The organism is Thioalkalivibrio sp. AKL6 (assembly GCF_000376905.1).
Lineage (GTDB): Bacteria > Pseudomonadota > Gammaproteobacteria > Ectothiorhodospirales > Ectothiorhodospiraceae > Thioalkalivibrio > Thioalkalivibrio versutus.
Window position 1 is genome coordinate 472,501 of record NZ_AQXS01000009.1, and the last position, 102,721, is coordinate 575,221.

Consider the following 102,721-nt stretch of genomic DNA (forward strand, 5'->3'; position numbering starts at 1 on the left):
AACCGACACAGGTGGGCAGGGTGAGAATCCCAAGGCGCTTGAGAGAACTCGGGTGAAGGAACTAGGCAAAATGGTACCGTAACTTCGGGAGAAGGTACGCCTCGGCTGGTGATGGGACTTGCTCCCTGAGCTGGCCGAGGTCGCAGAGACCAGGCCGCTGCGACTGTTTATTAAAAACACAGCACTCTGCAAACTCGAAAGAGGACGTATAGGGTGTGACGCCTGCCCGGTGCCGGAAGGTTAATTGATGGGGTTATCTTCGGAGAAGCTCTTGATCGAAGCCCCGGTAAACGGCGGCCGTAACTATAACGGTCCTAAGGTAGCGAAATTCCTTGTCGGGTAAGTTCCGACCTGCACGAATGGCGTAACGATGGCGGCGCTGTCTCCACCCGAGACTCAGTGAAATTGAAATCGCAGTGAAGATGCTGTGTACCCGCGGCTAGACGGAAAGACCCCGTGAACCTTTACTACAGCTTCACACTGAACTTTGAACTTGTTTGTGTAGGATAGGTGGGAGGCTTTGAAACCGGGACGCCAGTCTCGGCGGAGCCATCCTTGAAATACCACCCTGGCAATTTTGGAGTTCTAACCCAGGCCTGTTATCCAGGTCGGGGACCGTGTGTGGTGGGTAGTTTGACTGGGGCGGTCTCCTCCCAAAGAGTAACGGAGGAGTGCGAAGGTACCCTCAGCGCGGTCGGAAATCGCGCGACGAGTGCAAAGGCATAAGGGTGCTTAACTGCGAGACAGACACGTCGAGCAGGTGCGAAAGCAGGTCTTAGTGATCCGGTGGTTCTGTATGGAAGGGCCATCGCTCAACGGATAAAAGGTACTCCGGGGATAACAGGCTGATACTGCCCAAGAGTCCATATCGACGGCAGTGTTTGGCACCTCGATGTCGGCTCATCACATCCTGGGGCTGAAGCAGGTCCCAAGGGTATGGCTGTTCGCCATTTAAAGTGGTACGCGAGCTGGGTTTAGAACGTCGTGAGACAGTTCGGTCCCTATCTGCCGTGGGCGTCGGAGATTTGACAGGATCTGTCCTTAGTACGAGAGGACCGGGATGGACGCACCTCTGGTGTTCCGGTTGTCACGCCAGTGGCATTGCCGGGTAGCTAAGTGCGGAAGGGATAACCGCTGAAAGCATCTAAGCGGGAAACCCACCTGAAGATGATATCTCCCTGGACCCTCGAGGTCCCTGTAGGGCCGTTGAAGACTACAACGTTGATAGGCTGGGTGTTGAAGCGCGGTAACGCGTGTAGCTAACCAGTACTAATTGCCCGTGAGGCTTGACCATATAACACCCAAAGTGTTGGTGGTCTCGCTTGACACATCGCTACGTACACAAGCCTAGAATGCATTCCGAATTTAGATGGCGCGGAACAGTCCGCGTGGTCTAGCCAGTTTGTCTGGCGGCAATAGCGAGTAGGAACCACCCGATCCCATCCCGAACTCGGAAGTGAAACTGCTCTGCGCCGATGGTAGTGTGGGGTCTCCCCATGTGAGAGTAGGTCACCGCCAGGCATTAATCCGAAGCCCGGTCCCCTGTTTGGGGGCCGGGCTTTTTTTATGCGTGTTAGTCAGGCACCGTGTGCGGACGGTGAAGTCTGCTGCTGCGGCCCTAGGCCGGTTTGAAAGGGACGCAGGTGCCGAGACGGAGGCTGGGATGAGACAGAAGCGGACGGACGGTGGGTTGGTCCTGGTAGGGCTGGTCCTGCTCGGAATTGGACTCTATGCGATTTTCGGCGGACAGTTGGCTTTCACGCCCATTGCGCCGCGGGAGGGTTCCGGGTTTGGCGGGCCGGTGGCAACAGTCATTGGCGTGGCCTTCGTGATCGGGGGCCTGTATTTCCTTCGGGAGTCGCGCCGCTGATCACACTGGGCTTGGGACCGCGTTGGAGAGCCGGCCTTGGTTTCCGACCGCAGCGTCAGGTGGCCGGAGGGGCGCTGCGCCATGTCGGTTGATTGGCGCAGCCCTTCGAGATGCGGCCGCGGCCGGGCTGACGTGACCGGGGGCACGGCGTTGGACCGGTAGTTGGAGTCAGGCTTGAGCCGTGGTTCGCCACGTGAAGCCGTAGTCCTGGCTCGCGATCTCGGGGTCGGATGGGGAGGAGCCAAGGCCGTCGGCGAGCGCTTGGCGTGCAAGCGCCTCGTGGTTGTTGTCACTCGACAGGTGCATACCGATCACGTGGCGTAGCCTGGATCGATCGATGCGATGGAGAAGGTCGGTGGCCGCGTGATTCGGTAGGTGGCCGTAACCGCCCGCAATACGTCGCTTGAGCGATGCCGGGTACCGCCCGGCGGCGAGCATGGCAGGGTCGTGGTTGCACTCCAGTAGCAGGGCGTCGGCTGCATTGGCCACGTCGACCATGTGCGGGGAGATGTGGCCGGCATCCGTCATCAGGACCAGCCGGTGATCGCCGTCGGAAAACGCGAATTGGATGGGTTCGCGGGAGTCGTGCGGCACCGTGTACGGTTGCACCCAGGCGTCGTCGATCTCCAGCGGTGCATCCGCCTGGATCTCCTGGATGTGAGCAAAACCGGTGTCGCGGGCGGCCAATCGGGTGCCGGGGCTGGTAAATACGGTGAGGCCGTAACGCCGGGATAGCGGCGCGGTGGCGCCGATGTGGTCGGCGTGCTCATGGGTCACCAGGACGGCCGTCAGGTCTTGTGGGGTCAGGTCGACCCGGGACAGGCGGCGTTCCAGCTCCTGCATCGAGAATCCGCAATCCACCAGCAGGCGAGTGGCACCGATCTCGACCACCAGGGCGTTGCCGGAACTCCCGCTGCCCAGGGAGCAGAAGCGGATCATGGTGGCTGGGCTCGCCGCGTTCTAGCGAAGGATCTGCTGCTCGATCTGCTCCAGTACGAACTTGGCATCACGGCGGCCAAGGGGCTCGCCATCGATGTCGCGCGCCTCGATTCGCAGATCGCCGTCGCCGATGTCGGTCAGGCGAATCTGATAACGCTCGTTCTCGCGACGATCACCGCCGCGCCCGAAGATCCGACTGAAGAAGCCGCCGCGTTCGCTCTCGCCGACCATGTCGGGGCGATAGGTCACCTCGAAGGTCCCCGTATTGCGGTCTTGCTCGTCCACCAGGAGGCCGGCGCGATCCAGGTAGGTGCCCATCTGCGACCACATGCGGTTGAAGTCGCTGCCCGTCACCAGTACCGGGTGGCCTTCGTGTTGCGTCTGGTGCAGCTCGGTCGGACGGTCGCCAATGGTCTCGGCTACCCGGGTGCCGCCCTCGGGGGTCTCGCCCGTGGCGAGGTAGACACGCAGGCGATTAAGCATTTCGGCCTCGAGTTCGGGATCGGACGGGCGCATTGCCCAGCGCCAGGTCTCGCCCTCGGGTTCTTCGGTGGCCCTTCGGTGCGAGATGTAGATGGCTGAGCGGCCATTGTCGCGTTCGACGCGCAGGCGGTATTGGTCACGCGTGTTGGCGTCGTACACGTTACCCAGCGCACGGGCGAAGATGTTCTGTGTGCCCCGCAGCGGAATCCCGGCGCGGTCTTCGGCCCATTCGGTCTCCATGACGCCGACCTGGGGTTCGTTGCGCTCCAGGCGCAGGTTCTGACTGTCCCAGAATGCGGTCAGGCGATCCCAGAGATCCTCCGGGGCCACCTCGACACTCAGCCAGCGGACGCTGCCTTCGCGCATCAGCTGGATCTCGGTCGATTCCGGAAGCACCCGGGCATCGCTGCGGACCGGCGCGGTTGCCCCGGCGGGCTGGCGCTGCTGCTGGCGGGCCGCGGAGTCCTGCTGCATCTCGCGGGCGCTGATCCGTTCGCCCGGGGCGTCCGGAATACGGTAGGCGCGTTCGCTGTCGGGCGCGATCAGGTCCGGTGGGACCTCGAGGTTGTCCATCTGCCGACTCATTTCGTACTCGGGGCCGGACTGGCGGTCGCCGGAGGTCGAGCACCCGGCGATGGCCAGGCCCGTAGCCAGGGCCAGGGCGGTGCGGGTCGCGTGACGGTGGAGCTTGGCAGACTGTTTCATGTCGGGGATCAGACCTCTATGCCGGCCTGGCGCATCGCGTCCAGGACCGGCGCATGGAAGGGTTCGGACAACGGAGTCAGAGGCAGGCGGATGCCTTCCTCCATGAGGCCCATGCGTTGCAGCGCCCATTTGACCGGAATCGGGTTGGCCTCGAGGAACAGGGCTGAATGCAGCCCGTCCAACTGGCGATTGATCTCGCGCGCCTCGTCGGGGCGGCCTTCGCGCACGGCGCGGCACATGGCGGCCATCAGTTGCGGTGCGACGTTGGCGGTGACAGAGATAACCCCGTGGCCGCCCGCGAGCAGAAAGGCCAGCCCGTTGCCGTCATCCCCACTGTAGAGGTCCAAGCGGTTGCCGACACGGGCGACCAGCTCGGCGGTGCGTTCGTTACTGGCCGAGGCTTCCTTGATCCCGATGATGTTCGGGATGTCGGCCAGACGCTCCACCGTCTCCGGCAACAGATCCACTGCGGTGCGGCCAGGCACGTTGTACAGGATCTGCGGGATGTCCACCGCTTCCGCAATGGCCTTGTGGTGCAGGTAAAGGCCTTCCTGGGTCGGCTTGTTGTAGTAGGGGGAGACCAGCAGGCAGGCATCCGCGCCGCCTTCCTTGGCGCAGCGGGTCAGGGCGATGGCCTCGCGCGTGGAGTTCGCGCCGGTACCCGCGATCACCGGCAGGCGCCCCGCGACGGTCTTCACCGTGTGGGCGATGGCCTCGCAGTGCTCGTCGAAATCGAGGGTCGCGGATTCGCCGGTGGTGCCGACGGCAACAATGGCATCGGTGCCGGCCTCGATGTGGAATTCCAGGAGCCGATCCAGGGCCGGCCAGTCCAGGCTGCCGTCCGCGTGCATCGGGGTCGCCAGTGCGACCATGCTGCCTTGAAACATCGACTCCTCCAACAACGGTAATGGTGCAGTCTAACGGGCGGGTGACAGGGCATTCAAGATTCCTTCGGCCGGGTGTTCGCCGCACCTCGTCTTTCGTGCACCCGGTCGCCTCCCCTGGCGGGGAGACACGCGGATCAAGTCGCCCGGCTGCGTTGGCGCCGCCGGGGCAAGGTGGTATGTTGCGAGCCATCATGCCTGTTGCCGCTTTCACGCAGAGCCCCCCCGGGTGCTTGCCCGTCCCTTGCCTCGCGCGCAGCCGGCGGGTGCCGCATGGCTGAGGTGGTTGGCGCGGGCACCCACACCCACTTGATCCTTAACCTGATCGGGCCCGATCAGCCCGGTCTGGTGTCCAGCGTGACCCGCGTGATCGCCGATACCGGCTGCAATCTCGAATCCAGTCGCATCACGGTCGTGGGTGGCTACTGCTGCATGGCGCTTAGCGCCAGTGGCAACTGGAAGACCCTGGGCACCCTGGAGTCCCGCCTGCAGCGCCTGGAGGCGGAGATGGGGCTGGTCGTGGTGGCCCGTCGCGGCCCGCTGGAGGAACGCCCCGAGGCCGCCATGCCCTATGCCGTGGATGCAGTAGCCCTGGACACCCCGGGCCTGCTGAATGCCCTGGCCGATTTCTTTACCAGCCGTGGAGTGAACCTGCGCGACGTCCAGACCCGGGTGTACATTGCCCAGCAGACTGGGGCGCGCATGTTTGCGGCCAACATGGTCGTGGATATCCCCGCAGGGCAGCACCTGGCCACCCTGCGCGGCGAGTTCATGGATTTCTGTGACGAACTGAACGTGGACGGCGTGCTGGACCCGATCAAGGCCTGAACCGGCCGGGCTCGCGTGGCGTCCGCGGTCTTACGCTTTGAGACCCTCTACTCAAGGAGCAACGCCTGATGAGCATCGCAATCGACCAGCGGGTACCCGAGGACCTGCGTGTGCCGGCGACCGGCGACCAGACGCTGGGACCGGCCGACTTCAGGGGCCGCATCGTGGTCCTGTATTTTTACCCCAAGGACAGTACCCCCGGCTGCACCAACGAGAGCCGCGACTTTGCTGCCAACCAGGCCGCCTTTGACGCCGCCGGTGCAGTGATCCTCGGTGTCTCGCGCGACAGCGTGAAGAGCCACGAGAACTTCCGCGCCAAGCAGGAGTTGCCCTTCGATCTGTTGAGCGATGGCGACGAGACCCTGTGCGACGCCTTCGATGTCATCAAGATGAAGAACATGTACGGCAAGCAGGTGCGTGGTATCGAGCGCTCCACGTTCGTGATCGATGCCGATGGCGTGTTGCGCAAGGAGTGGCGCAAGGTGAAGGTGCCGGGCCATGTGGACGAGGTTCTCGCCGCGGTGCGCGAACTCGCAGGGAGCTGAGCCCCTCTTCCCCCACTTCGCCACGGAGGTGTCATGAACGCGACCGCCCAGGATCCGAAACGCCTGCTCGTCCTGGACACCAATGTCCTGATGCACGACCCCACGGCGCTGTTCCGCTTCAAGGAACACGACATCTTCCTGCCCATGGTCGTGCTCGAGGAGCTCGACCGTGGCAAGAAGGGGGTTTCCGAAGTCGCGCGCAACGTACGCCAGGTCTCGCGCTTCATTGACGAGCTCACCACCGGCGCCCAGCACGAGCAGATCGCCGCCGGGTTGCCGCTTCAGGCGGATTCGCTCAGCGAGTCGACGTTCGCGCCCACCGGGCGCCTGTTCTTTCAGACCCGCAACCTGTCCTCCAGCCTGCCGGCCTCGCTGCCGGGCACCTCGGCCGACAATGACATCCTCGCCACTGCCCAGGCGCTGAAGACCGAGTATCCCGACACCCCGGTGACGCTGGTATCCAAGGACATCAACCTGCGTATCAAGGCCGCGGTGATCGGCCTGCACGCGGAGGACTACTACAACGACCAGGTGCTGGACGACGTCAGCCTGCTGTTCTCCGGCATGACCGAACTGCCAGCGGACTTCTGGGAGACCCACGGCGCCAGGATGGACTCCTGGCAGGAGTCCGGCCGGACCTACTATCGCGTGACCGGCCCGCTGGTGGCCGAGTGGCAGCCCAACCAGTTCGTCTACCGCGAGGGCGAGAACCCGCTGTCCGCGATCGTGCTGGAGATCGACCAGCCGAACGAATCCGCGGTAATCGAGCTGGTCGACGACTACATGACCCCGCGCCACAGCGTCTGGGGCATCAACGCCCGCAATCGCGAGCAGAACTACGCCCTGAATCTGCTGATGGACCCGGAGGTGGACTTCGTCTCCCTGCTGGGGGCCGCCGGCACCGGCAAGACCCTGCTGACCCTGGCCGCCGGGCTCGCGCAGACGCTGGAGGACAACACCTACAAGGAGATCATCATGACCCGGGTCACGGTCCCGGTGGGCGAGGATATCGGCTTCCTGCCCGGGACCGAAGAGGAAAAGATGACCCCGTGGATGGGAGCGCTGATGGACAACCTCGAGGTGCTGGCCAAGTCCGAGGGCGCCGGGGACTGGGGGCGCATGGCCACCAACGACGTCCTGACCAGCCGCATCAAGATCCGCTCGCTGAACTTCATGCGCGGGCGCACCTTCCTCAACCGCTACATCATCCTTGACGAGGCGCAGAACCTGACCTCCAAGCAGATGAAGACCCTGATCACTCGTGCCGGACCGGGGACCAAGGTGGTCGCGCTGGGGAATATCGCGCAGATCGACACCCCGTACCTGACCGAGACTTCCAGCGGACTGACCTATGTGGTGGACCGGTTCCGCAACTGGACCCACAGCGGCCACATCACGCTGACACGCGGGGAGCGCTCACGGCTGGCGGACTACGCTTCGAATCACTTGTAGTCGGCGGGTAAGGCACGCGCAGGTCTAATAGCGGAGCGGGCACCTGGCACCGTCATTGCGAGGCCCCACAGCGGCCGGACTTTGGTTATCGCGCGCAGCGTCATCGCGAGGAGCGAAGCGACGTGGCGACCTCCTGAAGCTGGCAACGAGCCAGGATCTGGTGGTTCCGGATGGAGGTTGCCGCGTCGCCTTCGGCTCCTCGCAATGACGGTGCCAGTTGCGAGGAATGGGCTCAGCCGTCTTCGCTGTAGCGCACGCAGGCGCGGTCGGTCTCCCACAGGGTCAGCGCGTGCATGCGCAGGCCCGGGCGGTTCAGGCGTCCGGCCATTTCCCGGTAGAACCACTGGGCAATGTTCTCGGCCGTGGGGTTGACCGTGTCGAACGGCGGGACGTCGTTCAGGTAGCGGTGATCCAGCTGCCCGGCGATCTCGCGCGCGGCGGTCTTGACCACCTTGAAGTCCACCGCCATGCCGGAATCGTCCAGGGTCTCGGCTTGGACCTCGGCCTCCACCTTCCAGTTGTGCCCGTGCATGTTCGCGCACTGCCCCGGGTAATCGCGCAGGGTATGCGCGGAGGCAAAGTCGGTCAGGACGCGAAGGGTGTAACGGGCACTCATGATCGTTTTCCGGGCGAGCGGCCATGGCGGCCGGGTTTTGATTAGCCCGCGAAGCCTATCCGGCTGCCGTCGTCCGCGCAATTCTCCAGCCCGAAGGCGTGGCGAATCGCGGCCAGTACGGCGGCCGTGTCGAGGCCGCAATCGGCGAGGATCTGCTCGCGCGAGCCATGCTCGGTGAAGGCATCCGGGATGCCCAGTACCTGGCAGGGCCGGGTCAGCCCTTCGGCCGAGAGCCACTCCAGTACTGCGCTGCCGGCACCACCGGCGCGCGCATGATCCTCCAGCGTCACGAAGCCCTGGTGGCTGGCGGCCAGTTGCGCCAGCAGCGCCGTATCCAGGGGCTTGATGAAGCGCATGTTGACCACGGTGGCATCCAGCGCCTCGCCGGCCGCCAGGGCGGTCTCCAGCAGCGCGCCGAAGCTGAGGATGGCCAGACCCCGGCCCTCGCGCACGACCTCGGCGCGCCCGACCGGCAGTGTTTCCAGATCCTCGCTGCCGCCCTCCGGCAGTTCGCCTGGCCCGCCACCGCGCGGATAGCGCACCGCCGCCGGGCCGTCGTGGGCGAAGCCTGTGGACAGCATCTGGCGACACTCGCGCTCGTTGGCGGGTGCCATCAGCAGCAGGTTGGGGACCGTGCGCAGCAGGGCGGTGTCGAAGGTGCCGGCATGGGTCGGGCCATCGGCGCCGACGATCCCGGCACGATCCACGGCGAACAGCACCGGCAGATTCTGCAGTGCGACGTCGTGGATCACCTGATCCATGGCGCGCTGCAGGAAGGTCGAGTAGATCGCAACCACGGGCTTCTGGCCCTCGCAGGCCATGCCCGCGGCCAGGGTGACGGCATGCTGCTCGGCGATCCCGACGTCGAAATAGCGCTGTGGGAATTGTTCGGAGAACGCGACCAGGCCGGAACCCTCGCGCATGGCCGGGGTGATACCCAGCAGGCGATTGTCGGCCGTGGCCTGGTCGCACAGCCATTGGCTGAAGATGTCGGTGTAGGTCGGGGCCTTCGGGGCGGACGGGGCGAGGCCGTTTTCCGGCTCGAACTTGGACACGCCGTGGTAGCGGCAGGGGTCTTCCTCCGCCGGTGCATAGCCCTGGCCCTTGCGGGTAACCACGTGCAGCAGCTGCGGCCCGTGGGTGCCGCGCAGGTTCTTCAGGATCGAGACCAGCCCGTTCACGTCGTGGCCGTCCACCGGGCCGAAGTAGCGAAAGCCCAGTTCCTCGAACAGCGTGCCGGGCACGAACATGCCCTTCATGTGTTCCTCGGCGCGCTGGGCGAAGGCCTTCATCGGCGGGACGAACTCCAGCATGCGCTTGGAGCCCTCGCGCATCGAGCTGTATAGCGGGCCGGACAGCAGTCGGGTGAAGTACTGATTGAGCGCGCCGACATTGGGCGAGATCGACATATCGTTGTCGTTCAGGATCACCAGCAGGTTGCAGTCGAGATCGCCGATGTGGTTCAGCGCCTCGAACGCCATGCCCGCGGTCATCGCGCCGTCGCCGATCACCGCCACGTGGCGCCGGTCCAGCCCGGCGTGCTTCGCCGCCAGGGCCATGCCGGCCGCGGCGCTGATGGAGGTGCTGGAGTGACCGGCCCCGAAGGCGTCGTATTCGCTCTCCGCGCGCTTGGGGAAGCCGGCCAGGCCCCCGTACTGGCGCAGACGGGCCATGTCGGCCCGGCGTCCGGTCAGGATCTTGTGGGCGTAGGCCTGATGGCCGACGTCCCAGACGATGCGGTCGTCGGGGGTGTTGAACGCGTAGTGCAGCGCGATCGCGAGTTCCACCGTGCCGAGGTTGGCAGCGAGATGGCCGCCGGTGCGCGAGACGCTCTCGATCAGGAATTGACGCAGTTCGTCGGCCACCCCGGTGAGGTCCGAGGCCGGGCGTTCCCGCAGGTCGGCGGGCCATTCGATTGCATCCAGCAGGGGTGTGGGGGTCATCTAGGCGGGCCGGTTCAATTCATGCGATCGACGATGTACCGCGCCAGGAAGCGAAGCAAGTCCGCCTCCTGACCGAAGGGTTGCAGCTCGGTCAGTGCCTCGTCGACCAGGGCCACCGCCCGCTCGCGCGAGGCCTCCAGGCCCTGCAGCGAGGGGAAGGTGGGCTTGTGCAGGCGGGCATCCGCGCCACAGGCCTTGCCCAGGATCTCGGGGTCGCCTTCCACGTCGAGGACGTCGTCACGGATCTGGAAGGCCAGGCCGATGCATTCGGCGTAGCGTGTCAGGCGCTCCAGGGCGTCGGGGTCGGGCGTGCCGGCCAGCGCCCCCAGCCGCACCGAGGCGCGGATCAGGGCGCCGGTCTTCAGCCGGTGCATGCGCTCTAGCTCCGGCAGATCGATGGGCTGGCCGCAGGCCCCGAGGTCGATCGCCTGGCCGCCGGCCATGCCGTGCAGACCGGCGGCGCTCGCGAGCTCGCGCACCGCGTTCAGCCCGGTCGGCGCGGGGAGCTCCGCGACGCCATCGGTGAGGATGTCGAAGGCCAGGGCCTGCAAGGCATCCCCGGCGAGGATGGCGGTCGCCTCGTCGAAGGCCTTGTGGCAGGTCGGGCGGCCGCGACGCAGGTCGTCATCGTCCATCGCCGGAAGGTCATCGTGGATCAGCGAATAGACGTGGATCATCTCCACTGCTGCGGCCATCGCATCCAGCGCCGGTTCCGGGGCGCCGGTCGTGCGCCCGGCCGCGTAGACCAGGACCGGGCGCAGGCGCTTGCCGCCGGACAGCGTGGCGTAGCGCATCGCCTCGATCAGGCAGGCGTCGGGGGCGCCGTCCGTGCCCAGGTGGCGGTCGAGGACGGCCTCGATGCGATGCTGGTATTCGTTCAGGGCCTGCTCGGGGTCGGTGGCGGTCAATGGCGGCTCGCTAGAACGGGACATCGGGGTCCGTCGTGTCGTGCGGCTCCGGTGTCCGGGGAACATGGGTGCTTGCGTGGTGGTCATTCTGGGCAGTGGTGCTGGAAGGTGCTTCCTGGGCCAGTGCCTCGATCCGGCGCTGGGCATCGTCGAGCGCCAGCTGGCAGCGGTTGACCAGTTCCATGCCACGCTGGAATTCGCCCAGCGACTGCTCCAGGCCGAGCTCGCCGGACTCCATCCGGGCGACCAGGGCCTCCAGGGCCTCCAGGCTGGCTTCGAATTCCGCCGGGCTGTCGGCGCTGGGCGAGTCGGTCATGATGGATTACCGGGTCGAAAAGGTGAGAAAGTATCCGATCCGCTGCGGCGAGGAAAGGCGTGGCGCACGGCAGCCCTTGTTTATGGCGCCACCGCCCCCATAATCCGGAGGTCTCCCGGTTGACACTGAACCGGGTGCCGACTAGAGTTTTCGTACGGTTTAGACCGAGTCTAAACAACCGTCTGCACAGGCATTCCTGTGGTTGTGTAGAACTTATCCAGAGAGAAGGAGAGCACCATGGACCTGAAAGGCAGCAAGACCGAAGAAGCCCTGAAAGAGGCCTTTGCCGGCGAATCGATGGCCAACCGCCGTTACCTGTACTTCGCTTCCAAGGCCGACGTGGAAGGCTACAACGACGTCGCCACCGTGTTCCGTTCCACCGCGGAAGGTGAAACCGGCCACGCCCACGGTCACCTCGAGTACCTCGAGAGCTGCGGCGATCCGGCCACCGGCCTGGAGTTCGGCCCCACCTCCGCCAACCTGAAGACCGCCGTCGCCGGCGAGACCCACGAGTACACCGACATGTACCCGGGCATGGCCAAGACCGCCCGCGACGAGGGCTTCGACGAAGTCGCCGACTGGTTCGAAACCCTCGCCAAGGCGGAGCGTTCCCACGCCAACCGCTTCCAGAAGGCGCTGGACCAGCTGGACGACTGATCGTCTCGCAGTGCTGGAAGTACACGGGGCCGGTCCGCCGGCCCCGTTTTCCGGGAGATACGGAACAGCCTGTGGCGTGGCTGAATGCAGTTCACCTCGCATGCTGTTCCGTGTTTCCCTCGAAGCATCGTACTGATACGGACACCGGAGGGATGCATGTCTGCGCCGACGCACCAACGTGAAGGAAGTCTCGAAGCCCCGACCCGTCATCCGCTGGACTGGAAGAACCCGGAGTTCTACAACGAGGAATCGCTGTTCAGCGAACTGGAACGGGTCTTTGATATCTGTCACGGCTGCCGTCGTTGCGTAAGCCTGTGCAACTCCTTCCCCACCCTGTTCGACCTGGTCGACGAATCCGAGACCCTGGAGGTCGACGGGGTCGACAAGAAGGATTACTGGCAGGTCGTCGATCACTGCTACCTGTGTGATCTGTGCTACCTGACCAAGTGCCCCTATGTGCCGCCGCACGAATGGAATGTGGACTTCCCGCACCTGATGCTTCGGGCCAAGGCCTTCCGTTTCCAGAACGAGGGCGCCAAGACCTCGCACAAGCTGATGTCCAGCACGGACATGGTCGGCAAGCTGGCGGGCATCCCGGTGGTGGCCGGCGCGGTCAATGCCGCGAACAAGAATGGCGCGGTGCGCAAGATGCTGGACAAGACCATGGGCGTGCACCCGGACGCCCCGGTCCCCGAGTACCACTCCAGCAAGGGCCGCTCGCGTGTTGCCAAGACCGCGAAGGGTGTCAGCAACCCCGAGCCGGCCGGTGCCACCCAGGGCAAGGTCGCCCTCTACGCGACCTGCTACGGCAACTACAACGAGCCGCATCTGGTCGAGGACCTGGTCAAGGTCTTCGAGCACAACGGTATCGAGGTCACCCTGGTCGAGAAGGAACAGTGCTGCGGCATGCCCAAGCTGGAGCTGGGCGACCTGAAGTCGGTGGAGGCCTCCAAGGACGCCAACATCCCGGCAATGAAGCGCATGATCGACCAGGGCTATGACATCGTGGCCCCGGTGCCGTCCTGCGTGCTGATGTTCAAGCAGGAACTGCCGCTGATGTTCCCGGACGACGCCGATGTGATCGCGGTGCGCGACCGCATCTTCGACCCGTTCGAGTACCTGATGGAGCGGCACAAGGACGGCAAGCTGAATACCGATTTCCCCGAGAAGCTCGGCAAGATCGCCTACCACGCCGCCTGCCACCTGCGGGTGCAGAACATGGGTCTGAAGACCCGTGATCTGCTCAAACTGGTGCCGGAGACCGAGATCGACGTGATCGAGCGCTGCTCCGGACACGACGGTACCTACGGGGTGAAAAGCGAATTCTACGAGACGGCATCCAAGATCTGCCGTCCGGTGGTCAGCCGCGTGCAGAAGGCCGAGTCCGACCACTACTCGAGCGATTGCCCGATGGCCGGCCACATGATCGAGAACGGGCTGCAGGGCAAGGGCGAGGACAAGGCGCCCGAGCATCCGCTAACCCTTCTGCGCCAGGCGTATGGCCTGTAAGGCTGCCGGGCGGTATATCAGGACCAGCAAGGGCGTGAACGAACGCCCGCGAACGGAGAGAGTCCATGGCGAGTGACAGCTACCACGAACCGGTCGAGGAACTGAGCGACGAGTCGCGCGAGATGCATCGCGCGATCGTCTCGTTGATGGAAGAACTTGAGGCGGTGGACTGGTACCAGCAGCGCATCGACGGCTGCAAGGACGAAGAGCTCAAGGCGATCCTCGCGCACAACCGCGACGAGGAGATCGAGCACGCCGCGATGGTGCTGGAATGGATCCGTCGGCATAACCCGGTGTTCGATCACGAACTGAAAGACAACCTCTGGTCCGACAAGGACTACACGAAGACGGGGCATCACGATCACTGAGATGTGCTGATCCTGACGGACCCGTCCGGCGCGAAGGAGGTATCGAGATGAAGATGGAGGCAAGTGTGGACAAGCTGAGTCGTGAAGACCTGTATTCGCTGGAGAAGTACCACGAGATGCGGCCCCAGTTCCGCGCCGAGGTGATGCAGCACAAACGCAATCGCGTCGTGCAGGTGGGCCCGGCCGTGAGCCTGCACTTCGAGGATCGCAAGACGATGCAGTACCAGATCCAGGAGATGCTGCGGGTCGAGAAGATCTTCGACGCCGAGGGCATCCAGGAAGAGCTGGATTCCTACAACCCCTTGATCCCGGACGGCTCCAACTGGAAGGCGACCATGATGGTCGAGTATCCGGACGTGGACGAGCGCAAGGTGCAGCTGTCCAAGCTGATCGGGATCGAGCGCAAGACTTATGTGCAGGTCGAAGGGCATGACAAGGTCTACCCGATCGCGAACGAGGACCTCGAGCGCGAGACGGACGACAAGACCTCGTCGGTGCACTTCCTGCGCTTCGAGTTGACGCCGGAGATGGTCGCGGCGGCGAAGTCGGGTGCGGCCATTGCCATGGGTGTGGAGCACGAGAACTACACCCACCGGCTGGACGCGGTCGCCGAAGGCACCCGCGAGTCGCTGGCCGCCGATCTCGACGCCATCAACTAACGCCGCGTTCTTCCGCATATCGAAAGGCGCCCCCGGGCGCCTTTTTTTGTGCCTGAGCTTTGCCGGCCGTCTTGAGGCTGGTCCTGGTTCGTCATCCGGTGTTTACGTGCCTTCGTCCGGCCGCCTGCCACGCGCTCACTCGCGAGCGCACCGCGAGGTACTTCTTTGCTCGTGCAAAGAAGTACCCAAGAAACACGCCCGACTGCCGCGACCCCGGCCCGCTGCGCGGGCCGGGGTTTCCCTCGCTCCGAGGCTTTTCGCGGGCGGCGCTGAACTCGCTACGCTGCGCTTGGCTCAGACATCCAGTGCCTTTTCTCCCGCGAAAAGCCTCTCCACTCGGCGCGACGACAACGGGGAGGTAGGTCCAAACAACGGCTACCCCAGCGTTCTTGCCAGCGGATGATGGCTAGGTCTTCGAGCATCTTCGGCACGCTCGGCCTTTGGCCATGGCGTGCCGCGCCCGCAGAGCGGGCGCCGGCGGGGCGTAGGATGCGGATGAGCGCAGCGAATCGCATCAGGGTTTCGCACGACGTGGGGTATGGTGCGTTTCGCTGCGCTCAACCGCACCCTACGGGATACGGTCTGTTTTGACCTTCCCCTCCCGTATGGAGCCCCTCGCGGAGGGCGTGATGGGCCGGAAGAAGGCGCTGGATGTCTGAGCGAAGCCGCAGGCGTAGCGAGTTCAGCGCCGCCGGCCCAGCGCGTCCGGAGCGAGGTTCCTGGGCGGAATCCGGGTGCCCTTCTTTGGGTGCTTTCTTGGGCAAGCAAGAAAGTACCTCGCGGTGCGCTCGCGAGAGAGCGCGTGGCAGGCGGCCGGACGAAGGCACGTAAACACTGGATGCCGAACCAGGGCTAGCCACAACCGGGCAGGCAGCGGGTCGTAGGCATCGTAACCGCGGTTGGCCAACCCGGCCGGGCCAACACCTGACGGGCGGCAGGCGCTACAGGGCGTCGAGGACTTCGGAGAGGCGCGAGACGGGGATGATTTCCATTCCCTTGATCGGCTTGCGTGGGGCGTTGGCGGCTGGCGCGATGGCGCGGGTGTAGCCATGCTTGGCCGCCTCGCGCAGGCGTTCCTCGCCGTTCGGGACCGGGCGGATTTCGCCGGCCAGGCCGACCTCGCCGAACGCCAGGAGCTCCTGCGGCAGGGCGCGATCGCGGTAGCTCGACAGCGCGGCGGCGAGCATCGGCAGGTCGGCGGCAGTCTCGGTTACGCGCACGCCGCCCACCACGTTGATGAACACGTCCTGGTCGAACAGGGCCACGCCGCCGTGGCGATGCAGCACGGCCAGGAGCATGGTCAGCCGGTTCTGCTCCAGCCCGACGGTGATCCGCCGCGGCTGCGAGGCATGGCTCTCGGCGACCAGCGCCTGCACCTCGACCAGCAACGGGCGCGTGCCCTCGCGGGTAACCATGACGACGCTGCCGGGGACCGGCCCCTGGTGACGTGACAGGAAGATCGCGGAAGGGTTGGAGACCGCCTTCAACCCGTTCTCCAGCATCGCGAACACGCCCAGTTCGTTCACCGCGCCGAAGCGGTTCTTCACCGCCCGCAGCATGCGGTAGCGCCCGTCCGGGTCGCCCTCGAAATAGAGCACCGTATCGACCATGTGTTCCAGCACGCGTGGCCCGGCGAGCTGGCCGTCCTTGGTCACGTGCCCGACCAGGATCACGGTGATGCCGCGCTGCTTGGCCATGCGCACCAGGGCCGCGGCGCTTTCGCGCACCTGGCCGACCGAGCCGGGGGCGGACTGCAGCGCAGCGGTGTAGAGCGTCTGGATGGAGTCGATCACCAGCACACGCGGGCGTTCGCGCTCGCAGGTGGCGATCACGTTCTCGACCTGGGTCTCGGTCAGCAGGCGCAGCCCGTCGACCTCCAGGCCCAGGCGCCGGGCGCGCATGCCGATTTGCTGGGCCGATTCCTCGCCGGTCACGTAGAGCGTGTCGCCGATGGGCAGCATGGCCAGGGTCTGCAGCAGCAGGGTGGACTTGCCGATGCCCGGGTCGCCGCCCAGCAGCACCACTGACCCGTGGACCAGGCCGCCCCCCAGGGCGCGATCCAGCTCCGACAACCCGGTGCTGGTGCGCGGGACCTCGGCCAGCTCGACCTCGCCCAGGCGGGTAATGCCGGCGACCGCGCCGGCGTACCCGCCGCGCGGGCCGGCGCTGGCCGCCGGAGCGGCCTCCTCCAGGGTGTTCCAGGCGCCGCAGTCGCCGCACTGGCCGGCCCACTTGGGGCTGATCGCGCCGCAGGACTGGCATACGTACTGGGTCTTGCTCTTTGCCATCAGGGGGCCTTCTGCGGTGGGGCTTCCGGCAGGTCGGGCGCGACCACGCGCACGGTGCGGATGGTGTTGTTCTTGATCTGGGCGATGTCCATCACCACGCCGTTGATCTTCACGCTCACGGGCGCTTCGGGGATGCTCTCCAGGTGTTCGACGATCAGGCCGCTGAGGGTCTTCGGGCCGTCCTGTGGCAGGTCCAGGCCCAGGGCCCGGTTCAGTTCACGCAGGTGAATGCCGCCGTCGACCATGACCGAGCCGTCGTCCTGACGCAGGAGGTCGTCGCTCATCGCCGGGGAGTCGGTGGTGAACTCGCCGACGATCTCCTCCAGCAGGTCCTCCAGCGTGATCAGCCCCTCGATATCGCCGTACTCGTCCACCACCAGGCCGATCCGCTTCTTCTGTTGCTGGAAGTTGATCAGCTGGCGGTTGAGCGCCGTACCTTCGGGAATGAAGTAGGGCGGGGTCAGGACCTGACGCAGGTCGTCGGGGCCGAACGCGTCACGCTCGACCAGTGGCAGGACGTCGCGGCGATGGACGAAGCCGACGATGTGGTCCAGCTCGCCCTCCACCACCGGCAGGCGGGTGAAGCTGCCGTGGATCAGTTGGTCCTCGACCTCGTTCCAGGGTTCGTTCAGGTCAATCACCACAATCTCGTTGCGCGGGATCATGATGTCCTCGACCGTGGTGCGCTCCAGATCCAGCAGGTTCAGCAGCATGCGCTGGTGGTTGGCCGGGATCAGCGCGCCGGCCTCGGAGACCACGCTGCGGAGTTCATCGGTGTTCAGTGCGGCGCGCTGGTCGGCATTCATATGGACGCCGAACAGGCGCAGCACGCCGTTCGCCATCAGGTTGATCATCCAGACCACCGGCCACATCACCTTGATCAGTCCAGAGTAGACCCAGGCGGCGGGGTAGGCCACGCGTTCGCTGTGCAGCGCGGCGAGGGTCTTCGGTGCGGTCTCGGCGAAGATCAGCAGGGTCAGGGTCAGCACGCCGGTGGCGATGGCCACGCCGGTATCGCCGAACAGGCGCCACCCGATGAAGGTGGCGATCTGCGCGATCATGATGTTGACGAAATTATTGCCCAGCAGGATCAGTCCGATCAGTCGATCCGGTTTCTCCAGCAGCCGCGCGGCGCGCTGGGCGCCGCGATGGCCGGTCTGCGCGCGGTGGCGCATGCGATAGCGGTTCAGCGCCATCAACGCCGTCTCCGAGCCGGAGAAGAACGCCGACAGCAGGAACAGCACCACCAGGGCGCCGAACAGGACGTACAGCGGGATCTCTTGCAAGGGTGCGGCCTGCGGTCAGGGGTGGGCGGACGGGCGGGGCTGCATGCTCGGGATCATTTCAGGCAAGGCCCACGGGGGTGTCAAGCCGTGGTTACCGCGTTCAGATGCGTCCGAGGATGACTTCCAGCACCAGCTTGGAGCCGAAATAGGCCAGCACCAGCACGACAAAGCCGCCGGTGGTCCAGGCCAGCGCGCGGGTGCCGCGCCAGCCAAGACGCCAGCGGCCAATCAGCAGGGTGGAGAAGATCAGCCAGGCCAGGATCGACAGTGTGGTCTTGTGGACCAGGTGCTGGGCAAACAGGTTGTCCACGAACAGCAACCCGGACAGCAGGCTGAGCCCGAGGAACAGCCAGCCGATGAAGATCATCCGGAACAGCCACACCTCCATCGAGAACAACGGCGGCAGGGCACGCACGAAGCCCGAGGCGTGATGGTTGTGCAGGGCCCGGTGCTGGGCGGCCATCACCGCCGCCTGTGCGGTGGACAGCGCGAGGAACGCCCAGCCCAGTGCCGAGAACAGGATGTGCAGATCGATCCCGGCCGAGGTGGTATAGCGCGTATCGCCGTCACACAGGAGAGCGGTGAGGGCGGCCAGCGCGGTCAGCGGCAGGATCACGACCCCGAGGATGGCCAGGGGGTGGCGCCAGCTCGTGAGCCACAGCAGTGCGGCCACCAGCCACAGCGAGGCCGACAGCGCATTGCCCAGGCACAGGTTGAGTCCCGTATCGGTCAGCACCATCGGCAGCAATGCGCCCAGGTGGGCGAGCAGCGCGAGCCCCCACAGGGCCAGGGGCGCCCGCGGCTGGCCCTGTGTCAGCGGCTGCCGGCGGGCGGTGACAACCAGGTAGCCCGCGGTGACGAGATACAGCGCGACGGCGAGGAGTCCGATGGCAATGATCATGACGCCGGATTATCGCCGCTCCGCGGGCGGATTGCACATGGTGACGGCCGTTCCGGCGCCAGTTCGGGTGCCCCGCTGTGATCTCTCGACCGGTTGCCCGGCGGTGGGCCTGCATCCCGGAGCGCGAGAGCGGTATACTGTGTGGTCCCGTGGTCGGTGGATGTGCGCCGACCACCGCTGATTCAGACGAGGACGCGTGATGTTCGACGGCCTTTCCAGCCGCCTGCAGGAGACCATGAAGCGCCTGAAGGGTCAGGCGCGGCTCACGGAGGATAATGTCCAGGAGGCCATGCGCGAGGTGCGCATGGCGCTGCTGGAGGCCGACGTGGCCCTGCCGGTGGTGCGCGAGTTCATCAAGGACGTCAAGGAAAAGGCGCTGGGCAAGGAGGTCATTGGCAGCCTGACCCCCGGCCAGGCCCTGATCAAGGTCGTCCATGACGAACTGATCGCCACGATGGGTGGCGAGAATGCCACGCTGAACCTGGCGCAGCAGCCGCCCGCCGTGGTGCTGGTGGCCGGCCTCCAGGGCGCCGGCAAGACCACCAGTATCGGCAAGCTCGCGCGCCTGTTGCGCGAGCGCGAGAAGAAAAAGGTCGCAGTGGTCAGTTGTGACGTCTATCGTCCGGCGGCAATCCAGCAGTTGGAAACCCTGGCCGGCCAGGTCGAAGTCACGTTCTATCCCAGCGACACCAGCCAGAAGCCCGAGGCGATCGCCAGGGATGCGGTCGCCCGCGCCCGCCGCGAGGGCATCGAAGTCCTGCTGGTGGATACCGCGGGCCGCCTGCATGTCGACGAGGACATGATGGCCGAGGTCCAGGCCCTGCATCAGGCGATCGACCCGATCGAGACCCTGTTCGTGGTCGATTCCATGACCGGGCAGGATGCGGCGAACACCGCACGCGCCTTCGGCGAGGCGCTGCCGCTGACCGGCGTGGTGCTGACCAAGGCGGACGGCGATGCCCGTGGGGGTGCGGCCCTCTCGGTGCGCCAGATCACCGGCGTGCCGATCAAGTTCATTGGCATGGGCGAACGCCCGGATGCCCTGGAGCCGTTCCACCCCGAGCGCATCGCCTCGCGCATCCTCGGCAAGGGCGACGTGCTGTCGCTGGTCGAGGAGGCCAGTCGCCAGGTCGACCAGGATCAGGCCGAGAAGCTGACCCGCAAGTTGAAGAAGGGGCGCGGCTTCGACCTGAACGACCTGCGCGACCAGCTGGGCCAGATGCAGAAGATGGGCGGCATGAGCTCCATGCTCGAGAAGCTCCCCGGCGGTGGCAAGCTGCCGGATGCGGTGAAGAATCAGGCCAACGACAAGGAGATCGGTCGCATGATGGCGGTGATCTCGTCGATGACCGAGCGCGAGCGCCGTCACCCGGAGGTGATCAAGGGCTCGCGCAAGCGCCGTATTGCCGCCGGTTCCGGCACCCAGATTCAGGATGTGAATCGTCTGCTCAAGCAACACACCCAAATGAGCAAGGCGATGAAGAAATTCTCCAAGGGCGGTGCATCGAAGATGATGCGGGCCCTGGGGAGCAAGATGGGCGGCATGGGGGGCATGGGTGGCCCCGGCGGCGGGATGCCGTTTCGCTAGCAGAAACTACCTAAAGCACGTGCGAGCGGCGGCCTGGCGCACAAGGGAGACATGAGCTCTCCCTTGTGTTGTCGGTCGAATTCGTTATAATCGCGCGTTTTCTCGAGAAAACGGACTCACGGGGTTCAACACTACATGGTTACGATTCGCCTGCTACGCCGCGGCGCCAAGAAGCGCCCGTTTTATTCGATCGTGGTTACCGATTCCCGCGCTCGTCGCGATAGCGGCTACAAGGAGCAGATCGGTTTCTTCAACCCGGTGGCCCGCGGTCAGGAAGAACCGCTGCGCATCGATCTGGAGCGCGTGGACCACTGGCTGGGTCACGGCGCCGGCATGTCCGAGCGTGTGAATCACCTGGTCAAGGGTTACCGCAAGCAGCAGCAGTCCGCGGCGGCCTGAGGGCGCCCGGCCGTTGTACTGACGCTTGGCTGCGGTCATGAATGAGGCGGATGAGCGTATCCGCGTCGGGCGTGTGTCCGGGGTCTATGGCGTCAAGGGTTGGGTGCGGGTCTTTTCCGAGACCGCGCCGCGCGCCGCGATTACCGAATTCCCGCAGCTGTGGATGCAGCACGGGAGTGATTGGCGCCTGGTTGAAGTCGAGGGCGGCCGCGGCCATGGCCAGGGCGTCGTGATGAAGTTTCACGAAGCCGCGGATCGCGATGGGGCGCACCGGTTGATTGGTGCCGAACTCGCGATCGAGCGCGCCTGGTTGCCACCGGCCGAGGATGGCGCCTACTACTGGGCCGATCTTCTGGGCATGGCGGTCGAGAACAACGACGGCGCGGTGTTGGGAACCATCTCGGGTTTTATCGAGACCGGTGCCAACGACGTGCTGGTAGTCCAGGGGGATCGGGAACGCCTGATCCCCTGGGTTCGCGACCAGTACGTGCTGGACGTGGATCTGGAGGCCCGCCGCGTGCGGGTCGACTGGGACCCGGAATTCTGAAGCGGCGCGGATGCGTTTCGACGTCATCTCGCTGTTTCCGGAGCTGGTCGCAGCGGTTGGCGAATCCGGAGTGACCGGGCGGGCCGAGGAGCGCGGTCAGCTGGAACTGAGATACTGGAATCCGCGTGCCTGGGGCGCCGGTGTTCACCAGGCAGTGGACGACCGGCCATATGGCGGGGGTCCCGGCATGGTGATGCAATACGCGCCGCTGGCGTCCGCGCTGAATGCGGCGCGGGCGGATGCCGAAGCCACGCCGTACGTGATCGCACTGACCCCGCAGGGGCAGCCGATCCGGCAGGCGATGCTGCGTGAACTCGCCGGGCGGCCGCGGGTCGCCTTGGTCTGCGGGCGCTACGAGGGTATCGACGAGCGCTTTATCGAGGCGCAGGTCGACGCAGAGTGGTCGCTGGGCGACTTCGTGCTCTCGGGCGGCGAACTTGCGGCGATGGCGGTGATCGATGGCTGTGCCCGCCTGCTACCCGGGGTTCTGGGGCATGCGGACTCCGCCGAGCAGGACTCGTTCAGTGCGGGGCTTCTGGATTGCCCGCACTACACGCGCCCGGAGACGGTCGCCGGGCGTACCGTGCCGCCGGTCCTGAAGGGGGGCGATCATGGCGCGATCCGGCGCTGGCGCCGCCGCGAGGCACTGGGCAGGACCTGGGCCCGGCGGCCGGACCTGCTGGCCCGGCTGGAACTCGGGGCCGAAGATGCGGCCCTGTTGGACGAATACCGTGCGAGTGGCCATACCGGCGGCTCGCGCACCGAAAGCGATGATTGAGGTCGAGCAATGAATAACGTCATTCAGGAACTGGAAGCCGAGCAGATGAAGTCGGATGTGCCCGCCTTCGGGCCCGGCGATACCTTGGTGGTGCAGGTCAAGGTTCGCGAAGGCGACCGCGAGCGTCTGCAGGCCTTCGAGGGCGCGGTGATCGCCGTGCGCAACCGCGGCCTCAACTCCGCCTTCACCCTGCGCAAGGTCTCCTACGGCAACGGCGTGGAGCGTACCTTCCAGACCCACAGCCCACAGATCGCCGAGATCAAGGTGAAGCGCCGCGGCAAGGTGCGTCGTTCCAAGCTGTACTACCTGCGCGACCGGACCGGCAAGGCCGCCCGCATCAAGGAAGACGTCAAGGCCGCGAAGTAACGCGACCGGAGGGGGTTCGGCGCATGGCCGAACCCCGGCCACCCCTGGCGTTTCACTATTCGATGTCGGCAGGTCCGATGACCCGCAGCCAGCGCTGCCTCCTCCCCGGAGTCGCGCTGGCTTTTGTGTGGCTGGAATCCGCCGATGGCGAAGTCCTGGCCTGCGACTGGCAGGATCCGGACGATCCCGAGGACCTGGTGCCGTTGGTGGATATCCCGAGCGCGGATCTCCAGGCGCCGCGCTTTGACCCGGACCGCTACGGTCGTGACGCCACGGCCTGGCGCCCGACGTCGGCTGTACCCCCCGGCAGCGCCCATGCGCGCCGGGTGTGGGCCGCGTTGTCGGAGATCCCGGTGGGCGAGGTGCGCACGTACTCCGAGATCGCGACCCGCGTGGGTTCTGCGCCCCGTGCGGTGGGGCAGGCCTGTCGTGCCAACCCCTGGCCCTTGTTCATCCCCTGCCACCGCGTGGTCTCCTCGCGTTTTCGTACCTCCAGCGATGTCGGCGGTTACGCCGGCGACCAGGTGGGCGAGCTGGCCCAGGTGAAACGCCTGCTGCTGGTCCATGAGGGTGTTCTGGGTCGCGATTGACCCTCGGGCAGTTTGTTCGCAGCTCGCCGCTCCCTCCCCGTACTCGCACCCGCGTTGGGTGCTTTTCTCGTTCTAGCCCGCTATTCCGTGGAGGCTGCGTTAGCCCGCTGTGCTCGGGCTGGTCATGGCCCCCGGATATTCGCCCGCGACATCAGGGGTTTGTCGCTCAGGGCGCGCCTGAACGGCGCCTGAAAAAAATCTGGAAAGGGGGGGAATAATAAAGGGAAAACCATCGTCTGCCCCTCGGTGTTGATCCCCAAGAACCGTTGCAAAACAGCCTTTTAGCAAACGCTAATATAGTCTTTTGTGTTGACAGCACGGACTCGGGTTCAGCACTCTGCTACACAGGTCCGGGCCAGATCAGTCCCGGGCTCAATCGAAAAAAAACCCGTGTGATGGAGGTTTCCATGTTCAAGAAAGCATTGCTTGCGTTGCCCGTAGCAATGGCTGTTGGGGCTGCGGCTCAGGCCGGCGAATGGCAAGACCCCAACGATGTCCTGCAGAACCTGCTGCAGAACAACCCAGACTCCGCCTACCTGCATCAGAGTGAGATGAACATCATGATGATGCCGGACAACCCGGCCCTGTGGCTGGTCGAGGAAGGCGAGGACCTGTTCTACGCCCAGCGTGGCCCGAACAACGTCTCCCTGGAAGGCTGCGATTTCGGCAAGGGCCCGGGCGAGCTGGACGGCGCCTATGTCGAACTGCCGCGCTACTTCGAAGATACCGGCAAGGTGATGGACTTCGAAATGCGCCTGGTGCACTGCATGAAGGAACTGCAGGGCTTCACCAGTGATGACGCCGCCGTTGGCCAGCGCCACGGCAACGGCTCCGACATCATGAAGCTGACCACCTTCATTGCCCACCAGTCCTCCGGCATGGCGTGGAACCCGTCGCTGGAGCACCCGGAAGAGCAGGCCATGCGTGATGCGGGCGAGAAGCTGTTCTACCGCCGCGGCGGCGCGATGGACTTCAACTGCGCCAGCTGCCATGGCGACGTGGGCAAGCAGATCCGTGCTTCCGTGCTTCCGCATGTAGGTACCGGTCCGGAATGGTCCAAGGCTGTGTCCTGGCCCGCTCACCGCGCCGGCCACGACAACGTGCGTAGCCAGAACCACCGTATCCGTGGTTGCGTGTGGCAGATGCGTCACGCAGGTATCAAGCACGATACCCCGGTCAACACCGCCCTGATCTCGTTCTGGAACGACGCGGCGCGTGGCGAACCGGCCATCCTGCCTGACCTGAAGCGGTAATCTACGGACGCAATAGGAGACACCAAGTATGTTTAAAAAGAATGCTGTTGCGGCCGGCATGGCCGCGTTCGCATCCGTCGCCCTCGCCGCTGGTTGCGCCGTTGCCGATGGAAGCAAGGGTTCGGATGTCGACATCACCGCGATGAGCGCGGACGAGCTGGCCGAGCATCTCATCTTCGAGACGGACAGCTTCCGTGACCAGGAGATGCAGGAAGGCGGTTCCTGGCGTGATCGCATGACCCAGGACGAGCTGCAGAAGGCCTGCTCTATGGAAGGCGATCCGGATGGCGAAACCGCCGGCCGTGTCGTGGCCATGGCGCGTGCCGGCTACGAGCGTCCGGAAGGCGGCGTGGAGCTGGGTGACTGGCGCAAGGGTGCCGAACTGGCGAATTCCGGTTATGGCTACCGCCAGGGCCATCGCACCGACAACCACGATCAGCGCGAGGCGGGTGGCAACTGCTACAACTGCCACGTGTTCGACCCGCGGGTTTCCGACCAGGGGACCATCGGCCCGAGCCTGCAGAACTACGGTGCCAACCGTGGTACCAGCGAAGCGGTGCTGAACTACGTGCACGAGGTGATTTCCAATCCTCACCAGTACTTCCCGTGCACCCAGATGCCGCGGTTCAACTCCGACCGTCACCAGCTCCTGAGCGACGAGCAGATCAGCCATCTCATGGCTTACCTGCTGGATCCGGAGTCGCCGGTCAACAACCAGTAAGCCACACGCTGGTTCGAGGGCGGCCTCCCGGGGCTGCCCTTTTTTGAACCACCGCGGGAGGGCTCGCGGTGGTTTTTCCTGACGGACCCGCGCATGGGTCTATCTACTTTGCGGCCATGGGCCGTTGATCCGGGACCTGTTCTCCATCGGGCCTGGAGGCAGCCGGGCCTACGCCTGGAAGACGCCGGCACGATGATCGGCAAGAAGCGGCAATAGCCGACGCAAGAGGAGACATCAGGGATGCTTAGGAACAAGACAGTTGGGGCGGGCTTGGCCGTTCTGGCGTCCACGGTGCTGATCGCGGGTTGCGATGGCTGGATGGGCGAGACCAGTGGCGAGGTCGACATTACGGCGATGAGCGCCGACGAATTGGCAGATTACCTCGTGCTGGAAACGGACAGTTATCGTTTCGAGCAGGAGGCGCAGGAAGGTGGGTCGGCCCGTGATCGCATGGTGCAGGATGGCATTCAGGCCGCCTGTTCGATCGAGGGCGATCCGGATTCCGGGACCGCAGGCGAGGTGATCGCCATGGCCCGCGAAAGCTACGAGGAGCCGCCGGGTGGTCCGCGCCTGGGCAACTGGCGCCGTGGCGCCGAGTTGGCGCGCTCCGGGTATGGCTACCGTATCGGTCATCGAAACGATGACCATGGCACCCGCGAGGCAGGCGGTAATTGTTACGCCTGCCATCAGATGGATCCGGCCGAGGAGCTTTACGGCACCCTGGGCCCGAGCCTGGCCGGGTATGGGGCCACCCGCGGTAATGACAGTTCGGTGGTGAATTACGTGCACCAGGTGGTATCCAACCCCCACCAGTACTTCCCGTGCACCAAGATGCCGCGGTTCGGACGCAACAACTTCCTCAGCGAGGAACAGATTGCGCACGTCATGGCGTATCTTCTGGATCCGGACTCGCCGGTCAACCAGTAAGCCGTTCACACGGTCGAGGGCGGTCCTTCCGGGCTGCCCTTCTTGAGCCACCGCGGGTACCCTCGCGGTGGCTTTTTGTTTGAGGGACGCATGCTCAGCTACCAACATGACTACCACGCCGGCAATTTTGCCGACGTCCACAAGCACCTGGTCCTTTGGCAGGTTCTGGAATCGCTGCGCGGGCGCGAGAAACCCTTCGTGGCCGTGGATCTGCACGCCGGCGCCGGGGGCTACGACCTGACCAGCGCGCGGGCACGCAAGACCGACGAGGCCACCTCCGGTATCGCGCGTCTGTGGTCTGCGGATCCGGTCTGGCCATCCGCGGGCCGGACGTTCCTGGAGACGCTGCGGAGGATGCAGCCGAAGCCCCCGCGCCTTACCGAATATCCGGGGTCCCCGTTGCTGATTCAGGCGCGGTTGCGCGAACGCGATCGCCTGATCGCGTGCGAACTCCATCCGGAGGCCTATGATCGGCTGCAGACGCGGCTCGCCGGCGATGCACGCTGCCATGTGCACAAGCGTGACGCGCGCGAGGCCGCGCGAGCGCTGTTTCCGCCGGAGCCACGCCGCGGTCTGGTCCTGCTGGACCCGTCCTACGAGCGCAAGTCGGAGTACCGCGAGGTGGCGGAGATGGTGACCACCATCCGTCGGCGCTGGAACACCGGGATCATCCTGGTCTGGTACCCCATTCTCGCAGGCCGGCCGGATCACCCGCTGCGCGAACAGTTACGCGCCGAGCTGGACGATCCCTGGCTGGTCAGCGAGTTGCGTATCGCCGCCGACCCGGAGCGCCACCTCGGGCTGGCGGGCTCCGGGATGCTGGTGCTGCGTCCGCCGTGGCAGCTGGAGGAGCAGCTTCCGGAGCTGCTCGCGCCGGTCTGGGCACTGCTGGATCCGGAAGGGGCGGGCGGACTTTACCAGGCCGCGGTTCTTGAAAACGGGACAGGCGACCCTACCTTACGACGTGTCGAGAACAATCAAGGGACACGCACGCCATGACCGAAACCCAGACCGAACCCAGCACCGAAACTCGCCGCTTCGAGACCGAGGTCAGCCAGCTTCTGCAGCTGATGATCCACTCGCTTTATTCCAATCGCGAGATCTTCCTGCGTGAGTTGATCTCCAACGGCGCCGATGCCTGTGACAAGCTGCGTTTCGAGGCCCTGGCCCAGCCGGACGCGATCCCGCAGCCGGCGGAGCTGGTGATTGACGTCGAGGTGGATGCGGAGGCGCGGACCGTTACGGTGCGCGACAACGGCATCGGCATGTCGCGGGACGAGGTGGTCGAACATATCGGCACCATCGCACGCTCGGGTACCAAGGCGTTTCTCGAGAAGCTGACTGGCGACCAGAAAAAAGATTCCCAGCTGATTGGTCAGTTCGGTGTGGGTTTCTACTCGTCGTTCATCGTCGCCGACCACGTGCGCCTGGAGACGCGCCGCGCCGGCAGCGAACAGGATGCGGGTACCCGCTGGGAGTCGCGTGGCGACGGTGAATACACCATTACCCCATGCGAGCGCACCGAGGCCGGGACCGAGATCACCCTGACCCTGAAGGAAGACTCCGGCGAGTTTCTCGAGCCCGTGCGTCTGCGCCACATCATCGGGCGCTACTCGGACCATGTGGCGTTCCCGATCCGCATGCGCAAGCAGGACGAGGAGGGCAACCCTACCGACGACTGGGAGACCGTGAACCGTGCCAGCGCGCTGTGGACCCGCTCGAAGAGCGAGATCAGCGACGAGGAATACCGGGAGTTCTACAAGCACGTCGCGCACGACTTCGAGGATCCGGCCGCCTGGACCCACAACCACGTGGAGGGCCGGCAGGAATACACCACGCTGTTCTACATCCCGAAGCGCGCGCCGTTCGACCTTTGGGATCGCGATGCCCGCCACGGTGTAAAGCTCTACGTGAAGCGGGTGTTCATCATGGACGACGCGGACAAGCTGCTGCCCAACTACCTGCGCTTCGTGCGCGGGGTGGTGGACTCGGCGGACCTGCCGCTGAACGTCTCGCGCGAGATCCTGCAGGACAACCGCCTGGTGGACTCGATCCGCTCCGGTTCGGTGAAGAAGATCCTGGGGCTGCTGGAAAGCATCGCCAAGAACGAGCCCGAGGAGTACGCCGAGATCTGGCAGAACTTCGGGCGGGTGCTGAAGGAGGGACCCGGCGAGGATTTCGCCAACCAGGAGGCGATCGCCAAGTTGCTGCGCTTTGCCAGCACCCATAACAGCGACGACACCCAGAACGTCGCGCTGGCGGATTACCTCGAGCGCATGAAGGAGGGCCAGGAGGCGATCTACGTGATCACTGCCGACAATGCCTCCGCCGCGCGCAACAGCCCGCACCTGGAGATTTTCCGCAAGCACGGGATCGAGGTCCTGTTGCTGTCGGACCGGGTCGACGAGTGGCTGCTGTCCCACCTGCGCGAGTTCGACGGCAAGCCCGTCAAGAATGTCGCCAAGGGTGATCTGGACCTCGACAAGATCATCGGCGAGGACGTCGCGCAGAAGGACGAGACCGGCGAACAAGCCGCGGAGGGCGACCTGGGCGATCTGCCGGAACGTCTGCAGCAGGCCCTGGGCGACCGCGTGGAGAGCGTGCGGCCCTCGCGGCGGTTGGTGGAGTCCCCGGCCTGCATCGTGCTTGGCGAGCACGAGATGGCGCTGTATCTGCAGGAACTGCTGAAACAGGCCGGCCAGGAGACCTTCTCCGGCAAGCCGGTGCTGGAGGTCAACCCGGGCCATCCGCTGGTCGCACGCCTGAAGGCCGCGGAAGGCGACGACTTCAACGACCTGGCCTCCTTGCTGTTCGAGCAGTCCCTGCTGGCCGAGGGCGGGCAGTTGGAGGACCCGAGCGGGTTCGTCGCCCGGTTGAACCGACTGCTATTGCAGAAGGCCGCCTGACCTGGCGGACACCCACCCGCCGGAAACCGCGTGTCCGGCGGGTGGACCTGACGTGGAGCGATATTCCGCGTTACCCTTAAAAGTTCATGTATTAAGAGGGCAAAGCCCATGCAAGTCGCGCAGAACGCCGTGGTGGCCATCCACTACACCCTGACCAACGACGCTGGCGAGAAGATCGACAGCTCCGAAGGCCGCGAGCCGCTGGCCTACCTGCACGGACAAGGCCAGATTGTCCCGGGCCTGGAAAAGGAGCTGGAAGGCAAGGCCGCCGGCGACAAGGTCCAGGCGAAGGTCTCCCCGGAAGAAGGCTACGGCGAGAAGATCGACGCCATGGTTCAGGAGATCCCGATGGAGGCCTTCCAGGGCGTCGAATCCGTCGAGCCGGGGATGCAGTTCCAGGCGCAGACCGAGAACGGCCCGCTGACCGTCACCGTGACCAAGGTCGAGGGTGAAACCGCCACGGTCGACGGGAACCATCCGCTGGCCGGCGAGACCCTGAACTTCGACGTCGAGATTGTCGAAGTCCGCGAGGCCTCGGCCGAAGAGCTGGAGCACGGCCACGCCCACGGCGAGGGCGGTCACGAGCACTGATCGCGCCTGGCCGGTGATACCCGCCGGCCTAGCCGCCTTTTTCGACCCGCCCCGGTGCCGCCGGGGCGGGTTTTATCGTTTTGGACCCGAGGAAAGTTGACCCGGGCTGCTGCGTATCGATCCGGAGCGAATGGCGCTATATGCGACTGGTATTGCAAACCATTCGCATTAAGGGTAGGGTGCGCTCTGTTCGTGGGCAGTGACTTGGCAATCCGCCGGCCAGCCGCGATAGTCGGATTCCGGGAGATGCGTGACCCATACGCGCCGATGTGCGAGCGGGTTAGCTTCTCTTCGGTCAAGGCGTCTATACATTCGTGTCCTGCGGCGAGCTAGCTCATCCATGACCCACCGTTTTTCCATATCCCCTTCCGGCAGTCGTCGTGCGTTGGCGCTGGGCGTGGCCGTGAGCTTCGCGCTGCACGGCGGGATACTGGGCTCGCTATGGGTGATGCGTGATGCCGCACCGGAGTTGGCTGGCACCCGGGGCGGGGGCATGGAGGCACACTGGGTCGAACTGGACGCGGTGTTGCCTGACACGACCGGGCAAGAAACGGCGGTCGTTGAACCCGACGCCGTGACCGAGACACTTGAGGAACCGGAACCGGAACCGGAACCGGAACCGGAACCGGAACCGGAACCGGAACCGGAACCGGAACCGGAACCGGAACCAGAGCCGGAACCAGAGCCGGAACCAGAGCCAGAGCCAGAGCCAGAGCCAGAGCCAGAGCCGGAGCCGGAGCCAGAGCCGGAGCCAGAGCCGGAGCCGGAGCCAGAGCCGGAGCCAGAGCCGGAGCCAGAGCCGGAGCCAGAGCCGGAGCCAGAGCCGGAGCCAGAGCCGGAGCCAGAGCCGGAGCCAGAGCCAGAGCCGGAGCCGGAGCCGGAGCCGGAGCCAGAACCGGAGCCAGAGCCGAGTCGTTCGGGCGCGTCCGGGCCGGCCGAAGACCAGAAGCCGGCGACGGAGGCGGCCTCCGGTGGGCCGGCGGGCCAAGAGGACGAGCCCTTCGAGGAGCCGGGGTTCGGGGCGGAGTACCTGAATAACCCGCCGCCGGACTATCCGCGAATCTCGTTGCGCCGAGGGGAGGAGGGTACCGTCCTGCTGCGCGTCCGGGTCTCCGCGCAGGGGCAGCCGCTGGACTGGTCGGTGGAGGAGAGCAGCGGCCACCGGCGCCTGGACGATGCCGCCGAGGCGGCGATCGAGCATTGGGAGTTCGAGCCTGCCCGCCGTGGGGGACGCGCGGTGGAGGGCGTGGTGCTCGTACCGATGGACTTTTCGATTCGATGACAAGGCCGGCGCATGAAGCGCTGCGCAGCCGGGGATGATTGCATGAACGAGTTCGATGTCTTCTACGTGTTTCGCCATGGTGACCCGGTGCTGGTCGCGGTCTTCGCGATCCTGCTGCTGATGTCCGTGGCGACCTGGGCGATTGCCGCTAGCAAGCTGCTGACGCTGATTGGCGTGCGTCGCGACAACCGCGCCGCGTTGGCGGCCTTCGATGCCAGCCAGACGGCGCCGGCCTTCCACGATGCGATCCACGACCAGCGCGGCCCGCTGGCGGTGATCGGTCAGGAGGCGCTTGCCGCGTTCGATGACTACCGCGGGGTGCGTGACGGCTCGGACAAGGCCGAGCAGCGCCTGGACGACCACGTGGTGCGCCGGATTCGCCAGGCGATGGACCGGCAGCTGCTGCGCATGCAGGCCGGCAATATCGTGTTCGCCTCGGTCGGGGCGCTGGCGCCCTTTGTCGGACTCCTCGGTACCGTCTGGGGTATCCATGGCGCCCTGATCGACATCTCACAGGAGTCGTCGGTGTCCATGGATCTGGTGGCGGGTCCGCTCGGCGAGGCCCTGGTGGCCACCGCCGCCGGCCTGGCCGCGGCGATCCCGGCGGTGGCCTTCTTCAACATCTTCAATCGCTCCCAGCGCCTGTTGCATCAGGACTTCGAGGCCTTCGCACACGATGTGCATGCCCTGCTGATGCACTCCGACCTGAAGCCCGGCAATGCTCGCGAGGCGCGTGACCGTCGCACCGATCCGCATGCACTGCCGGACGACGGCCTGCACCAGGAGGGCTAAGCCATGGCCTTCGGACGCATGGGCGACACCAGCGAACCAATGTCGGACATGAACGTGATCCCGCTGGTGGATGTGATGCTGGTGCTGCTGGTGATCTTCATCATCACTGCACCGGTGATTACCCACTCGGTGGATCTGGATCTTCCTCAGGCCACCAGCGAGCCGGTGGACGAGCTGCCGGACAGCGTGACGCTGTCCCTGGACGGAAGCGGCGACCTGTACTGGAACAACGAGTCGGTCTCCCTGGAGCGTCTCCCGGCGCGCCTGCGCGAGGCGCTGGAGACACAACCGGACATCGCGATCTATCTGCGCGCGGATCGTGACACGCGTTACGAACGCCTGGCCCGGGTGATGGCCGAGGTGCGCCAGTCCGGGGTGAGCCGCATGGCCTTCGTCTCCGAACCGGAGGGGGAACAATGAATTCCGGAACGCATCCACCCGGCAAGCCGGCTGTCCACCAGGATCCGGGCCCGCGCGAGATTGCCAGCGAGCAGCTGCTGGGCCCCGCTCGGCAGATCCGCATCTGCCACCGCGGCGAGTGGTACACCCTGCGCCGGACCGCCAACGACAAGCTGATCCTGACCAAGTAAACCCCGTGAAACACCGGCCGCGGTCCACACCGTGGCACCTGCCAGCCAGGGGAGTCTCTCCCTCAGCCAGCCTCCAATCCGTCACCGACCCACGGCGCCCCGGCGTCCGTGGCGGTGTTGATGCTGGCCAACTCAAGGGAGACAACCATGGCTCGAAACCATCTGGCAAGCCGCCGAATCGCACGACCCGCCGACCACTCGCGCAACTCCGGGGTATGGAGGCGACGTGCCGTCGTACTCGCAATTGCCGGGGCCGTGGGGATTCCCGCGCTGCATGCCGACGAGGCTGCCCCGACAGCCGAATCCGGAACCGAGGCCCGGCTGGCGCCGGTGCAGATCCTCGGAGACGTGACCGCGACGCAGCGGCTGCCCGGCTCGGCGGCCGTGGTGGGTCGCGAACAGCTGGAAACCGAAGGGACCACCGACATCCACCAGGCGCTCAAGACCGTGCCCGGCGTGTATGTGCAGGAGGAAGACGGGGCGGGTCTGCGCCCCAATATCGGGATCCGTGCGGCGCCTCCGGGGCGCAGCAGCAAGGTGACCCTGATGGAGGACAACGTGCTGATCGCCCCGGCACCGTATTCCAACCCGGCGGCCTACTATTTCCCGACCACGATGCGGATCAACGAGATCGAAGTGCTCAAGGGGGCCCCGCTGTTGCGCCACGGGCCGCAGACCACCGGGGGTGTGATCAATCTGGTGTCCACGCCCATCCCCCGGGAACGCGGAGGCTCCATCGAGACGGTGGTGAACGATCGGGGCGGCACCGACGTGCACGCGATGTTCGGGGATCGCTCCGGTGACTGGAGCTACATGGTCGAGACCGTCCAGCGCAACGGGGCCGGCTTCAAGGATATCGATCGCAGCCACCGCGATACCGGCTACGACATCCAGGACTATGTCGGCAAGCTGCGCTGGGATGGCGAGCGCCAGAGCATCGAGGCCAAGGTCCAGTACTCAAAGGAAACGTCCAACGAGACCTATCTCGGCCTGACCGACGCGGATTTCGCGCGTGATCCCAACCGGCGCTATGGCCTGTCCGGGATCGATCAGATGGAGAACGATCACCTTGGTCTGAGTCTCACGCACGACATCGACTGGTCCGAGCGCGTGCGCATGACCACCACGTTGTACCGCAACGAATTCGCCCGAAACTGGTTCAAGCTGGGCGGAGGTGGCGCATTCATTGACGACGCCAATCGGGGCGATGCGAGCGCGCAACGAATCCTCCGGGGCGAGGACGATGTGGCGGGACTGACCTACCGCAACAACAACCGCGAATATGTCTCCGAGGGCATCCAGACCGAACTGGGCATGGACTTCGGGGACCACTGGTTGCGTGCGGGTGTCCGCTATCACCAGGACGAGATGGACCGCTTCCAGCCGGACGACATCTACGATCAGGTGAACGGTTCCCTCGTCTATCAGGAGACCATCCAGCCGACGGGCAGCAACAACCGGTTCGAGGATGCGCAGGCCTGGAGCTTCTGGCTCGCCGACGAGTGGTACGTGAGTGACCGGCTGACGGCCAACCTGCTGCTGCGCTACGAGGATGTCGAGACCTCGCGGACCCAGTATGCCGACACCCAGCGTAACGTCGTGGATTCGCGGCGCTCCAATTCGAGCAGCGTCTGGCTGCCGGGGGCCTCGCTCACCTACGACTTCACGGATCGCTGGCAACTGCTGGCGGGGGTTCACCGTGGATTTGCTCCCCTGGGGGGCGGTGCGACCGAAGAACAGGACCCGGAAACCAGCACGAACTGGGAACTGGGCGCCCGGTATCAGGGCGACCATGCGTTTGTCGAGGCGATTGGTTTCTACAGCGATTTCTCCGACTTCGTGCAGAACTGCTCGGTGGCGACGCCCTGCTCGGACGGTTCCACCTCCGGAACCTTTACCACCGGAGAGGCGGTCATCTCCGGACTGGAGGTGCGGGCATCCACGGGGGTGGACCTGGGGGCCTTCCACGCGCCCCTGGAGGCCAGCTACACCTATACCCGTGCCGAGGCCAGCGCGGACAACCCGGCCTCGGGGCAGCAAGACGGCGATCGCTTGCAGGGGATCCCCCGCCACCAGTTCAGCCTGCGAGGGGGCCTCGAGCACGCGAGTGGCTGGAACCACTACGCGGTCGTGAAGTACATCGACGAGACGTGTACCAGCGATGGCTGTAACCGGAGCGCGGGCGCATTCGACCGGACCGAGTCGCTGACCACGATCGACCTGGTGAGTCAGTACCCCCTGGGGAGGAACACCGACCTCTATGCCCGGGTGAGCAATGTGTTGGATGAGCAACAAATCATCTCCCGTTCCCCGGACGGGGCCCGGCCCAACGAACCGCGTACGTTCTCGGTGGGGTTGACGCACCGGTTCTGAGTCGGTGTCTCTTGAAACGCAGGCCGCACCTCTCTCGGGTGCGGTCTTCTTGTATGGGGGAACCGGAATCGGCAGCCCGTCACATTCTGGACGGCGGGGTTCCGGCAAGACGGATCGTATGCTGCGCTTCCGAGTCGAATGCCCCGAGTGTCCCCGGTTCGACGGGTAACTGTCGGGTACTGGGGGCGAAGCGAGAAAGGACCCTTACCGTAAAGGAGAACACCATGTGGAAATCGCGACTGACGATCCTGATGCTTGCCCTGATGATGGCGCTGGGCAGTGCCACCCTCGCGGGGTGTGACAATCAGGGCCCGGCGGAAGAGGCCGGCGAGAACATCGATGACGCCATGGACGATGCGGGCGATTCGATGGAGGATGCCGGCGACGAGATGGAAGACACCTTCAGCAACTGATTTCCTGCCCTGCAGTACGTGAAAGCCCCGGCACGCGCAGCGTGTCGGGGCTTTTTTGTGGCGGACCAGCGCCAGCTGGTCGCCTGGGTGATGGATCCGGGGCAGGATCAGAGGCGGTCGTCACCCTCGGGTTCCAGGGAGCCGCCCTGCTCGTCCATGCCGTCATCCGTCGGGGGCTGCTGCATCTCGCCTTCCGGCGGCTGCTGTTGCTGCATGCCGTCTTGGGGTGGCGGGGCGCTCTGCATGCCGCCTTCACCGGCCTCGGGCTGTTCCTGCATCTGTTGCTCTTCGAACTCGTCCATGCCCATGTCGCCGTCGGAGCAGCCCATCAGGAAGACGAGGGGTGCGATGGCCATGGCGGCCAGGATCTTGGTGGAATGTTTCATGGAAACTCCTGTGTATCCGGGGTGAATGTGAACGGAAAATGACGTTCAATCCGGTTGACCGGGATACCCCCTCGTATGTTGCGAGAAGTTCATCACACTCCACCGTTTCGGTGAGGCGATCGTGGCGCTCATCACGTATCCCCGTGCGGTTTGTCGACGCATCACGAACCCACCGCTACAGTGATGCCCAGGCAATTCACGGACCGTAGTGATGGCGCAATTCTCCCAACCCGACCCCCTCCTCGATCAGGCCCGCTCGGCCTGGGCCCGGGGCGAACATGACGCTGCGATGACCCTTTGGCGCCAGGGTGCCGAGGCGGGTGATCCGCAGTGCGCGTTTAATCTTGGCGTGCTGCTGGACGAGGGGCAGTACCTGCCCCGGGATCCGCTCGAGGCCGCGCAGTGGTACCAGCGCTCAGCCGAGGCCGGCTTCCCGGATGCGGCCTTCAACCTGGCGGTGCTGTTCGAGCAGGGTGATGGGCCGGAGGCGAATCCCAACGAGGCAGCGCGCTGGTTCCATATTGCCGCCGAGCGCGGGAACGCCCAGGCCATGTTCAATCTGGGGCTCAAGTTCGACGAGGGCCGGGGCCTGCCGCAGGACCCGGAACAGGCGGCACAGTGGTACCTGCTCGCGGCCGAGGCCGGTGAGGGGCGTGGGGCGGCCAATCTCGCGCGTCTGTTCGCGATGGGCGAGGGCGTGGAGCGGTCCGACGTGTCGGCGTTCAAGTGGTATGCGATCGCGGCGGAGATGGGGGTTGCGAGCGCCGCACGGCACCGCGAGCGGGTCGCTCGCGAGCTGAGCCCGGAGCAGCGCCTGCATGCCGGTGAGCGTGCGCAGGAGTGGTTGCAGGGCCATTCGTCGCCCCGTCTGCAATAGCGGGGTCGGGCGCTCGCGCTAGGGTGCCCCTGAGGCTTGAGAAAGGGGCAAGGCGTTGCGGTTGGCGTTGGGCTAGATCACTACGTTCAGTTCGCGGCGCGGCTCTTCGGCCGGGCCGGCCAGGCTGACCGCGAGTTCCACACGACGGCGCAAGGCCTCGACACCACCACCACTCAGCGGGCCGCCGTCCGCCGGCATGGCCTCGGCGGAATCATTGCCGCTGCGGAACGCCTCGATCTGGGCCGCCACGCGGGCGCGGGAGGCCATCTCCTGGTCCGATCGCGGGAAGGCCAGCCCCTGATCCGGCTCGGCATCACCGCGCCGGTTGTCGTCCTGTTCCGGGCGGTCTTCGAGCGGCCGGCGGGCTGCGCCGGCCTCCGGATCGTTCAGCGGGCGTTCGAAATCCGCCGGGGTGGAGAGTTGGCCCAGGCCCAGCCGGTCGCTTCCGGTCGGGCGTGTGCCGATCGGTACTGCAGCTGAGGGGTTGGAGACTGGGACTTCCATCGTGTGACTCGTCGAGCCCCCTGATCGTTACGTGGTCTTGTCGCCTGGATTCAGGCGCGCACATCCAGCAGTGAGCCGATCATTCGATCTTCGGCCTGCAGGGTCTTCACCGAGGCCTCGATCTGATTCTGGCTGGCGATCATGCCGACCTGGGCGCCCATGCCCTCGCGACTGCCCGCATTCTCGGTGGCCACCGTATGTGCCTGCTGGCGCATGCTGGTCATGCCCTTCTGAATGCCCGCGAGGGAGGTGCTGCCGTCGATCATCGTTTCGAACTCGTTGTGGTTTTCGGTTGCAACCCTACGACCGAATTATAGATCAATTAGTTGCACTTCACCGGAAGCCCATCCGGGAAGGCGTCAGGAGGTGCCGAGCAAGCTTTGCAGGCGGGCTTGAACAGCCTCGCGGGCGCCGGCCTGTCGTGCCTGCCATGCAGCCAGACGCTCGCGGCGAGCCTGCCGATCAATCCCTTCCGCCAGGCGGGCAAGCACCTCTTCGGCCACCTGTTCGGGGTCCTCGCCGCGGGCGACCAGGCCGGTGTGTTCGGCCGCGATGCGCAGCCGGGTGGCGGCGTCCGGATGGCGCTCGTGCTGCGCCGGGCCGCAGATCACCGCGCTGCCACAGGCCAGTGGCAGACCCAGGTCCGGAGGGGTCTCGCTGGCGGCCAGGGTGCCACCCGGCAGGGTCACGTCGGCGCAGGTGTAGGCGGCGTGCAGGGTCTCCGGGTCCTCGATGTAGTAGACCCGGTTCTTGCGCGGCACGAAGGACGTCATGAAGCGGTTGTGGCGGATGATCGGCAGGGAGTACTTGATCGCGTCGCGATAGACCGGCTCGTGGCGTGCCGGGTCGGCCGGGGCCAGCAGCAGGATGGCGGCGCTCTTGCGCAGGACCGCGAACAACACGGCGAAGGCGAAGGCCTCCTCGCCCGGGCCAGTATTGGGTGCCAGCAGGATCGGGTGACCCTTCTCGTGGTACTCGCGAAAACGCTCGCAGAACCCGTCATCTCCGGATGGCGCGGGCGGCAGTTCCACCGCGCCGGCGATCGGATCGCCGATGACCTCGACCGGGCCGGAGACGGTTGCGTCCTCGCGCGCAGCGAAGACCGCATTCCATTCGACGCCTGCCGCGCCGTCACCCTCGGCATTGATCCAGATGCGAGGCACGTGGACCGTGCCGAGGGCGGGTCCCAGGTCCAGATCGCCAGCGTGCAGGGCACCGATGACCACGATGGCGCGCGGTTGCAGGCGCGCCAGACGTGTGGCGGCCAGTTCGGGGCGCATCGCCAGGGCCAGGAAACCGTCGATCAGGTCCTCGGCCTCGCGGTCCTGGCCACAGTCGGTGACGCCGAGGGCGATGGGGCCGACGGACCCGGCCAGCTCCTGCAGCCAGTCGGCGGCGGTCTCCAGAGTGGCCCGCGGGGCCAGGACCAGGATGCGCCCGCTGCTTTCGCCGGGGACGGAGCGGGCGGTGATCCAGGCAGACAAACGTGCGAACATGGTGGGCTGTTATCCGGTCGTCGGGCGAGCGCCGCATTATACGAGGCGCCGCACAGCGCCCGCCACGGGCGGGCTACACGTTGTCTCGAGGGGAATCGCGGAATGGGCATACGCTGGATCATCGGGCTGGTGGTGATGGGGGTCATCCTGGCCCTGGCCATGTGGGTCTATTCCAACCCCGGCGGGATGCGCAGCCAGCAGTTCTCCGATCTGCCCTGGCAGATCGAGGTGGGGGACCGTCAGCGCACCCGGGTGCTGGGGGTCGTGCTGGGCGAGACCACCATGGCGGATCTGATGCACCGTCTTCCGGTGCCGGACATCCGCCTGTTCGTGGACGCGGACGGCTCGCGTTCGCTGGAGGCCTATTACGTGAACGCGCGCATCCCGCCGTTCGAGGCCAACCTGATCCTGCGCCCGGATCTGGACGAGGCCGCGCTGGACCGGATTCAGTCCGAAGTCACCTCCGAGCGCCCGATGCCCAGTGGCGCCCGGCGCTACGGGCTGAGCGACAATGCCCTGACCTCGCTGGGCAACGTGCCGATCGTCGAGATGAGCTACATCCCCCGCGCGCAATGGACCGAGGACCTGATCACCGAGCGCTTCGGCGAGCCGCGCGAGCGGCTGCGCATCGACTCCGATCACAGTTACTGGCTCTACCCCGAGGAGGGGTTGGCCATCCTGGTCCCGCGGCGCGGCCGCGTGCTGATGCATTACGTCACCCAGGACCGCTGGGGGCAGACGGTGGAGCGCCTGCGCGACGAGGGGCGGCGCCGCCTGGGCGAGGATCACGGGGATCATGAGTGAGTCGAACCCGACGGATGACCGCCCGTTCTGGGAGCGCCCGCTCGAGAGCCTGACCCATGCCGAGTGGGAGGCCCTGTGCGATGGCTGCGGGCGCTGCTGCCTGCACAAGCTGGAAGACGAGGACTCGGGCGAGCTGGCCTTTACCTGGCTGGCCTGCGATCTGCTCGACTGCGAGACCGGCTACTGCTCCGACTACGCGAACCGCCGCGACTTCGTGCCGGACTGCATCCAGCTGACCCGGAAGGACCTGCCGCACTATCACTGGCTGCCACCGACCTGCGCCTACCGGCTGCGCTTCGAGGGCCACCCTCTGCCAGCCTGGCATCCGCTGCTGAGCGGCGATCCGGAGACGGTCCGCCGCGCCCGCGTGTCAGTGGCCGGGCGCGTGATCCGCGAGCAGGACGCCCCGGACCTGCCACTGATCGACTACGTGGTGGACTGGCCCGGCGAGGTGCCCGAGTCCGCGCGCCTGTGGCGCCCGGTGGTCCGTCTGCCGCGGGAGTAGCCATGCCGGCGGTGGTGGACCTGTTCGTCTACGGGACGCTCAAGCGGGGTTTTGCCAACCACCGTGCATTCTGCGAGCGCGCGATCAAGATACGCACCGCATCGATCGCCGGAGCGATCTTTGATCTGCCCGTGGGCTATCCGGCGGTGCAGCTCCCGGGCGCAAGCATCCTTCTGGAGGCGGGTGCCGACCCCGTGCGCGATGCGGGCCGCCAGAGGCTCGTCCGCACGCCCGCGTCAGCCGGACCGGCCGGGGCCGTCCGCGAACAAGTCCATGGGGAATGGATCCGCCTCCCGGACCCCGCGCGGACCCTGCCACTGATCGATGCCCTCGAAGGTGTGCGCGCGGACGGCCGCGGAGAGTATCGCCGCGCGCTGGTTCCCGCCCGAACGCAGGAGGGTCCGCGGGCCTTGTGGGTGTACTGGATGCCGCAATTGCCGCCCGATGCGCGCTACCTGCCGGATGGGGCCTGGCCGGCGAGGACTTGATCCGTACGGCGTGCTCATTACGCAGTCCTGGGACGCCGGGGGCACGGTCCGTGAGCGGTAGGATGCCGATGAGCGCAGCGGATCGCATCGGGTGGAGCATGGGGTGAGTGCCACGTCTTGAACGATGCGATTCGCTGCGCTCATCGCATCCTACGGTTTCCCTGGTATTTCGTGGTTCCGGGGAGGCGCTAGGGAGACGCTGATTTAATCGCACGTCCGCGTTGGTGCCCCCTGTTTTCCGAGACAAGGCGCGTCGTGCAGCGGGTAGTGGTTCTACCCGCAAGCGGCGCAACGCAGGATCGGGGAACAGGGGGCACCAACCCCGCAAGCCATTGAAAGTGAGGGCTCGGCCGCTTTTGCGCGCGCACTGCGTTGCGGCTCCCTTGTGCAGAATGACTGCACGGCAGTCACCGCGCCTTGTTCGCACGCAAAAGCGACTCGAGCGCGGACGTGCGATTAAATCAGCGTCTCCCTAGCCGGCGGAGGCGAGGAGTTCGCGGGCGTGGGTGCGGGTGGTCTCGGTGAGCTGGGTGCCGCCGATCAGGCGGGCCAGGGCCTCCACGCGGCGTTCGTCGTCCAGCGGCTGGATCGCGGTGCGGGTGCCGTCCTTGGCGTGGCTCTTTTGTACCTCCAGCTGGTGGTGCGCCTGGGCGGCGACCTGGGCCAGGTGGGTCACGCACAGGACCTGATGGCGCTCGCCCAGGCTGCGCAGCTTGCGCCCGACCACCTCGGCGACCGCGCCACTGATGCCGCTGTCGACCTCGTCGAAGATCAGCGTGGGCACCGTCTGCTGCTCGCTGGCCAGTACCTGTAGCGCCAGCCCGATGCGCGAGAGCTCGCCGCCGGAAGCGACCTTGGCCATCGGCTGCGGCGCAGCACCGGGGTTCGCGGCCACGCGGAATTCAATGTGGTCCACGCCGTGGGCCTGCGGCTTGTCGGCGGGCTCGACCCCGATCTCGAAGTGGCCGCCAGCCATGCCCAGTTCCTGCATGGTCTCGGTGACCGACTGGCCGATGCGGCTGGCGGCCTTCCGGCGAGCCTGAGTGAGTTTCGTGGCAGCGGTATCGAAGGCCTCGCGGGTCTGCTGTTCGCGCGCCTCCAGGGCCTCAACGGTCTGGTCGCCGTTTTCCAGGGCATCCAGTTCCGTTTGCAGTTCATCGAACAGGCCCGGCAGGGCCTCGGGGTCGATCCGGTGCTTGCGCGCCAGGCGCAGGTATTCGCTGACGCGAGTATCCAGCTCGGCGAGGCGTTCCGGATCCAGCTCGATGCCGTCGGCCAGACGGCGCAGGTGGTCGCCGGCCTCGTCGATCTGGATGCGGGCGGATTCCAGCAGCTCGACCGCCGGACTGACCCGTTCGTCGTGTTGCGCGGCGTCCTGCAGGGCGTGCAGGACCTGGCCCAGCTGCGTGTCCAGCCCGCTGTCCTCCTCGATCTGCTGGCTGGCGGTCTGGAGGGCGGTGAGTACCTCGGCGCCGTGGGCGAGCTGGTTTTGTTCGGTCAGCAGTCGGGGGTATTCGTCCTGTACCGGGGCCAGCTCGGCCAGTTCTCCGCTCTGGAAGCGCAGCAGGTCGAGGCGGTCGGAGGTGTCGGCCTGGGCCTCGCGTGCCTGGTCCAGAGCGCTCGCCGCAGCGCGCCAGGCGCGGTGGGTGTCGCGGACATCGCGCGTCGGGTTGCCGTCGAGAAAGCCATCCAGCCAGTGGCGCTGGGTATCGCGCTGCAAGAGCTGCTGATGTGCGTGCTGGCCGTGGATGTCCACCAGCCATTCGCCCAGGGTGCGCAGCTGACCCACCGCGACCGGGCGCCCGTTGATCCAGGCGCGGCTCTTTCCCTGGCGGGTCAGCACGCGGCGCAGCAGGACGCTTTCGTCGTCCGCCTCGGCCAGGTCCTGTTCGGCCAGCCAGGCGCTGGCCGGGCCCTTGGCGGGCAGGGCGAACTCGGCCGACAGATCGGCCTGTTCGGCACCCTCGCGCACCATGCCGGCATCCGCGCGGTCGCCCAGTAGCTGGCCGATCACGTCGATCAGGATGGACTTGCCGGCCCCGGTCTCGCCGGTCAGGGCGCTCAGGCCGGTGTCCAGCTCCAGTTCCAGCCGGTCGATGATCGCGAAGTCGCGGATGCTGATCAGATGCAACATGGGATCAGGGCTGCTCGCCCCAGCGCAGCTTGGTGCGGAGCACGCGCAGGAAGTGGTGTTCGCGGGGGTGGATCAGGGTCAGGGCCTGTTCGCGGCGATGGATGCGCAGCAGGTCGCCGGGGGCGAAGTCCACGTTCTCCTGGCCATCCAGTGCGACCTGGGCTGGCGAGCGGCTGCCGCTGGACAGGCGGATCTCGATGGTGGAGCGGCCGCTGACGACCAGCGGGCGGTGATTCAGGCTGTGCGGGCAGACCGGCACCAGCACCATCGCGTCCAGCTGCGGGGTCAGGATCGGCCCGCCGGCGGACAGCGCGTAGGCGGTGGAACCGGTGGGGGTCGCGATCACGAGGCCGTCGGCCCGCAGGCGTCCGACATCCATGCCGTCGATCGCGGTGTCGAATTCGATAATGCGCACCACGCTCAGCACGTGGAGGACGACGTCATTCAGGGCGATCCCGCGGTGGATGGTGACGCCGTCGCGGATCAGCTCGGCCTCGAGCATGGCCCGGGGTTCGCGCTCGAAGGCGCCATCCAGGACCTCGCTCAGTTCCTCCGGGGCGGTGTCGGGGGAGACATCCACCAGGAAGCCGAGCCGGCCGAGGTTGATCCCCAGCAGCGGGGTGTCGGCATCCACGGTGACGCGGGCCGTGGCCAGCAGTGTCCCGTCGCCGCCGATCACGATGAGAAGGTCTACCGCGTGGGCCAGCTCGTCCAGCGGCAGGAGCCCGACGCTGTCCGGCCGCTCGAAGCCGTCGATCTCCTGTTCCATGAAGACCTGGCGGCCGCGCTCCTGCAGCAGACCCACCAGGGTCGCGACCAGGGGCGCGGTACGCGAGTCGCTGGACTTGCCGACCAGTCCGACCTTGTTGAAGTCTGGCATCATGCCGGCATTATCCGGAAAAGGGACCGCGACTGCACCCGGGGTTTCTTGACCTGATTCCTGCACGATCCAAGACTGAACCCTTTAAGCACTCGACCGAGTGGAGCGCTGACGATCCATGGAAAACGCAACGATCAATCTGGACGCCAGGGCCCGCACCCTGTTGCGGACCCTGATCGAGAGCTATATCCGGGATGGCCAGCCCGTCGGTTCGCGCACCCTGGCCCGGACCTCTGGCCTCAGCGTGAGCGCCGCCACCGTGCGCAACGTGATGGCGGATCTCGAGGATATGGGGCTGATCCATTCGCCGCATACCTCGGCCGGGCGCATACCGACCCCGGCCGGCTACCGGCTGTTCGTCGACAGCCTGCTGGAGGTGCGCAATCCCTCGCCGGAGGATATCCGTGCGATCCAGTCGGGGTTCGATCCGAGTGCCAGCACCCAGGATCTGATGGACGCCACCAGCAACCTGCTGTCGCGGGTCACGCGCATGGCGGGGATGGTGCGCCTGCCGCGGCATCGCAACGTGGCGCTCAGTCAGATCGAGTTCCTGCGCCTGGGCGAGGGCCGCATCCTTGCGATCCTGGTGATCGATGGCAAGGAGGTGCAGAACCGGGTACTGGAACTGGACCGTGACTTCAGCCAGGACGAACTGCAGCGCATGGCGAACTACCTGAATGCCCATCTGGCCGGCAAGAGCCTGCATGCGGTGCGCGCCGAGCTGTTACGCGAGATGCGTGACGTGCGCGACGACCTGGACGCAATGATGCTGGCGGCGATCGATCTGGGCGAGAAGGCGGTGGGCGACGAGGACCCGGACGATGTGGTCGTGGCCGGCCAGACCCACCTGCTCGGCTACGAGGAGCTGGCGGACATGGCCCGCCTGCGCCAGTTGCTGGAGGCCTTCAACGAGAAGCAGGAGATCCTCGGCATCCTCGACCAGTGCATCCGCGGCGACCGGGTGCAGATCTTCATCGGCCGCGAATCGGGGCTCGACTGGTTCGAGAACTGTTCGGTGGTGACTGCGCCCTACAGTGTCGACGGCGAGGTGGTGGGCGTGCTTGGGGTGATCGGTCCCACGCGGATGTCCTACGACCGGGTGATCCCGATCGTGGACGTGACGGCCCGCCTGCTGGGCTCGGCGCTGGGCGATCACCCGGTGGATGATTCGAAGTAGCGGCCCCTTGAAACCGGGGGGAATGCCCCCAGCATCCAGATAGACAACCCAATCCACCCTGTCCGCCGGTGATCGGCGCGGCGGGCGATTTTGTTTTTCATTGATTTGCGAGGCCAGCATGTCCGAACAGCGGGAATCCCAGGAACAGCCGGAAGAACTCGAGACCCGGAACGACGAGGCCCCCGAGGCCGAGGGTGGCACGGATGATCGGCTGCAGGAGCTCGAGGCCCTGGCCGAAGAGCGCCGCGACCAGGCCCTGCGGGCCCAGGCCGAGCTGGAGAACCAGCGCCGCCGCTTCGAGCGCGAGCTGGAGAACGCGCACAAGTACGCAATGGAGAAGTTCGCTGCCGAAATGCTGGAGGTGGGTGACTCGCTGGAACTGGGGCTGCAGGCGGCGCGCGAGTCCAAGGATGTCGAGCGCATCATCGAGGGCGCCGAGCTGACCCTGAAGAACCTGACCCGGGTGTTCGAGAAGTTCGGCATCCAGTCCGAGGACCCGACCGGGCAGCGCTTCGATCCGGAGCGTCACCAGGCGATGTCCATGCAGGAAGACCCGGAGAACCCGCCGAACACCGTGGTGGCCACCATGCAGAAGGGGTACCGGTTGCAGGACCGCGTGCTGCGCCCGGCGATGGTGGTGGTCTCCAAGGCGCCGACCTCGCCGAACATCGACGAAAGCGCCTGACGCCGTCTTTTCGGGCCGGTTTTCGGGGTATCGGACACGCTGCCCCTTGAAAACCCGGCCCGGGGCCCCAGATTCCCGTACAAGTTGGCAGAGAAACGCTCTCTGCAGCGCAAAATTTTTCGCATCAGGAGATTTCAGTCATGGGCAAGATCATTGGTATTGACCTCGGGACCACCAACTCCTGCGTCGCCGTAATGGAAGGCGACCAGGCCAAGGTCATCGAGAACGCGGAAGGCACCCGCACCACCCCGTCCATCGTCGCGTTCAGTGACGACGGCGAGGTGCTGGTTGGCCAGTCCGCGAAGCGCCAGGCGGTCACCAACCCCCAGAACACCGTGTTCGCTTCCAAGCGCCTGATCGGTCGCAAGTTCCAGGAAGACGAGGTCCAGAAGGACATCAAGCTCGTCTCCTACAACATCGTGAAGGCCGACAACGGTGACGCCTGGATCGAGGTGCAGGGCAAGAAGATGGCCCCGCCGGAGATCTCCGCGCGCGTGCTGCAGAAGATGAAGAAGACCGCCGAGGACTATCTCGGCGAAGAGGTCACCGAGGCGGTCATCACCGTCCCGGCGTACTTCAACGACTCCCAGCGTCAGGCGACCAAGGACGCCGGCAAGATCGCCGGGCTCGAGGTCAAGCGCATCATCAACGAGCCGACCGCGGCCGCGCTCGCCTATGGCATGGACAAGCAGCGCGGGGATCGCAAGATCGCCGTGTACGACCTGGGTGGCGGTACCTTCGACGTCTCGATCATCGAGATCGCCGAGGTGGATGGCGAGCACCAGTTCGAGGTGCTGGCGACCAACGGCGACACCTTCCTCGGTGGCGAGGACTTCGACAATCGCCTGATCGACTACCTGGTCGACGAGTTCAAGAAGGACCAGGGCATCGATATCAAGGGCGATCCGCTGGCGATGCAGCGCGTGAAGGAGGCCGCCGAGAAGGCCAAGATCGAGCTGTCCTCCAGCCAGCAGACCGAGGTGAACCTGCCGTACATCACCGCCGACAACACGGGGCCCAAGCACCTGGCGCTGAAGATTACCCGCGCCAAGCTGGAGAGCCTGGTCGATGACTTGGTCAAGCGCTCCATCGAGCCGTGCAAGGTCGCGCTGAAGGATGCCGGCCTGTCCGCCTCCGAGGTGGACGACGTGATCCTGGTCGGTGGCCAGACCCGCATGCCCAAGGTGCAGGAAGCGGTGCAGGCGTTCTTCGGCAAGGAGCCGCGCAAGGACGTGAACCCGGACGAGGCCGTTGCGGTCGGCGCCGCGGTGCAGGCCGGCGTGCTGGGTGGCGACGTCAAGGACGTGTTGCTGCTGGACGTGACCCCGCTGTCGCTCGGGATCGAGACGATGGGCGGCGTGATGACCAAGCTGATCGAGAAGAACACCACCATCCCGACCCGGGCCAATCAGGTGTTCTCTACCGCCGAGGACAACCAGACGGCGGTGACCGTGCACGTGCTGCAGGGCGAGCGCGACATGGCCAGCGCCAACAAGTCGCTGGGTCGCTTCGACCTGCAGGACATCCCGGCCGCGCCGCGTGGTGTGCCGCAGATCGAGGTCACCTTCGACATCGACTCCAACGGCATCCTGAACGTCTCGGCCAAGGACAAGGCGACCGGCAAGGAGAACAAGATCGTCATCAAGGCCTCCTCCGGCCTGTCCGACGAGGAAGTCGAACAGATGGTCAAGGACGCCGAGGCCCACGCCGAGGACGACAAGAAGTTCCAGCAGCTGGTCCAGGCGCGCAACCAGGCCGATGGCCTGGTGCATTCGGCCGAGAAGTCCCTGAAGGATCTGGCAGACCAGGTCTCCGATGACGAGCGCACCGCGATCGAGTCGGCGGTGGCCGAGACCAAGACCGCGATGGAAGGCGATGACCCCGAGGTGATCGAGCAGGCCGCGCAGAAGCTGGCCGAGGTCTCCGGCAAGCTGGCCGAGAAGGCCTATGCCCAGGGCGCGGACGCCGCGGGCGAGGCCGGGGCCGAGCAGGCCGAGGGTGGCCCGCAGGGCGACGATGTCGTGGACGCCGAGTTCGAGGAAGTCGACGACGACCAGAAAAAGCAGGGCTGATGCCACGACCGGCGGGACCTCGCGTCCCGCCGGATCGGTTTAGACGCCACGCCCGGGGTGCTCGTGACCCCGGGCGTTTGCGTGAAGGCATTCCGCGTTCGCGCGAACGAATTAGCAGGGAATGACCATGTCTCAACGCGACTACTACGAGGTGCTGGGTGTATCCAAGGACGCCTCGGCCGCCGATATCAAGAAGGCCTTTCGCCGCCTGGCGATGAAGCATCACCCGGACCGCAACCCCGGGGATGCGGAGGCCGAGGCCAAGTTCAAGGAGGCGCGCGCCGCCTATGACGTCCTCAGCGACGACCAGAAGCGCGCCGCCTACGACCGTTACGGCCACGCCGGCGTGGACGGCTCGGCCGGGGGCTTTGGCGGGGGCGCCGGGGCCTCCAACTTCAGTGACATCTTCGAGGACATCTTTGGCGATATCTTCGGAGGTGGCGGGGGTGGCCGCGGGCAGCGGGCCTATCGTGGCTCCGACCTGCAGTACAACCTGGACTTGACCCTGGAAGAGGCCGTGTTCGGCACCGAGGTGAAGGTCCGGATCCCGACCACCGTCAGCTGCGAGGCCTGTGATGGCTCGGGGGCCGAGCCGGGGACCTCGCCGGAGACCTGCCCGACCTGTAATGGGGTCGGCCAGGTGCGCATCCAGCAGGGCTTCTTCTCGGTGCAGCAGACCTGCCCGCGTTGCGAGGGCGCGGGCAAGGTCGTCTCCAGCCCCTGCAAGTCCTGCCACGGCAAGGGTCGAGTGCAGGAGCAGAACACCCTGGACGTGAAGATCCCGGCCGGGGTGGACAGCGGTGACCGTATCCGCCTGGGAGGCCAGGGCGAGGCCGGCATGAACGGCGGCCCGCCGGGTGATCTGTACGTGCAGGTACGGGTCAAGCCGCACAAGTTGTTCCGGCGCGAGGGCTCGGATCTGCACTGCGAAGTGCCGGTGTCGTTCGCCACGGCCGCTCTGGGCGGCGATTTGGAAGTGCCGTCGCTGGATGGTCGGGTCAAGCTGAAGGTCCCCGCGGAGACCCAGACCGGCAAGCAGTTCCGGGTCGGTGGCAAGGGCGTGAAGTCCGTGCACGGCGGCGGGGTCGGTGACCTGATCTGCCGCGTAGTGGTAGAGACGCCGATCAACCTGACCAAGGAGCAGAAGCAGCTCCTGCGTCAGTTCGAGGAGTCCACCCAGGCTGGCGGTACCAAGCACAGCCCGCAGGCCCACTCCTGGCTGGACGGCGTTAAGGGGTTTTTCGAGGACCTGAACTTCTGGTCCAAGTAGTCCCGCAGGGCAAGGACGATGGTTCGCGCAGGCCCCGGTTTTCACCGGGGCCTGTTGCGTTGGGGGCTCAGGTCGAGGCGAAATCGAAGGTGGGGGCGGGCATCGGTGCCTGCAGGAAGTAGCCCTGAACGAGATTCACGTTCAGGCTGTAGAGCACGGCGAGCACGCTGGCGTCCTCGACATAGGGCACGATGACCTGCTTGCCCTTGGCATGCGCGGCATCGGTATGTTCGCGGATCAACTGCTGGTTCTCCTCGCTCTCGGCCAGGTTCTTCACGTAGGACGGGTCCAGCTTGATGTGATCCGCCTCCAGGTGCTGCAGGAGCTGGAACGGGTTCAGCCCGCTGCCGAAGTCGTCGATGCACAGATGGCCGTGCATTTCCTGCAGCCCGCGGGCGACGTGGATCGCCGGCTTCAGGTGGGTAACCACGGTGGGTTCCTTCAGTTCGACGACCACGTTGTCGGCGGGGATGCGCATGCCGTGCAGGTCGTCGTGCAGCCAGCTGACCACGGAGGGGTCGCCCAGGGAGCCGTTGGTCAGTTTGAGGAAGAACTGGGTGGTCGGGTCTTTCTTCAGCTGTTCCGCCAGCATCTGCAGCGCAGTCTTCAGGACCCAGCGGTCGATGGGTGCCGCCATCTCGGTGCGCTCGGCACTGGGCAGGAAGGCATCCGGCTCGTGGATATGCCCCTCGGCGTCACGCAGGCGCACGAAGACCGAGTAGCGCGGGCGATCGGCACCGTGCAGGTTCACGATCGGCTGATACAGCAGTTCCAGGCGGTTGTGTTCCAGGGCGTCCTGAATGCGCAGCTTCCACTGCTGGTCGTTCTGCGCCTGGGTCATCTCGCCTTCTGCGGGACGGAAGAAGCGGTGGTTTCCGCCCCCGGCCTCCACGGCCTCTTGCAGGGCGCGGTCGGCGTGGGTCAGCAGTTCTTCGGTATCCACCGCCGTCTCGTCGGCGATCACGATGCCGGCCGACAGGCTGCAGTTGGTCGAGGCGTTGCCGAGTTCGAAGACACGTCCGGTGACCGCTTCCATCAGACCGTGGATGCGGGCCTCCACCTCGTTGCGCCGGGTGTCGGGGACCACGATCCCGAAGTGCTCGGCCTCCAGGCGTGCGGCGATGGCCGGGTCGGGGAAGTGATCCTCGATCTGCTTGCCGATATCGGCAAGCAGCAGATCGCTCGCGGACATGCCGACGTTGGCCCGGATCTCGGGGAAACGGTCCACCGCCAGGGTGACCAGGGCGAAGGGCTTCTCCGATTGCGCGGCCTGGCTCTGCGCGGTCTCGATCATCCCGGAGAAGTGCTGGCGGTTGTAGAGCCCGGTGACCAGGTCACGCTGCGAGAGGTAGTCGATCTTCTCGGCCAGCTCCGGGTCCTCCTGGGCCGAGTCCAGCAGTACCTGGGTGCAGGCCTCTCCCTCGACGCTGGCGGTGGACAGGCGCAGGTTGGCCTCGAACGGCGTGCCGTCAAACGCCTGCAGCTGGAAGGCCTGATGGGTCTGGTCACCTTCCTCGCCACTCTGGAAGCGGCGCAGCAGGCCCTTCAGTTCGTCGCGGCTCTCCGGGGCGATCAGGTCCATCAGCGGCAGGCCTTCCACTTCCTCCGGATCGGCAATCCCGAAGCGCTCGCGCCAGGACGCGTTGGCATAGATGTGCATGCCTTCGTGCACGTAGGCGATGGCGTCGCGCGAGTTGTCCAGCAACAGTTGGCAGCGGCGTTCGGACTCCTGCAGCGATACGTCCATGCGCCCCATCCGCTGGCGCAGCTGGAACTGCTCGGCAGCGCGCACCGCAAGGATGCCGGCCAGTTCGTGCAGTTCGTGATCGACGACGGCATAGGCGCCGGCCTCGTAGTCGTCTATGCGCGCGGGTTCGGGGCGCTCGGTCATGATGACCAGCGGGGTACGTCGACCGGATGCGTGCAGTGCCGCGTCGACATGTTCCCGGGTCAGGGCCAGGCCGGGTTCGATCAGGACGATCACGTCGAAGCGCCGGCCCTCCAGCGCCTCGGCCAAGGCGTCGCTGCCGGATACCTGCTCCGGCCGGATCGCGCTGCCGCGGGTCCGGATACTGCTGATGACCTCTTCAGCCCGGTTCGGGTTGCTGGTCACGAAGAGCGTGCGAATCGTTTCGTTCATGGGGCTAGTCGTCGCGGTTGCGGGTAGTGAATGGCGGTCCGTCGTCATCCGCGATGGCCGGTCCGTCGGCGGTGTCGGGCGTCTCGCCGGCCGGTTGGTGGACCTCCAGGCCGGTCATGCGGCACCCGACCTCGGTAAACAGCGTAGTGCCCGTGCGCTCGCTGTCCAGTTCCAGAACGCGGGCGCGCCTGTTCAGCCAGCAGACGACGCGTTGTTCATGATCGAATACCTGCGCCGGCAGGAACAGTACCGCCCCGTCGGCATCGGTGCGCTGCGGGGCGAACAGTCCTGATTGCGGGACCCCCGCCGCGATGCCATTGCGGAAATCCTGAATCTGCATGGGCAGACAGCGATCGGCGAGAAATTCCACGCCGATGCTGATCAGACTGCCGGCCTGGTCGTCGAAGCGAATCCAGCGCAGGACCCCGATGGTCCAGCGATGGCCATCCACGGCACGCAAGCCGACCAGGTCCCCGATCAGCAAGGGCTGTTGGGGGTTGTCCAGGCGCAGACGCACGCCGCCGGCGCCGATGTCGTCCACCTGCCAGTGTTCCGGGGGGTGACGCTTGGTGATCGGTCCCGTGGATTCATCGCGGGCGGCGATCTCGAGTCCGCGCCCGACATCTTCCCAGGCGGTCGCGGCAGTATTCGGCGTGTCGTCCGCCAGTGGTTGCAGGTCACGCTCGCGGTCGGAACGGTGCGGGCTGTCTACCAGGGCGAGATCCGAGCCGCGCAGCGCGGCCTTCGACATTTCGAACACGCTGACGCCGTGGTCGTGTTCTTGCAGGGGTTTCAGGCTGGTCTCCGGCGCTTCCGCTGCCCCGGTGGTCTCGGTCTCGGGCGCGCGTCGGCTGTCCATTTCCATCAGCAGGAAATCATGGATACGTTCCAGGCCCATTACGCAGATCCGCTGCAGGTCGCTGGCGCTCTCGCGACTGTGACGGCGGGTTGGCAGGTTCGACCACAGGCGCAACAAGTGTTCGGCCAGTGGCTGTCCCTCGCCGCGGCTGCGCGGTTCCAGGTCGTCGGGGCGTTCACGAAGGGCGTCCAGCGCCGGCGTCAGCTCAATAAAGCAGGCGGGTTCGGTCGCCGGCGTCCCGCGCAGGGCCAGGCCCGGGGCGTGGTCGCGGTCGAGATCGCAGCGCAGCACGGGAAGGTCGGGGTGCTGTTCCGGGTCGGGGGCGGGGGTGCAGGCAAGGGGCAGGGTGTTGGCCCAGCGAGCCAGCAAGTCCATTTCGCCCATCTTCATCGCATTGGGGTCGGTGCTGCCCAGTATCATCAGCCGTGCGCTCATGGCTTCGATGCGGTCCACCTCCAGCGGGCCGAAGCGCTTGTCGGTGGCGGGCCGCTCGTCGGCGATTCCCTGCTCACGCGCCAGGCGCAGCACATCGAACAGCCGCTGCCAGTGGCCCGGCGGCACGGACTGGTACAGCCGCCAGTGGTGCATGCTCAGGGTCCCAAGCAGTGCGACTGCGGCCTGCAGGGGCGCCGTCAGGCGTTTCGCGTGGCGGTTGTCGTGCGCGTCCGCGCGTTCGCGGACCACCAGCAGCTCCGCGTTGAGGAGGGCGCGCACAGCGGCGCTGTAAACATCGGCACGCTTGCGGCTGCGGTTCCCCAGCGGCAGGGGCCGCTGGCGCAGCAGTCGCTCCATGGCCGGGAGTAGCGGCAGGAGATGATCTTCCAGTATTGCGACCAGCGTGGCTCGGATTCCGGGGCGAAGTACGATCGCGTTCAGCCCGTCGAGGGCCTCGCGGATGCGCTGGATGCCGAGCTCCGGCTCGCTGCCGGGAAGCTCCGCACACCAGGCGTCCAGTGCTTGCGGGGTCTGGTGGGGGAAGCTGTCGGGACCGGCCGGTTGGATGGGCAGCTCGGGCAGGGCATGCAGCATGGGCGTGTCCAGTGGTTGCTGGGCCGGTTGCAGGATTCTGGCGCTACTTTAGCAGCAAACCGCGCAATCGGTGTGGGTGCCGGTGGGGCTCATTCATGCGCGGGGAACGGTGTCTGCAGGGTCTTGCCGGGTTCTCCGGCGATCTCGCGCGCCAGTCGCGGGACCAGGTAGCCCGGCAGGTGGGCGTGCAGGGCGCGGTAGAGTTCGCGCGCGCGGGCGTCTGGTACCTCGAAGTGGGCCGTGCCGCGGGTGCGGTCGAGCTGGTGCAGGTAGTAGGGCAACACGCCCAGGCGGAAGCCGGCCTCCTGGAGTTCAATCAGGGTCTCGGTGTCGTCGTTGATGCCGGCCAGCAGTACCGCCTGGTTGAGCAGCGTGACTCCGGCGGTGCGCAGGCGATCGATCGCTGCATCGGCCGGTGCGGCGAACTCGCGCGGGTGATTCGCGTGCAGCACCAGGATGTGCTGCAGACGGCCCTTGCCGAGCCAGGCCAGCAGGCGGTCGTCGACCCGTTCCGGCAGCACCACCGGCAGGCGTGTATGGATGCGCAGGCGCTCGAGGTGCGGGATGTTTCCGAGCCGGTCCGTCAGCCGTTCCAGGCGGGTATCCGACAGGCTCAGCGGGTCGCCGCCGCTGAGGATGACCTCGCGGATGTCCGGATGCGCCGCAATGTAGTTCAGCGCGGGTTCCCAGTCGTCCCGGGCCGGATTGTGGTCGGCATAGCCGAACTCGCGGCGAAAGCAGTAACGGCAGTGGATGGCGCAGGCCCCGGTGGTCAGCAGCAGGGCACGGCCGTGGTACTTGTGCACCACGCCGGGGGCGGCCAGCGCGTCGTGGTCGCCGACCGGGTCACTGACGAACCCCGGGGACTCGATGGCCTCGCGCGCGTCCGGCAGGGCCTGCAACAGCAGGGGGTCCCGTGGGTCGCCGGGGCGGATGCGGGCCAGGTAGCTCTCCGGGATGCGGGTGCGAAACAGCCGGTGCCCGGCCTGCATGCCCGGCAGGGACTCGGGCGGCAGTCCCAGGCGTGCGGCCAGGGTCTCGGGATCGGCGATCGCGCGCGCCAGCGCCTGCTGCCAGGCCGGTGTGGATGCCGGTTCGGCTGGCTGGGTTCCGCGCGCCTCGCGCGTTATCATGACGGGCTTTGTGGGCATGAATCGTTTCCGGACGGGGCGGCATGTCCGCGCCACGCATCATCGAGGGACAGCGCGTAATGGCAACCTACAGTACCAACGAATTCAAGGCCGGTCTCAAGCTCCTGCTGGATGGTGACCCGCAGGCCATCGTGGAGAACGAGTTCGTCAAGCCGGGCAAGGGCCAGGCCTTCAGCCGGGTCAAGCTGCGCAATCTGCGTACCGGCCGGGTGCTGGAGAAGACCTTCAAGTCCGGCGAGTCGGTGGAGGCCGCCGACGTGATGGATACCGAGATGCAGTATCTCTACAACGATGGCGAGTTCTGGCACTTCATGGTGCCGGACACCTTCGAGCAGTATGCCGTCGGCGAGGCCGCACTGGGTGATTCCGGGCAGTGGCTGAAGGAACAGGATATTTGCACGGTGACCCTGTGGAACGGCGAGCCGCTGTCGGTGGTGCCGCCGTCCTTCACCGAGCTGAAGATCACCCAGTGCGATCCGGGCCTGCGCGGTGACACCGCGCAGGGCGGCACCAAGCCGGCCACGCTGGAGAGCGGCGCGGTGGTCAAGGTCCCGTTGTTCGTCGAAGAGGGCGAGACGGTGAAGGTGGATACCCGCAACGGCGAGTACGTCTCGCGCGTGTGAGCCGGACCCCGGCAGGCCCTGCGACATGACCGACTGGCGTCCGGGTGCGGCGCCGGCCCGCGCGGCGCGCGCCCGCCTCCTGGCCGGGTTGCGGGCGTTCTTCGCGGCCCGCGGGGTGCTCGAGGTCGAGACCCCGATCCTGAGCCGGGGCGCGCCGCAAGATCCAATGCTGGAGAGCTGGGAGGCGCAGGCCCCCGGCGGCGAGCGCGGCTACCTGCAGACCTCGCCGGAATACCCGATGAAGCGCCTGCTGGCGGACGGCGCCCCGGATATCTACCAGATCGCCCGGGTGTTCCGCGGCGGTGAATCCGGCCCGCGGCACAACCCCGAATTCACTCTGCTGGAGTGGTATCGCCTGGGCCTGGACCACCACGCACTGGCGCGCGAGGTGGTGGCCCTGATCGCGGATCAGGCCGCGCAGTCTCCCGACTGGCACGCGCCCCGGGGGTGCGAGGCGATCGCCTATGTCGATCTGTTTCGCTCGACTTTGGGAGTGGCCCCGGCGGAGATGAATGCCGCGGAGCTGGAACGGGTCGCGGGGGACCACGGGCTGGTCATCCGCGGCGGGCTGGATCGGGATGGCTGGCTGGATGCCCTGATCAGCCTGGTGATCGCGCCGGGCTTCCCGCCGGACCGGCTGACAATCCTGTTCGACTACCCCGAGAGCCAGGCCGTGCTCGCGCGCCCCTGCGCGGACCGGCCGGGCTATGCCGCCCGTTTCGAGCTGTACTGGGGCGACCTGGAGCTGGCCAACGGCTATCACGAACTGACCGACCCCGCAGTGTTCCGCCAGCGCCGCGAGCGGGACATCGCTCAGCGCCGCGCGCGCGGCCAGCCCCTTCCGCCCGTGGACGATCACCTGGAGGCGGCGCTGGAGTCGGGTCTGCCGGACTGCGCGGGCGTGGCCCTGGGCGTGGACCGGCTGTTGATGCGTCTGTTGGGGGTATCGCGTATCGATCAGGTGATCGATTTCCCCTGGGCGTGACGAAGCCCACCCGGAGGGCTTGTCGCGGCCGGGATGGCGGCACACTATAGGGGCCGTTGCCGAAGGCTCTCATGCAGGATGGCTGGTCTCAATGTCCCCTTGTCGTTTTTCGCGTCGCCCCGGGCCCCGGTCCGGACCTTCCTGGTGTTTCGTATCCGTCGCTCTGACCCTGTTGTTGTGGCTGGCACCGCTGGCCGCACAGGCCCAGTTCGAGCATCTCCCGGGACCGCTGCAGCGGGCGATCGAGAGCCAGCGTCTGCCGCCGGCAAATGTGGGCCTGTGGGTGCAGCGGATGTCCGATGGCGCGGTCCTCGCGCGCCTGAATGCCGATCAGCCGTACAACCCTGCCTCCACCATCAAGCTGGCCACCTCGCTGGCGGCCTTGCACGAGTTGGGGCCGGAGTACACCTGGACCACTGAGGTGTGGGCTACGCGTCCGTTGCGCGACGGTGTATTGCGCGGCGATCTGGTGATCCGCGGGACCGGGGACCCCGGCATGGTCAGCGAGGAGCACTGGCGCATGCTGGGGCAGTTGCGTCAGACCGGGCTGCGGCGCATCGAGGGCAACGTCATCCTCGACGCCTCGCATTTCGAACTGCCTCCGGGCGACCCGTCCGCATTCAACGACCAGCCGCTGCGGGCCTACAACCAGCCGCCCTATGCCTTGCACGTAAACGCCAATGCCCAGCGCTTTCGTGTGCGGCCGGAGCGGCATGGGAACGGGATCGACGTGACCGTGGATCCGCCGCTTCCGGGGCTGACGATCGAGAATCGCCTGCAGCCGTCGCGTGGCAGCTGCGGGGCCTGGCAGCGGGGAATTCGCTTTGACGCCGACCCCGAGGCACAGCGCGTGATCCTGGCCGGCGAGTATCCGGTTAACTGCGGGGACTACGAACTGCTGCGTACGGTCCTGACACCGGAGGCCAATCACGCCGAGATGTTCCGTCTGCACTGGTCGCAGTGGGGCGGCGAGCTGACCGGCGACATTCGCCCCGGCGTGCTGCCGGTGCTGTACGACGAACCGATCCTGCGCCATACCTCGCGGCCGCTGGCGGATCTGATCCGGGTCTCCAACAAGTGGAGCTCCAACGTGATGACCCGCCACCTGCTGCTGACCCTGGGGGCGCGTCACTTTACCCCGCCGGCCACGCTGGAGAAGGGTCAGCAGGCCCTGCTGGAGTCGCTGCGCGGCCTGGGGGTCGAGGTGGGTGGCATGGTGGTCGACAACGGGTCGGGGCTCAGCCGCGAGACCCGCATGACCGCGCGCCAGCTGGGCCAGATCCTCGAGGGCGGATGGCAGCACTCGCACCGTCCGGAATTCCAGTCCTCCCTGGCCCTGGCCGGGCTGGATGGGACCCTGCGCAATCGCTTCCGCAACGGCAGCCAGCGCGACCTGCGCGGGCAGATGCACCTGAAGACCGGTCACCTCAACGAGGTCTCTGCGGTCGCCGGCTACGTGCGCACGCAAGGCGGGGACGACCTGGCCGTGGTGGTGCTGGTCAACGACCCCCGCGCGCATCAGGGCCTCGGCCGGAACCTGCAGGATGCCGTCCTGGAGTGGGCCCACCGCCTTTGACGCCCGGCGTTTATCCACCACGAAGCGCGCACGAAGGGTTAGGTTCGCGCGCTTCGTGGTGAGAAGGCCCTGATTGACCTCAGGGTGAGTCGAGCTTCCAGTTGGACATGATCGGGAGGCGCGAGACATCGACCTCCAGGGCCGTCAGCCAGTGCGCGACCATGCGGTTGGAGTTGTTGCGCAGGGTGTAGGCCTTGGGGTGTTCGACAAAGGCCATGTCCCATTCTGTCGATACCTCGCGGTCATCGTGGCCCGCCTGCCAGATTCCCTCCAGCGCCTCGCGCAGTGCCGTAACCCTGGCCCCGGGGACCGTCAGCAGATGCAGTTCTTCCAGCGGCACGCGCAGCTGGGTCGCCGTCGCATCCTCCAGGTCGGAGCCGGTCAGGGATTGCCGGCCGAGGCCCGCCCGTGTGGGCAGGAACAGCCCGGCCAGCCCCTGCAGGGGATTGATTCGCCGCTCGACGTAAAACGACCAGTCGCCGTAGGAATAGCGCAGCCAGGCGTCCGCGGTCGCGGTCGGCAGGACCAGACTGGAGTGATGGCCGTGGTCCAGGAGTGCCACAGTGACCGGGTCTTCCGGTTCGGCCGGCGGCTGCAAGGTGACTGCGGCGCAGCCTTGCAGGAGCCACAGGGCGATTACGGCCAGCATCAGATGCTCGAGGCGGAACGTGCCTCGGCTGCGCGGCCTGCAAATGCTGGAATGGCGCACGGGTTGGTCAGTGGTGCTCGAGCTTGCCCAGCTCCGAGAGGATCGAGAGCACCAGCGACTCGCCCTGGGCGTCCATGCCGCGGCACAGCACATCCGGGTCACGCTCGCCGTCCACCAGGCGCTTGGTGATGCCACCGAGGCGCGCCATGTCGCCCCCGGCCCGGCTCATCTGTTCGGCCATCTGCGACAGCCAGTGCAGCGACTGGGCGTCTCCGTGGGCCGCGCCATGGATCATCTGGGCCAGCCCCGGTGCTGCCTGCGCCGGATCGCCGCTTTGCTCGGGGTCCGGCAGGGTGGAGGGATCCTGCAGGCCGGCCAGGATCGCCGTCAGGATCACCGTGTCCTCGTCGTCCAGCCCCTGCAGCAGGGACGTGTCGCGTTCGCCTTCGAGCACGCGGCGGATGCGCAGGATCAGCTCGCCCCAGCCGGCCTCGTGGGCCTGGTTCAGCACTGGCTCCAGTTCGCGGCGGGTCTCCGGGTTCTGGGTGGCCTGCACCACCAGGTTGATCAGGCCGGCCTGGGCCTGGCGGATCTGCTGGGCATGTTGCGGTTCGATCATGGTGGGTCTGACTCTTGGTTGTACGGCGGATTGAAACGGCTTCCGGGGGCCTTCCTGCGTTGTTCCGGTGTCCCTGTTGTGGCGAGGTTAGCATGCCCGGCAGTGCGTTCGGCGAGGGCCTGCGGCACAATGGCGGCTCCATTTACAGAGGATGTCGTGGTGGAAGAACAGACAGCAGTGGGGCTGTGGGTGGCCCTCGGGATCCTGGCCATCGTGGTTGCCGCCCTCGTGGGTTTCTGGGTGGGCCGCGTCACCAGTGACGAGCGCAAGCTGATCCGCGAGCTGGAAGAGGAACTCGACCGGCGCATGCAGGAACTGACCCGCTACCGCAGCCAGGTCAACGACCATTTCGACCGCACGGCCACGCTGTTCGCGACCATGGCGGGTTCTTACCGCGACCTCTACCACCACCTGGCGCAGAGCGCGGAGGAACTGGCGGACAAGCCGACCCGTGATCGCCTCGAGGACCGGGCCGGGCAGTTGCTGTCGCACATGACGCGCCGTGACTACGGTGCCGGTCCCGGCGAGGCGGCCGGCGGCGCCAACGAATCGGACGCCCAGGACGACGAGCCGACCCCCAAGAGTTCCGAGGGCGAGGCACGCAAGCCGGACGAACGCCCGCGCCCCGACTGACCCGTGACCGCGGAGTCGGTTTGGGATCACCACGACGCACAGGAAGGGACGAAGAAAACCTGAAAAGCATCACCCGGTAGGTGTAAAGACTGGGGTGTAAAGACTGGATGGTGGGCAAGACCGCAACGGAGGCGCAAGACGCTTCCGTCACCGCATTCCTTCCGAGCTCCCCGCCTTCGTGCGCTTCGTGATGAAAGGCCCTTTGCCCTGGAGCGTGCGCACCGCGCCGGGGTGTTCCCGACGCGGTGCGGGGTGGGCTCAGAGGGCGGAGATCTGCGCCCGGATCTGGTTGTCCAGGTTCTGGATCCAGTTGTTGTAGTTCGGGTGGATATTGCCGTCCGCGTAGTTCAGGTTGGTGCTGTCCTTGTAGCGAATGCTGTATTCACCCGCCGCATAGGGGATCTCCACTTCGGCGACGTGGTCGCGCAGCGCAAGTCGCCCTTCGAGCAGCCCCGGTTCCACTTCTTCCATGCGCCAGCCTAGGGCCGTTCCGGCGGTGCGGATGGCGCGTTCCATCTGTTCGGCGCTGGGGCGTTCACCCGCAACATCGGTGACCGTGGTATCGCTGACGTTGTGCACGGGGACCGTGCCGCGGCAGCCGGCCAGCGCGATCAGGCTGGCAAACAGGATGACCAGCAACGTCCTGGTATTCATGGCGTTTTCCTTCTGGGATGGGTGCGTCGAGAGTGTAGACACGCGTGCCGGTGGTTTCCAAGGGCGCGGCCCGGAGCGGCACGCCGGGGCCTTCAGCGCAACAGGCCCCGCGAGCGCAACAGCCCCAGCGGGCGCATCCCGCGGCGCAGCAGGTGGCCGGCGACCATGGCGATGATACGCAGGGTGTCCGCGGTCGCGCGGTAATGGCTGGGGCGGTGGTTCTCCGGGTAGATACAGCGTACCGGGACCACCCGCACCGGGAATCCCAGCCGCTCGGCGACGATCAGGGCCTCGCTTTCGAACACGAAGCCGCGCGCCCGGTGATGACGTAGCTCGAGGCGTCGCAATAGCGCCGCGGGATACAGGCGGAACCCTGACTGCGAATCCTGCAGCGGTTGCCCCGAGGCCCACGCAATCCAGAAGTCCGCCATGCGGTTGCCGAACAGGCGCAGCGGCGGGGTATGTTCGCGGCCCTTGAGTCGGGCCCCCAGGATCAGCCGCTCGGGGGTCTCGCGCCAGGCGGCGATGAGGGCCGGGATCTCCGTGGTGTCGTGCTGGCCGTCGGCGTCCAGGGTCACCACGGCATCGGCCCCGGTGGCCAGGGCATGCTGCATCCCGGCCCACAACGCGGCCGCCTTGCCGCCATTCTCGGGCTGCCGAAGGACCTCCGCCTGGTCCTCGATCAGGCTTGCGGTCGCATCCTCGGAGCCGTCGTCCACCACGATCACCCGGTCCACGTGGGCGCGGGCGCGGGCGCCGGCGACGACGTCTTCGATGGTGGCGGCCTCGTTGTGGGCCGGGATCAGGGCAACGACGTGGCTCATGGCGGGGTCAGGCGAGGGCGCCGTTGACGCCGATCACCTGACCGGACACGTAGCTGGCGCCCTCGCTGGCGAGGAAGCCGACCACACTCGCGACCTCCGCGGGCTGGCCGGCGCGGCGCATGGGTACGACGGTGCGGATACGGTCGGCATCGAAGCTCGAATCGCTCATCGGGCTTTCGATGATGCCGGGGGCGACCGCGTTGGCGGTAATCCCGCGCGAGGCGACCTCCTGGGCCAGCGAGCGAATGGCACCATGGAGCCCGGCCTTGGCCGCTGCATAGTTGGTCTGGCCGCGATTGCCGATCTGCCCGGCGACGGAGGAGATCGCCACGACCCGGCCCCAGCGGGTGGTGATCATCGGCAGCAGCAGTGGCTGGGTGACGTTGTAGAAGCCGTTCAGTCCGACGTCGATCGGTCGGTCCCACTGCTCGCGGCGCATTCCGGCCAGCGGGGCATCGTCGTGGATGCCCGCGTTATGCACCAGGATCTGCACCGGTTGTTCGGCCGCCAGGGGCTCCAGGGCCTCGCGGCAGGCCCCCTCGTCGGTGATGTCGAACACCAGCACGCGGGCCTGGCCGCCGTCGGCGCGGATGGCCGCGGCTGTTGCTTCGGCCGCGTCGGCATTGCGATGGGCGTGCAGGACCACCTCATGGCCAGCTGCGGCCAGGGCTTGTACGATGGCGGCGCCGATGGCTCCGCTGGCTCCGGTAATCAGGGCGCGTGCAGTCACGGGGTCTTTTCCTCGTCGGCGGGTTGCAGGATCACCGTCGCGCGGGCGCTCAGCACCGGCCGGTCACCGGCGGTGACCCGCAGGTCGTAGATCGAGCTGTGGGTATCCGACAGGATGCGTTCGGCGTGGATCTCGAGCGGGTCGTCGAGGCCGTCGAGACGTTGGACCCGTAGTTGCAGGTTGCGCACGGCCGCCAGGTAGCCGGCCCGGGGCGGGCCGCCATCCGCCAGCAGCGCCCCGTGCACGGCCATGCCCTGGGCGCCGTATTCCAGTGCCCCCAGGGCATGCAGGCCGCCTTCCCCGCGCAGCGGGTTGGCCGTATCCCGGTGGCTGTCGGCACGACAGTGGATGGCGTCGTCGGACCAGGCCTCTACCGAATCCAGCAGGCACATCGCCCCGGCGTGCGGCAGCAGCCGGCAGATGGCGTCATGATCCAGGGTTTCGGGTCGCGATGGCATGCGCGGGATCTTCCTGATCCGGGCGATTGTTCAGGGCTCGATGCGGATGCTCAGCGACCGGCCCAACGGGGCGGCAAGCGTAACATGGCCGGCCGTGCCCCGGGCCAGTTGCTCCAGCAGCGGCAGGGCACGTGCAGCCGGGTTGCTCTCGCGCAGGGCCTCCAGCTCGTCAGCCACGCAGCGATCTGCGGTGGCGGGTCCCTTGAGGTCCATCTGCAGCCGCCAGGTGGCGCCCTCCACCGGCCCCAGGCGCAGGGCGACCGCGAACGCATGGTGGATTGGGCGCACGCGGATGAATGTCTCCATCGACGGTACGTCGTAGCAGGTGAGCAGCACCTCGCCACCCTCGCACTGTTGCAGCGTCGCGGCCTCCAGCAAGCCGGCGGCCACCGTGGCGTTGTAGCCGGATACGGCGGTCGCCGGGGCGGGGTTGCGGGTGGCGATCGACCAGTTACCGGCCGGGGCGTTGTGCACCGAATTGTGGAACTGGACCGGCGAGACCACCGGCTCCGGCTGGGTGAGCGCGTCGCAGATGCGATCGATGATGTCCATGTCGCCGGAGGACGAGGCGAACACGCTGCGCAGTTGGCTGCGATCGCTGTCGGTCGTGGCCTCTTCCGCCACCTTCAGGGCCAGGCGAATCGTGGTCGTGGTGCGTCGACGCTCGTTGGCGGGGAGCAGCCGCACGGGTGGGATATTGATCGCATCACCCGTCAGAGGCGCCGTGCCGGCGAGGATGGCGCGGGCGGTCTCGAAGTCGTCCAGTCCCGGGCCCAGCAGTCCGACCGCATGCAGACCGATGGTGTTCATTGCGGTGCCTCCAGCAGCAGGCTGCAGTTGTTTCCGCCGAACCCGAAGGCGTTGACCAGGACCCGCCGAACCGGGCGTTCCTCGGTCTCTGCCCGTGCATCCAGGCCCAGTTCCGGGTCCGGGTGTCGCAGCCCGGCGGTGGCCGGTACGAAGCCGCCGGCCAGGCTGGCCAGCGCCTGCGCGACCCCCACCGCGCCCGCGGCCCCGAGGGTGTGCCCGGTCAGGCCCTTGCTGCCCACCGCGCGCGGGGTCGGGCCCAGGCGGTGGATCAGGGCGCGGGCCTCGGAACGGTCGTTGGCCGGGGTCGCGGTGGCATGCATCAGCACATAGTCGATCTCGTCGCCTTGCCGCCCGGCACGGTCCAGGGCTTGCTGTAGTGCCGTCGCGGCCCCCAGGCCTTCCGGGTGCGGGGCGGACATGTGGTGGGCATCGCTGGATTCGCCGTAACCGGTCAGCCGCGCGCCGTGGGCATTCGCGGAGGGGCGCTCCAGCAGGAAGAAGCCGGCGGCCTCGCCGATGGAGATCCCGGTCCGGTCGCGATCCAGTGGGGTGCAGGGCTGCGCGGCGACCAGCTGCAGGGCGTTGAAGCCGTACAGCGTCATGCCGCACAGGCTGTCGACGCCGCCGACCACGGCGGCGTCGCACAGTCCCGCCGTGATGTAGCGCCGGGCATCGGCAAAGACCTTGGCGCTGGACGAGCAGGCAGTGGAGACCACCATGGCGGGGCCGGACAGGCCGAGGCGGGTGGCAACAAAGTCGGCCAGCGAGAACATGTTCTGGGTGTGCTGGTAATCGTAGTCCGGTGGCAGGGCCCCGGTCTGCGGGTCACGCCGGTGGTACGCGGCCTCGGTGGCGGCGATCCCGGAGGTGCTGGTGCCCAGCAAAACGGCTACCCGATCGGCCCCGTGGCGCTCCACTGCAGCCGCCACCGCAGCGATGAAGCCGTCCTGGCGCAGCCCCAGTTCGGCCAGCTGGTTGTTGCGACACTGGAACGGGGCCAGGGCACCCTCGAGGGCGATGGCTTCCACACCCGGCACGCGGCCGACGTAGGTGTCCAGGTTGACGCGCTCCAGGTCGCAGGCACGCAGTCCGCTGGTGCCGCTGCGCAGGGCCTCGGCGTTGGCGGCGATCCCGGTGCCGGCGGCACTCGTCAGGGTGTGGGCAGTGATGACCAGGGGGTCCATGGACGGGCGTATCTGCGGGTTGTGGCCGGAGGGGTTTCCGGGTGGATTGGGCCAGTTCGGCGTTGCTTCAGGCAGTTTGCCGGCGGCTGGCCTCGGGGGCCAGCAGGGCCGCTGCGAGGAAGGAAAATACCACGCCCAGCACCACCGTGAGGCCCATGGCCTGCAAGACCGGAAGACTGGACAGGGCCAACAGACCGAACACCACCAGCGTGGACAGTGCGCACACGCTGACCGAGCGCAGGTTGCGCAGGCGCGCCGCGGCATCCCGCAGCGGGCGGCTGAAGAACACGGCGTAATCCAGGCACAGCCCAGTGATCAGCAGCATCGCGATCAGGTGGAACAGCGACAGCTGGATGCCTAGCAGGATCAGCGTGGCCAGGGTCAGCAGCAACCCGGTGCCGACCGCGGTCAGGATACGCAGGCTGCGTCCCGGCGCCCGGGTGACGACCAGCAGCAGGAGGGCCACCGCGACCATTCCCAGCGCGAGCCGTTGCAGGGCCTCGACGCGAAAGCCGATCACCAGTTCTTCGGAGGCGCGGAAGAAGTCGATGTGGCGGATACCCACCCCGTCCAGTTCCGGCACGCTGGCCAGAGGTGCGTCTTCGGCCCAGCGGGTCAGGGCATCGGGGTCATGGACGCCCTGCAAGCGCACCCAGGCGATCCAGCCAGTGCCGTCATCGCGGGGCTGGAGCAGGGGTTCCAGGGCATTGCGCAGCGGCCCGTCGGGAAGGCCCTCGGGTTCCAGCAGGTCTTGCTGACGGGCCGTCTGGATGTCGTTCACGAAGGGCTCGAAGGCCCCGTCGCGGAACCCCAACCCTGCGCCCGCCACCTCCAGGCGTTCGCGCAGGGTATCGGGTTCCGGCAACGCGGCTTGACGCTCGCGCTGCAGTGCCCGGCTGGGCAGGACGTTCGCGGCATGGCCGAAGCCGTCCAGGGCCCCGGTCTCGCGCAGGGCCTCCAGGCCCGGTGTCAGCGCCTCGCTGGCGCGCAGGGCCTGTTCCGGCGTGTCGGCGCTGACCAGCAGGGCATGGCGGACGTCCGGCAGCCCCAGGGCGCTGCGCAGGTCCTGGTCGAGCGCAACCTGGTCCTCCGGTACCGGGTGCAGGGCGGACAGACGATCCTCCCACGGGAAGGGGTCGGCACTCGCGACCACGGCGATCGCGGCCAGGGCCAGCAGGGCGAGGCCCCAGCGCGCGATGGCAGGGGGCTGGGCGAGACCCGTGGGCAGGGGCAGGCGCAGCGGCGGCAGGCCCTCGCGCTGCAATCGGGCGGGGACCAGCGTGGGCAGGATCCAGCGGGTGACCACGGCGGCCACGGCCACGCCAGTCAATACGAACAGCCCGAGCTGGGCCATGCCGGAGAACCCGGTCATTGCCATCAGGGCATACACCAGTACCGTGCTGCCGGCTCCCAGGGCAATGGCGGGCCACAGCTCGCGCGCGACCTGCGGGAGGCGCCCGCCGTCGGCCCGTTCGCCGCCGGACGGTTCACCATCGCCTCGTTGCGCATGGGCGAACAGGTGCAGCGGGTAGTCGAGGGCAATGCCCAGCACGGTGATGCCGAAGGCCAGCGCGATCCCGTGCAGGTGTCCGAAGACCAGCGTAACCACGGCCGCGGCGATCAGGATGCCGCTGGCCAGTGGCACGGCCGCCAGCCAGACCGGGTGCGGATGGCGGAACACCGCCAGCAGCAGGAGGGCCAGCGCGACGCTGGCGCCCGCGGTGATCCAGGTCACCTCGCCGCGGATGGTGGCGCGGGAGTCCACCGCGATCACCGCCGGGCCGGCAATCTGCAGCTGCAGATTCGGTTCGTCGAGGGCGCTGAAGGCCGCGTGCGTGCGTTCGATCAGGGCGGCCTGGGCATCCAGGTCCATGCCGTCGGCCGCGCTGCGCAGCACCAGCAGGGCCCGTCCCCGGTCGGGGGTGACCCAGACGCCTTCGCGGCCGGTCGTCGCCCGGCCACCGCTGGCGGCGAGCTGCTCCAGGACGACCCGGGCCTCCGCGGTGGGGTCACGCGGGATCAGTTCCCGCGGCAGTTCCGGGACGGCGCTGGCGAGGTCGTCGCGGCGGGCCTCCAGGTGTTCACGCAGGCGGTCCTGGCTGAAGTGTTCGGCATCGACCCGGGGGCTTAGCAGGTAGCGATGCTCGATCAGGAAATCCAGCGCTGGGTCGTCGGGGTCGAGGCGGCCGTTGTGGATGCCGGCAACATCGGGGGCACCCTCCAGGGCCGCGACCAGTGCATCGCTGGCTGCCGCCCGCTCGCGGGCCTCGCCACCGGCGATGGCCAGCAGCAGCATGCGTCCGGCGGGGCCGGCCCCGGGGTCCAGGGCGATCCCGTCCGCGCTGACCGGGTCCGGGGCAAAGCCCTGCAGGTCGGTGACCAGTTCGCCGCGCAGGGTCAGCGTCAGCGTGGCGAGCAGCAGGGCGGCCAGCCAGAGCGTCAGGGCAACGCGGGAGGGGTGGCGGCGCAGCAAGGACTAGTCCGCGTACTGTGGCGGTTCGAAACGCATGCGGCTGTGGTGGCCGCCAGCCTCGATGGTGACCAGTTCGTGCAGTTCGCCGTCGGCGCCTTTCAGGGTCAGTTCGGGGACCATGCGGCGCAGGGCGCGATCCTGCGGGACGAGCTCGAGGGTCCAGGCGTCGATGTCCCCCGTGACGTCGATCTCGAAGTCGCTCTCCAGGGTCTCGCGGTCGCCGGTCAGCAGGGCGCGGAACAGTCCGGCCAGGGTGGCCAGGGCAGGCTGTTCGTTCAGGTCGATCTCGCGGCTGGTGCCGCGGCGTTCCAGGGTTAGGGTGTCGCCCTCGATGTGCACGGTCTCGCCACGCGGGCCGTCGACCTGCCGGACGAGGGTGTCGGGGGGATCGAAGGCCAGGGAGCCCGAGCGGGTCTCCGGGAATTCCAGCATCGGGTCGTCGCGGCGCTCCTCGAACGCGAGGGTCGCCGCGCGCTCGGTGGTCAGGGCTTCGAGCAAGGCGCCGAGGGTGTCGTTGGCCAGGGCCGAAACAGGGACGAGCAGGCCCAAGGCCAGGATCAGCGTAATGCCGGACTGGCGGATACGCGGGCCAAAGCCATGGGCTCGCCTATTTGGATGCATCGTCCCAGAAATCATAGAAGTTGAACCAGTTGTAGGGGGCCTCGCGCACCCGCGCCTCGAGGCGGTCGGCGTAGCGCTGTACCCAGTGTGCCAGGGCTGCATCGCGCTGCCCGCGCGGGGCCTCGATGGTCTCGGCGAAGGGTTCAAAGAAGATATCGTAGCGGTTGCCCCCGCGATAGAGCCCGAAGCACAGGATCACCGGGACCTTGAGCACCGCGGCCAGCAGCAGCGGGCCTTGCGGGAACAGCGCAGTGTCGCCGAGGAAGTTGCAGGCGACCATCTTGTCGCTCTCGGCGACGCGGTCGCCCAGCGTCGCGATCAGCTCGCCGCGATCCAGGCACTCGCGGGCCTGGATCAGGGTCTCGGTGCGCCCCAGCGGGATCACCGACGCGGCGACCTCGGGATTCAGCGCCTCCAGGACCTGGGTGATGCTCTGGTTGTGGTCGTTGTACATCAGGACCTTGACCGGGAAATCGTACTTGCCCACCGCCAGTGCGCGCAGGGCCTCGAAGCTGCCCAGGTGCGCGCCCAGCAGGATCGCGCCTTGGCCGCTGTCCACGTGTTCCAGGAAGGTCTCGCGGTTGTGTACGTGGATGTCCAGGCAGGCGTCCTTGCCGGCGAGCAGGAAGACGCGGTCCAGGATCACTGCGGCAAAGCTGTGCAGGTGTCGTGCCAAATCGCCCAGGCGCGGTTCGCGCCCCAGGACGCGGCGCAGGTAGTTGCGACTGTGGCGGCGCGACTGCGGTGCGAACAGCAGGAAGTAGGCCGTGATCGGGTAGAGCAGGGTGCGGCTGGCGCGGCGCCCGAGATTCAGGGCCACCCAGAGGATGATGCGCAGGGCCAGGGGCGAGCCCCGTTCCGCCTGCTGAAACCAGCCGCGGCTCATGCGTCCGCGGTGTCGTGAGTCGTGATCAGTTGGCCGGCACAGAAGGTGACGGGGGCCTCGCCATCCGCCGCGAGTACGCGGAAGGCCTGACGGCCGCCGTGTCCGGGCGGATCGATCTCGACCCGGAATGCCGTCTCGGGTCCCAGGGGTGCAAGGAACTTGACCTGGGGGAGGGCCTCTACCGGCCCGAGACCGTGGGCGTGGGCCACCGCCGCGACCTGGTCGAGGATGACCACGCCGGGCACCACCGGGTGACCGGGGAAGTGCCCGGGAAGGGATGGGTGACCGGCCCCGATGCGGCGAATGGTGGACTGGATGAGGGTCTGCATCAGGGCGGGCGGCTCAGGCGCACTGGCCGTGGTGGGCGAGCAGGTCCAGCAGGATCTGGCGCGGCAGCTTGCCGGTGGCCGAACGCGGCAGGTGCTCCACGCGGACCAGCGGGCGCGGCAGGAACAGCGGGTCCATGCACTCGGCCAGTGCGGCCTGGATTTCGGCCGCGCTACGATCCGGTGCCACCACCAGGGCGGCCAGCCGGGTCACGCCGTGCGCTTCCTGATCGGTGCCCGGCGGAATGAACACCCCGTCGAGCACCCCGGGGATTGCGTTGAGTCGGCGGTTGAGATCGGCCAGGGAGGCGCGTTTGCCGGCGATGTTCAGTTGATCGGCCAGGCGCCCCTCCATGCGGAAGTGGCTGACGTCCCGGACCTCGATGTGGTCCGGAAGCGGGACCGCTTCGGGGTGCTGGGGTCCCTGGACGCGCGCGAGGCCGTGGTCATTGCGGTGCAGTTGCACCCCGGGGTAGGCCGTCCAGTCGGATTCACGGGTGGTGCGGCGGGTCGCAATGGCGCCGGCCTCGGTGCAACCGTAGATCTCGTCCAGGCGGCAGCCGAACACCCGTTCGGCCTGGCCGGCCGTTTCCGGGTCCAGGGGCGCGGTCGCGCAGAGGATGCGTTCCGGGGTCGGCCACTCCAGCCCCGCACGCAGGCAGGCGCTCAGATGAAAAGGTGTGGTGACCAGAACGGCCGGGGTGCAGTCCGCCAGTGCGGCACGGATGTCCTCGGGGTAGAACGGGCGTCCGGCGAGCAGGGTGGCGTGCCCCAGCAGGGCGTACAGGAGCGTGGACTCCAGGCCGTACATGTGCTGCGGTGGGACCGTGCCGATCAGGGTCGGTCCGGAGCCATCCACCAGATCGAAGCATTCCAGCGCCTGCCAGGTGACAGCATGCAGGGCCTCCCAGCTCCGCGCATGGGCCGTGGGGGTGCCGGTGCTGCCGGAGGAGAAGGCCAGAACGGCGGTCTGGTCGGCGGGGATCTCGGGGATCGCCCCGGTGGCCTCGCCTGCTTCGCCGCGGGCGGACACCCGCAGGATCGGGATTGCGATCTCGGCATCCGGGCCGTCGACCAGGGCAGGCGCGTCCGGGTATTGGCTGGCGATCTCGGCCAGGGTGGTGCTCCCGCGGTTCGGGGGCAGCAGATTGACCTGGCCGCGCAGCAGAATGGCGGCAAAGGCGACCGCGAAGTGGTAGCGGTCCTGGCACAGGTTGAAGGCCGCCTGCGCCTGCGGCAGGCGTGCGGCCAGCGCCTGCGCGTCGGCGAGGAAGGCGGCGCGCGAGATCGCCCGATCGCCGATGCGCGCCAGCGGGGCGGGCGTGTCGGCGATCAGTGGTCGAGTGACCTGCGGGGTATCTGTCACGGGTGCCTCAGCATCCGGTGGTGATCGACCCGCGCCAGCTCCATCAGATAGGCCAGGAAGCCGTTGTGCGGCTCGTCGCGCAGGAGCCAGCGGCGCAGCGGATACTCCAGCAGGAACAGGCCGGCCAGCAAAAGGTAGTTGATCCCGTTGGCAAACAGGGCCCAGGTGGTGGCGGTGGCGAACAGCGCCAGCCAGGCGGACACGATTGCCAGTCCGGCACACAGCAGGGCCCAGGTAATGGTGAGGTTGCGCGTGTAGCGGTGCACCGCGGGGGTGTCGGAGGCCCCCATGGCCAGGGCATAGCGCGTGATCAGCGGGGTGGAGTCGCTGCGTAGCGAACGCGCGAACAGAAGCGACAAGAGCCCCATGATTAGCACCGGCAAAGCATACAGCAGCCAGGTGGCCATCCCGCCGAGGAGCAACAGGCTTATGCCCACGGCCAGGCTCGCGGCCAGCACGCCACGTCCGGTGGTGGCCAGCGAGGCCCATGCAGCCACCAGGATCAGGGTGGCCAGGATCGCCAGCGGCACTAGCGGGATCTCGAGGGTCACGCCGAGGACGACCGCGACCGGATAACTCAGGGCCACGCAGGCGGCGAGTGGGGTGTTCACGACGTGGCTCGGTTGGCCTCGATATGGGCGCTCAGCGCCCGCAAGGACGCGAAGATCTCGCGGTTGTTTTCGTCGTCCGAGCGGATCTGGACGCCGTAGGCGCGGGAGATGGCCAGGGCCAGCTCCAGGGCATCGATGGAATCCAGCCCCAGTCCTTCACGGAACAGCGCATCTTCCGGCTCGATTTCCTCCGGCGCGACCTCCTCCAGATTAAGGCTGTCCACGATCAGTTGGGCGACTTCCTGTTCGAACGCTGTTTGTGATGGCACGTGTTCCCCCGGTGCAGTGTTATGCGCATTTTGTGATCGCCTCCGAACTTGCCGTTCGCGCGAGGGTCACCCTGCTGTGGGCGCCGATGATACCCACACCCGAGGGGCCGTGGTACCCTCGCGACCAGACCGGGTCGCCTTTCTGGGGTTGCGGGCGGGCAAGCGGAGACGTGATTTGAGACAACCGGGACAGGAAGCCGTAACCGACGGGCGCTGCCAGGTGGTGGTGATCGGAGGAGGCCCCGCCGGCTCCACGGTGGCCTCCCGACTGGCGCAGAAGGGGCGCGACGTGGTGCTGCTGGAAAAGGCCCGGCATCCACGCTTCCACATCGGCGAATCCCTGCTGCCGATGAATATGCCGTTGTTCGAGGAACTGGGCGTGGCCGAGGCCATCGCGGCAATCGGCATCCCCAAGCACGGGGCCGAGTTCACCATCCCCGAGGCGCCCGACGCGCCGCGAACCTATTACTTCGAGCGTGCCCTGAATGACGACACACCCGCGTCGGCATGCGAGGTGCGGCGTTCGGAGTTCGACCACCTGCTGCTGGAAAACAGCGCCCGCCTGGGTGTGCGGGTGCTGGAAGAGGTCACCGTCTTCGATGTCGCCCTGGCCGATCCCGCCAAGGGCGGGACCCAGCAGGTCACCGCGCGCGATGCATCCGGCAACACGCTGGAGTTCGAGGCCGATTTCGTGGTCGACGCCTCCGGTCGCGATACCTTCCTGGCGCGCCGTCTGGACCTGAAGGCGCGCAACCCGGAACACAACAGCGCCGCGATCTTCGGGCACTTCAACAACGTGCCGCGGCGTGCCGGGCGCGATGCCGGCAACATCAGTATCTACTGGTTCCAGCACGGCTGGATCTGGATGATCCCGTTGCGCGACGGGGCGATGAGCGTGGGCGCGGTTTGTTTTCCCGAATACCTGAAGACGCGCAAGACCAAGCCCGAGACGTTCCTGTGGGACACGCTGAAGCTCTGCCCGCCGGCCTTCGAACGCATGCAGGGCGCGGAGCTGGCCGGCCCGGTCAACGCCACCGGCAATTTCTCCTACCGCTCCAGTCAGGCCCACGGCCCGGGTTATCTGCTGGTCGGCGATGCGTTCACCTTTGTCGACCCGGTGTTCTCCAGCGGGGTCTATATCGCGATGTCGGGGGGCTTCCGCGCCGCCGATGCGGTGGATCGCTGCCTGGAGCATCCGGCGCGCTCCGCACGCTATCTGCGTGCCTTTGAGCGCGACGTGCGCCGTGGCGTCCGCCGTTTCTCCTGGTTGATCTATCGTTTCAACAGCCCGGTGATGCGCAAGCTGTTCATGGGGCCGCGCAATACCTTCGGCATGGAGCAGGCGGTGATCTCGCTGCTGGCCGGCGATGTCTACCGCAACACCCGTGTGCAGTGGTCCCTGCGTGCCTTCAAGACGGTGTACTACGTGCAGATGGCGCTGAACCTGCCGCGGGCGCTGGCCTTCTGGGCGCGGCGCCGGCGCAACGCGCGGCTGCACTTCACCGGCGGCACCACGCCCGAAGACGAGGCCTGAGAAGGCTCCCGTGGGCGAGGTGCGCGTCGGACTGGGTCGCATCGGGCCGGACGGCCTGGCGACCTTTGCGCTGTCGAATCTGATCATCCTGGCCACCGGCGGCTTGTCCTGGCTGGCGCTGTGGCTCTACACCGTGCATTGGTCGCGGCGGCGGCGCTGCCCCGGGCGCGGGGACTGCATCCTGGTGCTGGGGCAGCAGCTGGAGTCGGGGGCGCCCGGTCCGGGCTACCGCCTGCGCCTGCTGCGCGCCGTGCGTCTGGCGCGCCGGAACCCCGATGCCCGGATCCTGGTGCTGGGCGGGCAGACCTCCGTCGGGGCTCCCAGCGAGGCCGCCGCGGGCGCGGCCTTTCTGCAACACCACGGGATTGCGGCGACGCGCATCCGTACCGAAGACGCCTCGCGGCATACGCTGGAGAATCTGCGCAATGCGCGCGATCTGCTGACGGCGACGCCGGCGGCCGGTGATGCGCCCCTGGTGCTGGTGACCAGTCGCTTTCATCTCGCCCGGGCGGTTGCCATCGCGCGCGGCATGGGATTGCGCGTCTGCCCCTGTCCGGCGGAGCCGGGCTCCACCGTATCGGCGGCGCGACTGGCGCGCGAATGCTGGATGCTGCACTGGTACCACACCGGCCGCACCCTGGCGCGCCTGATCCGCCACCGGGGCATGCTCGAACGGATCAGCTGATGTTCTTCAAGCGCGAAGCGCACGAAGACACGAAGGCGGGCAAGAGCGATCAGCGTCTTGTTAGACCCGCGAGCCAAGACCCTTCCCGTCTCCCGTAAATGCTTTTCCGGTCTTCTGCGTGTGCTTTGTGGTGAACAGCGCCCTCACATCGTGCGGATCCGTTCGCGCTGGGCGGCCAGCTGGTCGCGGGTGGCGTGCATCTCGGCGACGCGGTCGCGCTCCTTCTGCACCACGTCGGCTGGGGCGCGGTCGACGAAGCTCGCGTTGGAAAGCCGCTGCTCGCTCTGTTCGAGGTTCTTGTCGAGCTTGCCGATCTCCTTGTCCAGGCGCGCGAGCTCGGCGTCCTTGTCGATCAGCCCGGCCAGCGGAATCAGCAGCTGCATGTCGTCGACCAGGGCCATCGCCGATTCCGGGGCCTCGTCGGCCGTGTCCAGCCAGGTGACGCTCTCGGGCTTGGCGAGGAACTCCAGCAGGCCGCGGTGGCGGGTGTAGCGCTCTTGGTCGGCGTTGGTCCAGTTCTTTACCAGCACCGGCAGCGGCTTGGCGGGGGCGATGTCCATCTCCGCGCGGATGCGGCGCAGCCCGGTGATGAAGTCCTTCACCCAGTCGAGCTCGGCCGTGGCGGTCGCGTCACGCGGGAAGCCGTCGCGGCCGGGCCAGGGGCGCTGCACCAGGAATTCGATGTCATCCGTGATGCCGGCATGCGGTTTCACGTTGGTCCAGATGGCCTCGGTGATGAACGGGGTCACCGGGTGCAGCAGGCGCAGCAGGGCCTCCAGCACGGTGACCAGGGTATTGCGCGTGGCGCGCTTGACCGCCTCCGGCGTGGCGTCGTCGTTCAGCACCGGCTTGGTCAGCTCCAGGTACCAGTCGCAGTAGTCGTGCCAGGTGAACTCGTAGAGCGTCTGCGCGGCGAGGTCGAAGCGGTAGGCATCGAGCTGCTGCGTGGCGGTCGCGGCGGTGGCGGCCAGGCGGTCGAGGATCCAGCGATCTGCCAGCGTGCGGTGCTCCGCGGTATCGGCCGCGGCCGAGCAGTCGTGGCCCTCGACGTTCATCAGCACGAAGCGCGAGGCGTTCCACAGCTTGTTGCAGAAGTTGCGGTAGCCCTCGATGCGGCCGAGGTCGAACTTGATGTCGCGCCCGGTGGTGGCGAGTGCCGCCAGGGTAAAGCGCAGGGCATCGGTGCCGAAGGCGGGGAAGCCGTCGGGGAAGGCCTTGCGCGTGGCCTTCTCGATCTTCTTCGCCATCTGCGGCTGCATCAGGCCGCGCGTGCGCTTGGCCACCAGGTCGTCGGCGCTGATGCCGTCAATGAGATCGATCGGGTCGATCACGTTGCCCTTGGACTTGGACATCTTCTGGCCTTCCGAGTCGCGGATCAGGCCGGTGACGTAGACCTCGCGGAAGGGCACATCCCCCATGAAGTGCTCGCCCATCATGATCATGCGGGCGACCCAGAAAAAGATGATGTCGAAGCCGGTGACCAGCACGCTGGTCGGGTAGAAATCCTTCAGTTCCTGCGTCTGCTCCGGCCAGCCGAGCGTGGAGAACGGCCATAGCGCGGAGCTGAACCAGGTGTCGAGCACGTCCTCGTCCTGTTTCAGGGTCACGTCCGTGCCCAGGCCGTGCTTCTCGCGCACTTCGGCCTCGTCGCGGCCCACATACACGTTGCCATCCGCGTCGTACCAGGCCGGGATGCGGTGACCCCACCAGATCTGGCGTGAGATGCACCAGTCCTCGATGTTGCGCATCCATTCGAAGTAGGTCTTCGACCAGTTTTCCGGCACGAAGCGGATGCGGCCGTCTTCCACCGCCTTGATCGCCGGTTCGGCCAGCGGGCCGGCCTTCACGTACCACTGGTCGGTCAGATAAGGCTCGACCACGGTGCCGGAGCGGTCGCCGCGCGGGACCATCAGCTTGTGGTCGTCGATCTTTTCGAGCAGTCCTTCTGTATCCAGGTCGTCGACAACCTTCTGCCGGGCCTGGTAGCGGTCCAGCCCGCGATAGGCGGCCGGCACATTGTCGTTCATGCAGGCGTCGATGGTCAGGATGTTGATCACCGGCAGGTCGTGGCGCTGCCCCATCGCGTAGTCGTTGAAGTCGTGCGCCGGGGTGATCTTCACGCAGCCGGAGCCGAACTCGGCCTCGACGTAGTCGTCGGCGATGATCGGGATCTCGCGCCCGACCAGCGGCAGCCGGATGGTCTTGCCGATCAGGTGCTGGTAGCGCTCGTCCTCCGGATGCACTGCGACGGCGGTGTCGCCCAGCATGGTCTCCGGGCGGGTGGTCGCGACGGTCAGATGGCCAGAGCCGTCGGCCAGCGGATAGCGGAAGTGCCACAGGTGGCCGACCTCTTCCTCGGACAGGACCTCGAGATCGGAGAGCGCGGTGTGCAGCACCGGGTCCCAGTTGACCAGGCGCTTGCCGCGATAGATCAGGCCCTCCTCGTGCAGGCGCACGAAGACCTCGCGCACCGCGTCGGACAGCCCGTCGTCCATGGTGAAGCGCTCGCGCGACCAGTCCATGGAGTCGCCCAGGCGGCGCATCTGGCGGGTGATGGTGCCGCCGGATTCGGCCTTCCAGTCCCAGACTGCCTCGAGGAATTTCTCGCGCCCGAGGTCGTGGCGGCCCTTGCCGTCGGCGGCCAGCTGGCGTTCGACGACCATCTGGGTGGCGATCCCGGCGTGGTCGGTGCCGCCCTGCCACAGGGTGCGGTCGCCGTGCATCCGCCGATAGCGGATGAGGGTGTCCATCAGGGTGTGCTGGAAGGCATGCCCCATGTGCAGGGTGCCGGTCACGTTCGGTGGCGGCAGCAGGATGCAGTAGTTTGCCTCGCCCGTCGCCGGCGGCGCGAAGACGTTCGCGCCCTCCCAGCGGTCGTACTGGGTCTGTTCGATGCTTTTCGGGTCGAAGCTCTTGTCCATGATCGCGCGCGCGCTCGGGTCGGAATGTGGGGAAAGCCGCGCATTATAACGGCGCGGCGCGCTGGCCGCCCGGGGGATATGCCGTTGGCCGGCTGTCTGCCGTGCAGGCTGGCCCTGGTTCGTCATCCGGTGTTTACGGTGGCTCCGGGCTGCCGCCTGCCTTGTTGTGGCTGGTCCCGGTTCGTCGTTGGGTGTTTACAGTGGCTTCGGTCCGCATACTGCCAGGCGCTCTCTCGCGAGCGCACCGCGAGGTACTTCTTTGCTCGTGCAAAGAAGTACCTGTCAGGTCTCAGGTGATTACCTACCGTCGGAGAAGGAGCCGCTGTTTCGAGCTCGGGAGTGGCTGACTACCCTGTTAGCAGAGCCCCACCGGAGGTGATTCGATGTCCAGTGCGATTCACGTGAACGCCCGTACCACCCCGCGGACCCGGCGCGAGATCCAGCAAGCACCGCCGTCGGTCCGTCACCGGGACCTGGCACGCCGCCTGGGCATCAGTCGCCATACGGTGATGAAGTGGCGCCACCGGGAAGACACCGAGGACCGTTCTCACCGCCCGCACCGGATGAAGACGGCCCTGACGCCCGGAGAGGAAGCCATCCTCATCGCGGTACGCGAGTGGCTGTGGCTGTCGCTGGATGATCTGCTGGTCGTGGCCCGCGAGTTCGTGCAGCCGGACCTGAGCCGCGCCGCCCTGGACCGCTGCCTGCGCCGCCACGGCGTAGCCAGCCTGAAGGCGCTGCGGCAGCAGGCCGAGGGGGAGCCGGCGCCACCCCGCAAGTCCTTCAAGGCGTATGTCCCGGGCTTTGTGCATGTGGACGTGAAGTACCTGCCGAAGCTGTCTGAAGAGTCCTCGCGTCGCTATCTGTTCGTGGCCATCGATCGGGCGACCCGCTGGGTCTATCTCGAGGTTCGTTCATCCAAGTCCGGGGCGGCCGCGCGAGACTTTCTGAAACGGCTGCTCGAACGGGCACCGTTCTACGTCACGCATGTACTGACCGACAACGGCAAGGAGTTTACCGACCGTTTTGTGGTCACCGGAGAGCGCCAACCGACCGGCCGTCACCCATTCGACCGGCTGTGCGCCGAACACGGCATCCAGCACCGCCTGACCCAGCCCAGAAAGCCCCAGACGAACGGGATGGTCGAGCGCTTCAACGGGCGCATTGCCGATCTCCTGCGCACGTACCACATCGACTCCAGCGAGCAGATGCAGGACGCCCTGTACCATTACCTGTACTTGTACAACCACGCCATCCAGCAAAAGGCCCTGGGTCACCGAACGCCCGTAGCGGCCCTCAAGGCGTGGCAGCAAACCCACCCCGACTGCTTTCGAAAACGCGTTTATAACCAGCCGAGACCTGACAAGTACCCAAGAAACACGCCCGACTGCCGCGACCCCGGCCCGCTGTGCGGGCCGGGGTTTCCCTCGCTCCGAGGCTTTTCGCGGGCGGCGCTGAACTCGCTGCGCCTTCGGCTCCGCTCAGACATCCAGCGCCTCTTGTCCCGCGAAAAGCCTCTCCACTCGGCGCGACGACAACGGGGAGGCAGGTCCAAACAACGGCTATCCCCGCGTTCTTGCCAGTGGATGATGGCTAGGTCTTCGGATATCTTCGGCACGCTCGGCCTGTGGCCGTTGCGTGCCGCGCCCGCGGAGCGGGCGCCGGGGGGGCGTAGGATGTGATGAGCGCAGCGAATCGCATCAGGGTTTCGCGCGGCGCGGGGAACGGTGCGTTTCGCTGCGCTCAACCGCACCCAACGGGATACCGTTTGTTTTGACCTTCTCCTCCCGTATGGAGCCCCTTGCGGAAGGGTGCTCGGGCCGGGAGAAGGCGCTGGATGTCTGAGCGGAGCCGAAGGCGCAGCGAGTTCAGCGCCGCCGGCCCGAGGGCCCTGGAGCAAGGTTCCCGGGCGGAATCCGGGTGCCCTTCTTTGGGTACTTTCTTGGGCAAGCAAGAAAGTACCTCGCGGTGCGCTCGCGAGAGAGCGCCTGGCAGGCGGCCGGACGAAGGCACCGTAAACACTGAACGATGAACCCGGGCCCGACGCTGCGAGAACCCTGGTCAGGTGGTGGCGATGTGGTCGAGCAGGGCGCGGTAGCCGGTGCGGTAGTCGGGATACTGGAGGCGATAGCCACTGGCGTGCAGGCGCCCGTTGCGGCAGCGCTTGCCGGAGACCACGCCCTCGGGCATCGGCGGTGTGCCGGGCGGGTCAATCTCCATCGCCTGCGCCAGCCAGGCCAGCAGCTCGTGACGCAGGGTGGGCTCGTCATCGACGCCGAGATAAAGCGGCTCGGCGTCGCGCAGGTGGAACAGATGGGTCAGCAGGCCCACGCAGTCATCGCGGTGGATGCGGTTGGTCCAGACCGGCGCTTCGTGCTGACCACGCACGCCCTCGCGCACCTTGCGCAGGTGGTACTCGCGCCCCGGGCCATAGATGCCGCCCAAGCGCACGACCACGCCGGAAAAGGGACTGTCGGCCAGCAACTGCTCGGCTTCCCGCAGGGCGCGCCCGGAGAACCGGGTGGGTTCGGTGGGGCTGGTCTCGTCCACCCAGCGCCCATCGTCGGCGCCGTACACCGAGGTGCTGGAGACGAATACAACGCGGCGCGGCTGCTGGCTGGCCCGTTCCAGGGCGGTCAGGGTGTTGCGCAGGCCGTCGACATAGGCGCGACGATAGGCGGGCTCGGTGAACTCGCCCGGGGTGGCGATGAAATAAACGGTGTCGAGCGCCGGTGGCAGCTCCGGCAGGCCGTCCGCGACGCCGAAGTCGCCGGCCAGGGGCTGGATCGGCTTGGGGATGTGCTCCGGCCGGCGGCGCAGGCCCCAGACGGAGTGTCCGCCGTGGGCAAGTTGCTGGCCAACGGCACCGCCGAGATCGCCGCAGCCCATGATCAGGATGTTGGCCATTGTTCCCTCCGGGATCGTGATTCGCACGCTACCGATTTCGCTGGCGAAAGACCAGTGCCAAAGTGAGGGTTCGACCGTGGGCGATAGCTCGGGCATGCTGGCTGGAACGCAGATGAACGGGAGATGGGGCTTGGGCAAGGCGAGCCGAAAGAAGGTCGATACGTGTGCCTGCGGGTCCGGGCAGGACCGTGCCGCCTGCTGTGGGCCGTATCTGGATGGTACGGCCTCGGCCCCCACGGCGGAGGCGCTGATGCGCTCGCGTTATGCCGCGTTTGTGGAAGGGCGTGAGGGCTATCTGCTGGCGACCTGGGCGGCCGCGACACGCCCGGCATCCATGGAGCTGGCCCCGGAACAGCGCTGGCTGGGGCTCGCGATACGTGCGACCGAGGCGGGTGGGCCGGACGACGAGGCAGGCTGGGTCGAGTTCATTGCCCGGTCACGGGTGCGCGGTCAGGGCGTACGCCTGCACGAGCGCAGTCGTTTTCGCCGCGAAGACGGGCGCTGGGTGTATGTCGACGGGGAGTTTCCGGGCGCATGACAGCCGCTTCGGATGCGGTCGCCTCGCCGGTCCATCCGGCATTGCTGGAACGGGTGCTGGAGTGCCTGCGCATGCAGTCGGACGGGCTGACCGAGCACGCCCTGATCACGCAGTTGCGCGACGCGGGCGTGGAGCCGTTTGCGGGTGCGCGGCTGCAGGAGTCGCTGAGCCTGTTCCAGACGCACTTTGTGCTGTTCCACTGCCTGTACCGGCTGCGCGACACGCTGGCGGGGCAGGGCGAATGGTTGCGCATCCACTGCCTGGATATCGGCATCGAGCCTGGGCGGGGCGGCGCGGTCGGCGGGTTGCCGGCGACGCATGATCCACTGCGGGCCTATTACCTTGACCTGGCGCAGCTGGAAACCATGGATGCGGCGGCGGTGGAGGCGCTTCTGGGTGAGTTCTGGTCGCAGCTGGGGCGTGACCAGCAACGCGAGCAGGCGCTGGAGGTGCTGGAGCTTGCGGATCCGGTGGATGCCGACACGATCCGCCGACAGTACCGCCGGATGGCGCAGCGCCACCACCCGGACCGGGGTGGCGACACGGCCAAACTGCAGCGGATCAACGCGGCCCGCTGGGTCCTGCTGGGCCGGGGCTGAGGTTCAGTCGTCCGAGTCCGACATGGTGGTGACGAACGCCTGTTCCACGGTGAAGGTACCCACGCCCTTGTAGTTGGTCTGGGTCCAGCCGTGTTCGGTGAGCCACTCGCTCATTTCGCGGTTCATCGCCGGGTTGCCGCACAGCATTACGCGGTCGTGTTCCGGATCCGCGGGCGGCAGATCGAGGATCTGGCTCAGCTCGCCGGAGCGGAACATGTCGGCGCCACGCTGGTTGTTGTCGTAGGGCTGCTGCGCGATCGGGCAGGCGAAGTCGTGGTTCTCGCGGGTCACGGTCGGCACGTAGCGCAGGCGGTCGCTGATGCGCGACTCGATCTCCTGGCGGTAGGCCAGTTCCTCGACGGTACGCACGCTGTGCACCAGCACTGCATTGTCGAAGTGCTCGAACAGCTCCGGGCTGCGGATCAGCGAGATGAACGGGGCGAGCCCCGTGCCGGTGGCCAGCATGTACAGGGTGCGACCCGGCTGCACGTAGTCGAAGGTGAGCGAGCCGGTGACCTTGGTGTTGATCCAGATCGAATCACCCGGTCCAGCCTCGGCCAGGCGGCTGGTCAGGGCGCCATCCGGCACGTGGATGCTCAGGAACTCCAGTTCCTCGGCCTCGGGTTCGGAGACGATCGAATACGCACGCGGGATCAGCTTGCCCTCGGGGCGCAGCCCCAGGGTCACGAACTGTCCGTTCTTGAATTCCAGACCCTCCGGGCGCGTGGTGGTGAAGCTGAAGGTCTTGTCCGACCAGCGGCGCGTGGAGGTGATGCGTTGTTCCGAATACGGCATAAGTGCGTGGTTTTCCGATTATTGTTCGGTTCTACGCTAGCAAGTCCTGGTGCCGGGTGCGAAAGCGCCGGCAAAAACCAAGGAAAACACTCGGAAATGGGTACCGCTCGTCAGTGGACGTTGCTGTCGATGGGCGTGAGGTGTTGCTCCAGCGGTGCCGGTTCCGACAGGTAGAAGCCCTGCACGAAGTCCAGGCCGATCTCGCGCAGGCGGTCCATGGTCGCGGCTGATTCGACACACTCGGCGATGGTGCGCAGGCCGAGGACATGACCCACGCGATGAATGGCCGTGACCATGGCCGAGTCCACCGCGTTGTGGGCAATATCGCGCACGAAGCTACCGTCGACCTTGATGAAGTCCACCGGCAGGTTCTTCAAGTACCCGAATGACGACAGACCGCTGCCAAAGTCGTCCAGGGAGAAACGACAGCCCATGTAGCGCAGGGTGCGGATCAGGCTCTGGGCACGTTCGTGGTGGCTGATGGCTGCGGTCTCGGTGATCTCGAAGATGATGCAGCGCGGCGGGATCGCGTAGTGCTGCAGGCGCTCGGTGACGAACTCCAGCATGCTCTCCTGCGCCAGCGACTGGCCCGAGAGGTTGATCGCCAGGGTGGGGTCGCAGTGGGAGGGGTTCTCGCGCGGCGCACGATGCCGGGCGAGCATGGCGAAGGCGTTGTCGATGATGTGGCGGTCGATATCCGGCATCAGGTGGTAGCGCTCCGCGGCCGGGATGAAGCTGCCCGGCGGGATCAGCCGGCCATCCTCGTCGCGCAGGCGCATCAGCACCTCGACATGGGCAAGGTCCGGGTCGACCGGGCCCAGCGGGTGGACGGCCTGGCCGAACAGCGCGAAGCGCCCTTCCTCCAGCGCCGAGCGGATGCGGCCGACCCATTCCATCTCCCCGCGTCGGCGGCGCAGGGCCTGGTCGCTGGGCTGCCAGACGTAGACCTGGTTGCGGCCGTTTTCCTTGGCGGCGTAGCAGGCGGAGTCCGCCTGGCTGAGGATCTCGGGCAGGGTCTGTTCCGGACCGCTGACCGGCACCAGACCGATGCTGACGCCGACATCGAATCGCCGGCCCTCCCATGCGAAGCGCAGGGACTGCACGGTCTCCAGCATCTTCCGGGCAATCGCCTCGGCGCGTTCGGGCGGGCAGTGGCACAGCAGCACGCCGAATTCGTCGCCACCCAGCCGGGCCAGAGTGTCGTTCTCGCGGATCAGGTGCCGCAGGCGCTCGGAGAGTTCCCGCAGGAGCTCGTCGCCGGCCTGGTGACCGCAGGTGTCGTTGATGATCTTGAACTGGTCGAGGTCCATGTAGAACACCGCATGCGGCGTCTCGCCCTCCTCCTGGGTATGCAGGGCCTGGTCCAGCCGCCGCTCGAATTCGCGGCGGTTGCACAGGCCGGTGAGGTCGTCATGGGTCGCCTGATGGTTAAGCTGCTGGGCCATCTGCCACAGCTCGGTGTGGTCGTGCAGCACGACCACCACACCCTGGGCCTCGCGGTTCGGGCGTTGCAGGGGCGAGGCCAGCATGCGCACCACGCGGGTTTCGCCGTCGGCGCGATGCAGTATGCGTTCGGGCGATTCCACGGTACCGCCCAGGTTCAGGCAGTGTTCCACCGGGCGGAGCACGCTGGTCCCCGTCCGGGTGTCTTCCAGGTCCAGCAGTTCGTCCACCAGGCGGCCCTGGGCGCTGGTGGCATCCAGCCCCAGCAGTACCTGGGCGGCGGGGTTCAGGTAGGTCAGGCGCCCGTGGGTGTCTGCGGTGATGACCCCGTCGCTGATTGATTGCAGCGTGGTTAGCAGGCGGTCCCGTTCGGCACCCGTGGCGGCCTCCGCGGCCCGCAGTGAGGTGACGTCCCAGGCCACGCCGAGCACGCCTGGGCGGCTGGATTCCCCATCGGTCAGCGGCATCCATGAGACGCGTAGATAGGTGTCGCCAATACGGACCTCGTCGTCGAAGCTATCACCCCTCAGAGCGCGTTCCACGGCATCGATCACGTTGGGCTGGTCGGCGTAGACTTCCCGGGCGTCGCGGCCCAGGACATCGCCTGGCTTTACTCCCAGGGTCCGGAGGCCGGCTCCCTCCGATAGCGTGAAGCAGCCTTCAGCATCTAGCGCGAACAGGATCAGCGGGGCATGGCGAATGGTCGCGCCCAGCTGGGTCTCCAGGCTCTTCAGCGCCTGCTCCGACTGACGCTCTCGGGTGATGTCGCGCACGGTCGCGAAGACCTCGAGCTCGCCGTCCGTGCGAATCGCGTTGATGTGCACCTCGGCCGGAAATTCGCCACCGTCACGATGCCGGTAGCGGCTCTCGAAGTGCGCGGGGAGGCGCTGTTCGGGGTTGGAGTGGGCCTGGTCCACGTCGTCCTGAGTGGCCTGCAGGTCCAGCTCGGTGATGTGCACGCCGCCGGTCAGTTCGGCGCTGGTATAGCCCAGCAGTTCGCAGGCAGCGTAGTTGGCCGCGACGATCCCGCCCTTGCGGTCGAGGACCAGATGAGCCTCGGGCGCCTGTTCGAAGATCCGCTGATAGCGCGTGGTGTCCGGGTGATCGGGCATGGCGGCGGGCTGAACCTTTGGTGGCGGGCCGGGCCCCGCGTCGGGGCGTGATTCGGCACCGGAGTGTCGCCGGTTGCGCCGGCACTGGCAACCTTGGGAGGTGCGGATTTGCCTCTTCCGGGGCGGTTTCTGCTTGCCCGGCTTACCCGGGCGCTTGGGTGAGCCGGGACAGGTTTTCCGTGGACAGGGGCGCGCTGTGCGGGGGGTTGCGCAGTTGTTCGCGCGCCCAGGCGGCGTGTTCGCGCACCAGCTCGGAAGGGTGCTCGGCGCGGGCGGCCAGGGCTGCGTCCGCCTCGGGTGTGGCCGGACCGTTGCCGAGGGCCACAGCGAGGTTGCGTAGCCACTGGGCATGGCCGATTCGGCGAATGGCCATGCCCTCGGTGCGGGCGAGGAAGGTTGCCTCGTCCCAGGCGAACAGCTCGACCAGGCTGGCGCTATCCAGACCGTGGCGGGCGATGAAGTCGGGTTCCGCCGTGACCTCGGCAAAGCGGTTCCAGGGGCAGACCAGCTGGCAGTCGTCGCAGCCGTAGATGCGGTTGCCGATCAGCGGGCGCAGGTCCTCGGGGATCGCACCCTTCAGTTCGATGGTCAGGTAGGAGATGCAGCGGCGGGCGTCCAGGTCGTATGGCCCGCGGAACGCCCGGGTCGGGCAGACATCGAGACAGGCGGTGCACTGGCCGCAGTGCTCGTCCACGGGTTCATCCAGTGGCAGTGGCAGGTCGGTAAACAGCTCCCCGAGGAAGAACCAGGAGCCGCTCTCGCGCGCCAGCAGATTGGTGTTCTTGCCAATCCAGCCCAGCCCGGCGCGGGCGGCCAGGGCCTTTTCCAGGATCGGGGCGCTGTCGGTGAAGGCGCGATAGCCGAACGGCCCGACCTCCGCCTCGATCCGGCGCGCGAGGGTGGTCAGGCGCTTGCGCAGCAGCTTGTGGTAGTCGCGGCCCAGGGCATAGCGCGAGACATAGGCGTGATCGCGTTCGGCCAGCTGGATCGCCGGGCGTCGGGTGGCCGGCGGGAAGTAGTCCATGCGCACGCTGATGATGCGCTGCACGCCGGGCACCAGGGCATCCGGGGCGTGGCGCAGGGGGGCGCGGACGGCCATCCAGTCCATGTCGCCGTGCGAGCCCTGGGCCAGCCAGTCGTCCAGATGCTGGCGATCCGCCTCGGGCACCTCGGCGGGGGCGATGCGCACGGCCTGGAAGCCGAGCTCGCGACCCCAGTCGCGGATGCGTTCGGCGAGTTCGGCAGATTGGCGTGGATCGAGGCGCTGAGGCACGATTTCGGCTTCCGCGACGGAGGTGATGGCGTGAATCATGAACCCGACCCACAAGCATTGACCAGCGCACTGTTCGATAACGTGGGCATGCGCGCCCTGGATGCCGCCGGTCTGGCCCTGCCTGGGATGGCGCCGGGCGAGCTGATGGAGCGTGCCGGGCAGGCCCTGCTGGCGGTGGTGCGCCGCGACTGGCCGCAGGCCCGTCGCATCGGGATCCTGTGCGGGCCCGGCAACAACGGCGGAGACGGCTACGTGCTCGCGCGGCGGGCCGCCGAGGCCGGGCTGGAGGTCCGGGTTCATGGCGGCCCTTCGCGGGCGTGCCCCGAGTCCGATGGTCGTCAGGCCCACCGGCGCTGGCAGGCGGGCGGCGGCGAGGTCCATGCCCTGGAAAGTTTCGACCCGGCGGCCGCGGACCTGTGGGTGGATTGCCTGTTCGGGATCGGCCTGGAGCGGCCGCTGACCGATGCCTACGGCGCGGTGATCGAGTCGCTGAACGCGAGTGGGCGGCAGGTGCTGGCGGCCGATGTGCCCTCGGGCGTGGATATCGATCGCGGCCGGGTCCTGGGGGAGGCGGTCCGGGCCAATCACACCCTGACCATGATCGCCGACAAGCTGGGCCTGCATACCGGGGCCGCGGTCGACCGGGTCGGCCAGGTGGAGGTGGCCCCGCTCGATCTCCCTGCCTCGGTGGCCCATGGCATCGCGCCGGTTGCGCGTCGGGTCGGGCCAGAGGACTGGCGGCAGCGTCTGCCGGTACGCCGCCCGGGGGCGCACAAGGGCGACTGTGGGCATGTGCTGATCGTGGGCGGCGCGCCCGGCTACTCGGGGGCCGCGCGGCTGGCGGCGACGGCCGCCCTGCGCGCCGGGGCCGGCCGTGTGACCCTGGCCACGCACCCCGAGCATGCGGCCTGGGCGAACCTGGAGCGACCCGAGTTGATGGTGCGTGGCGTGGCGGACGCCAGCGAGTTGCAGGCCCTGATGCGTCGCGTCGATGTCGTCGCGGTGGGACCGGGATTGGGACAGGACGCCTGGGGTCGTGGCCTGTGGCTGGCGGTGGCGGATGCCGACCTGCCCCGGGTGGTGGATGCCGATGCCCTGAACCTGCTGGCCGAGGCCCCGCGCCGGGGCGAGGACTGGGTGCTGACCCCGCACCCAGGCGAGGCCGCCCGTCTGCAGGGGCAGGACGTGGCCACTATCGAGGCCGATCGCCCCGGGCAGGTGCGGGCGCTGGCCGCGCGCCTGGGTGGAGTGGTGTTGCTGAAGGGGGCGGGCACGCTGGTCGCCAGTTCGGGTGCGGAGCCGCTGGCCTGTGTCACCGGCGGCCACCCCGGTATGGCCACCGCCGGCAGCGGCGATGTGCTGACCGGCATCATCGCGGCGCTGCGCGGGCAGGGCGCGGATGCGCGCAGCGCCGCGGAGATCGGGGCCGCCTGGCACTGCGCCGCAGCCTGCATCGCGCGTGATCGCCTGGGCGGGGCGCGCGGGATGCTGGCCGGGGATCTGGCCGAAGCCCTGCCGGCCGCGGCTGGGGGTGGGGCATGATGGAGGCAGCCGCCCCTCTGATTCTCCCGCACCTGGAGGCGACCGAGGCGGCCGGGGCCGCGCTGGCGGCGCTCGACGCCCCGCATATCGTGTTCCTGGAGGGTGATTTGGGTGTCGGCAAGACCACCTGGGTTCGGGGTCTGCTACGCCGGCTCGGGCATGAAGGCGCGGTCCGCAGTCCGACCTACACCCTGGTGGAGCCGTATGCGCTGGCGGGGCGCGAGGTCCTGCACTTCGACCTTTACCGCCTGGGTGATCCCGAAGAACTCGAGTACCTGGGGGTGCGCGAGGCCTTCGGGGGCGATGTCCTGTGGCTGGTGGAGTGGCCGGAGCGCGGTGCGGGCTGGCTGCCGGCGCCGGATCTGGTGGTGCGCCTGGCGCATCGCGAGGGCACAGCCGAAGGCCGGGAGCTGTGGCTGGAGGGGCCGCTGGCGGCGGCCTACCACCGGGTGCTTCGGGATCAGGAGATCGTGACAGGGTGACACGCCGGGGCCGCCCCGCAGTTGGCCCGCCACGCGCACAATGCGCGATATCTCGCTCATAAAGAAAGAAAATCGCTATTGCTTTTCCAGAAAAAGCGTCCACAATGTAGTCAGAACCCCTGATTACAAAGGGAAACGCCGTGGGCCAATCAACATCGCCGGATCTGCGCCGCCGCCAGCTGCTGCGCGCCATGACTGCCCTCGGGCTGGTCGGGATGCCTTTGCCGGCCCTGGCTCGCACGGACGTCCGGCGCGTGCGCATGTCCGTGGATGGCGGAACCACCCGTCTGGTCTTCGACATGGACGGCGAGGCGGAATACTCCATGTTTCACCTGCAGTCTCCTGACCGCCTGGTGGTGGATCTGGAGAACGCGCGGGCCGTGGAAGACCTGACCATCAGCGATAATCCGCGCTCGGCGATCAAGGCCGTGCGCCATGCCGCACGCAATGGCTCCGATCTGCGCGTGGTGTTCGACCTGCGCAAACCGGTGGAGCCGAGCAGTTTCGTGCTGATGCCGGCACAGGGTGCGCCGCACCGCCTGGTCCTGGATCTGACCAGCGGCGAGGCACCCGCCGCGCCGCGCTCGGCGGAGAACAACGGCTCCCGCCGTGGGCGCTCGCAGGAGGACCTGCGCGATGTCGTGGTCGCCATCGATGCCGGCCATGGTGGGCATGATCCGGGTGCCATCGGCCCCGCCGGCACCCGCGAGAAGGACGTGGTCCTGCAGATCTCGAAGCGTCTGGCCGAACGCGTGAACAGCGAGCACGGCATGAAGGCCGTGATGACCCGCAGTGGCGACTATTTCCTGCCCCTGCGCGAGCGCATCGAGCGGGCGCGCAAGGCGGATGCCGATATCTTCGTGTCCATCCACGCCGACGCGATCGCCAACCGCAGTGTCCAGGGTTCTTCGGTGTACATGCTGTCCGAGCGCGGGGCCTCCAGCGAGGCGGCGCGGTTCCTGGCCCAGCGCGAGAACCAGGCGGATCTGAGCCTGGGCGGGGTGCCGATCAACGGCAAGGACGATTCCCTGACCAACGTGCTGCTGGATCTGGCCCAGAGCGGGAGTCTGGAGGCCAGCAACACCCTGGCCGAGCGGATGATCGCGGAGCTCCACCGGGTGGGCAAGGTGCGCAAGCCGGAGGTGGAGCGCGCGAACTTTGCGGTCCTGCGCTCGCCGGACGTGCCGTCGGTCCTGGTCGAGGCGGCCTTCATCTCCAATCCCTCCGAGGAGCGCAAGCTGCGCAGCACCACCTTCCAGAACTCGCTGGCGGACGCCCTGCTGACCGGGCTGCGGTCGTACTTCTCCACCCATGCCCGTCCGGGCACGCTGATCGCCGACGGCCAGCCCGACCAGCACATCATCCGCCCGGGCGAGACCCTCTCCGGGATTGCCGATCGCTATCGCCTGTCGCTGGCGGACCTGCGTTCGGCCAACGATGTCCGCGACGACCGCATTTACGCCGGCCAGGTCCTGCGTATCCCCCGCGACTCCTGAGCCCGGCACCTCCGGGCAGCCCGTCACGTCTTGCAGGCGTTGTTCGGCCGCCGGCTAGGCACTCCGGCGCTGCCCCGGTTAGGCTAGGCACCCGGTTCTCGTCTCTCCCAGGTGTCGCGCGTGGCGATCGCAAAGCTCTCCGAACAACTGATCAATCAGATCGCCGCCGGCGAGGTGATCGAGCGTCCGGCCTCGGTGGTCAAGGAGCTGCTGGAGAACGCCCTGGATGCCGGGGCGACGCGGGTGGATGTGCGCCTGGAGCAGGGCGGCGTCCGCCTGATCCAGATCAGCGACAACGGCAGCGGCATCTATCGCGACGAGATGCCGCTGGCCCTTTCGCGCCATGCCACCAGCAAGATCGCCTGCATGGACGACCTCGAGGCGCTGCATACCCTGGGCTTTCGCGGCGAGGCCCTGCCCTCGATCGCCTCCGTCTCGCGGCTGTCGCTGACCTCCATGGTGGCGGACGAGCGCAACGGCTGGCGCCTGACCGGGGACGGCTCCGATGTCTTTCGCGAGGCCGCCCCGGCGTCGCATCCGGTGGGCACGACCGTCGAGGTCCGCGACCTGTTCTTCAACGTCCCGGCGCGGCGCAAGTTCGTGCGTACCGAACGCACCGAGTACAACCACTGCGAGAACGTGATCCGCACCCAGGCGGCTGCCTGCCCCGAGGTCGCCTTCAGCCTGCGCCACAATGACCGCGTCACCCTGGACCTGCCGGCGGCCGACGACCCCGGCGAGCGGGTGCGGGCGCTGCTGGGCGATGCCTTCCTGGAGCATGCGACCCCGGTGGACGAACAGCGCGCCGGGCTGGCGCTGTCCGGCTGGCTGGGCTCGCCGACCCAGTCGCGCGCCCAGCCCGATCAGCAGTTCTTCTTCGTCAACGGCCGCGCGATCCGCGACCGCGTGCTGGCGGCGGCCGTGCGCAAGGCCTATCAGGACGTGCTCTACCACGGGCGGCATCCGATGTTCGTGCTGGACCTGGAACTGGATCCGACCCAGGTGGATGTGAACGCGCATCCGACCAAGCAGGAGGTGCGCTTTCGCGAGTCGCGCATGGTTCACGACTTCATCTTCCATAGCCTGCACAAGGCGCTTGCCGCGTTGCGTCCGGGGGATTCCGGGCATGCCGCGGCGGTACCCGACATGGGTGCGCCGGCCCCCTCCGGTCGCCCCATGCCCATGCCGGCGCAGGCGGATCGCCCGCTGTCCGGGCTGGGTGTGCCGGGTGCGGGCGGTGGGTATGCGCCCCCTCGCGAACCGCGACTTCAGCCGGTCGGGCGCGATCCAGGCTTTGGTGCGGCCTGGGCCGAGTTCCGCGGGACGTCTGCGGTGGCCGAGGCGCGGCCCGCCGCTTATGACACCCCGATGCCATCCGCCACGTCCGGTGCGCCCGCAGCGGACCCGGACGGCATGCCGCCCCTGGGGTTTGCCCTGGGGCAGGTAGCCGAGACCTTCATCCTGGCCGAGAGCCCCCGCGGCCTGATCGTGGTGGACATGCACGCGGCCCACGAGCGCATCACCTATGAACGTCTCAAGCGCGAATGGGAGGGGGCACGGGTGACCTCGCAGCCGCTGCTGGTGCCGGAGACCCTGGACGTTACCCCGGCCGAGGCCGAACTGGCCGAGGAGCGCGCGGACCTGCTTGGGGAGCTCGGCTTCGAGCTCGACCGCGCCGGCCCCGAGACGCTGACTCTGCGCGCGGCGCCCGCGCTGCTGCGCGGCCAGGACACCGCGCAGCTCGTGCGCGATGTCCTGGCGGACCTCGCGGCCGATGGCTACAGCCATCGGGCCGAGGGGGCGATGAACGCGGTACTGGGAACGATCGCCTGCCACGGTTCCGTGCGTTCGGGGCGACGCCTGACCCTGCCCGAGATGAACCAGTTACTGCGCGACATGGAGGCCACCGAACGTTCCGGCCAGTGCAACCACGGGCGCCCGACCTGGGTGGAGCTGGACCACTCGGCGCTGGACCGGCTGTTCCTGCGAGGACGCTGATGGCCGGACTGGATGGGGACCGGCCGCCGGTCATCCTGCTGGCCGGTCCCACCGCGAGCGGCAAGACCGCGCTGTCGCTGGCGCTGGCCGAGGCCCTGGACGCGGAGATCGTCAGCGTGGATTCCGCGCTGGTCTATCGCGGCATGGATATCGGCACCGCCAAGCCGGACGCCGCCGAGCGTGCCCGCGCCCCGCATCACCTGCTGGACATCCGCGACCCGGAGGACACCTTCAACGCCTCCGACTTTGCCCGCGATGCCCGCGCCGCGATCGATGCCATTCATGCCCGCGGCCGGGTCGCCCTGCTGGCGGGCGGCACGCTGCTCTACCTGCGCGCCCTGCTGGACGGCTTCGATCCGATCCCGCCGGTCCCGGATGCGGTCCGCGAGTCCGTGCGTGCCCGTCTGGAACACGAGGGCGCCGTGGCCCTCCATGCCGAGCTGGCCACCGTGGACCCGGAGGCCGCCGCGCGCATCCACCCGAACGACCCGCAACGCATCCTGCGCGCCCTGGAGGTCCATGCGGCCAGTGGCCGGCCGCTGTCGGCCTTCCAGAGCGGGGCGGCCGCAACGGTTCCGCCCGGCTGGGTGTCGCTGGCCCTGTGGCCGGAGGACCGCGAACGTCTGCACACCCGTATCGCCGATCGCTTCGACGCGATGCTGGAGGCCGGTTTCGTCGACGAGCTGATGACCCTGACCCGGCGCCCCGGTCTGACCGCGGAGCATCCCTCGCAGCGGGCGGTGGGGTATCGTCAGGGCTGGCAGTGGCTGGCCGGCGAATGCGACTTTGCGACCTTTCGCGAGCGGGCCATTGCCGCGACTCGCCAGCTCGCAAAACGCCAGCTCACCGGGCTGCGGCGCTTCCCCCTGCATGCCCGGTTGAACGCCGAGGACGCGGATTTGTCGCAGGCTCTGCGGGCAATCCAGGCTGCACGGATGGCGGCCCCCGCAGCGGCGACGTCCGAATAACGCCCGGTGTACGCCTGGAGCGGCGCCGCGAAGCCGGTATGCTACGCTTCAACCTGACCGTGCGGCGGGCCGAACTCGAGCCGCCGGCGCGGGTCGCGAACCAATAATAACGATCAAGGAACGCACCGATGGCCAAAGGGCAAACGTTGCAGGAACCCTTCCTGAATGCGCTGCGTCGGGACCGGATCCCGGTCTCCATCTACCTGGTGAACGGGATCAAGCTGCAGGGGCAGATCGAATCCTTCGACCAGTTCGTGGTGCTGTTGCGCAGTACGGTCTCGCAGATGGTCTACAAGCACGCCATCTCCACGATCGTTCCGGCCCGTCAGGTGAACATGAATCTCGAGGGCGAGGCAGCGGCTTCCGCCTCCGCCGAGGCCGAGTCCTGAACATGAGTGGAGGTCTCCTCCAGCTTGTTTGAGCGTCCGGAGAGTGCCGGCGACGAGCGCGTCGGCAATGGTGCGGTCCTGGTTGCGCTGAATGTTGGGGACAACCCCGATATCGAGGCCCAGGTCCAGGAATTCGACGAGCTCGTGCGCTCCGCCGGGGCCGAGATCATGGCGGTGGTGCGCGGCTCGCGCGACCGGCCGCACCCCAAGCTGTTCGTCGGCGCCGGCAAGGCCGACGAGATCCGCGATGCGGTCGAGGCCTCCGGGGCTGACGTGGTGATCTTCAACCACGCCCTGTCGCCCAGCCAGGAACGCAACCTCGAGGCCCACCTGAAGGCCCGGGTGCTGGATCGCTCCGGCTTGATCCTCGATATCTTCGCCCAGCGCGCCCGCTCCCACGAGGGCAAGCTGCAGGTGGAACTGGCGCAGTTGCGCCATATGTCCACGCGCCTGGTGCGTGGCTGGACCCACCTCGAGCGGCAAAAGGGCGGGATCGGCCTGCGCGGTCCGGGGGAAACCCAGCTGGAGACCGACCGCCGCCTGCTGGCCGGCCGCATCAAGCACATCGAGCGGCGTCTGGAGAAGGTCGAACGCACCCGCGAACAGGGCCGTCAGGCGCGCCTGCGCAACGAGATTCCCACGGTCTCGCTGGTGGGCTACACCAACGCCGGCAAGTCGACCCTGTTCAATCGGCTCACGCATTCTGACGTCTATCAGGCGGATCAGCTGTTCGCGACCCTGGACCCGACTTTGCGGCGCCTGGACCTGGCCCCGCACCAGTCGCTGATCCTGGCCGACACCGTGGGCTTTGTGCGCGACCTGCCGCACGAGCTGGTCGCCGCGTTCAAGGCGACCCTGACCGAGACCCGCGAGGCGGCGCTGCTGCTGCACGTGATCGACGCCGCCGACCCGGAGCGCGAGGCGCGCATCCGCCAGGTCGAGGAGGTCCTCGAGGAGATCGGCGCCGAGGACGTCCCCTGCTGGCGGGTGTACAACAAGATCGACCAGCTGGAGAACCCGGCCGAGGACCCGGACGACCGTTTCGGCATGGCGGACGATGCCTTCTGGCTGTCGGCGCATACCGGCGAGGGTGTGGAGCGCCTGGAGCAGCGCCTGGCCGAGACCTTCACCGAGTCCATGACCCAGGGCTGGTTCGAGATCCCGGCCGCAGCCGGCCGGCTGCGGGCCCGGCTCTACGAGGAGAAGGCCGTGGAGGCCGAGCAGACCACGCCGGATGGCGCAATCCAGCTCCGGCTGCATCTTCCGCAGCGGCGCTTCGAGCAGCTCTTCCGCGAGGCCGGGCTGGATCCCGAAGCGGTGCGCCTGCAGCCGGAAGTACCCGGACCGACCGCCGCCCACCACTGACGACGCGACCTCTCGACGCCCCGCGCCACCAGGAACTTTTGCGCTAATACCTGACCAAATTAGTCAGACATTCATGCAAAAGCCAACGCGAGGAGGTCCGCATGATCCTTGAACGCTTTGTCGATCCCGGCCTGTCCCAGCACTCCTTTGTGGTCGGCTGTCAGGGCAGCGGCGAGATTGCCGTGATCGACCCGCAGCGCGACGTCGATGTGTATCTGGATTACGCCGAGCGTAACGGCTATCGCATCACCCGCGTGATGGATACTCACATCCACGCCGATTTCGCCTCCGGTGCCCGTGAACTCGCGGACAAGACCGGCGCCCGTTTGCTGCTGTCCGGGCACGATGCCGGCGAGCATTTCCAAGTGCAGTTCCCGCACGAGGATCTGTTCGAGGGGAATCGGATCCAGCTGGGCAATGTGCGCATCGAGACACGCCACGTACCGGGGCATACCCCGGAACACCTGATGTTCGTGGTGTATGACGGCGCCCGGTCCGGCGAGGATCCGATCGCGATTATCACCGGCGATTTCCTGTTCGTGGGCTCGCTGGGCCGGCCCGACCTGCTCGGCGAGGAGGCCAAACAGGCCCTGGCGCGGCAGATGTTCCACAGCGTGCGCGAGAAGCTGGCAGATCTGCCGGACGGGGTCGAGGTGCATCCCGGGCACGGTGCCGGTTCCGCCTGTGGCGCCGGCATGGCCGGGCGGCCGGTCTCCACGCTCGGTTACGAGCGCCGGACCAACCCGTACCTCGACCCGTCGCTGGACGAGGATGCCTTCGTGCACCAGTTGCTGCACGGACTGCCGCCGATCCCGGATTTCTATCCGCGCAACAAGCGGATCAACTCCGAGGGGCCGAAGGCAGTGATCCCGTTGCCCGGCATGACCGCCCTGGACCCGGCCGACGTGTCGCGGCGGGCCGCCGCAGGTGAGGTGACGGTGATCGACCTGCGCGACCCGCTGGCCTTCGGCGGCGGCCATATCCCCGGGTCGCTGGGGATTGGCATCGACGGTGGCTTTGCCACCTGGGCCGGCTGGGTGACGCCGGATGACACCCCGATCGTTCTGGTCGACCGCACGGGTGACCCCGCGGTGATCGAAAAGGCGGTGCGCCAGCTGGTGCGCACCGGCCGTGACTATATCGAAGGGTATGTCCGCGGCGGCATGGCCGCCTATGCCGGTGCCGGCCTGCCGTTGACCACCCTGGCGCAGCTGGATGCCCCGGCGGCGCAGACCGCGGTCGCCGACGGGCGGCTGCGTCTGGTGGATGTGCGGGCTGTCTCCGAATTCGAGGCCGGCCATGCCGAGGCCGCGGTCCACCGGCCGGTGGCCGATACCCGCACGGGTGTCCCCGGGGTCGACAAGGCCGAACCGGTCGCCGTGGTCTGCGGCAGTGGCTATCGTTCCACCGTGGCGGGTTCCATCCTCCAGCGCCTGGGCTACCACGAGGTGTACAACGTGGTGGGCGGCATGCAGGCCTGGGACCGTGTGATCGACACGGGCGAGGGGGACCGGCGCGCCGCCTGATGCGCGTCACCGGGTGGGTGGCATGAGCCGCCCGCCTTCCCACGAAAGAGGCCCCGGGTGGAACCGGGGCCTCTTTCGTGGTCGCGTGCCGCGCGTCAGGCGTCGCCGTGGGCGATCGTCTCCCGCTCGGCGCTGGCCAGGTACAGGGTCAAGGTCTCTCCGGCTCGGATGCCGTCGCCGTTCAGCCCGTTCCAGCGCCGCAGGTCGCCGATGCTGACCTGGTGGCGGCGAGCGATGGTCGAGAGCGAGTCGCCGGGGCGGACCTCGTACTCGACGCGCTGGCCGTCGGGCCCACGGTCGGGATCGGCGCGCACCACCTTCAGGGTGTCGCCCGGGCGGAGGATCGCGTCCGGGTCCAGGTCGTTGGCGGCGCGCAGGGCGCCGATCGACATGCCGGTGCGCTGGCTGATGTGCCACAGGCTGTCGCCAGCCTGCACCTGATAGTCCTCCGCTAACTGGCCGTTGTCGCCGGCCACCTGCAGCGGAGCCTCTTCGCTCGGGGCGGAGGCCGGCAGGCGCAGGGTCTGACCGGCGCGGATCATGTCGTCGTCGAGGTTGTTCATGTCGCGCAGCACGGCGACGCGGGTGCCGGCGCGCTGGGCAATCTGGCCGAGGTTGTCGCCCGAGCGCACGGTGTATTCGCGGAACCGGAGCAGCGGTTCATCGTTGCGGGTCTCCAGTGCCGCCTCGAGGGTGGGCAGCGCCTCGCGCGGGACGAACAGGTGCTGGGCGCCGCCGGGGTGGGTGGCATGGCGGTGGTAGCCGGGGTTGAGCTGTTTGAGGGTCTCGGTATCCAGGTCGGCGAGCTCCGCGATTAGCGAGAAGTCCGCCTGCTGGCCGGGTTCGATCATCTCCAGCGCCGGTTCGTTGGCGATCGGCGCGATGGCGATGTTGTGGGCATCGGGGTCCAGGAACAGGTGGCGCAGGGCCAGCAGTCGCGGGATGTACGCGGTCGGCTCGGACGGCAGGTCCAGGCTCCAGTAGTCAGTGGGCTCGCCGCGGGCGGCATTGCGGTCGATCGCGCGCTGGATGTTGCCCTGGCCGTAGTTATAAGCGGCCAGGGCCAGGTACCAGTCGTCGAAGCGTCGATGCAGCGCCTGGAGGTAGTCCAGCGCGGCGAGGGTGGATTTGTAGACGTCGCGGCGGCCGTCGTACCAGTGATCGCGCGACAGATCGAAATAGTCGCCGGTGGCCGGCATGAACTGCCAGATTCCCGCCGCGCGGCTGCGCGAGGTCGCCTGGGCGATGAAGCCGCTCTCCACGATCGGCAGCAGCAGGAGCTCGGCGGGCATGTCGCGCGCCTCGATCTCGGACAGGATGAAGTAGGCGAACGGCTCCGCGCGCCGGGTGCTGTACTCGATGATCCGTGGATGGTCACGGTAGTGCCTGATATAGCGACCCACGCGCTCGTGGTCCAGCGCGTCGTTGAAGCCGAAGCCCAGGCGCGCGCGCTCCCACAGGTCATCGGTCTCGGCGGCACGTTGCGCGGCGTCGCGCTGCTGGCGTTCCATCGCGGCCTGCACGTCCTCGGTCGTGCGCGGTTCCACGATCGGCCGATCCGCCGCCGAGGTGTCCAGCGTGCGCTCGGAGTCGTGTAGGCTACAGGCAGAGGCGAAGATCGCCGTCAGGCCGAAAATCAGGGCGGTGGTCAGTCGTGTGCGGAGGCGTGGTGTCATGGCGCTGGAGGATAAACCAGAGATGGGGGATCACCAAGACCCATTCCTGACTTGGTTGGCGCACTGGTATGCCCAGCCGCAGGGGCGGAGGGTCCGCGAGCGCTTTCTGGAACGCATTCGGCGCTATGGCGATCCGGGCCCCGGGGGGCTGGCGGTGGAGCTGGCGCCGGTGCCGATCCTGGAGGACAGCGATGCCCTGCAGGCCCCGCTGATCCGGATCGCCTCGGCGCGCCCAGCACTGCGCATGGACCCCGAGGCCTGGCCGCTGGAGTCCGCCTGTGCCGGGCGCATCGTGCTCGCCCATCCCTGCGCCCAGAGCGAGCAACCGGCGGCGGTGGTGGCCGAGGCAGCCCGGGTGCTGGAGCCCGAGGGACGGGTGTTTCTGCTGGAAGGCAACCGCCTGCAGCGCGGTGGGCGCAACGGGGTGCGCGCATCGCCTCTGCCCGAAGGCCTGCGGCGGCGCCAATATCGCGAGTTACTGGAGGCGGCGGATCTCGAGGTGCTGGATCAGTGGAGCCTCAGCCTGCTCCCACCGGGGCTGCCCGCCGCCTGGCAGAAACGCCTGGCCACCATGGATGCCTGGACCCTGCGCGGCCTGCCGCCGCTGGCCAGCATGATCCTGACCGTGGCCCACAAGCGGGTGAACATGCCCCTGCGTCCGGAGCCGCGTTTCCGCTTCGCCATGCCCAACCCCGCGATGCGTCCGGGGCTGGTATCCTCGCGCTCCTCTCATTCTGGAGCCCGCCGAACGCATGGCTGACGAACGTGTGTACATCTATACCGACGGGGCCTGCCGTGGAAACCCCGGGCCGGGCGGCTGGGGTGCGATCCTGCGCTTCGACGGGCGCGAGCGCGAGCTCTACGGGGCCGAGGCCGAGACCACCAATAACCGCATGGAGATGACCGCGGCCATCCGCGCGCTGGAGACCCTGAAGCGCCCCTGCAAGGTGGAGCTGGTCACGGATTCCAAGTACGTGAAGCAGGGCGTGACCGAGTGGATGCCCGGCTGGAAGCGGCGCAACTGGAAGTCCGCCAGCGGCTCCCCGGTGAAAAACCGTGATCTCTGGGAGGAGCTGGATGCACAGGCCCAGCGCCACGACATCGAGTGGTACTGGGTACGGGGCCACAGCGGTCACCCGGAGAACGAGCGCGCCGACGAACTGGCCAATGCGGGCATTGATGCCCTGCTGGCCGGCGAACCGATCGAGAACTGAAGGAAACCACGATGCGCCAAATCGTGCTGGATACCGAGACCACGGGCCTGGACCCCTCCGACGGCCACCGCATTATCGAGATCGGCTGCCTGGAGCTGGACAACCGCCGCCCCACCGGGCGCAAGCTGCACGAGTTTCTGCAACCGGATCGCGAGATCGACGCCGGCGCGATCGCGGTGCACGGGATTACCAACGAGTTTCTGGCCGACAAGCCTCGGTTTGCCGATGTCGTCGATGACTTTGTCGACTTCATCCGTGGGGCCGAACTGATCATTCACAACGCGCCCTTCGATGTCGGCTTCATCAACAACGAGCTGCGCCTGTTGGGCGATGTGGCGCCGGCGTCCGAGGTGGCCGAGGTCAGCACCGTGCTGGATTCGCTGGTGATGGCGCGGCGCATGCACCCGGGGGCGCGCAATTCCCTGGATGCCCTGTGCAAGCGCTACGAGGTGGACGGCTCCGGGCGCACCCTGCACGGGGCGCTGCTCGATGCCGAGCTGCTCGCGGATGTCTATCTGGCGATGACCGGCGGGCAGGTGGCGCTCACCCTGGATTCCGGAGGCGACGGCGATGCCGCGGCCGGCCCGGTCAAGGCGCAGCGCTCGGGCAAGCCGCTGCCGGTGATCGAGCCGACGCCCGAGGAGCAGGCGGCGCACGAGGCGCTGCTGCAGACCTTGGACGAGGCGGCCGGCGGCACCTGCCGCTGGCGCGCCAACGCCTGATCCTGGCGCCCGACGCAGGCTCCGCGCCTGCAGTCTAGGCACGTTCGTCCAATCGCCTCCCGGGAGAGGCTGGCTCTGGGTCGTCCTCCGGTGTTTACGGGGGCTTCGGTCCGCCGCCTGCCACGCGCTGACTCGCCAGCGCGCCGCGAGGTACTTTCTTGCTTGCCCAAGAAAGTACCCAAAGAAGGGCACCCGGATTCCGCCCGGGAACCTCGCTCCGGACGCGTTGGGCCGGCGGCGTTGAACTCGCTACGCCTGCGGTTTCGCTCAGACATCCAGCGCTTTCTCCTGGCCCATCACGCCCTCCGCGAGGGGCTCCATACGGGAGGAGAAGGTCAAAACAGGCGGTATCCAGACACCAGCAGCCAGCCCGCACCCCGCAGGGTGCGGATGAGCGCAGCGAAACGCACCGTTCCCCACGCCGCGCGAAACCCTGATGCGATTCGCTGCGCTCATCACATCCTACGCTCCCCCGGCGCCCGCTCCGCGGGCGCGGCACGCTATGGCCAAAGGCCGAGCGTGCCGAAGATGCTCGAAGACCTAGCCATCATCCACCGGCAGGAACGCTGGGATAGCCGTTGTCTTGACCTTCCTCCCCGTTGTCGTCGCGCCGAGTGGAGAGCCTTTTCGCGGGACGATTCTAAATAGACACGGGGCGCTGGATGTCTGAGCGGAGCCGCAGGCGCAGCGAGTTCAGCGCCGCCCGCGAAAAGCCTCGGAGCGAGGGAAACCCCGGCCCGCGCAGCGGGCCGGGGTCGCGGCAGTCGGGCGTGTTTCTTGGGTGCTTCTTTGCACGAGCAAAGAAGCCAGTTTTTGATCAACAACGGGCGCGGTGCGCTCGCGAGAGAGCGCGTGGCAGGCGGCCAGACGAAGCCACCGTAAACACCGGAGGGCGAGCCAAGGCCAGCCACAGCCGGGCAGGCGACGGACCGAAGGCACCGTAAACGGCGAGTGACGGGGCAGGGACATCCGGCGCGAGCCGGAATGGGGATGGTGGGCGGGGCGGGTGGCGTTAGCCGTGCTTCAGGATCCGCGCCCGCTCGCGTTCCCAGTCCTTGTCCTTCTTGTCGGCGCGCTTGTCGTATTCCTTCTTGCCCTTGGCCAGGCCGATCTCGAGCTTGGCTCGCCCGCGCTTCCAGTACAGAGCCATGGGCACCAGGGTGTAGCCCTTGCGCTCCACCGCGCCGACCAGGCGGTTGATCTCCGCGCGATGCAGCAGCAGCTTGCGCGTGCGGCTGGGATCCGGCTTGATATGGGTGGAGGCGGTCGGCAACGGGGTGATGTGGGCCCCGAACAGGAAGGCCTCGCCGTTGCGCAGCAGCACGTAGGCCTCGCTCAGCTGCGCGCGGCCCGCGCGCATCGACTTGACCTCCCAGCCCTCGAGCTCCATCCCCGCCTCCAGGCGGTCCTCGATGAAGAATTCGTGACGCGCCTTGCGGTTGAGGGCGATGGTGCTGGACGGTTCCTTGGCTTGTTTCTTGTTCTTTCCCATAACCCGAGCAGTGTACTGCAGGCGGGCGGCCGAAGCAGTCCGAATGTCCGGGCGCGCGGGGTGAAAGTTGAGCCGGGCGACCCGCTGCCCCACAATTCCGGCGGACCCGGCGATGCGCTTGCGCGACCGGCCCTGGCCGCTGCCGGGGGCGACGGCCCGCGGGAGCGCCCCCCCGTCTCCGTTCAACAAGGAGCCACCGATGCCAGCCACGACCTCGATCCACGGGCAATGGACGACCCGTCTGGCCTTTATTCTCGCGGCCACGGGTTCGGCCGTTGGCCTGGGCAACATCTGGCGTTTCCCCTATATCGCCGGTGAGAACGGGGGGGGCGCCTTCGTGCTGGTTTATCTCGGCTGCATCCTTTTGATCGGCCTGCCGGTGATGATGGCGGAGATCCTGCTGGGCCGGCGCGGGCGGCAGAGCCCGATCAATACCATGTCGGCCCTGGCGCGCGAGGAGGGCCTGACGCGCGCGTGGGGCATGATCGGCTGGATCGGGGTGCTGGCCGGTTTCCTGATCCTGTCGTTTTACAGCGTGGTCGCCGGCTGGTCGCTGTCGTACGTCTTCAAGTCGGGGACCGGCGGCTTTCTCGGGCTGGATGCAGATGGCTCGGAGTCGATGTTCGGCAACATGCTGGCGGACCCGGAGGCCCTGCTGGCCTGGCACACGATCTTCATGGTGATGACGGCGATGGTGGTCGCGCGCGGGGTGCAGTCGGGCCTGGAGAAGGCGGTGACCATTCTGATGCCGCTGCTGTTCGTGATGCTGGTGGTGATGGTCGGCTATGCGATGGTCGAGGGGCAGTTCCTCGCCGGACTGGAGTTCCTGCTGTATCCGGACTTCTCCGCGCTGTCCGCCAACGCGGTTCTGCTGGCGATGGGCCAGGCCTTCTTTACGCTCAGCCTGGGCATGGGCGCGATCATGATCTACGGCAGCTATCTGCAGAGCGATGCGTCCATCGCGCGCACCTCCGCGGCGGTGGTCGGGGCGGACACCCTGGTCGCGATCATGGCCGGGCTGGCGATCTTCCCCATCGTGCTCGGGGCCGGGCTGTCGGCCGAGCAGGGGCCGGGGCTGATCTTTGTGACCCTGCCGCTGGCCTTTGCCGACATGCCGGGCGGGCTGTATTTCGGCACCATGTTCTTCGTGTTGCTGGTGTTTGCGGCCTGGACCTCGGCGATCTCCATCATCGAGCCGGCGGTCGCCTTCCTGGTCGAGAACCTGGGGCTGACCCGGGTGATGGCGACCGCGATGATCGCCATCGGGGCCTGGTTCCTCGGCATCGGCGCATTGCTGTCGCTGAACGTCTGGTCCGACTACACCCTGTTCGACATGGGCATCCTGGACCTGCTGGATTACGTGACGGCCAACGTCCTGCTGCCGCTGGGTGGGTTCCTGATCGCGATCTTCGTGGGCTGGCGCATGACCGAGCGCTCGGTGCAGTCCGAGCTGCGCCTCAAGCACCCGGTCCTGTACCAGGTCTGGTACTTTCTGGTGCGTTTCGTCGCGCCGGTCGCGATCCTGTTTGTGTTCCTGCGCGCCGTGGAGTTGATCTGATGGCCTCGAAGATTCGCCGCTACGCGGACGTGCCCTACAGCCGTGAACAGATGTTCAATCTGGTGAATGACGTAGACGCCTATCCGCAGTTCCTGCCCGGCTGCCGCAGTGCCTCCGCGCGCCCGCGTGGCGAGCACGAGGTGGAGGGCACGATCGAGCTGGCCAAGGGGGCGCTGCACAAGTCGTTCACCACCCGGAACACGCTCAAGCGCCCGGAAAGCATCGACATGCGCCTGGTCTCCGGGCCGTTCCGGCGCCTGCACGGGACCTGGAGCTTTACCGAGGTGGAGGGCGGCAAGACCCGCATCGCCCTGGAGCTGGAGTTCGAGTTTGCCAACCGGCTCATGGCCTTTGCGATTGGCCCGGTGTTCACTCAGATTGCCAATTCGCTGGTGGATGCCTTTGTCCAGCGCGCGCGCGAGGTCCACGGTGACGGATAGCCACGCGGCACCGGCTGCAGAGGGCGGCATGATCCGGGTGGAGATTGCCTACGCGCGGCCCGACCGGCAGGTGATCCTGCCGCTAGTGGTGCCCGAGGGCACGACGGTCGATACCGCGCTGCGCCAGTCGGAGATCGAACTGCAGTTCCCCGAGATCGATCTGGACAACGCCAAGGTCGGGATCTTCGGCAAGATCACCCGTAGGGACACCGTGCTGCGCCCACGCGACCGCATCGAGGTTTATCGCCCGCTGATCGCGGATCCGAAGGAGGTGCGGCGCCAGCGTGCCGACAAGGGGCGCAAGAAGAAGCCGGGCAAGGGTGACGCCGGGGCCGCCGACGACAAGCCGAAGGAGGCGCCGGCCGACAACGCGAAGGAGTAGCAGGGGCTTGCGGCGGCGAAATATGCCGCCGCGCGCGGGTGTCAGTCGTTGTCTCTGTCGACCGGATGCTCGTCCAGCGCCACCGGCTGCGGGATGTCGGCATCCACATGGCTGACTACGCCGTTGTCGAAATGCACGGTCACTCGCTGGCGTTCGGTGGAGCCGAAGCCTGGACGGCGATAGTAGACGTAGTCCCAGCGGTCATCGGCCCGGAAGGCGGGCTCCAGCTGGGGCGACCCCATCAGGAAGCGGACCTGCTGCGGGGTCATGCCGGGCTGGATCTGGGCCACCTGTACGGGGTCGATCACATTGCCCTGCTGGACATCCAGACGGAACTGGTTGAGGCCACCGCAGGCGCTCAGCAGGCTTGCGGCCACGGCGATAGAAATGAGAATCTTGATCATCTGAGCGGGCGGTCCTCGGCGTCTGGTGGGCCGTGAACGCGCATGGTACACCAAAGCGTCCCGCCTCTCTCAAGCGGACGGGACCGGGAAAACGGGCAATGGAAACGAGTAATCTCAAGAAGGCCGGGCTCAAGGTCACGCTGCCGCGGATGAAGATCCTCGAGATCCTCGAGAACTCGGAAACCCGTCACCTGACGGCCGAGGCGATCTATCGCGAGCTGCTCGATTCCGGCGAGGAAATCGGTCTGGCCACGGTATACCGCGTGCTGACCCAGTTCGAGGCGGCCGGGCTGGTCTGCCGCCTGCACCTGGAGGGCAACCAGGCGGTATTCGAGCTGGAGCGGGGCGGGCACCATGACCATATCGTCTGCAACCAGTGCGGGCGGGTCGAGGAGTTCTTCGACGAGACCATCGAACGGCGCCAGCGCGAGGTGGCGCAGCACCACGGCTTTGCCATCAAGGACCACGCCCTGGTCCTGTACGGCGACTGCACCGACAGCGCCTGCCCCCACCGCCCCGCCTGACCTCGCGCCTCTCGTAGTCTTTTCCCAGCCGCACCGACGCGACACACACGGCGTGTGATACGGGCTCGCTCTCGGGCCTTTTCTCGCGCAGTTGTGGCTGGCTGTGGTTCGTTGTCCGGTGTTTACGGTGGCTTCGGCCCGCTTACTGCCAAGCGCTGACTCGCCAGCGCGCCGCGAGGTCCTTTCTTGCTTGCCCAAGAAAGGACCCAAAGAAGGGCACCCGGATTTCGCCCGGGAACCTCGCTCCGGACGCGCTGGGCCGGCGGCGCTGAACTCGCTGCGCCTGCGGCTTCGCTCAGACATCCAGCGTCTTCTTCCGGCCCATCACGCCCTCCGCGAGGGGCTCCATACGGGAGAAGAAGGTCAAAGCAGGCGGTATCCCGTAGGGTGCGGTTGAGCGCAGCGAAACGCACCGTTCCCCACGCCGTGCGAAACCCTGATGCGATTCGCTGCGCTCATCACATCCTACGCCCCCGGCGCCCGCTTCGCGGGCGCGGCACGCCATGGCCGCAGGCCGAGCGTGCCCAGGTGCTGGAACAGCCTGCCTCTATCTAATGGCACAGGCCGTCGGGCCGCCGTTGTCTTGACCTTCCTCCCCGTTGTCGTCGCGCCGAGTGGAGAGGCTTTTCGCGGGATTCAAGGCGCTGGATGTCTGAGCGGAGCCGAAGGCGCAGCGAGTTCAGCGCCGCCCGCGAAAAGCCTCGGAGCG

At 67.2% G+C, this 102,721-nt stretch carries 100 protein-coding genes, 2 rRNA genes and 4 pseudogenes (1 of these 106 cut by a window edge); 62 read left to right on the top strand and 44 right to left on the bottom strand.

What is annotated here, in order from left to right; genetic code table 11:
* The 3 genes from D575_RS0107475 to D575_RS0107485 form a co-directional block, all read left to right on the top strand.
* Positions 1–1,294 (top strand): 23S ribosomal RNA (locus D575_RS0107475); it begins 1,585 nt to the left of the window's first position.
* A gap of 111 nt (positions 1,295–1,405) precedes the next feature.
* Positions 1,406–1,521 (top strand): 5S ribosomal RNA (rrf, locus tag D575_RS0107480).
* A 142-nt stretch (positions 1,522–1,663) separates the two neighbouring features.
* The gene (locus tag D575_RS0107485) at positions 1,664–1,870 is read left to right on the top strand and encodes a hypothetical protein (RefSeq protein WP_018145297.1); all 207 of its coding nucleotides are present in this window, start codon (positions 1,664–1,666) and stop codon (positions 1,868–1,870) included.
* Between the two features lie 168 nt (positions 1,871–2,038).
* On the opposite strand, the gene D575_RS0107490 is transcribed toward D575_RS0107485, so the two are convergent.
* Genes D575_RS0107490 through dapA form a run of 3 tightly spaced genes read right to left on the bottom strand, consistent with a single transcriptional unit; the run spans position 2,039 to position 4,884 of the window.
* Complete coding sequence (locus D575_RS0107490) at positions 2,039–2,809, bottom strand: MBL fold metallo-hydrolase (RefSeq protein WP_018145298.1); 771 nt, start codon at positions 2,807–2,809, stop codon at positions 2,039–2,041.
* Positions 2,810–2,830: 21 nt separating this feature from the next.
* A complete protein-coding gene (gene bamC / locus D575_RS0107495) occupies positions 2,831–3,997 on the bottom strand; it encodes an outer membrane protein assembly factor BamC (RefSeq protein WP_018145299.1) in 1,167 nt (388 codons plus the stop codon).
* Between the two features lie 8 nt (positions 3,998–4,005).
* Positions 4,006–4,884 (bottom strand): 4-hydroxy-tetrahydrodipicolinate synthase, encoded by an 879-nt coding sequence (gene dapA / locus D575_RS0107500; protein WP_018145300.1) that lies wholly within the window; start codon positions 4,882–4,884, stop codon positions 4,006–4,008.
* Positions 4,885–5,154: 270 nt separating this feature from the next.
* Between dapA and D575_RS0107505 the strand changes: the two genes are divergently transcribed.
* The 3 genes from D575_RS0107505 to D575_RS0107515 all read left to right on the top strand — a co-directional run bounded on the left by D575_RS0107505 (position 5,155) and on the right by D575_RS0107515 (position 7,706).
* Entirely contained in the window at positions 5,155–5,709 is a 555-nt protein-coding gene (locus D575_RS0107505; RefSeq protein ID WP_018145301.1) for a glycine cleavage system protein R, read from the top strand.
* Between the two features lie 68 nt (positions 5,710–5,777).
* Complete coding sequence (locus D575_RS0107510; protein ID WP_018145302.1) at positions 5,778–6,254, top strand: peroxiredoxin; 477 nt, start codon at positions 5,778–5,780, stop codon at positions 6,252–6,254.
* Between the two features lie 33 nt (positions 6,255–6,287).
* Complete coding sequence (locus tag D575_RS0107515) at positions 6,288–7,706, top strand: PhoH family protein (RefSeq protein ID WP_018145303.1); 1,419 nt, start codon at positions 6,288–6,290, stop codon at positions 7,704–7,706.
* A gap of 232 nt (positions 7,707–7,938) precedes the next feature.
* Here D575_RS0107515 and queD read toward each other — a convergent pair whose 3' ends face one another.
* The 4 genes from queD to D575_RS0107535 are packed head-to-tail and all read right to left on the bottom strand — an operon-like array spanning position 7,939 to position 11,489.
* Positions 7,939–8,322: a 6-carboxytetrahydropterin synthase QueD gene (queD, locus tag D575_RS0107520; RefSeq protein WP_018145304.1), complete on the bottom strand. Its 384-nt coding sequence runs from the start codon at positions 8,320–8,322 to the stop codon at positions 7,939–7,941.
* Positions 8,323–8,363: 41 nt separating this feature from the next.
* Positions 8,364–10,265 (bottom strand): 1-deoxy-D-xylulose-5-phosphate synthase, encoded by a 1,902-nt coding sequence (gene dxs / locus D575_RS0107525; protein WP_018145305.1) that lies wholly within the window; start codon positions 10,263–10,265, stop codon positions 8,364–8,366.
* Positions 10,266–10,279: 14 nt separating this feature from the next.
* The gene (ispA, locus tag D575_RS0107530) at positions 10,280–11,173 is read right to left on the bottom strand and encodes a (2E,6E)-farnesyl diphosphate synthase (RefSeq protein WP_018145306.1); all 894 of its coding nucleotides are present in this window, start codon (positions 11,171–11,173) and stop codon (positions 10,280–10,282) included.
* Between the two features lie 10 nt (positions 11,174–11,183).
* On the bottom strand, positions 11,184–11,489 hold the full coding sequence (locus tag D575_RS0107535) for an exodeoxyribonuclease VII small subunit (RefSeq protein ID WP_018145307.1): 306 nt from the start codon (positions 11,487–11,489) through the stop codon (positions 11,184–11,186).
* A gap of 237 nt (positions 11,490–11,726) precedes the next feature.
* Here D575_RS0107535 and D575_RS0107540 point away from each other — a divergent pair, with 237 nt between their 5' ends.
* The 5 genes and pseudogenes from D575_RS0107540 (at position 11,727) to D575_RS14535 (ending at position 15,341) form a co-directional block, all read left to right on the top strand.
* Positions 11,727–12,146, top strand: a complete 420-nt coding sequence (locus D575_RS0107540) for a rubrerythrin family protein (RefSeq protein ID WP_018145308.1) — start codon at positions 11,727–11,729, stop codon at positions 12,144–12,146.
* Between the two features lie 156 nt (positions 12,147–12,302).
* Entirely contained in the window at positions 12,303–13,655 is a 1,353-nt protein-coding gene (locus D575_RS0107545) for a heterodisulfide reductase-related iron-sulfur binding cluster (protein WP_018145309.1), read from the top strand.
* A gap of 65 nt (positions 13,656–13,720) precedes the next feature.
* Positions 13,721–14,023: an encapsulin-associated ferritin-like protein gene (locus D575_RS0107550; RefSeq protein ID WP_017940767.1), complete on the top strand. Its 303-nt coding sequence runs from the start codon at positions 13,721–13,723 to the stop codon at positions 14,021–14,023.
* A gap of 47 nt (positions 14,024–14,070) precedes the next feature.
* A complete protein-coding gene (locus tag D575_RS0107555; RefSeq protein ID WP_018145310.1) occupies positions 14,071–14,682 on the top strand; it encodes a DUF3501 family protein in 612 nt (203 codons plus the stop codon).
* A 399-nt stretch (positions 14,683–15,081) separates the two neighbouring features.
* A pseudogene (locus D575_RS14535) lies at positions 15,082–15,341 on the top strand (hypothetical protein).
* Positions 15,342–15,623: 282 nt separating this feature from the next.
* Here the strand turns inward: D575_RS14535 and radA are convergent.
* The 3 genes from radA to D575_RS0107570 form a co-directional block, all read right to left on the bottom strand.
* A complete protein-coding gene (radA, locus tag D575_RS0107560; RefSeq protein WP_018145311.1) occupies positions 15,624–16,970 on the bottom strand; it encodes a DNA repair protein RadA in 1,347 nt (448 codons plus the stop codon).
* Positions 16,970–18,256, bottom strand: coding sequence for an HlyC/CorC family transporter (locus D575_RS0107565; RefSeq protein WP_018145312.1), 1,287 nt, complete (start codon positions 18,254–18,256; stop codon positions 16,970–16,972). The genes radA and D575_RS0107565 overlap by 1 nt, the downstream gene beginning before the upstream one ends.
* A 100-nt stretch (positions 18,257–18,356) precedes the next feature.
* Entirely contained in the window at positions 18,357–19,157 is an 801-nt protein-coding gene (locus tag D575_RS0107570) for an inner membrane protein YpjD (protein ID WP_018145313.1), read from the bottom strand.
* Positions 19,158–19,356: 199 nt separating this feature from the next.
* Here D575_RS0107570 and ffh point away from each other — a divergent pair, with 199 nt between their 5' ends.
* From ffh to D575_RS0107660, 18 genes are all read left to right on the top strand, one after another.
* Positions 19,357–20,745: a signal recognition particle protein gene (ffh, locus tag D575_RS0107575; RefSeq protein WP_018145314.1), complete on the top strand. Its 1,389-nt coding sequence runs from the start codon at positions 19,357–19,359 to the stop codon at positions 20,743–20,745.
* 135 nt (positions 20,746–20,880) lie between these two features.
* Complete coding sequence (gene rpsP, locus D575_RS0107580) at positions 20,881–21,144, top strand: 30S ribosomal protein S16 (protein ID WP_018145315.1); 264 nt, start codon at positions 20,881–20,883, stop codon at positions 21,142–21,144.
* A 37-nt stretch (positions 21,145–21,181) separates the two neighbouring features.
* Positions 21,182–21,691, top strand: coding sequence for a ribosome maturation factor RimM (gene rimM, locus D575_RS0107585; protein ID WP_018145316.1), 510 nt, complete (start codon positions 21,182–21,184; stop codon positions 21,689–21,691).
* Between the two features lie 10 nt (positions 21,692–21,701).
* Positions 21,702–22,469, top strand: coding sequence for a tRNA (guanosine(37)-N1)-methyltransferase TrmD (trmD, locus tag D575_RS0107590; RefSeq protein WP_018145317.1), 768 nt, complete (start codon positions 21,702–21,704; stop codon positions 22,467–22,469).
* A 9-nt stretch (positions 22,470–22,478) separates the two neighbouring features.
* Entirely contained in the window at positions 22,479–22,835 is a 357-nt protein-coding gene (gene rplS / locus D575_RS0107595) for a 50S ribosomal protein L19 (RefSeq protein WP_018145318.1), read from the top strand.
* A 23-nt stretch (positions 22,836–22,858) separates the two neighbouring features.
* Positions 22,859–23,425, top strand: a complete 567-nt coding sequence (locus tag D575_RS0107600; RefSeq protein WP_018145319.1) for a methylated-DNA--[protein]-cysteine S-methyltransferase — start codon at positions 22,859–22,861, stop codon at positions 23,423–23,425.
* Between the two features lie 443 nt (positions 23,426–23,868).
* On the top strand, positions 23,869–24,678 hold the full coding sequence (gene soxA, locus D575_RS0107605; RefSeq protein ID WP_018145320.1) for a sulfur oxidation c-type cytochrome SoxA: 810 nt from the start codon (positions 23,869–23,871) through the stop codon (positions 24,676–24,678).
* A gap of 28 nt (positions 24,679–24,706) precedes the next feature.
* Positions 24,707–25,399 (top strand): sulfur oxidation c-type cytochrome SoxX, encoded by a 693-nt coding sequence (soxX, locus tag D575_RS0107610; RefSeq protein ID WP_018145321.1) that lies wholly within the window; start codon positions 24,707–24,709, stop codon positions 25,397–25,399.
* 240 nt (positions 25,400–25,639) lie between these two features.
* Positions 25,640–26,326, top strand: coding sequence for a sulfur oxidation c-type cytochrome SoxX (soxX, locus tag D575_RS0107615; protein WP_026182086.1), 687 nt, complete (start codon positions 25,640–25,642; stop codon positions 26,324–26,326).
* 90 nt (positions 26,327–26,416) lie between these two features.
* A complete protein-coding gene (locus tag D575_RS0107620) occupies positions 26,417–27,325 on the top strand; it encodes a 23S rRNA (adenine(2030)-N(6))-methyltransferase RlmJ (RefSeq protein WP_018145323.1) in 909 nt (302 codons plus the stop codon).
* Positions 27,322–29,232 (top strand): molecular chaperone HtpG, encoded by a 1,911-nt coding sequence (htpG, locus tag D575_RS0107625; protein WP_018145324.1) that lies wholly within the window; start codon positions 27,322–27,324, stop codon positions 29,230–29,232. The genes D575_RS0107620 and htpG overlap by 4 nt, the downstream gene beginning before the upstream one ends.
* A gap of 108 nt (positions 29,233–29,340) precedes the next feature.
* Positions 29,341–29,823, top strand: coding sequence for a peptidylprolyl isomerase (locus D575_RS0107630; protein WP_018145325.1), 483 nt, complete (start codon positions 29,341–29,343; stop codon positions 29,821–29,823).
* Between the two features lie 493 nt (positions 29,824–30,316).
* Positions 30,317–31,105: an energy transducer TonB gene (locus D575_RS0107635; protein WP_018145326.1), complete on the top strand. Its 789-nt coding sequence runs from the start codon at positions 30,317–30,319 to the stop codon at positions 31,103–31,105.
* 42 nt (positions 31,106–31,147) lie between these two features.
* Positions 31,148–31,897 carry a MotA/TolQ/ExbB proton channel family protein gene (locus tag D575_RS0107640; RefSeq protein ID WP_018145327.1) on the top strand — a complete coding sequence of 250 codons (750 nt, stop codon included), beginning with the start codon at positions 31,148–31,150 and terminating at the stop codon, positions 31,895–31,897.
* A 3-nt stretch (positions 31,898–31,900) separates the two neighbouring features.
* Entirely contained in the window at positions 31,901–32,317 is a 417-nt protein-coding gene (locus D575_RS0107645; protein ID WP_018145328.1) for a biopolymer transporter ExbD, read from the top strand.
* Entirely contained in the window at positions 32,314–32,487 is a 174-nt protein-coding gene (hemP, locus tag D575_RS14025) for a hemin uptake protein HemP (protein WP_018145329.1), read from the top strand. Before D575_RS0107645 ends, hemP begins: the two co-directional genes overlap by 4 nt.
* A gap of 255 nt (positions 32,488–32,742) precedes the next feature.
* On the top strand, positions 32,743–34,860 hold the full coding sequence (locus tag D575_RS0107655) for a TonB-dependent receptor domain-containing protein (RefSeq protein WP_018145330.1): 2,118 nt from the start codon (positions 32,743–32,745) through the stop codon (positions 34,858–34,860).
* Positions 34,861–35,084: 224 nt separating this feature from the next.
* On the top strand, positions 35,085–35,273 hold the full coding sequence (locus tag D575_RS0107660; protein WP_018145331.1) for a hypothetical protein: 189 nt from the start codon (positions 35,085–35,087) through the stop codon (positions 35,271–35,273).
* Positions 35,274–35,380: 107 nt separating this feature from the next.
* On the opposite strand, the gene D575_RS0107665 is transcribed toward D575_RS0107660, so the two are convergent.
* On the bottom strand, positions 35,381–35,659 hold the full coding sequence (locus D575_RS0107665) for a hypothetical protein (RefSeq protein WP_018145332.1): 279 nt from the start codon (positions 35,657–35,659) through the stop codon (positions 35,381–35,383).
* A 211-nt stretch (positions 35,660–35,870) separates the two neighbouring features.
* Here D575_RS0107665 and D575_RS0107670 point away from each other — a divergent pair, with 211 nt between their 5' ends.
* Complete coding sequence (locus tag D575_RS0107670) at positions 35,871–36,536, top strand: tetratricopeptide repeat protein (RefSeq protein WP_018145333.1); 666 nt, start codon at positions 35,871–35,873, stop codon at positions 36,534–36,536.
* A 72-nt stretch (positions 36,537–36,608) separates the two neighbouring features.
* Here the strand turns inward: D575_RS0107670 and D575_RS0107675 are convergent, their stop codons facing one another.
* The 3 genes from D575_RS0107675 to D575_RS0107685 form a co-directional block, all read right to left on the bottom strand.
* Positions 36,609–37,040 carry a hypothetical protein gene (locus tag D575_RS0107675; RefSeq protein ID WP_018145334.1) on the bottom strand — a complete coding sequence of 144 codons (432 nt, stop codon included), beginning with the start codon at positions 37,038–37,040 and terminating at the stop codon, positions 36,609–36,611.
* A gap of 50 nt (positions 37,041–37,090) precedes the next feature.
* Positions 37,091–37,306, bottom strand: a complete 216-nt coding sequence (locus D575_RS0107680; protein WP_018145335.1) for a hypothetical protein — start codon at positions 37,304–37,306, stop codon at positions 37,091–37,093.
* 93 nt (positions 37,307–37,399) lie between these two features.
* Positions 37,400–38,536 carry a hypothetical protein gene (locus D575_RS0107685; RefSeq protein ID WP_018145336.1) on the bottom strand — a complete coding sequence of 379 codons (1,137 nt, stop codon included), beginning with the start codon at positions 38,534–38,536 and terminating at the stop codon, positions 37,400–37,402.
* Positions 38,537–38,638: 102 nt separating this feature from the next.
* Between D575_RS0107685 and D575_RS0107690 the strand changes: the two genes are divergently transcribed.
* From D575_RS0107690 to D575_RS0107700, 3 genes are read left to right on the top strand one after another with little or no spacing between them, the layout of a single operon-like run.
* Positions 38,639–39,340, top strand: coding sequence for a hypothetical protein (locus D575_RS0107690; RefSeq protein WP_018145337.1), 702 nt, complete (start codon positions 38,639–38,641; stop codon positions 39,338–39,340).
* The gene (locus D575_RS0107695) at positions 39,333–39,845 is read left to right on the top strand and encodes a YcgN family cysteine cluster protein (RefSeq protein ID WP_018145338.1); all 513 of its coding nucleotides are present in this window, start codon (positions 39,333–39,335) and stop codon (positions 39,843–39,845) included. Before D575_RS0107690 ends, D575_RS0107695 begins: the two co-directional genes overlap by 8 nt.
* Before the next feature lie 2 nt (positions 39,846–39,847).
* Positions 39,848–40,333 (top strand): gamma-glutamylcyclotransferase, encoded by a 486-nt coding sequence (locus tag D575_RS0107700; RefSeq protein ID WP_018145339.1) that lies wholly within the window; start codon positions 39,848–39,850, stop codon positions 40,331–40,333.
* 472 nt (positions 40,334–40,805) lie between these two features.
* On the opposite strand, the gene recN is transcribed toward D575_RS0107700, so the two are convergent.
* Positions 40,806–42,467, bottom strand: a complete 1,662-nt coding sequence (recN, locus tag D575_RS0107705) for a DNA repair protein RecN (protein ID WP_018145340.1) — start codon at positions 42,465–42,467, stop codon at positions 40,806–40,808.
* Positions 42,468–42,471: 4 nt separating this feature from the next.
* Positions 42,472–43,350, bottom strand: a complete 879-nt coding sequence (locus D575_RS0107710; protein ID WP_018145341.1) for an NAD(+) kinase — start codon at positions 43,348–43,350, stop codon at positions 42,472–42,474.
* Between the two features lie 115 nt (positions 43,351–43,465).
* Between D575_RS0107710 and hrcA the strand changes: the two genes are divergently transcribed.
* The 4 genes from hrcA to dnaJ all read left to right on the top strand — a co-directional run bounded on the left by hrcA (position 43,466) and on the right by dnaJ (position 48,551).
* Positions 43,466–44,524, top strand: coding sequence for a heat-inducible transcriptional repressor HrcA (gene hrcA, locus D575_RS0107715; RefSeq protein ID WP_018145342.1), 1,059 nt, complete (start codon positions 43,466–43,468; stop codon positions 44,522–44,524).
* A gap of 118 nt (positions 44,525–44,642) precedes the next feature.
* Positions 44,643–45,209 (top strand): nucleotide exchange factor GrpE, encoded by a 567-nt coding sequence (grpE, locus tag D575_RS0107720; RefSeq protein WP_018145343.1) that lies wholly within the window; start codon positions 44,643–44,645, stop codon positions 45,207–45,209.
* A 140-nt stretch (positions 45,210–45,349) separates the two neighbouring features.
* Positions 45,350–47,281, top strand: a complete 1,932-nt coding sequence (dnaK, locus tag D575_RS0107725) for a molecular chaperone DnaK (protein ID WP_018145344.1) — start codon at positions 45,350–45,352, stop codon at positions 47,279–47,281.
* Positions 47,282–47,402: 121 nt separating this feature from the next.
* Positions 47,403–48,551 (top strand): molecular chaperone DnaJ, encoded by a 1,149-nt coding sequence (dnaJ, locus tag D575_RS0107730; RefSeq protein WP_018145345.1) that lies wholly within the window; start codon positions 47,403–47,405, stop codon positions 48,549–48,551.
* A 67-nt stretch (positions 48,552–48,618) separates the two neighbouring features.
* On the opposite strand, the gene D575_RS0107735 is transcribed toward dnaJ, so the two are convergent.
* The 3 genes from D575_RS0107735 to epmB all read right to left on the bottom strand — a co-directional run bounded on the left by D575_RS0107735 (position 48,619) and on the right by epmB (position 53,712).
* Positions 48,619–50,691 (bottom strand): EAL domain-containing protein, encoded by a 2,073-nt coding sequence (locus tag D575_RS0107735; RefSeq protein ID WP_018145346.1) that lies wholly within the window; start codon positions 50,689–50,691, stop codon positions 48,619–48,621.
* Between the two features lie 4 nt (positions 50,692–50,695).
* Positions 50,696–52,579 carry a hypothetical protein gene (locus D575_RS0107740; protein ID WP_018145347.1) on the bottom strand — a complete coding sequence of 628 codons (1,884 nt, stop codon included), beginning with the start codon at positions 52,577–52,579 and terminating at the stop codon, positions 50,696–50,698.
* An 89-nt stretch (positions 52,580–52,668) separates the two neighbouring features.
* Positions 52,669–53,712 (bottom strand): EF-P beta-lysylation protein EpmB, encoded by a 1,044-nt coding sequence (gene epmB / locus D575_RS0107745; protein WP_018145348.1) that lies wholly within the window; start codon positions 53,710–53,712, stop codon positions 52,669–52,671.
* Between the two features lie 77 nt (positions 53,713–53,789).
* On the opposite strand from epmB, the gene efp reads away from it, so the two are divergent.
* From efp to dacB, 3 genes are all read left to right on the top strand, one after another.
* Positions 53,790–54,353: an elongation factor P gene (efp, locus tag D575_RS0107750; RefSeq protein ID WP_026182087.1), complete on the top strand. Its 564-nt coding sequence runs from the start codon at positions 53,790–53,792 to the stop codon at positions 54,351–54,353.
* Positions 54,354–54,378: 25 nt separating this feature from the next.
* Entirely contained in the window at positions 54,379–55,338 is a 960-nt protein-coding gene (epmA, locus tag D575_RS0107755) for an EF-P lysine aminoacylase EpmA (RefSeq protein WP_018145350.1), read from the top strand.
* A gap of 175 nt (positions 55,339–55,513) precedes the next feature.
* Entirely contained in the window at positions 55,514–56,914 is a 1,401-nt protein-coding gene (gene dacB / locus D575_RS0107760) for a D-alanyl-D-alanine carboxypeptidase/D-alanyl-D-alanine-endopeptidase (RefSeq protein WP_018145351.1), read from the top strand.
* Between the two features lie 79 nt (positions 56,915–56,993).
* Here dacB and D575_RS0107765 read toward each other — a convergent pair whose 3' ends face one another.
* Together D575_RS0107765 and D575_RS0107770 are read right to left on the bottom strand one after the other, a co-directional pair.
* Positions 56,994–57,563, bottom strand: a complete 570-nt coding sequence (locus tag D575_RS0107765; protein WP_018145352.1) for a hypothetical protein — start codon at positions 57,561–57,563, stop codon at positions 56,994–56,996.
* Between the two features lie 67 nt (positions 57,564–57,630).
* Positions 57,631–58,182 (bottom strand): hypothetical protein, encoded by a 552-nt coding sequence (locus D575_RS0107770; protein ID WP_018145353.1) that lies wholly within the window; start codon positions 58,180–58,182, stop codon positions 57,631–57,633.
* A 159-nt stretch (positions 58,183–58,341) separates the two neighbouring features.
* Between D575_RS0107770 and D575_RS0107775 the strand changes: the two genes are divergently transcribed.
* On the top strand, positions 58,342–58,815 hold the full coding sequence (locus tag D575_RS0107775; protein WP_018145354.1) for a YhcB family protein: 474 nt from the start codon (positions 58,342–58,344) through the stop codon (positions 58,813–58,815).
* Between the two features lie 258 nt (positions 58,816–59,073).
* Here the strand turns inward: D575_RS0107775 and D575_RS0107780 are convergent, their stop codons facing one another.
* From D575_RS0107780 to D575_RS0107840, 13 genes are all read right to left on the bottom strand, one after another.
* Positions 59,074–59,469, bottom strand: a complete 396-nt coding sequence (locus D575_RS0107780; RefSeq protein WP_018145355.1) for a hypothetical protein — start codon at positions 59,467–59,469, stop codon at positions 59,074–59,076.
* A gap of 92 nt (positions 59,470–59,561) precedes the next feature.
* A complete protein-coding gene (locus tag D575_RS0107785; protein WP_018145356.1) occupies positions 59,562–60,293 on the bottom strand; it encodes a glycosyltransferase family 2 protein in 732 nt (243 codons plus the stop codon).
* Positions 60,294–60,300: 7 nt separating this feature from the next.
* Positions 60,301–61,023 carry a 3-oxoacyl-ACP reductase FabG gene (gene fabG / locus D575_RS0107790; RefSeq protein WP_018145357.1) on the bottom strand — a complete coding sequence of 241 codons (723 nt, stop codon included), beginning with the start codon at positions 61,021–61,023 and terminating at the stop codon, positions 60,301–60,303.
* The gene (locus D575_RS0107795) at positions 61,020–61,481 is read right to left on the bottom strand and encodes a hypothetical protein (RefSeq protein WP_018145358.1); all 462 of its coding nucleotides are present in this window, start codon (positions 61,479–61,481) and stop codon (positions 61,020–61,022) included. Before D575_RS0107795 ends, fabG begins: the two co-directional genes overlap by 4 nt.
* Positions 61,482–61,511: 30 nt before the next feature.
* Positions 61,512–62,291, bottom strand: coding sequence for a beta-ketoacyl synthase chain length factor (locus tag D575_RS0107800; RefSeq protein WP_018145359.1), 780 nt, complete (start codon positions 62,289–62,291; stop codon positions 61,512–61,514).
* Positions 62,288–63,475, bottom strand: coding sequence for a beta-ketoacyl-[acyl-carrier-protein] synthase family protein (locus D575_RS0107805; protein WP_018145360.1), 1,188 nt, complete (start codon positions 63,473–63,475; stop codon positions 62,288–62,290). Before D575_RS0107805 ends, D575_RS0107800 begins: the two co-directional genes overlap by 4 nt.
* Before the next feature lie 67 nt (positions 63,476–63,542).
* A complete protein-coding gene (locus tag D575_RS0107810) occupies positions 63,543–65,948 on the bottom strand; it encodes an MMPL family transporter (RefSeq protein ID WP_018145361.1) in 2,406 nt (801 codons plus the stop codon).
* Positions 65,949–65,951: 3 nt separating this feature from the next.
* Positions 65,952–66,497, bottom strand: a complete 546-nt coding sequence (locus tag D575_RS0107815; protein ID WP_018145362.1) for a LolA-related protein — start codon at positions 66,495–66,497, stop codon at positions 65,952–65,954.
* Positions 66,498–66,555: 58 nt separating this feature from the next.
* Positions 66,556–67,455: a lipid A biosynthesis acyltransferase gene (locus tag D575_RS0107820; RefSeq protein ID WP_018145363.1), complete on the bottom strand. Its 900-nt coding sequence runs from the start codon at positions 67,453–67,455 to the stop codon at positions 66,556–66,558.
* The gene (locus D575_RS0107825) at positions 67,452–67,784 is read right to left on the bottom strand and encodes a hypothetical protein (RefSeq protein WP_018145364.1); all 333 of its coding nucleotides are present in this window, start codon (positions 67,782–67,784) and stop codon (positions 67,452–67,454) included. The genes D575_RS0107820 and D575_RS0107825 overlap by 4 nt, the downstream gene beginning before the upstream one ends.
* 13 nt (positions 67,785–67,797) lie before the next feature.
* The gene (locus tag D575_RS0107830) at positions 67,798–69,147 is read right to left on the bottom strand and encodes an AMP-binding protein (RefSeq protein WP_018145365.1); all 1,350 of its coding nucleotides are present in this window, start codon (positions 69,145–69,147) and stop codon (positions 67,798–67,800) included.
* Positions 69,144–69,758 (bottom strand): hypothetical protein, encoded by a 615-nt coding sequence (locus tag D575_RS0107835; protein ID WP_018145366.1) that lies wholly within the window; start codon positions 69,756–69,758, stop codon positions 69,144–69,146. The genes D575_RS0107830 and D575_RS0107835 overlap by 4 nt, the downstream gene beginning before the upstream one ends.
* Positions 69,755–70,027 carry a phosphopantetheine-binding protein gene (locus tag D575_RS0107840; RefSeq protein WP_026182088.1) on the bottom strand — a complete coding sequence of 91 codons (273 nt, stop codon included), beginning with the start codon at positions 70,025–70,027 and terminating at the stop codon, positions 69,755–69,757. The genes D575_RS0107835 and D575_RS0107840 overlap by 4 nt, the downstream gene beginning before the upstream one ends.
* Positions 70,028–70,247: 220 nt before the next feature.
* Here D575_RS0107840 and D575_RS0107845 point away from each other — a divergent pair, with 220 nt between their 5' ends.
* Together D575_RS0107845 and D575_RS0107850 are read left to right on the top strand one after the other, a co-directional pair.
* A complete protein-coding gene (locus D575_RS0107845; protein WP_018145368.1) occupies positions 70,248–71,561 on the top strand; it encodes an NAD(P)/FAD-dependent oxidoreductase in 1,314 nt (437 codons plus the stop codon).
* A gap of 10 nt (positions 71,562–71,571) precedes the next feature.
* Positions 71,572–72,246: a YdcF family protein gene (locus tag D575_RS0107850; RefSeq protein ID WP_018145369.1), complete on the top strand. Its 675-nt coding sequence runs from the start codon at positions 71,572–71,574 to the stop codon at positions 72,244–72,246.
* Between the two features lie 143 nt (positions 72,247–72,389).
* Here the strand turns inward: D575_RS0107850 and D575_RS0107860 are convergent, their stop codons facing one another.
* A complete protein-coding gene (locus tag D575_RS0107860) occupies positions 72,390–75,167 on the bottom strand; it encodes a valine--tRNA ligase (RefSeq protein WP_018145371.1) in 2,778 nt (925 codons plus the stop codon).
* 383 nt (positions 75,168–75,550) lie between these two features.
* Here D575_RS0107860 and D575_RS13630 point away from each other — a divergent pair.
* Positions 75,551–76,531: pseudogene (locus D575_RS13630) on the top strand (IS481 family transposase); the annotation flags it as partial.
* A gap of 222 nt (positions 76,532–76,753) precedes the next feature.
* Positions 76,754–77,012, top strand: a pseudogene (locus tag D575_RS14665) (hypothetical protein).
* Positions 77,013–77,228: 216 nt separating this feature from the next.
* Here the strand turns inward: D575_RS14665 and D575_RS0107870 are convergent.
* Positions 77,229–78,074: an SDR family oxidoreductase gene (locus D575_RS0107870; protein ID WP_018145373.1), complete on the bottom strand. Its 846-nt coding sequence runs from the start codon at positions 78,072–78,074 to the stop codon at positions 77,229–77,231.
* Positions 78,075–78,204: 130 nt separating this feature from the next.
* Here D575_RS0107870 and D575_RS0107875 point away from each other — a divergent pair, with 130 nt between their 5' ends.
* Together D575_RS0107875 and D575_RS0107880 are read left to right on the top strand one after the other, a co-directional pair.
* Positions 78,205–78,612 carry a YchJ family protein gene (locus tag D575_RS0107875; protein ID WP_018145374.1) on the top strand — a complete coding sequence of 136 codons (408 nt, stop codon included), beginning with the start codon at positions 78,205–78,207 and terminating at the stop codon, positions 78,610–78,612.
* Positions 78,609–79,211, top strand: coding sequence for a DNA-J related domain-containing protein (locus D575_RS0107880; RefSeq protein ID WP_018145375.1), 603 nt, complete (start codon positions 78,609–78,611; stop codon positions 79,209–79,211). The genes D575_RS0107875 and D575_RS0107880 overlap by 4 nt, the downstream gene beginning before the upstream one ends.
* Before the next feature lie 3 nt (positions 79,212–79,214).
* Here the strand turns inward: D575_RS0107880 and D575_RS0107885 are convergent, their stop codons facing one another.
* From D575_RS0107885 to queG, 3 genes are all read right to left on the bottom strand, one after another.
* On the bottom strand, positions 79,215–80,006 hold the full coding sequence (locus D575_RS0107885) for a ferredoxin--NADP reductase (protein ID WP_018145376.1): 792 nt from the start codon (positions 80,004–80,006) through the stop codon (positions 79,215–79,217).
* Between the two features lie 110 nt (positions 80,007–80,116).
* Positions 80,117–82,561: an EAL domain-containing protein gene (locus D575_RS0107890; protein ID WP_018145377.1), complete on the bottom strand. Its 2,445-nt coding sequence runs from the start codon at positions 82,559–82,561 to the stop codon at positions 80,117–80,119.
* A 142-nt stretch (positions 82,562–82,703) separates the two neighbouring features.
* Positions 82,704–83,873 carry a tRNA epoxyqueuosine(34) reductase QueG gene (gene queG / locus D575_RS0107895; protein WP_018145378.1) on the bottom strand — a complete coding sequence of 390 codons (1,170 nt, stop codon included), beginning with the start codon at positions 83,871–83,873 and terminating at the stop codon, positions 82,704–82,706.
* Positions 83,874–83,891: 18 nt separating this feature from the next.
* Here queG and D575_RS0107900 point away from each other — a divergent pair, with 18 nt between their 5' ends.
* The 8 genes from D575_RS0107900 to D575_RS0107935 all read left to right on the top strand — a co-directional run bounded on the left by D575_RS0107900 (position 83,892) and on the right by D575_RS0107935 (position 93,600).
* The gene (locus tag D575_RS0107900; protein ID WP_018145379.1) at positions 83,892–85,376 is read left to right on the top strand and encodes a bifunctional ADP-dependent NAD(P)H-hydrate dehydratase/NAD(P)H-hydrate epimerase; all 1,485 of its coding nucleotides are present in this window, start codon (positions 83,892–83,894) and stop codon (positions 85,374–85,376) included.
* Positions 85,373–85,858 carry a tRNA (adenosine(37)-N6)-threonylcarbamoyltransferase complex ATPase subunit type 1 TsaE gene (gene tsaE / locus D575_RS0107905; RefSeq protein ID WP_018145380.1) on the top strand — a complete coding sequence of 162 codons (486 nt, stop codon included), beginning with the start codon at positions 85,373–85,375 and terminating at the stop codon, positions 85,856–85,858. The genes D575_RS0107900 and tsaE overlap by 4 nt, the downstream gene beginning before the upstream one ends.
* A 191-nt stretch (positions 85,859–86,049) precedes the next feature.
* The gene (locus D575_RS0107910; protein ID WP_051069926.1) at positions 86,050–87,354 is read left to right on the top strand and encodes an N-acetylmuramoyl-L-alanine amidase; all 1,305 of its coding nucleotides are present in this window, start codon (positions 86,050–86,052) and stop codon (positions 87,352–87,354) included.
* 120 nt (positions 87,355–87,474) lie between these two features.
* Positions 87,475–89,352: a DNA mismatch repair endonuclease MutL gene (mutL, locus tag D575_RS0107915; RefSeq protein WP_018145382.1), complete on the top strand. Its 1,878-nt coding sequence runs from the start codon at positions 87,475–87,477 to the stop codon at positions 89,350–89,352.
* Positions 89,352–90,320: a tRNA (adenosine(37)-N6)-dimethylallyltransferase MiaA gene (miaA, locus tag D575_RS0107920; protein WP_018145383.1), complete on the top strand. Its 969-nt coding sequence runs from the start codon at positions 89,352–89,354 to the stop codon at positions 90,318–90,320. The genes mutL and miaA overlap by 1 nt, the downstream gene beginning before the upstream one ends.
* A 128-nt stretch (positions 90,321–90,448) precedes the next feature.
* Positions 90,449–90,709, top strand: coding sequence for an RNA chaperone Hfq (hfq, locus tag D575_RS0107925; RefSeq protein WP_018145384.1), 261 nt, complete (start codon positions 90,449–90,451; stop codon positions 90,707–90,709).
* Between the two features lie 24 nt (positions 90,710–90,733).
* On the top strand, positions 90,734–92,074 hold the full coding sequence (hflX, locus tag D575_RS0107930) for a ribosome rescue GTPase HflX (protein WP_026182089.1): 1,341 nt from the start codon (positions 90,734–90,736) through the stop codon (positions 92,072–92,074).
* 101 nt (positions 92,075–92,175) lie between these two features.
* Positions 92,176–93,600 carry a rhodanese-like domain-containing protein gene (locus D575_RS0107935; protein ID WP_018145386.1) on the top strand — a complete coding sequence of 475 codons (1,425 nt, stop codon included), beginning with the start codon at positions 92,176–92,178 and terminating at the stop codon, positions 93,598–93,600.
* A gap of 95 nt (positions 93,601–93,695) precedes the next feature.
* Here the strand turns inward: D575_RS0107935 and D575_RS0107940 are convergent, their stop codons facing one another.
* Complete coding sequence (locus D575_RS0107940) at positions 93,696–95,276, bottom strand: LysM peptidoglycan-binding domain-containing protein (RefSeq protein ID WP_018145387.1); 1,581 nt, start codon at positions 95,274–95,276, stop codon at positions 93,696–93,698.
* Between D575_RS0107940 and D575_RS0107945 the strand changes: the two genes are divergently transcribed.
* The 3 genes from D575_RS0107945 to dnaQ are packed head-to-tail and all read left to right on the top strand — an operon-like array spanning position 95,275 to position 97,212.
* Positions 95,275–96,036: a hypothetical protein gene (locus tag D575_RS0107945; protein WP_018145388.1), complete on the top strand. Its 762-nt coding sequence runs from the start codon at positions 95,275–95,277 to the stop codon at positions 96,034–96,036. The genes D575_RS0107940 and D575_RS0107945 overlap by 2 nt on opposite strands.
* Positions 96,029–96,490, top strand: a complete 462-nt coding sequence (gene rnhA, locus D575_RS0107950) for a ribonuclease HI (protein ID WP_018145389.1) — start codon at positions 96,029–96,031, stop codon at positions 96,488–96,490. Before D575_RS0107945 ends, rnhA begins: the two co-directional genes overlap by 8 nt.
* Positions 96,491–96,501: 11 nt before the next feature.
* On the top strand, positions 96,502–97,212 hold the full coding sequence (dnaQ, locus tag D575_RS0107955; protein WP_018145390.1) for a DNA polymerase III subunit epsilon: 711 nt from the start codon (positions 96,502–96,504) through the stop codon (positions 97,210–97,212).
* A gap of 267 nt (positions 97,213–97,479) precedes the next feature.
* On the opposite strand, the gene D575_RS14670 is transcribed toward dnaQ, so the two are convergent.
* Positions 97,480–97,668, bottom strand: a complete 189-nt coding sequence (locus tag D575_RS14670) for a hypothetical protein (protein ID WP_155985177.1) — start codon at positions 97,666–97,668, stop codon at positions 97,480–97,482.
* A gap of 556 nt (positions 97,669–98,224) precedes the next feature.
* Complete coding sequence (smpB, locus tag D575_RS0107960; RefSeq protein WP_018145391.1) at positions 98,225–98,704, bottom strand: SsrA-binding protein SmpB; 480 nt, start codon at positions 98,702–98,704, stop codon at positions 98,225–98,227.
* Positions 98,705–98,903: 199 nt separating this feature from the next.
* Here smpB and D575_RS0107965 point away from each other — a divergent pair, with 199 nt between their 5' ends.
* From D575_RS0107965 to D575_RS0107975, 3 genes are read left to right on the top strand one after another with little or no spacing between them, the layout of a single operon-like run.
* Entirely contained in the window at positions 98,904–100,262 is a 1,359-nt protein-coding gene (locus D575_RS0107965) for a sodium-dependent transporter (RefSeq protein ID WP_018145392.1), read from the top strand.
* Positions 100,262–100,702: a type II toxin-antitoxin system RatA family toxin gene (locus tag D575_RS0107970; protein WP_018145393.1), complete on the top strand. Its 441-nt coding sequence runs from the start codon at positions 100,262–100,264 to the stop codon at positions 100,700–100,702. The genes D575_RS0107965 and D575_RS0107970 overlap by 1 nt, the downstream gene beginning before the upstream one ends.
* Before the next feature lie 28 nt (positions 100,703–100,730).
* Complete coding sequence (locus D575_RS0107975; protein ID WP_018145394.1) at positions 100,731–101,084, top strand: RnfH family protein; 354 nt, start codon at positions 100,731–100,733, stop codon at positions 101,082–101,084.
* Positions 101,085–101,125: 41 nt separating this feature from the next.
* Here the strand turns inward: D575_RS0107975 and D575_RS0107980 are convergent, their stop codons facing one another.
* On the bottom strand, positions 101,126–101,488 hold the full coding sequence (locus tag D575_RS0107980) for an outer membrane protein assembly factor BamE (RefSeq protein WP_018145395.1): 363 nt from the start codon (positions 101,486–101,488) through the stop codon (positions 101,126–101,128).
* A 98-nt stretch (positions 101,489–101,586) separates the two neighbouring features.
* On the opposite strand from D575_RS0107980, the gene fur reads away from it, so the two are divergent.
* A complete protein-coding gene (gene fur / locus D575_RS0107985) occupies positions 101,587–102,012 on the top strand; it encodes a ferric iron uptake transcriptional regulator (RefSeq protein ID WP_018145396.1) in 426 nt (141 codons plus the stop codon).
* Positions 102,013–102,307: 295 nt separating this feature from the next.
* Here fur and D575_RS14675 read toward each other — a convergent pair.
* Positions 102,308–102,552 (bottom strand): annotated as a pseudogene (locus D575_RS14675) (hypothetical protein).
* Positions 102,553–102,721 lie beyond the last annotated feature (169 nt).

Bases quoted from the DNA above. Each gene is read 5' to 3' on its own strand.
- D575_RS0107485 (WP_018145297.1), top strand. From the start codon at position 1,664: ATGAGACAGAAGCGGACGGACGGTGGGTTGGTCCTGGTAGGGCTGGTC.
- D575_RS0107490 (WP_018145298.1), bottom strand. From the start codon at position 2,809: ATGATCCGCTTCTGCTCCCTGGGCAGCGGGAGTTCCGGCAACGCCCTG.
- bamC (WP_018145299.1), bottom strand. From the start codon at position 3,997: ATGAAACAGTCTGCCAAGCTCCACCGTCACGCGACCCGCACCGCCCTG.
- dapA (WP_018145300.1), bottom strand. From the start codon at position 4,884: ATGTTTCAAGGCAGCATGGTCGCACTGGCGACCCCGATGCACGCGGAC.
- D575_RS0107505 (WP_018145301.1), top strand. From the start codon at position 5,155: ATGGCTGAGGTGGTTGGCGCGGGCACCCACACCCACTTGATCCTTAAC.
- D575_RS0107510 (WP_018145302.1), top strand. From the start codon at position 5,778: ATGAGCATCGCAATCGACCAGCGGGTACCCGAGGACCTGCGTGTGCCG.
- D575_RS0107515 (WP_018145303.1), top strand. From the start codon at position 6,288: ATGAACGCGACCGCCCAGGATCCGAAACGCCTGCTCGTCCTGGACACC.
- queD (WP_018145304.1), bottom strand. From the start codon at position 8,322: ATGAGTGCCCGTTACACCCTTCGCGTCCTGACCGACTTTGCCTCCGCG.
- dxs (WP_018145305.1), bottom strand. From the start codon at position 10,265: ATGACCCCCACACCCCTGCTGGATGCAATCGAATGGCCCGCCGACCTG.
- D575_RS0107535 (WP_018145307.1), bottom strand. From the start codon at position 11,489: ATGACCGACTCGCCCAGCGCCGACAGCCCGGCGGAATTCGAAGCCAGC.
- D575_RS0107540 (WP_018145308.1), top strand. From the start codon at position 11,727: ATGGACCTGAAAGGCAGCAAGACCGAAGAAGCCCTGAAAGAGGCCTTT.
- D575_RS0107545 (WP_018145309.1), top strand. From the start codon at position 12,303: ATGTCTGCGCCGACGCACCAACGTGAAGGAAGTCTCGAAGCCCCGACC.
- D575_RS0107550 (WP_017940767.1), top strand. From the start codon at position 13,721: ATGGCGAGTGACAGCTACCACGAACCGGTCGAGGAACTGAGCGACGAG.
- D575_RS0107555 (WP_018145310.1), top strand. From the start codon at position 14,071: ATGAAGATGGAGGCAAGTGTGGACAAGCTGAGTCGTGAAGACCTGTAT.
- radA (WP_018145311.1), bottom strand. From the start codon at position 16,970: ATGGCAAAGAGCAAGACCCAGTACGTATGCCAGTCCTGCGGCGCGATC.
- D575_RS0107570 (WP_018145313.1), bottom strand. From the start codon at position 19,157: ATGATCATTGCCATCGGACTCCTCGCCGTCGCGCTGTATCTCGTCACC.
- ffh (WP_018145314.1), top strand. From the start codon at position 19,357: ATGTTCGACGGCCTTTCCAGCCGCCTGCAGGAGACCATGAAGCGCCTG.
- rpsP (WP_018145315.1), top strand. From the start codon at position 20,881: ATGGTTACGATTCGCCTGCTACGCCGCGGCGCCAAGAAGCGCCCGTTT.
- rimM (WP_018145316.1), top strand. From the start codon at position 21,182: ATGAATGAGGCGGATGAGCGTATCCGCGTCGGGCGTGTGTCCGGGGTC.
- trmD (WP_018145317.1), top strand. From the start codon at position 21,702: ATGCGTTTCGACGTCATCTCGCTGTTTCCGGAGCTGGTCGCAGCGGTT.
- rplS (WP_018145318.1), top strand. From the start codon at position 22,479: ATGAATAACGTCATTCAGGAACTGGAAGCCGAGCAGATGAAGTCGGAT.
- D575_RS0107600 (WP_018145319.1), top strand. From the start codon at position 22,859: ATGGCCGAACCCCGGCCACCCCTGGCGTTTCACTATTCGATGTCGGCA.
- soxA (WP_018145320.1), top strand. From the start codon at position 23,869: ATGGCTGTTGGGGCTGCGGCTCAGGCCGGCGAATGGCAAGACCCCAAC.
- soxX (WP_018145321.1), top strand. From the start codon at position 24,707: ATGTTTAAAAAGAATGCTGTTGCGGCCGGCATGGCCGCGTTCGCATCC.
- soxX (WP_026182086.1), top strand. From the start codon at position 25,640: ATGCTTAGGAACAAGACAGTTGGGGCGGGCTTGGCCGTTCTGGCGTCC.
- D575_RS0107620 (WP_018145323.1), top strand. From the start codon at position 26,417: ATGCTCAGCTACCAACATGACTACCACGCCGGCAATTTTGCCGACGTC.
- htpG (WP_018145324.1), top strand. From the start codon at position 27,322: ATGACCGAAACCCAGACCGAACCCAGCACCGAAACTCGCCGCTTCGAG.
- D575_RS0107630 (WP_018145325.1), top strand. From the start codon at position 29,341: ATGCAAGTCGCGCAGAACGCCGTGGTGGCCATCCACTACACCCTGACC.
- D575_RS0107635 (WP_018145326.1), top strand. From the start codon at position 30,317: ATGGAGGCACACTGGGTCGAACTGGACGCGGTGTTGCCTGACACGACC.
- D575_RS0107640 (WP_018145327.1), top strand. From the start codon at position 31,148: ATGAACGAGTTCGATGTCTTCTACGTGTTTCGCCATGGTGACCCGGTG.
- D575_RS0107645 (WP_018145328.1), top strand. From the start codon at position 31,901: ATGGCCTTCGGACGCATGGGCGACACCAGCGAACCAATGTCGGACATG.
- hemP (WP_018145329.1), top strand. From the start codon at position 32,314: ATGAATTCCGGAACGCATCCACCCGGCAAGCCGGCTGTCCACCAGGAT.
- D575_RS0107660 (WP_018145331.1), top strand. From the start codon at position 35,085: ATGTGGAAATCGCGACTGACGATCCTGATGCTTGCCCTGATGATGGCG.
- D575_RS0107665 (WP_018145332.1), bottom strand. From the start codon at position 35,659: ATGAAACATTCCACCAAGATCCTGGCCGCCATGGCCATCGCACCCCTC.
- D575_RS0107670 (WP_018145333.1), top strand. From the start codon at position 35,871: ATGGCGCAATTCTCCCAACCCGACCCCCTCCTCGATCAGGCCCGCTCG.
- D575_RS0107675 (WP_018145334.1), bottom strand. From the start codon at position 37,040: ATGGAAGTCCCAGTCTCCAACCCCTCAGCTGCAGTACCGATCGGCACA.
- D575_RS0107680 (WP_018145335.1), bottom strand. From the start codon at position 37,306: ATGATCGACGGCAGCACCTCCCTCGCGGGCATTCAGAAGGGCATGACC.
- D575_RS0107685 (WP_018145336.1), bottom strand. From the start codon at position 38,536: ATGTTCGCACGTTTGTCTGCCTGGATCACCGCCCGCTCCGTCCCCGGC.
- D575_RS0107690 (WP_018145337.1), top strand. From the start codon at position 38,639: ATGGGCATACGCTGGATCATCGGGCTGGTGGTGATGGGGGTCATCCTG.
- D575_RS0107695 (WP_018145338.1), top strand. From the start codon at position 39,333: ATGAGTGAGTCGAACCCGACGGATGACCGCCCGTTCTGGGAGCGCCCG.
- D575_RS0107700 (WP_018145339.1), top strand. From the start codon at position 39,848: ATGCCGGCGGTGGTGGACCTGTTCGTCTACGGGACGCTCAAGCGGGGT.
- recN (WP_018145340.1), bottom strand. From the start codon at position 42,467: ATGTTGCATCTGATCAGCATCCGCGACTTCGCGATCATCGACCGGCTG.
- D575_RS0107710 (WP_018145341.1), bottom strand. From the start codon at position 43,350: ATGATGCCAGACTTCAACAAGGTCGGACTGGTCGGCAAGTCCAGCGAC.
- hrcA (WP_018145342.1), top strand. From the start codon at position 43,466: ATGGAAAACGCAACGATCAATCTGGACGCCAGGGCCCGCACCCTGTTG.
- grpE (WP_018145343.1), top strand. From the start codon at position 44,643: ATGTCCGAACAGCGGGAATCCCAGGAACAGCCGGAAGAACTCGAGACC.
- dnaK (WP_018145344.1), top strand. From the start codon at position 45,350: ATGGGCAAGATCATTGGTATTGACCTCGGGACCACCAACTCCTGCGTC.
- dnaJ (WP_018145345.1), top strand. From the start codon at position 47,403: ATGACCATGTCTCAACGCGACTACTACGAGGTGCTGGGTGTATCCAAG.
- D575_RS0107735 (WP_018145346.1), bottom strand. From the start codon at position 50,691: ATGAACGAAACGATTCGCACGCTCTTCGTGACCAGCAACCCGAACCGG.
- D575_RS0107740 (WP_018145347.1), bottom strand. From the start codon at position 52,579: ATGCTGCATGCCCTGCCCGAGCTGCCCATCCAACCGGCCGGTCCCGAC.
- epmB (WP_018145348.1), bottom strand. From the start codon at position 53,712: ATGATAACGCGCGAGGCGCGCGGAACCCAGCCAGCCGAACCGGCATCC.
- efp (WP_026182087.1), top strand. From the start codon at position 53,790: ATGGCAACCTACAGTACCAACGAATTCAAGGCCGGTCTCAAGCTCCTG.
- epmA (WP_018145350.1), top strand. From the start codon at position 54,379: ATGACCGACTGGCGTCCGGGTGCGGCGCCGGCCCGCGCGGCGCGCGCC.
- D575_RS0107765 (WP_018145352.1), bottom strand. From the start codon at position 57,563: ATGCTGGCCGTAATCGCCCTGTGGCTCCTGCAAGGCTGCGCCGCAGTC.
- D575_RS0107770 (WP_018145353.1), bottom strand. From the start codon at position 58,182: ATGATCGAACCGCAACATGCCCAGCAGATCCGCCAGGCCCAGGCCGGC.
- D575_RS0107780 (WP_018145355.1), bottom strand. From the start codon at position 59,469: ATGAATACCAGGACGTTGCTGGTCATCCTGTTTGCCAGCCTGATCGCG.
- D575_RS0107785 (WP_018145356.1), bottom strand. From the start codon at position 60,293: ATGAGCCACGTCGTTGCCCTGATCCCGGCCCACAACGAGGCCGCCACC.
- D575_RS0107795 (WP_018145358.1), bottom strand. From the start codon at position 61,481: ATGCCATCGCGACCCGAAACCCTGGATCATGACGCCATCTGCCGGCTG.
- D575_RS0107800 (WP_018145359.1), bottom strand. From the start codon at position 62,291: ATGAACACCATCGGTCTGCATGCGGTCGGACTGCTGGGCCCGGGACTG.
- D575_RS0107805 (WP_018145360.1), bottom strand. From the start codon at position 63,475: ATGGACCCCCTGGTCATCACTGCCCACACCCTGACGAGTGCCGCCGGC.
- D575_RS0107820 (WP_018145363.1), bottom strand. From the start codon at position 67,455: ATGAGCCGCGGCTGGTTTCAGCAGGCGGAACGGGGCTCGCCCCTGGCC.
- D575_RS0107825 (WP_018145364.1), bottom strand. From the start codon at position 67,784: ATGCAGACCCTCATCCAGTCCACCATTCGCCGCATCGGGGCCGGTCAC.
- D575_RS0107860 (WP_018145371.1), bottom strand. From the start codon at position 75,167: ATGGACAAGAGCTTCGACCCGAAAAGCATCGAACAGACCCAGTACGAC.
- D575_RS0107870 (WP_018145373.1), bottom strand. From the start codon at position 78,074: ATGGCCAACATCCTGATCATGGGCTGCGGCGATCTCGGCGGTGCCGTT.
- D575_RS0107880 (WP_018145375.1), top strand. From the start codon at position 78,609: ATGACAGCCGCTTCGGATGCGGTCGCCTCGCCGGTCCATCCGGCATTG.
- D575_RS0107885 (WP_018145376.1), bottom strand. From the start codon at position 80,006: ATGCCGTATTCGGAACAACGCATCACCTCCACGCGCCGCTGGTCGGAC.
- D575_RS0107890 (WP_018145377.1), bottom strand. From the start codon at position 82,561: ATGCCCGATCACCCGGACACCACGCGCTATCAGCGGATCTTCGAACAG.
- queG (WP_018145378.1), bottom strand. From the start codon at position 83,873: ATGATTCACGCCATCACCTCCGTCGCGGAAGCCGAAATCGTGCCTCAG.
- tsaE (WP_018145380.1), top strand. From the start codon at position 85,373: ATGATGGAGGCAGCCGCCCCTCTGATTCTCCCGCACCTGGAGGCGACC.
- D575_RS0107910 (WP_051069926.1), top strand. From the start codon at position 86,050: ATGACTGCCCTCGGGCTGGTCGGGATGCCTTTGCCGGCCCTGGCTCGC.
- miaA (WP_018145383.1), top strand. From the start codon at position 89,352: ATGGCCGGACTGGATGGGGACCGGCCGCCGGTCATCCTGCTGGCCGGT.
- hfq (WP_018145384.1), top strand. From the start codon at position 90,449: ATGGCCAAAGGGCAAACGTTGCAGGAACCCTTCCTGAATGCGCTGCGT.
- D575_RS0107935 (WP_018145386.1), top strand. From the start codon at position 92,176: ATGATCCTTGAACGCTTTGTCGATCCCGGCCTGTCCCAGCACTCCTTT.
- D575_RS0107945 (WP_018145388.1), top strand. From the start codon at position 95,275: ATGGCGCTGGAGGATAAACCAGAGATGGGGGATCACCAAGACCCATTC.
- D575_RS0107940 (WP_018145387.1), bottom strand. From the start codon at position 95,276: ATGACACCACGCCTCCGCACACGACTGACCACCGCCCTGATTTTCGGC.
- rnhA (WP_018145389.1), top strand. From the start codon at position 96,029: ATGGCTGACGAACGTGTGTACATCTATACCGACGGGGCCTGCCGTGGA.
- dnaQ (WP_018145390.1), top strand. From the start codon at position 96,502: ATGCGCCAAATCGTGCTGGATACCGAGACCACGGGCCTGGACCCCTCC.
- D575_RS14670 (WP_155985177.1), bottom strand. From the start codon at position 97,668: ATGAGCGCAGCGAATCGCATCAGGGTTTCGCGCGGCGTGGGGAACGGT.
- smpB (WP_018145391.1), bottom strand. From the start codon at position 98,704: ATGGGAAAGAACAAGAAACAAGCCAAGGAACCGTCCAGCACCATCGCC.
- D575_RS0107965 (WP_018145392.1), top strand. From the start codon at position 98,904: ATGCCAGCCACGACCTCGATCCACGGGCAATGGACGACCCGTCTGGCC.
- D575_RS0107970 (WP_018145393.1), top strand. From the start codon at position 100,262: ATGGCCTCGAAGATTCGCCGCTACGCGGACGTGCCCTACAGCCGTGAA.
- D575_RS0107975 (WP_018145394.1), top strand. From the start codon at position 100,731: ATGATCCGGGTGGAGATTGCCTACGCGCGGCCCGACCGGCAGGTGATC.
- D575_RS0107980 (WP_018145395.1), bottom strand. From the start codon at position 101,488: ATGATCAAGATTCTCATTTCTATCGCCGTGGCCGCAAGCCTGCTGAGC.
- fur (WP_018145396.1), top strand. From the start codon at position 101,587: ATGGAAACGAGTAATCTCAAGAAGGCCGGGCTCAAGGTCACGCTGCCG.